Source organism: Mesorhizobium sp. M2A.F.Ca.ET.043.02.1.1 (assembly GCF_003952405.1).
GTDB lineage: Bacteria > Pseudomonadota > Alphaproteobacteria > Rhizobiales > Rhizobiaceae > Mesorhizobium.
The window spans coordinates 5,982,212-6,088,113 of record NZ_CP034445.1 but is presented as its reverse complement, the minus strand read 5'-3'; the positions used below and the strand labels follow the sequence as shown (position 1 = coordinate 6,088,113).

Here is a 105,902-nt window from a genome sequence, read left to right as displayed (position 1 = left end):
CAAAGCCGCGCAGCAGAAGCTCATAGGCGGCTAGGCTGGTGACCGGCTTGCGCGACGCCTGCTCCAGTCCGGCATTGGCGACACGCGTGACCAGCCGGCTGACGATTTGCTCGACGATCTCGCGCTCGATTGCGAAGAGGCCGTCGCCCTGTGATTGGAAACGGTCGCCCCAGAGTTGGCTGGCGGTGGCTATGCCGACGAGGCTGACGGCAACCACGACATGCTCGCCCTGGCGGCGCAGCGACCCTTCGACCAGGTAGTCGGCGCCGATGCGGGCGCGGATCTGCGGCCACTCGGCGCGGCCGAAGGAAGCAAAGGAGAAGCTGGAGTTCCGCGCCAGCACCGTGACCGTGCCGAAGCGCGCGATGCCGTTTATCAAGTCCTCAGCGAATCCGTCGACCATCGCCTCATCGGCCGGATCGCCACTCTCGTTGCGGAAGCGCACCACGGCAACGATCGGCTGGGTGGTGATCTCGGGCGCTGCCTCAGCCTCCGCGGCCAGCATATAGCCGCGCTTAGAGACGGTGCGAACCATGTCGTCGCCCAGCACCTTGCGGATTTCGCGCACAGACTGGGTGAGCGAATCCTCGGTGACATGAACGTCGGGCCAGACGACATCCATCAATTCCGACTTCGGCACGACGCGACCCATGTTGCGGGCGAGATGCGAAAGCAGCGCATATGCTTTCGGGCGCAGGAACAGCGGCTCGTTCACGCCGCGCAGCGTGCCCATGGCGAGATCGAGCGTGAAACCGCCAAACCGGAACACCTGATCGGCCGTCGCCGTCGTCATCGGGCCACCTTCCCGCCTATCCGCATTGCCGCTTCGATCCCACCTCGCAGCGGCATGCCCGGTGCTCATTATTGCCCAGTGCGCAATTTCGATCAAACTGCCTGTCGGCGCCGCCGCTACAGTAGCGCGCCAAATGCGAGGAGCCGACGCGCCGGAATTCGAACGCTACGGCTCGAATCGATGGACATACTGGCAATGGCGGGTTGGAGATCCGGGTGCCGATCAACAATTGAGACCCTTCTCCCGATGCTGCGGGAGAAGGGAGAACTACAGCTCCAAATCCCAGGTCTGGCCGACGAGATCCTTGCCGAAGGAATGATGGCGCTCCTCGTCGACCAGCTGGAAACCCGCGGCCTGGTAGATGCGGCGAGCCGAGCCCAGTATGTCGTTGGTCCAAAGCGTCAGCGTCTTGTAGCCCTTGGCGCGGGCGAAGGCGATGCACTCGTCGACCAGGCGCCGGCCGATGCCCAGGCCGCGCGCCGACGGCTCGACATAGAGCAGCCTCAGCTTCGCCACCTCGGACGACTTGCGCACGACGAAGACCGAGCCGACCACCTCGCCTTCGCGCTCGGCGATCCAGGCGCGCTCCCACTTTGGATCGAATTTCTTGACGAACTCAGCGAGGATCTCGGCGACCAGCGCCTCATAGGTTCCGTCCCAGCCATACTCCTCGGTGTAGAGCATGCCCTGACGGCGCGTGACCCAGCCGATGTCGCCGACCTGCAGCGGCCGCAGGATGTAAGGCACCTTGGGTTCGGGCCCTTCCCCGAGCAGGTCCTGGACGGTGCGCATGGCGTTGACCAGCCGCTCCTGGTCGACCGGCGGCAAGCGGTCGAGCAGCGCGCGCACCTGGTCATGCGAATCCTGGTTGAGCGGCGCGAAGGCCTGCCTCCCCGCCGGCGTCAGCGCGATCGATGATCGGCGCGCGTCCGCCTCGCTGGCTTCGCGCTCGACCAGGCCACGCTCCTCGAATTTCTTCAAGAGGCGGCTGACATAGCCCGGGTCGAGGCCGAGGTCGCGCACCAGATCGCTGGCGACCAGCCCGTCGCGATGAGCAAGCTCATAGAGCACCCGCGCCTCGGTCAGCGAGAACGGGCTCTTCAGGAGGCCCTCGTCGAGCAGGCCGATCTGGCGGGTGTAGAAGCGATTGAAGGCGCGCACCGTATCGATGCGCTCCTTGCCGGGGTGGTCGTGGATGGTCATGGGAAGTCCTCCTGCTCTCGACAGGATCAACCATTTAGTTGACTGAGTCAATAAATTGGCTGCAGCGGGATGCCTCACAACTTTGTCATTCCACGGTGGAGCAAGGTGCGAAGCGACGCGTGCAAACCATAAATGACGAGAGCGCGGAGGGCGGCCTCGCCGCGAGGCGCTGAAACGCCTCACCCCGTCGGCAGCACCGGCCAGAACTCGCCGATCCGCCCGCCGGCAAAAACCGCGATCGCCCCGAAATGCTGCAGTACCGCCTCGCTCTGCGTCGGCCGCAGGAAGGCGTAGTCGCCGGGCTTCACATCGGCGCCTGCCGGCAGGCCCATGAACTGCTGATTGGACGATAACCCGATCAGGCCGTTCGGCTTCATGCCTTCAGGGAACACCGGTTCGGCCATCCACTTGCCGCCATAGAGATAGCAGCCCTTCTTCGGGAAGAGGCCGAGCGCCTGCAGCGCCCTGGAAACCGACGGCGGACCGGGCAGCATCGGGTCGAGGGCCTTGAGGATCGGCGTCGCGACAAAGGCCGCCGGCTGGAGGCCGTCAAGGCCAGGGGTGTCGAAGTCGCTCGGCAGCACGAAGGCCGAGCCGATCGACACTTCGTTGGCGACGCCGCCGCCATGCAGCAGCGCGGTCTTCGAGCCGCCGATATTCAGGATGCGGCGCCGGTCCGGATCGAGCGCGGCGGCGAACTCCGCCGCCCTGGCCGAAGCCTGCTTCAGCGCCCTGGCCGCACCGCCGAAGAGGCCCGGTATCTCCGGCGCATGCGCTTCATAGGCCATGATGCCTTCGCAATGCAGGCGCTCCGGCACCGTCAGCGCCTTGATCTCGGCGGGACTTGAAAAACCGCCGCGATGCAGGCCGACATCGACCTCGAAGGCGAAGCGCAGTTCGGTGTCGAGCGCGGCGGCCAAGGCGCCGTAGTCGGCCAGCCGCTCCGGTGTGTCAATCAGCCAGCAGACGCGTGACCACCAGCCGGCGCCGCCTCTTGTCAGCGCGGCCCTGGCAGCGCCGACCGGCATCGGCTTGCCGTAGAGCAGGTCGCCCTCGGGAAAGCCGTCGAGAACGGCCTGCGTCACCGGCGGATGGAAGGTCATGAAGCGATTGGTTTCGAGGGCTCGCGCGATATGCGACAGCAGCGGCATGCAAGGCAGCGACTTGTCGACCAGCCGAACGGCAAGGCCGGGCGCCAGCCGCTCCTTCATCAGCGCGATGTTGCCGTCCAGCCGGTCGCGGTCGAGCACCAGGCAGGGCCGGAAGATCTCGGCTGCCTTCAACGCCTCGGACAGGGCAGCGAAATAGGCGCTCATCATTCGATGGCGAACAGGCCGGCCATATAGGGCGACACGAAACGGTTGTCGGGATCGATGTCGCGGCGCACGGCAAGCGCGTCGTCCCAACGCGGATAAAGCTTCTTGAAATCCGCAGCCTTCAGGCTGTGCATCTTGCCCCAATGCGGCCTGCCGCCATATTTGCGGAAGATGGGCTCGGCGGCGCGCATGAAGGGCAGCGGGTCATTCGCCGCGTCATGGTGGATGGCGATCGAGCAGGTCAGTCGCTTGTGGAAGGGCGAAAGCCAGAATTCGTCCGGCGCCACCGAACGCACCTCCATCGGGAAATAGACTTCCGGAAAGTGCTTCTCCGTCAGCGCGATGATCTCGGCCAACGCCTTGGGGCCTTCCTCGAATGGCAGGTGGTATTCCATCTCGTTGAATTTGGTTCGACGGTCGCTGACATAGACGTTGAGCCAGTCTTGCACATAATCCTCGGAGGGCACCTTCTTCACCGCGCCCTTGATCAGCGCGCGGCGCAGCGATGGCAGCCGGCGCAGCACGGTGCGCAGCTTGCGCAATGTCGCCAGACCCCCCTCGTCGTCCTCGGTCGGCCGCTGCGTCGGCTCGGCATCGCTCAGGTCGCTGGCAATGAACTGCGCATAGCCGGAAAACGGGATGTAGTAGAATTCGGCCGAACGATGCGCGGCCATCATCTTTTCGAAATCGCGCAGCATGTCGCCAATCGGCAGCACCCATTTGCGGCGTCGCAGGCGGTAGGCCGCTATGTTGTTCATCGTCACTTCGGTGAGGATGCCGAAGGCGCCAAGCGCGACACCGGTGGCGTGGATCATGTCCGGGTCGTCGGCCCGGCTGTATTCGCGCAGCTTGCCCCGCCCATCGACGAGCTGCACCGCCTCGACCTGCGTGTGATAGGCGCCCAGTGTCGGGCCGGAGCCATGCGTTGCCGTGCCCAGCGCGCCGCCGATCGCCTGCTTGTCGATGTCGCCCATGTTGGGCAGGCCCTGGCCGATGCCTTGCAGGATGTGCATCAGGGCGCCGAGCCGCGTGCCCGCCCCCACCCGCGCCCTGTCGGCCGCCGGTTCGTGCGAGACCAGCCCTTCGATCTTCTCAAGCGAGACGATGGTGCCGTCGGATTGCACCAGCGGCGTGAAGGAGTGGCCGGCGCCGGCGACGCGCAGCGGACCGGGCGCCGAGCGCACCAGCTCGGCCAGCTCGCCGGCGTCGGCCGGCGTCGCGATCGATTTCGGGGAAGCCGTGACGAAACCAGACCAGTTGCTCCAGGCGTTTGCCATTTTAACTCTCCCCGCTCAGGCCCGACAGTGCCGCCGGGCGACCAGCACGAAGACGCCGAGCAGCAGCACGCTGGCCAAAGCAGTCGCCGCGGCGAATTCGGGCACCGGGCGGAAATTGCCGGCATCAATCAAAAGCGAGGCGGCGATCGGGCCGATGGCGAGACCGAAGAGCTGCGCGGCCGGAACCAGAAGCACTGCCGTTCGCGTCTCGTCGGCGGTGATTGCCATGCGGATCTGATAGGGCACGATAAAGAGCAGGATGAAGCCCATCACCAGCGCAACCGCCCAGAAGACCGAAAGACCCGGGCCGGACGCAAGCAGGACAGAGCTGATCGCCGCGACGATCCCGATGATCGTGATGGCAAAACGATAGTCGATGCGCGCTTCGAAGACCGTCGCGGTCATGGCGCCGATCACCTGCGCGGCGAGGCTTGCCGACACCATCAGGCCGACGGTGCGGCCGTCGATGCCGAACTGCGCGCCGATGGGCTCCAGAAAAGCCCAGACGGCGCCGAAGAACATGAAATAGCAGAAGATCGAGAGCAGCGCGGTGATCGCCGGCACTTTCGCCACATTGCCGAACTGCTCTTCCTTGGGCAGATCGGCATAATCGTCCGGCACGATCCAGGCGACGACCAGTGACAAGAGGCAGACGATGCCGAGCACGATGAAGCCGCCGGCCGAGCCGGCGGCAGGCACGGCATAGAGCGCCAGGATCAGCGCCAGCGCGCATTGCGCCAAAGTCTGCAGCGTGACGAAATAGCCGCCGATGCGCTCTGCCCGGCGCGAGCGGGCGATCAATTCGGTGGCGACAGCGACCAGCCCGCCCTCCGCAACGCCAGCCAGTATGCGCGCGTCGATCAGCCCATTGGGGCTGCCGGCATAAGCGGTCCAGAAATTGGCGAGCGCGAGCAGGACGAGCAGCGCCGCGCTCTTCCAGCGCATGTTCCTGGCAGGCAGCAACATGGCCACGATCGCCGACCCGATGCCTATCGCGATCATCTCGGCGGTGGCGACCAGCGCCAGCTCGTCGCCGGTGACGTGGCCTTCGGTATAGAGGGCGCCGAGCAGAACCGGCTGCAGCCCAAGGATGAGCAGGCCGACCGAGCCGATCCACAGCGCCGAGGCAAGCTGCGATCCCGTCGGATTGCCGACAAGCCAATCGCCCTCTTCCGCTTGCGCGGCTTGCGATGCAGTCACGAGATGCCTCCCTTGCAGCCCGGTCGAAAAACTGACAAGTTGTCAGCATTTAATGAAACTGATACTTGATCATGTTTCTTGTCAACCGCGAATTCGCACTTTTCCGGGAAAGATGCGGGCCATGACGGATGCAAAGCGAACGGCGACGGAACCCAGGCGCAGGCCAAAGCAGGAGCGCAGCCGCGAGCGCATCGACGCGATCCTCGCCACAACCATGCGGCTGATCGGCGAAAAGGGCATCGACGCGGTGACGATGAAGGAGGTGGGCGCGCTGGCCGGCGGACCGATCGCGACCGTCTATCACTACTTTCCGTCGAAGTCGGCGATCCTGGCGATGCTCTACGAGCGCTTTTCCGAGGAAAACCGGGCACGCTTCGGCGCGATCATCGCCGAGATAAGCGAGCCGGGCGACGTGACGGCGGCGGCCGATCGCATGCTCGATGACTATTATGCCCGTGTCGCGGCGGACCCGGCGATCCAGGACCTGCAGAACGCCATCCAGGCCGACAAGGCGCTGCAGCATCTCGACATTGCCGAGACGAGACACCAGGCGAAGATATTCTGCGACCATGTCGCGCCCATGCTTCAAGCGGATCAGCGCGAGGCGTTCGGGCGGGTCGTGTTCCTGATCTTCCAGCTTGCCGGCGGCGTCGTGCGGCTGGCGCTGACGCAGGACGAGGCAGAAGGCCGGCGCACGATCGACGACTATCGCTCGATCATCCACACGCAGTTGCGGCTGTTTTTGTAGCCGTCGTCATACTCGGGGGCGCCGTCCCCTCGCCGCACTTGCCTGCCTCAGGCCTCCTCCAGCTTCGGCCCCAGAATCTCCACCAGCCAATCGACAAACACCCTCACCCGAGGCGAAAGCTGGCGGCTGGGCGGATAGAGCACCGAGATCGGCGTCGGCGTCGGGGGATTGTCGGGAAGCACCTCGACCAGCCGGCCGGCCTCGATGTCGTCGGCGTAGCGGAGTTTTGGCGCCTGGAACAGCCCGAAGCCTAGCCGGACCAGCGCGGCACTTGTGTCTGAATTGGCGACTGTGACTCGCGACGGCAGGACCACTTCACGAACCTTGCCGTCGGCCATGAATTCCAGCGGCATCACTTGCCTCGTGCGCGACGACACGAAACCGATCATCATATGGCCGGCAAGATCGTCCAACGTGCGCGGCACACCGTGGCGTTCGAGATAGGCGGGACTCGCGACGGTAATCTCGCGCGCGATGCCGAGACGCCGCACGATCATGTCGCTGTCGGGAAGTACGCCCGCCCGGATCACGCAGTCGACGCCTTCACGCACCAGATCGACGAGGCGGTCCCCCTCGCCGATATGCACCGACAGGCCCGGATATCTGGCAAGCAGTGCCGGCAGTTCCGGCAAGAGGAACGTGCGCGCCATGTGGCCATTGACGTCGACGCTGAGGCGCCCGCGCACGTCATGGGCGCCGAAGCCGCCTTCGGCGTCTTCGATGTCGGCGAGGATGCCAATACAGCGCTGGTAATAGGCCTCGCCATCGGGCGTCGGGGTGACATGGCGCGTGGTGCGGCGGAACAATTGCACACCAAGCCGCTTCTCCAACTGCTTGATTGCGGCGGTTGCGCTGGAGCGCGGGAGGCCGAGATCGGCGGCTGCCGCGGTGAAACTGCGCCGCTCCACGACGCGGGTGAAGAGTCGCATGCTGTCAAAACGATCCATGGCAGATTGTTCGCACAGGCTGAATAGTGTTGGCAATCCACGCCCGATTATATCGCCTGCATGGGCGGGTATATGCATCTCCATCCGAAGAGAAGGAGATTTCGCCATGACCACCCGTCCCATTGCCCTCATCACCGGCGCCAGCCGCGGTCTCGGCCGCAACACAGCGCTGAACCTCGCCCGCAAAGGCGTCGACGTCGTCCTCACCTATCGCTCGCGCGCCGATGAGGCGAAGGCGGCCGTCGCCGAGATCGAAGCGGCCGGCGGCCGGGCCGCGGCCCTGGAGCTCGACACCGGCGCCGTCGCCAGCTTCCCGGCTTTCGTCGAGACATTAAAGAAGACGCTGCGCGAGACCTGGCAGCGCGATCGCTTCAATTATCTCGTCAACAATGCCGGTACCGGGCTGCGCAAGCCGATCGCCGACACGACGCAAGAGGAATTCGACATGCTGATGAACATCCATCTCAAGGGCGTGTTCTTCCTCACCCAGGCGCTGCTGCCGCTGATCAACGACAGCGGCCGCATCATCAACGTGTCGAGCGGGCTGGCGCGCTTCTCGGTGCCGGGCTCGTCCGCCTATGCGATGATGAAAGGCGGCGTCGAGGTGTTCACCCGCTACCTCGCCAAGGAGCTTGCCGGACGCCGCATCACCGCCAACACCGTGGCGCCCGGCGCGATCGCGACCGACTTCAACGGCGGCCATGTGCGCGACGACGCCGAGATCAACCGCGTCGTGGCCGGGATGACCGCGCTGGGCCGCGCCGGCGTCGCCGAGGATGTCGGGCCGATGATCGCCTCGCTGCTCTCCGACGACAATCGCTGGGTCAACGCCCAGCGGATCGAAGTATCGGGCGGCATGAATATCTGAGGTTCGCCTAAGTTACCTGGCGGATCAGTCCTTCGAAGCCGTCGGCGAGATTTGAATTGCCGGCGGCGAGGAAGGCGGACAGGTTGCGGACGCGGCCGGGCGTCTTGTTGGCGTCAAGCAGAAGGGCCTTGCCTTCATGCATGACGAAATCGAATTTGCCGTAGTCGAAGCCGAGATCGCGCCGTAGCGCGCGAAGCTCGTCGGGAACCGGAACCGGCTCTCGTCGGATCGTATCTTCGCCTTTGACCAGGTTCTGCGGCGAGACATGCCGGGTACAACGCTCGCGTTCTCCGCAAAACAGCCAGAAGCGGGCGCCAAAGCCGTCAGGCTCGGGCTCGGGAACAAACTTTTCCACCACGAGATCCTTGCGGTCGAACACCGCCGGGGGAACTTCCGCAAGCGAGCCGTGGATGCGGTAGCGATCGAGCAGCCTGGCATCAGGAAACGGCTCCGGCCTGCCGGCGCGCCGCGATCGCCGATTGAGCGTCTGCTCCCGCGTTCCCAGATTGTTGAGGCTGCTTTTGACGATGACTGGGCCTCGCCAGCCGTGATCCCTGTCGATCACCGCGCCGCTGACGCGACGCTTCGAGATATCGGCGGCGCCGATGTTGAGGCAGAAGGGATAAGTGCGCGCGTATTCGACATATTCGGGTGGCGTCACGGTCGCGTCGACATGGAGTATCGCGATATCCGCCTGCGGCCTGGCCGAAGTGCCCGCAACAATGCGCACGGAATGTCCTCGGCGCTTCAACTCCTCCAGGAGATCGAAGAGCATGTAGGGACTGTCGCGACGCAGCAACGGCCCGCGACGGCGTTCAAACGCGTCAAACTCATGCGTGATAACCGCAATACGTGCCATCCGCCCCCCGGCTTGGTTTCTTAAGCGTCCTCGATTATGCGTTCTAATACAATCGTACGGGCGGGTTTGTGATGACAGAGCATTGGAATACAATTCGCAGGCATTGGCAGTTGCTGGGGTCGCCGCTCAGGCCGCCGCCGGAAGTCGTCGAGGCCTATAACCGCGAACTCGACCTCGCTCGATCGCACGTCGTGATGTTCGGCGTGACGCCGGAGCTCGCCGGGCTTGGCGCCAGGATGACGGCGGTCGACGAGTCGGCCGACATGATCGCCGGCATCTGGCCGGGCGATACCGAAAGGCGCAAGGCGGTACGCGGCGACTGGTTCGATCCGCCGATGTCTGACGCAAGCGTCGATGCGCTGATCGGCGACGGATGCCTCACTGTCATCGGCGGGGCGGATGCGAGGCAAGCGCTGTTTTCAGCCATCGCGCGCGTTCTGAAAGCAGACGGGCGCGCCGGCATCAGGCTGTACGCTTCCCCCGAGACACGCGACGATCCGCGGGATGTCCGCGCCCTGGCGTTGGCCGGCGGCGTCTCGACCTTTCACGACCTCAAATGGCGGGTGGCCATGACCGCGAACGCCGGCGCGCCGGACTACGTCATACCGGTGACGGGAATTCTCGAGCAATTCGAAGCGATGTTTCCCGACCGCGACGAACTTTCGACAAGCACGGGGTGGGAGTTGCCGGTGATCGGCACCGTCGACGTCTACCGGAACTCATCCGTCATCTACAATTTTGCGCCGGTAAGCGCGCTTGTCGAGGAAGCCAAAGTATTTTTCGACGACGTCGACGTCGCGTCGACCGGCACATACGGGCTCGCCGAACGCTGCCCGCTGCTGGTGCTGCGAGCGCCGAAGCGCCGGGACTGACGGGTGGGATTGCTCGTCGGTGTCCCGCGACAGCAGGCGCTTTTCATGGTGACGTTTCGCCTGAGAAAAATTTCGCGCCGCTTGCCCCTTTCGCGCGCCTTGACTCTGGCAAGGCGCCGGCCTATCTCAGCGCCACGTTAGCACTCGCCTTTGGTGAGTGCTAACTCATATCCGGCGGCCTCGCCGGATGGAGGAACAGTTCTCACCGTTCTCACTCGAGGAAGACAACATGGCAAAGTCCAAGTTCCGCCCGCTTCATGACCGCGTGGTCGTTCGCCGGGTCGAATCTGAATCCAAGACCGCCGGCGGGATCATCATCCCGGACACGGCTAAGGAGAAGCCGCAGGAAGGCGAGATCATCGCCGTCGGCTCCGGCGCCCGCGACGAGAGCGGCAAGCTGGTGCCCCTGGACGTCAAGGCCGGCGACCGCATCCTGTTCGGCAAGTGGTCGGGCACTGAAGTCAAGCTCAATGGCGAAGACCTTCTGATCATGAAGGAATCCGACATCATGGGCATCATCGGCTGAATTTCGGCCTCTCCATCAACTGAGTTTTCGGGCTCTTCCCGAGCCCCTGTCAGGAGCTAACCATGGCTGCAAAAGACGTAAAATTCTCCCGCGACGCCCGTGAGCGCATGCTGCGCGGCGTCAACATCCTCGCCGACGCGGTGAAGGTGACCCTCGGCCCGAAGGGCCGGAACGTCGTGATCGACAAGTCGTTCGGCGCCCCGCGCATCACCAAGGACGGCGTCACCGTCGCCAAGGAGATCGAGCTTGAGGACAAGTTCGAGAACATGGGCGCCCAGATGGTCCGCGAAGTCGCTTCGAAGACCAACGACATCGCCGGCGACGGCACGACCACCGCTACCGTTCTCGCCCAGGCGATCGTGCAGGAAGGCAACAAGGCCGTTGCCGCCGGCATGAACCCGATGGACCTCAAGCGCGGCATCGACCTCGCCGTCGGTGAAGTCGTCGCCGCTCTCGGCAAGGCCGCCAAGAAGATCAAGACCTCCGAGGAAGTCGCCCAGGTCGGCACGATCTCGGCCAATGGCGACGAGTCGGTCGGCAAGATGATCGCGGAAGCGATGCAGAAGGTCGGCAACGAAGGCGTCATCACCGTCGAGGAAGCCAAGACCGCCGAGACCGAGCTGGAAGTCGTCGAAGGCATGCAGTTCGACCGCGGCTATCTCTCGCCCTACTTCGTCACCAACGCCGACAAGATGGTCGCCGATCTGGAAGACGCCTACATCCTGCTGCACGAGAAGAAGCTCTCCAACCTGCAGGCAATGCTGCCGGTCCTGGAAGCTGTCGTTCAGACCTCGAAGCCCCTGCTCATCATCTCGGAAGACGTCGAGGGCGAGGCTCTGGCCACACTGGTGGTCAACAAGCTGCGCGGCGGGCTGAAGATCGCCGCCGTCAAGGCTCCGGGCTTCGGTGACCGCCGCAAGGCCATGCTGGAAGACATCGCCATCCTGACCGGTGGCCAGGTCATCTCGGAAGACCTCGGCATCAAGCTCGAGAATGTCGGCCTCAACATGCTCGGCCGCGCCAAGAAGGTGTCGATCTCCAAGGAGAACACCACCATCGTCGACGGCGCCGGCAAGAAGGCAGAGATCCAGGGCCGCGTCGCCCAGATCAAGCAGCAGATCGAGGAGACCACCTCGGACTACGACAAGGAGAAGCTGCAGGAACGTCTGGCGAAGCTCGCCGGCGGCGTTGCCGTGATCCGCGTCGGCGGTGCGACCGAAGTGGAAGTGAAGGAAAAGAAGGACCGCGTTGACGACGCGCTCAACGCGACCCGCGCGGCCGTGGAAGAAGGCATCGTCGCCGGCGGCGGCGTGGCCCTGCTGCGCGCCTCGGCCAACGTCAAGGCCACCGGCGTTAACTCCGACCAGGCCGCCGGCATCAACATCGTGCGCCGCGCGCTGCAGGCTCCGGCCCGTCAGATCGCGTCGAACGCCGGTGCGGAAGCTTCGATCGTTGCTGGCAAGATCCTCGAGAACAAGGGCGCGACCTTCGGCTTCAACGCCCAGACCGGCGACTATGGCGACATGATCGCCATGGGCATCGTCGACCCGGTCAAGGTCGTGCGCACGGCTCTCCAGGACGCGGCCTCGGTCGCCGGCCTGCTCGTCACCACCGAAGCCATGATCGCCGAAGCACCGAAGAAGGAAGCTGCCGGCGGTATGCCGGGCGGCATGCCCGGCGGCGGCATGGGTGGCATGGGCGGCATGGACTTCTAAGAAGTCCATAAAGCACGCCCATCAACCAACATTGCTCAAGCCCGCAAGCGGGCTTGAGTGGCGGCATGGACTTCTAAGAAGTCCATAAAGCACGCCCATCAACCAACATTGCTCAAGCCCGCAAGCGGGCTTGAGTGGCGGCATGGACTTCTAAGAAGTCCATAAAGCACGCCCATCAGCCAACATTGCTCAAGCCCGCAAGCGGGCTTGAGTGGCGGCATGGACTTCTAATCCAGGCTGCTTGGCTAATTCATACGGAAAGGGCGGCAGAGATGCCGCCCTTTTTCGTTGCTCAAACGTCAACGCTGCGCCTCAGGCTGCTTCAGCGACAAGGCCATCGAGCAAAGCGCGGCCCTGCGGCCAGTCGCCCAATCCGCTTTGCGCGTTGATATGGCCGGCCGACCCGATGATGGCGATGCCGCTGCCCCACCGCGCCGCCCTCGCCTCGGCATAGTCGCGCGATCCGTAGGGATCGTCGGTGCTAGCGACCACCAGCGAAGCAAAGCGCAATCTGTCCTGGGGTATCCTGGCGAAGGCCATGCCGTAGACCGGGAACAGAGCCGCCATCGGGTCCGGAACCGCGACCAGCATGGCCGCGCGGACCGGACGCCGCGAAATTGTCTGCCAATGCGCGACCAGCAGGCACGACAGGCTGTGCGCCACCAGAACGGGCGGCTCGGGCGCTTCGATCACGGCTGCCTCCAGAGCCGCCAGCCAGTCGGTGAAATCGGGCAGGTCCCAGCTCGATGGCCGGAAACGCCGCATCGCCGGATCGGTGTCTTGCCAGCGCGATTGCCAATGCGTGGGCCCCGAGCCGCCGCTACCCGGCAGGATGATGAAATGCGTCATGTCGCCTTGCTCCTAAAGATCAACAGGAGCATGGTGGCGTCTTGCCGCAGGAGCAGGAATAGGAAATCATCGGAAAAATGACTTCGAATCCGATGGATTCAAAGTGAAGATGAATAACCCGATGAGCCAGTTATGTTCGACCCCACCGACATTGCCATTGTCGAAGCCTTGCAGGAGAACGGCCGCATCGGCATGTCCGAGCTTGGCCGCCGCGTCGGCCTCTCGCAGCCGGCGACTTCGGAGCGGGTGAAACGCCTGGAGGAGCGCGGCGTCATTGCAGGCTACACCGCCGTGATTGACCCGGCCGCGCTCGGCCTGGGCATGATGGCCATCATCCGGGTGCGCACCACGCATGAGCATATCCGCCCCTGCCTCAAGCAGTTCGCCGAGATGCCACAGATCACCGAAGTGCACCGGCTTACCGGCGAGGACTGCTTCATCCTCAAAGTGGTCGTCCCCTCGCCGGCGCAACTTGAAAGCATCGTCGACGCCGTGGCGCGCCACGGCTCCGTCACGACGGCGCTGGTGCTGCGCAGCGAGACACCGAAGCCGATCGGCCGCGATCTGATCCGGCAATCGGCCCGCTAGCGCGTTTCACCGTTCAAAGGAAAGGCGAAACGCTCTGCCGGCGGGCCTTCATCGGCCGCGCGCGACCGAGTTGACCGCTCAAATGGTCAATGCGGCTCCGCAGTGGCCTGACCAGCAAGTACCGCCTGCTCGACCAGCGCGGCGACCTCGTCGGCAACGGCCTGGACCGGCGTGCGGTCGCGGGTGGCGCGGGCGATCACCATAAGGCCTTCCAGCGAAGATTCGACCAGCAGCGCCAGCGCTGCGCACGCCGCTCCGGCAAAATCGTCGAGGCGACGGGGCATGTGAAAGGATAGGCCTGGCGCGGAAAGCCGCGCTCAGGCCGAGCTCGAAACTGCCCGCCAGGATCTCGGTTCCGGGCAAAGTGTCACGAGACCACCCTGTTGAGTTTCACGAAGGTCTTCGGGCTGTGCTGGATGGTCTGGAAGATCACGCAGTAGCGATCGGTGAGCTCCATGAGTTGGGTCAGCCGGCTTTGCTCGACATCCGACTCGATGTCGAAGCGCAGGCGGATTTCCTTGAAGCCGACCGACACCCCCTCGGTGACGCCGAGCGTGCCGCGAAGATCGACATCGCCCTCGGCGGAGATTTCCGCCGACTTGATCGGAATCTCGAGCACGGCCGCGGCCGCCCGCATCGAGACGCCGGCGCAGGCGATCAGCGCCTCCAGCAGCATGTCGCCGGAGCAAAGCTCCTGGCCGCTGCCGCCGGCCTTCGGATGAATGCCGGCCAGCGCAAGCCCGCGCCCGGTTTCGACCTTGCAGGTCACCTTTGAGTCGTCGGCGCTGCCCTTCGCCTTCAAGGTAAGAAGCGCGGCCCGCGCATCCTTGCGATAAAGATCCTTGATCGGCTCCTGCGTGGCGCGAAACGTCGCGATATCCATTGCTGTTCTCCTGTCGTGAATTGCGGTTGCTTGAAGTCGTCGACCATCGTCCGGACCTATTCCGGGACCGCGATCCCGGAGCCGCCGAGCTCGGCGGGAAAGTCCTTCAGCTTCGGCAGCCCGTCCTTCATCGGCAGGACCGTCTCGGCGTAATTGACATGGACCCCCGGCGCGAATTCCACCGTCGGTATGGTGGCCGCATAGACGTCGACCAGTCCGAGCGGCGGATGGTCCGTCATCAAATGGCCGCCGCATTTCGTGCAGAACTGGCGGTCGCTCATCTCGGACTTCTTGAAACCTGAGAGAAACTCCGCCCCCTTGGTGACCTTGACGTTCTGAGGCTTCCACAGCGTGAAGGCGTTCACGGGAGACGCCGACCAGGAACGGCAGGAACTGCAATGGCAATAGCCCATTGCCTCCGCGTTTCCGTGGACTTCAATTTCCACGGCGCCGCAAAAACACCCGCCCTTATGTACCGTCATGACTTTAGTCCTTTTCTTTCGTTGCGTTCGATTGCGCAGAGCGTGCAACAGAAGACAGCTCCTGACGCCGGTTGGGGTTTAAAGCTTCCCACCTGGGACGGAATGATGGGGCGTCCGCGTTAGTTGACAGCGCGTCCGGAACTCGAATGGAAGTCGCGCAACTGGCTTAGCGGGACATGGGTGAAATGGCCGGAGACGCTCTGTCTGACCTTTTGAAAACGGTGCGCCTCACCGGTGCGACGTTTTTCGACATCGAGGCCCAGGATCCGTGGGCGGTCTGCTCGCCGGCACCCGCCTCGATATTGCCGAGGATACTGCCGGGCGCGGACCACCTGATTTCCTATCACGTGCTCACGGCGGGCCGCTGCTTTGCCCGCATTATCGGGCAGGAGGCGATCCCGGTGGAGGCCGGCGAGGTCGTGGTCTTCACCCACAGCGACCCGCATATCATGTCGAGCACGCCCGATTTGAGGGCCGACCCGCCGACGGCGGACGTGCTGCAGATCGCGGCCGCAAGCCAAACGCCTTTCCCGATCAACTACGTCAAGGACGGATCGCTGTCGGCGAGGCTGGTCTGCGGCTATCTCGCCTGCCATGCCCTGCCCTTCAATCCACTGCTGGAGGCGCTGCCGCCCGTCATCAAGGCCGGCGACGTCAAAGGCGATGCCGGCTGGCTCGGCCAGTTCATCAGATTGGCGGTCTCGGAAGTGGCCGAGAAGCGGGCCGGCAGCGAAACGGTGCTTACCAAGCTCAGCGAACTGATGTTCGTTGACGTGTTGCGCCGCTATGTGGAATCGCTGCCGCCGCAGCAGACCGGCTGGCTGGCGGGCCTGCGCGATCCGCAGCTGTCGAAGGCGCTGGCGCTGATCCACGACCGGCCGGCCCACAATTGGACGGTGGAGGCGCTGGCCAAGGAGTCCGCTTTGTCGCGCACGGTGCTTGCGGAGCGCTTCACCAAAGTCGTCGGCATGCCACCGATGCATTATCTCGCCAAATGGCGCATGCAGATCGCCTCGGAGCTGCTCAGCACCGGCAACAGCAACGTCGCCAGCATCGCGGCGGAGATAGGCTACGAATCCGAAGCGGCTTTCAGCCGGGCCTTCAAGAAGATGATCGGCGTACCGCCCTCGGCCTGGCGCCTGGGCGTTAGAGTTGCGGCGGGCTCCGGAAGCGACGAGGCTTCCGAAACGGCGAATGGATCAGGGAGCTAGCGATCCGCCACAGCCAGCTTGGCGCCAAGCATGACGAAGGCAGCGGCGAAGCTGCGGCGCATCCAGGTCAACACCTTCGGCCGCGACACGATGTGGCTGCGCACCGAGGCCGCGAAGACGCCATAGACGGCGAAGACGACGAAGGTCATCAGCATGAAGACGCCGGAGAGCTCCAGCATTCTGGGCAGCGCATGCGGCTCGGTGGTGCTGACGAATTGCGGCAGGAAGGCGAAGAAGAAGATCGACAGTTTCGGGTTCAGCACGTTGACCAGGATGCCAGCGGTGATCGTCCTGGCGGTCGAGCGCGGCGCGGCGTCCTCGTCGATGCTCAACCCGCCCTTCTCCTTCAACGTGTTCCAAGCCATGTAGAGCAGGTAGGCGACGCCGAGATATTTCAGCGTCTCGAAGGCGACGGCGCTGGTGTGCAGCACAGCGGCGAGGCCAGTGATGGCGGCCGCCATATGCGGGATGATGCCCAACGTGCAGGCGAATGCGGCGACGACAGCGGCGCGTGCGCCGCGCGAGAGGCCGGCGCTCAGCGTGTAGAGGACGCCGGTGCCGGGCGAGGCCACGATGATCAGCGACGTTAACAGGAATTCGATGCTCATGGATTTCCTCCGCGGCCCTGCCCGGCCGGAAGGTACCGGGAGGTGTGGACTTCGGCAAGCGGGTGGAGACTAGCTCACCGACAACCCATGCGCCGTCCTTGCCATCAGGCAGTCGTCGCCGCCGGGCATGCAGGCGCGGCAGACATCCGGGCGGAGATCATAGATGCCGCAGGCCGTGTGCTTACCCACCTCCCCGGTGAGCGCAGAGCACCGCGCACCCTCGCAGCGCATTCCGGACTGGTCGGCGGCTACCAGTTCGAGCGGGATGCGGTCCAGTTGCTCATCCTCCTCGGTCGAGAAGCGCGGCCAGTCGGCCGAATAGGAGCAGCAGGCTCCGCAGCTCTGGCAGTCGAAGGCGACGCCTTGCGAAAACGATACGGTGATGGCGGGGTCGGGCGGCAAGGCGATCCTCATGCGTGCCTTGTCTTGGCGCAGGATTGCGGCGTTCGTCCATCCTTCCACGCAATTTTTCCCGACAGCATGATTTTTTCGTTTTGCCGGGAACCCTTTCGCCGGCTGCCGGTTTTATCCCTGCTGTCAGCAATTCGAGAGCGATCGAGAAAGGTTGACGGCAAAGACGCCTCCCGCGTGTAAAAAGCGCGAGAGGCGTTTTTCATCAGGCCTACATGATCACGCTCAACAGCGGCAGGATCTCATAGCGGAAGCCGCGGCCCGAACGCGCCACCGGGTCGGCGTCGGTCACGGCCCTCGCCTCCGCCTCGCTGCCGGCACGCAGGATCAGCAGCCCCCATGGGCCGGCCGGATCGGCGACCGGGCCTGCCATGATCATGATGCCTTCGCGGAGCTTCTCGCGCAGATAGTCGGCATGCCGGCCCATCAGCGCCCTTTCTTCCTCCGTCATGGTGAGGGCGAAATCCGGCCGCGGCGGGATCAACCGGCAATGGAAGATCGTTGACGCCGTGGCTTCATGCGGTGCTTCACTGTTGGCCATCGCCGCCTCCCTGAAAGTCTATTGCCGCCGGCCGCCCACGGGTGGATCCGCCGCGCAACTTCCACGAAACGTTACACCTTCTTCCTGAATAGCTCTATTCGTCCGGGCCAGGCTCCGGCCATGGCTCCTTGGCGGCTTCGGCATACCAGTGACGCATCGCAGGCATCGCCAAGACCGCATCGACATAGGCGCGGGTGACGGGCGCCAGATCGCCGCCATAAGTGTCGAAGCGCGTGACCACCGGCGCATACATGGCGTCGGCCGCAGTGAAATGGCCGAACAGGAAGGGGCCGCCCTGACCATATTGCTCGCGGCACTGGCGCCAGATCGCCTCGATCCGCGCCCGCTGTGCCTCGCCCTCGGCATCGAGCGGCGTGTGCGATTTCGGCCGGCGCAGATTCATCGGCCAGCCGTAGCGGACCTCGCGGAAGCCGGAATGCATCTCGGTCGCAACCGAGCGCGCCAGCGCGCGAGCGCCGAGGTCCTCCGGCCAGAGCTTCTTCTCAGGGTAGAGGTCAGCAAGATATTCAAGGATGGCAAGCGTTTCCCAGACGATCCTGCCATTGTGATTCAACACCGGCACAAGGCCGGTCGGCGACGCCTTGGCAAGGTTGGCCGCGGTCTGCGGCGTGCGCAGCCGCACGAAGCCCTCCTCGAAAGGTATTTCCAGGTGCTGCATGGCCACCCAAGGCCTGAGCGACCAGGAGGAAAAGCATTTGTTGCCGATATAGAGGGTGAACTCTGCCAAGACCTGTCTCCTGATGATGTCAATTCGCTTCGGCCGTCGTGATCGCCGGCGGCCTCACGCCGGCGCGGGCCTGGATCGCGGCGACTGCCGTGTGTATGTCGGGATTGACCTCGAGCGCCCTGCGGCCCGCATCGATCGTGAGGTCGACCTGGTCGACAGGCAGCCTGAGCCTGGTCGGAATCTCGTTCAGCTTCGCCTGCGTCGCCGGATCGAGATCGGCAAAGGAAAGGTGCTGGACCACAAGGCGGACGTCACGGCAGTTCCACCGGGCCGACGAACCGCGATAGGCCGAAACGGTCGAGGGCGGCAGCTCGCAGCGATAACGCACCAGCTCACCCTTCCATTGCGAGACCGCAAGCTTCAGCGCATCGAACTCGTCACGCACCGAGGCGGCAAGCGTGGTGCTGGTCACGGCGTCGAGGAGCTCGGCGGCCTTTGGCCCGTGCAGCGACTTCGCCCAGTTCACATCGCTGTCGCTCCCGGCGTCGGCGACGATGAAGATCAGCGTCGTCAGGCGGACCGCGGCCGACGGCGACAGCGGCCCGTAAGGCGTGCCGGCGGCGGAGCGCTCAAGCGCGAAGCCGGTGACGCCGATATTGTCCGTCAGCCCACCGTCGAGCAGCTTCACATAGTCGAGCGGATCGTCGTTCTGATAGGAATCGAGCGCGCTGGCATAGGCCTTGAGCCGCAGCGAGGCGTTGCGGTCCGCAAGCGCCTCGCTCAGCCATTGCGGCATGCGGTAACCGCAATGCGGGCTGGTCGCCGAGACCACGATCGGCGCGAAGACGATCGGCACGGCGGCCGATGCCGCGACAGCGTCGGCAATCCGCAGTTGGTCGAGGTCACTGCAGAGCGCCGCGAAAGTGTCGTAGGTGAAGAGGAACGGCGTGCGGTTGTAGATGTCGGAGGCGTTGATCCAGACGATCGGACCTTTCGGCCGGTGCAGGGCCTTGAAGGTCGCGCCGTCGAACAGATGGTGGTTCAACCATCTGGCGAAACCGCTGCGGTCGTTGACACCGCCATAATAGGCGCGGATGAAGTTGACCGGGGAGAACGATGTCCTGAGATCGGCTTCGGCGTTCTGGGTCAGGAAGCGCTCACGAAAATCCCGGTAGCCGTCCCTGCCCTTGTAGCCGAAATAAGCGGCGGCGACCGCGCCGCCCGAAGCGCCTGAAATCATCCTGATGTCGTCGATCAGCGTGCGCCGTTTCGGGCGTTGATCGACGACGACGTCGTCCAGCGCCCGCAACACGCCGTAGGAGAAAGCGGCGGCCCGCGTGCCGCCGCCGGAAAACGCCAGTCCGACCACGGTCGAGCCATCATCGGCGGGGTCTGGGATGTAAGTGGGTGATGGGCGACCGGCTTGCCTGGTGAGCGTGTTGATCGGTCCAACGTCGTCAGTGACGCAGCCAGCCAGGGCCATCAGGACAGCGACAAAAGCTACACGAAGACGCAAACCCGGTTCCCCCAGGGCTGCCCTCTCCGGCAGCCGCGGCGAGCCTAACCGGATTGCGTCGCCCGATGCAACCGCACCCCGCAAGCACCAGGATGACAGGCACCATGGAGGCCGCCGCGGGCGGCCTTTTCATGTCTGGAATTGCTTGGCGAAAGCGTTGGTGAAGACGATCTCGCCACGGTCGCCGGCCGCCTCGCCCAGCACCACATCCATGTTGTCGGCCGTGATGCGCGCGAGCGCGAAGCCGCCCATATAGGCCGCCTTCGGCTTGACGAGATCGAGGCCGTCGCGCTGGTAGATCATCGGCACTTCGTGCTCATGGCCGTGGAAGATCGCGATGACATTGTAGCCGCTGATCGCCGCCAGCAGAGCCTGGCGGTCGGCCTCGCCCCACCAGTGCGGGCGGCCTGAACCATCGTCGTCATAGGTGCGTTTCATCGGATCCCAGCGCTCGGTCGAGAAAGTGTCCCAACCATAATGCTGGAAGATGACCACGGGACGGCCGTCGCCGGCATAGGTGGCGAGGTCCTGCTTCAGCCAGGGCAGGCTGCTCGGCGCGCCATGGCCGGTGTCGCCGGCGAAGCGGTGCGTCTGGATGAGATGCAGGCCGCCCCAGTCCCAGGAATAGCAGTCGGTATCGACATCATATTCGGTTGCCGGCACCGGTGGCTTGAAGAACACGCCCGGGCGATGGTTGACCTCGACATAATCTCGCAATTCGCGGCGATACCAATCTACATGCGGCGGCGAGCCGTTCTGGTCGAGATCGTGATTGCCGAGCCCGACATAGACCGGGATGTGGACGCGATCCGGCCCGATGCCTTCCTGGTAGCGCTGGGAGAACTGCAGAAGCTGCGTGCCTTCGCTGGGCTCGGTGACCTGGCCACCGCCATCATCGGTGATGTCGCCGCCGGTGACGAGGCCGAGCGGCGTGCCGATGCGGGTGCCGGCCGAATGCAGGCCGGTGGAGACGCCGTTGATCTCGGCCGGCCACTTCTTGTCGGCAATGGCGTTCAAGGCCGCGACATTGCGCAGAAGTGCTGCATCGGTCTTGCCTTCCTGCAGGCAATTGGGGCTGAGGCCGCTCGCCATGCGGCAGGCATGGATATCGGCGACGAAGAGGAAGGTGGCGTCGATCGGCTGGATGCGCTTTCCGGTCTGGCCGAAGGCGACGCGAGGCAGAGCGCAGGCCGCAACGAGGCCACCCATCCGGGCGAAGAGCAGACGGCGCGAGATGGTTGCTGGCGAGGGACGTTTCATCGTTACCCGATTAAACATTCTCGACCCGCCTCGTCCAGTTCAATGCCCAGCCGGCGCCTGGAGACTAAAGCGCGTCGCGATCTTTCAGATTCGCTCCATGCGCTTTAGGTTCTTATTTTACGCATGTCTTTATCCCGAAACCGGTTCCCACTTTCGGGAGACATGCTTTATTCATGCCAAGGCATGAAAGCTCCTGGGTCGACAGGGCGACGGCGGTCTGTCATTGCTCTGGTACATGCACCCAGGGGAGGAAGGCGTGAAGGCCCTTACAACCGGCATGGTGCTCGCCATGCTCGGCTTCGCCGGCGGCGCGCAGGCCGCAGACTGCGTCGACGCCAAATCCGCAAAAGCCGGCTTCGTGCTCGAAAAACCCGGCATAAGCAGCGAGTTCCGGCCGGCGCCCGGCGGCATGGTCGCGGTCGCCAACAAATATCAATCGGATTCGCCGCAGACGCAGTATCTCTATGCCGGGCTGATCGAGGTGTTCCGCGACAGCGACACCGGGCGGCTGTCGATGATCCCGCTCGGCGACTTGAAGAAGCTGTTCCCGCTGAAGGCGGGCGCCAAGAGCAAGACCGAATTCGTGCGGCTGTCTTCGAAAAAGACGCCGCAGAGCACCGAGACGCTGGCGCTCACCGTCAAAGGCAAGGACACCTACAGGCTCGGCGACTGCAAGTATAATGTGCTCGTGGTCGGCGAAACGATCACCGGCAGCACGGGCAACGTCATCGATACCTTCACCGCGCTCTATTCACCGGACCTGCAGGCGGTGCTGGCGCGGCGGTATGATGAGGGGACGAGCGCGCAGAGCGAGGTGGGGTTCGAGAGGATCAAGCCGCTGAAGGAATAGTGGCAGTCGTTCTTGAATTTTCGAGCGAAGGCGATCCCCCTTTTGTCCTGCCGGCGTCTATCGCAACAGGATCCTGCGGCAGTCACTCGGCTGACAGGACGCCGGCTATTGGCTTGGCGACAAAGGCCGGGTCTTCCCAATGCGGGTTGTGGCCGCAGTCCCGCGCCCAGACCAGACGCGATCCGGCAATTGCCTGGACCAGCGCCCGCTGGTGCGCTTCGCCGAAAAGCGGATCGCGCCCGCCGGCGATGATCAGCGTCGGGACCCGCACGGCCCGCGCCGCGGTGGTCAGATCGGTGCGGCGGATCTCTTCGAGAATGGGCGCCAGCGCGCCGCCGGAATCGCGGAGGCGTCCTGCGCGAGACCGGCGAGAAATGCCTGCGGCACGCCCGGCTGGCAGGCATGCCACCAGTCATAGAACGGATCGGACGGCGAGATCGGGTCGCGCAGGGCCGCCACGCCGTCGATCAGTTGGTGATGCGATCCGAAATCGGGCTTCAGCGTGCTGGCCAGGATGACCAGCCCTCCGATCACGTTCAGATATTGTGCGGCCAGCGCGATCGACACCATGCCGCCAAGCGAGTGTCCGACGACAACCGGTCGGTCCAGCCGCAAGCGCCGGATCAGCCCGGCAATGTCGTCAGCGAAATCGGCGACGCTGCACCCCTCGCCCGCATTTGAGGCACCGTGGCCACGCAGATCCGGCATGATCAGCCGGCGCCCGGAAAGATGCGGGGCCAGCAGCGAAAAACTGCGGCTGGTGTCGGTGAAGCCATGCACCAGGACAAGCGGCGGCTCCGAACCGGCGACCTCGACATAGGCTAGGTCGAGGCCGCCGACATCGACAATCCGCTTGCGGGAGGCCCAGGTGGATTGCTCGATGTCCTGAACCGTCAGCTCCGGGGCTGCCTGGCTCACAGTCCGAGCTTTTCCTTGACCGCGGCAAGGCCGGGCTTGCCGTCGAAGGTGGTGACACCGGCCAGCCAGGCGTCGAGGCGATCCTTGTGCAAGGTGATCGACTTCAGCGCACCGTCTTCCGGCTTCATGCCATCGTTGATCAGATAACCCATGCCGACATTTTCCATGTCGATGTCGAAGGCAAGGTTCTTGAGAAACTGCGCGACGTTCGAGCATTCCTGCAGGTAGCCCTTGCGCACCTGGGTGGTCACGGTGGCGGCGCCGAAATTCGGACCGAAGAACTTGTCGCCGCCGGTCAGATACTTGAAGTCGTACATCGTGTTCATCGGACGCGGCGCCCAGCCCTGGAAGACGATGAACTGCTTCTCCTTGATCTCGTAGCCGACCTCCGAGAGCATGCCGGCTTCGCTCGACTCGACCACCTGCCAGCCGTCAAGGCCGAATTGCGGATCGGCGATGGCGTCCATCATCAGCTGGTTGGAGCCCGGCTCGATGCCATACATCTTCTTGCCGAACTTGTCGGCGAATTTGTGCAGGTCGGAGAGGTCCTTGACGCCGGCGTCCCAGACATAGGTCGGCACGGCGAAAGTGTATTTGGCGCCGACCAGATTGACCCGCACATTCTCGATCGAGCCGTCCCCCTTCTTGTAGGGCTCGTAATAGGTGACCATGGCCGGGTCCCAGTAGCCGAGGAAGAGGTCGAGGTCCTTGTTCTTCATGCCCTCATAGATGACGTTGATGCCGAGCACCTCGCTCTGAGGCTCGTAGCCGAGCGCCTGCAGCAGGACCTTGGCCACGCCCGTGGTGAAGGCGAGATCATTCCAGCCGGGCTCGGCCATGCGGACCGCTTTACAGCTCTCGGCCTCGGCGGCCTGGGCCGCCTGGGAAGCCAGCATCAACGCCGCAACACAAACGCCATTCGCAAGCACGCGCAACATTCCGGTTCTCCTCGTCGTTTGACCTTCCGGTCTATTTATTGTCCAATTGGTCAATCATTGATCTGAGCGGGCGAAGATGTCAACATGGATTCGCCATGCATGGATTGGTCCGGTGAAACTGACGCGTCTCAGCGACATACGCCGCAAGGAGTTGCGGCAGGCGGCGTTCGCCGTTCTGGAGCGCGAAGGCATCGCCGGCGCGACGCTGGAAAAGGTCGCGGCCCAGGCCGGCGCCTCGAAGGGCATCGTGCTGCACTATTTCCGCAACAAGCAGGAGCTGTTCGAGCACGCCATGCGCGAGGCCAACGCCGTGCTCTGTCACGCCGTCGTCGCCAGACTGCAGCGGGCGCGGTCTCCGATGGAACGGCTGGACGCCGTGATCGAGGGCAATTTCGAGGAGCACCTGTTCCTGCCGCCACTCTGCCATGCCTGGCTGTCGCTCTGCGCCGAGGTGCCGCGCGACGAGAAGCTGGCTCGCATCCAGAAGGTGATCCACGCGCGGATGCGCTCGAACCTGTTGTCCGGTCTGCGCGGTCTCGCTTCGCCGCAACTGGCCGAGGAGATCGTGCTCGGCGTCACCGCCTTGATCGACGGGCTGTGGCTCAGGCTCGGCCTGCAGCCGGGCAGCATCACGCGCGAACAGGCGGTGCGCCAGGTCAAAAACTTCGTCGCGGGGCGACTGGCGCTACGCCAGCCAGCGCCCGTTGGCCTGGCCTCGGCTGGATAAAGTTCAGACCAGCGACAGGCCGCCGGGTGGATGTCGGCTATATGCGGGGGCGAGGTTGACGGCTCAATGGGTGGTCTCAGTCCTTGAACCCAAGCCTTCCCACCTCGTCGAGGATCTGCTCGCGAATCCAGCGATGCGGCGGCTCATCATCGCGACGGGCGTGCCAGTACATCCTGACCGCCGGCGATTGTATCGGGATCGGCGCCCGATAGATGCCGATCGGCAGGGTTTTTGCCGCCGCCACCGCGAACTGCGTCGGGACGGCGGCCAGATAAGGTCCACCGGCCACGGCCAGCGCCACCGCCTGGAAGTGCGGCAAAGCGAGCGTGACGCGGCGCGCGAGGCCGATCCTGCCCAGCGCATCGTCGGTGAAGCCCGACATCGAGCCATCAATGGAGCGCAGCGCGTGCGGCAGCGCGCAAAAAAAGTCGAGCGGCACCTCCTCGCCCTCCGCGATGCCCGCCTGGCAGAGCGCGGCATTGTCCCTCGCGGCGATGATGGCGAAGGGGGAGCCGAACAGCGCCACGCTCGAAACCCATTCCGCCACCTCCAGCGGGCGCTCCAGTGCAAGGTCGATCCGATCCTCCTGCAGCAGCTTCGAGACGTCGCCAATGGCGCTGTCGAGGAAGCGGAACGATACGCCTGGGGCCACCCCTGCGATGCGAGCGGCAAAGGGCGGCATCAGGAGCATGGAGAAGAAATCGGCACCCATAAGCGTGAAGGTCCGTTCCAGCTTCGCCGGATCGAAATCGGTTGCCGGCTGAAAGGCGCGCTCGATCTCGCGCAATGCCGCGCGCACCGGCTCAGCCAGGCTCTCGGCGCGCGGCGTCGGCACCATGTCGTTGCCGCGGCGCACGAAGAGCTGGTCGTTGAGCGCATGGCGCAGGCGGTTGAGCGCCGCGCTGACGGCTGGCTGGCTAAGGCCGATCTGCTCGCCGGCGCGCGTCACGCTCTTCTCGCGCAGAAGCGCGTCGAGCACCCTCACCAGATTAAGGTCGAGCGCATTCAAATTCATCGCATCGATCCGCCCCATACGATCATTCGATTTCCGTCGCCGACCCGTCCAGGTTAAGTCGCCGTCGAAGCCGTTTCGCCGGCGCCCAACGAGAAAGAGCAATCATGACAATGATCAACACCAGCATCGCAGGCAAGGAACTCCTTTGGTTCAACAACACGCTTGTCGCCATCCAGGTCTCTTCGGCCGACGGCGAGGATGGGATCTGCGTTATCGAACACCGCCAGCCCTATGGCGATTCCGCGCCGCTGCACGTGCACCGCAACGAGGACGAGGTGTTTCATATCCTTGAAGGGCGGATACGCTTCGTCATCGACGGCCGCGGGCGGATCGCCGGCGCCGGCGAGACCGTGCTCGCGCCGAAAGGCCTGCCGCACACCTACAGGGTCGAGTCTCCGGAAGGGGCGCATACGCTCACAGTGACGCGCGGTCCGGATTTCGAGACGATGGTGCGCAAGGCAAGCCGCCCCGCTGAACGGCCCGACCTGCCGCCGGCGGCGACGCCGACGCCGCAGACGATCGAGATGCTGACCAGGCTGTGCGCCGAGAACGGCATCGACATTGTCGGGCCGCCGCTGGGGTGACCCTTGCCTTCAACCGATTTGCATCTTGCTCGCCCGCAATCTCCGCTTGATGCCGTTTGTGCAACGCGATACGCCCTTGCCCAAATCGACAGGCCGGAGAGTTCCCGTGAGCGCAGAAAAGACCAGAACCGAAACCGATACGTTCGGCCCTATCGAAGTGGCGGCCGACCGCTATTGGGGCGCGCAGGCGCAGCGCTCTCTGGGCAATTTCAAGATCGGCTGGGAGAAGCAGCCGGCATCGATCGTGCGCGCGCTCGGCATCGTCAAGCGCGCCGCGGCAGAGGTGAACATGGAGATGAAGCGGCTCGATCCGGCTATCGGCAAGGCGATCGTGGACGCCGCGCAGGAAGTGATCGACGGCAAGCTCGACGAGCATTTCCCGCTGGTGGTGTGGCAGACCGGCTCCGGCACGCAGTCCAACATGAACGCCAACGAAGTGATCTCCAACCGGGCGATCGAGATGCTCGGCGGCGTGATGGGCTCGAAGAAGCCGGTGCACCCCAACGACCACGTCAATATGAGCCAGTCGTCCAACGACACCTATCCCACGGCCATGCACATCGCCTGCGCCGAGCGGGTCGCCCACCATCTGATCCCTGCCCTGCATCATCTGCACAAGGCGCTCGACGCCAAGGCGCGCGCCTTCAACCACATCATCAAGATCGGCCGCACGCACACGCAGGACGCCACGCCGCTGACCCTTGGCCAGGAATTTTCCGGCTATGCCGCGCAGGTCGCTTCGTCGATCAAGCGGATCGAGCAGACGTTGCCCGGCCTGCAGGAACTGGCGCAAGGCGGCACCGCCGTCGGCACCGGCCTCAACGCGCCGGTCGGCTTCGCGGAAAAGGTGGCGGACCGCATCGCCGCCATCACCGGCATCGCCTTCGTGACCGCGCCGAACAAGTTCGAGGCGCTCGCGGCGCATGATTCCATGGTGTTCTCGCATGGCGCGATCAACGCGGCGGCCGCGGCTCTCTTCAAGATCGCCAACGACATCCGCCTGCTCGGCTCCGGCCCGCGTTCGGGCCTCGGCGAGCTGTCGCTGCCGGAGAACGAGCCGGGCTCGTCGATCATGCCAGGCAAGGTCAACCCGACCCAGTGCGAGGCGTTGACGCAGGTCTGCGTGCAGGTGTTCGGCAACAATGCGGCGCTCACCTTCGCCGGCAGCCAAGGCCATTTCGAGCTCAATGTCTACAACCCACTGATGGCCTACAACTTCCTGCAGTCGGTGCAGCTGCTCGCCGACGCCTCCGTCTCCTTTACCGACAATTGCGTTGTCGGCATCGAGGCTCGCGAGGACAATATCAAGGCCGCGCTGGAGCGCTCGCTGATGCTGGTGACGGCGCTTGCCCCCACCATCGGCTACGACAACGCCGCCAAGATCGCCAAGACCGCGCACAAGAACGGCACGACCTTGCGTGAGGAGGCCCTGGCGACGGGACTGGTCAGCGAGGCTGACTATGATCGGCTGGTGCGCCCCGAGGACATGACGCATCCGGGGTAGTTTTCGCGACGCGGAGCGAGGCTGTTACAGGCTGCTGCGGCCTCGCGATGTCATTCCAGGGCGAAGTATCCCCGACCGCTTGCGGCTGCTTTGAGGTCACGGCATGGAATCCTATGGTCTGCGCGCGTCGCTTCGCTCCTTGCTCCGCTCGTGGATGACGACGTGACGAGCGTCCCGGCAATCTCCGAAGCCAGCGCTCGCAAACTTCGGACCGAGGGTTCCGTTTTGCGGCAGCAGAATTTACCGGGTTAGCCTAATCTCGCGACATGATTTTCGCACGCGGGCGCCAATTCCAAAAACATATATCCTGTGAACAATGTGTCGCCGCATAGGTGGCTTTTTGTGAACAGTCTACATCGTTTATCTGACGGGTCATTCAACCCGTTTGGAGAACCGCCATGTCCATCAACTCTTCAGTCGCCGGCAACGGCACCGCATCCAACAGCTCCACCACGATCCTGCTCGGTCGCATACTGCTTTCCGTCATCTTCCTGCTTTCCGGCTTCGGCAAGCTCACCGCCATTTCCGGCACCGCCGGCTATTTCGGCGCTCTCGGCCTGCCGGTGCCGACCGTAACCGCCGTCCTGGTTGGCCTGATCGAGTTGCTTGGCGGCCTTGCCATTCTCGTCGGCTTCCAGACCCGCATCGTCGCCTGGGTGCTCGCCATCTTCACGATCGCGACCGGGCTGGTCGCTCACACCGGCTGGGCCGACCAGATGCAGATGATCCAGTTCCTAAAGAACCTCGCCATCACCGGCGGCTTCCTCCTGCTCGCCTCGTCCGGCGCCGGCGCCTATTCGATCGACGCCAAGCGCGGCTGATCCTTCTTTCCTCCCAAGCCAAACTCGAAAGCGGCGCGGAATTTTCCGCGCCGCTTTTTCGTTGCAGGCGTAGACTGCGCCGCAGCCGGCATCAGCCGGACCGGCCGGCACGGGAGGTGGGAATGTTTCGCAATGCGTTGCTTCTGGTCTCGCGGCTGCTTCTTGCCGCGCTATTCGTGCCGTCGGGCTTTCAGGCCCTCACCCACATCTCCGGCACGATCAATTATTTCGCCGGGCTCGGCCTGCCGTTGCCGACTTTAGCGGCCTGGGGCACCGGCTTGTTCGAACTGATTGCAGGGCTCTTGATCCTCGTCGGTTTCCAGACCCGGATCGTAGCGCTTCTGCTTGCCGCCTTCTGCATCGTCGCGGGCTTCACCGGCCATTACGGCCAGGGCGGCGACGATGCCACTCTCGCCTTCCTGCACCAGCAGATGCTGATGAAGGACATCGCCATTGCCGGCGGCTTCCTGGCGCTCGCCATGGCCGGCGCCGGCGCATGGTCTGCTGACGGGCGCGGCTTCGGAATCAGCGCCGAGGTGACCTGAGTCAGCCCTATTCCACCGAAACATCCTATTTTACCGAGACGCTCGGACCGCCCTCGACCGCCAACACAAGGCGCCGGTTGGTGATGCGGGCCAGTTGCGCCAGCCGTCCGGCGGGGCGCTCGCCATAAAGGTCGGAAAGCGAGGCTGGCAGCACCAGCGCCAGCGCGCCGTTGCCACGGCTTTCCCATTTCAGCCGCGGCATGACGCCCGGCATCGCCGCCGTCAGCAGATAGACCACGCGCATCATCGCCGCCAGAACGCGGGCGCGTTCCAGAAGGCGCGGCGGCGCCAGCGCCTTGATCTCGGGCGCGATGCCGTCGTTGAAGATGCCGTCATGGCGGTAGGCGTTGGCCAGGGCCAGATAGGCGCGGCCGGGATGGTCGACGCCGATGAAGGAGGCATGCGCGATGATGTTGAGCGACTGCCTGCCGCGATATTCTGGATGCGCGCGCCATCCGATATCGGCGAGCAGGCAGGCGGCATGGCGGTAGCGCGTTTCGTCTTCCGTCTCGTCGATGCCGAAGGCCTTGAATGCCTTGCCGGTCCATTCGACAAGGTCATGCGCGTGGTGCACCGAGCGCGAGCGCAACAGCGCCAGTTCCTCGGCCGCCGAGATCAGCGGGTCAGCCTTCTGCTCCTCGGGGTCGAGCAGCGAATAGAGAAAACCCTCGCGCACGCCTTGCGCCGAGACGATGATCTTCGAGGGCTGCATCGCCGCCATGATCTCCTGCAGCACGACGGCGCCGTAGGGCAGCAGCGAGCGGCGGTTCTTGGAGACGCCTTCGATGCCCCTCACCTTCTCGACCTCGCCCTTGGCCACCTGCCTGAGGAAGGTCTGCGCGCTGTCGGCCGAAATCTCGTAGTGATGCATGATGCCGAGCGGGTAGTTGGTCATCTCCATATGCAGCCTGGCAAGGTTTCGCCAGGTGCCGCCGACGGCATAAAAGACCCTGCCTTGCCCGCCCTTGAGCAGCTTTGCCCGCGCCAGTTCCTGACGCGCGATCTTCTGCGCCTGCACCAGCGAGTTCTTGGCCATATCCTGCAGGCGCAGGCCGCCGAGCGGTAGCGTGATGCCGTCGCCGATCGCCTCTCGGTTGATGTCGATCAGCTCGAGGCTGCCGCCGCCGAGGTCACCGGCGATGCCGTTGGCCGGATGGAAACCGGAAATGACGCCAAGCGCCGAATAATAGGCTTCCTGGCGGCCGGTGAGCACGCGGATCTCGGTCTTCAGCACATCCTCGGCGCGGTGGATGAAATCGGGACCGTTGATGGCCTCGCGCGCGGCGGCGGTGGCCAGCACATACATGTGCTCGGCGCCCGCCTGATCCGACAGCGCGCGGAAGCGGCGGAACTCCTCCATCGAGCGCGTCACGGCCTCGGGATCGAGCTTGCCCGTCGAAACGATGCCGCGGCCGAGGCCGGCCAGCATCTTTTCGTTGAACAGCAGCGAGGGCGAGCGCGCCAGCCCTTCATAGACGACAAGGCGGATCGAGTTCGACCCTATGTCGATGATCGACAGTGGCCGCCGGTCCTGAAGCCGGCCCTGGGAAACTGCAATCACGCGGCGCTGTTCTTCTTGCGGCGTTTGAACTGGGCGATGCGCTTGGGCGCATGCGATTTCAGCGCGTCACCCCGTCCGGAGAGGCTCGGATTGGTCATGAAATATTCCTGCGCGTTGAACGGCTCCTCGCCCTCCTCCAGCGCAACGCGCCGGGAGGTGCCGTCAGCCAATACTTCGAAACTTTGCTGGTTGTCCATGATGTTGCCCAGCATGATCTGGCCAAGCACCTGTTCATGCACAGTTGGATTGGTGATCGGCACCAGGGTCTCGACGCGGCGGTCGAGATTGCGCGGCATCATGTCGGCGGACGAGATGTAGACGATCGCCTCGTCCGACGGCAGGCCGTAGCCATTGCCGAAGCAGAAGATGCGGCTGTGCTCGAGGAAGCGGCCGACGATCGATTTCACCCTGATGTTTTCCGAAAGGCCCGGCACCTGCGGCCTCAGGCAGCAGATGCCGCGCACGACGAGGTCGATCTCGACTCCGGCCCGGCTGGCATCGTAGAGCGCGTCGATGACGATCGGGTCGACCAGCGCGTTCATCTTCATCCATATGCGCGCCGGACGTCCTTCGCGTGCATGGACGACCTCCTCGGCGATGTGCTTCAGGATGCGGTTGCGCAGCGTGAAGGGCGACACAGCAAGGCGCATCTCCTCGGCCGGTTCGGCATAGCCGGTGATGAAGTTGAAAATCTGCGCGACATCGCGCGCGATCGTCGGGTCGGTCGTGAAGAAGGACAGGTCGGTGTAGATGCGGGCGGTGACCGGGTGGTAGTTGCCGGTGCCGAGATGGACATAGTTGCGTAGCCGGCCGTCCTCGCGGCGTACGATGAGCGACATCTTGGCGTGGGTCTTCAGCTCCAGGAAGCCGAACACGACCTGGACGCCGGCGCGTTCGAGGTCGCGCGCCCAGCGGATATTGGCCTCCTCGTCGAAGCGCGCCTTGAGCTCGACCAGCGCGGTCACCGACTTGCCGGCCTCGGCGGCGTCGATCAGCGCGCGCACGATCGGGCTGTCGTTCGACGTGCGGTAGAGCGTCTGCTTGATCGCCACCACCTCCGGGTCGGCGGCGGCCTGGCGCAGGAACTGCACCACCACGTCGAAGGATTCGTAAGGGTGGTGGACGATGATGTCCTTCTCGCGGATGGCGGCCAGGCAGTCGCCGCCATGCTCGCGGATGCGTTCGGGAAAGCGCGGATTGTAGGGGGTGAACTTCAGGTCGTCGCGCGGAATGGCGACGATCTCGGAAATCTGGTTGAGCGCCAGCGGACCGGTGAGCACGCTGATGCGGCTCGCCGAGACGCCGAGCTCGCCGGCGACGAAATCGCGCAATTCCGCCGGCATCAGCGTGTCGAACTCGATACGGATCACCGAACCGCGGCGCCGCCGCTTCAGCGCCGTCTCGAACAGGCGCACGAGGTCTTCCGATTCTTCCTCGACCTCGATATCGCTGTCGCGGATGATGCGGAACGTGCCCGAGCCCTTGACCTCATAGCCGGGGAACAGCTTGCCGATATAGAGGCCGACCGCCTCCTCCAGCGGGATGAAGCGCACATGGCGCTTGCGGTCCGGCAGGCGAATGAAACGCCTGAGCGCAACCGGCAGGCGCAAGAGCGCGCTCATCTCCTCACCGTTCTTGCGATGGCGCAATTGCAAGGCGATGGAAAAGCCGAGATTGGGGATGAAGGGAAACGGGTGCGCCGGGTCGATCGACAGCGGCGTCAGCACCGGGAAGACCTGTTCCTGGAAATGCTCCTCCAGCCAGGTCTTCTCATCCTTGGTCAGCGCGTCGCGGGTGATGCTTTCGATGCCTTCCTTGTTGAGCAGGGCCATCAGCGCCGAGAGGCTCTTCTGCTGGTCCTCCTGCAGGCGCTCGACCTCGCGCAGCAGCTGCTCGAGCTGCTGCTCGGGCGTGCGGCCATCCGGGCTCTTCAACGCGATCCCTTCGCGCACCTGACCGGCAAGGCCGGCAACGCGGACCATGAAGAACTCGTCGAGATTGGCGGCCGAGATCGACAGGAAGCGGACGCGTTCGAGCAGCGGATGATGATCGTTGAGCGACTCTTCCAGCACGCGGCGATTGAACTGAAGCCAGGAGAATTCGCGGTTGACGAAACGGTCGGGATTGCCGCCGTCGGGGCTCGCCGCCTCGACGGTGATGAACTCGCTCTGCACCGGCTTCAGTTCGTTCATGTTTCCCGCTCTTGCCCGCAACCGCCCGAGGGAGCGCCGCATCTTGCCGTCCGGCGACGCCCTAACATCTCTTTGTGACGCATGATCGTCACGGAATCGCTCCGTGCCAGCCTCACGCGCTTAACCGGCTCAACTTATCCTCTGCCAGCCTTTTGCGACAGTTTGATTTCATCGATCTTGCAAACTGGCATGTTATGCTCCAGATGCAGGCGGGTCACACCCACTGGCCGAACCCGATTGGAGACGACGATGGCAGGCGGTAGCATTCCCCATTTCCAGAACGACGCGGGCCATCCGGTCATCGAGATCGGCGTCAAGGAATTCATGTGCACCGGCGCCAACCCGCCTTTCGATCACCCGCACGTGTTCCTCGACATGGGTGACGACAATGAAAAGGTCTGCCCCTACTGCTCGACGCTTTATCGCTATTCGCCGTCGCTGAAGGCGACAGAAACGCAGCCAGCCGGCTGCCTCTATGTCGACCAGGCCGCCTGAGCCGACCATGATTGAAGCACGGTCCCGGCAAGTCGTCATAGCCGGGGCCGGCATCGCCGGATTGACGGCAGCACTTGCCTTCGCTGAGCGCGGCTTGCCGGTCAAATTGTTCGAGCAGGCCAAGCAGCTCCAAGCGGCCGGGTCCGGCCTCCAGCTGGCTCCCAACGCAACCCGCATCCTGCGCCGGCTTGGCGTGCTCGACCGTCTGTTGCCCAACGCGGTCCGGCCCGAAGCGGTGGTGCTGAAGGATGCGAAAAGCCTGCGTGAGCTGGCCCGCGTGCCGCTTGGACAGGCGGCCGAGAAGCGCTGGGGCGCGCCCTATCTGGTGGCGCACCGCGCCGACCTGCAGGCGGCCATGGCGGAGGAAATGGCAGGGCGGTCGGATATCGAGCTCGTTACCGGTGCGCGGGTGACAGGCATCGCCGCCGACCAGCGAAGCGTGACCGCGACGGTAGAGGCCGACGGCAAAACCACGTCGATTGCAGCCGGCCTGCTGGTTGGAGCCGATGGCGTCTGGTCGACGGTTCGCGCGCAGCTTGCGGCCCGGGACTCCGCCTTCGCGAGAAGCCGCTTCTCGGGCCGACTGGCCTGGCGCACCACCGTGGCGGTCGACAGCCCCGCCGGGCAGGCATTTGCCGAGATCGGGGTGGCGGGCTGCGTCACAACCTTCCTGCATCCCGGCTTCCATTTGGTCGCCTATCCCGTGAGCAAGGGCCGCACCGTCAACCTCGCCGCTTTCACCAGAGGCGAACGCATCGCGGAAGGCTGGTCGGGCCATGCCGACCCGGCCATCCTGTCCAATGCCATGCGTGGCACCGCAACGATGCTCGCAAAGCTCATCGCGCTGGCGGGGTCGTGGACGGCGTTTCCAATGCACACTGTCCGGCAACAGCGCTGGGCCGTCCCGCAAGGCATCGCGCTGATCGGCGACGCCGCGCATGCGATGACGCCGTTCGCGGCCCAGGGCGCGGCCATGGGAATCGAGGACGCCTCAGTGCTCGCCAATCTCGTTGCCGATTTTCCCGGCGATCCGGCCCACAGCCTCGCCGTCTGGGAAAATCTCAGGCGGCCGCGCGTCGAAAGGGTGCTCAAACGCGGCGCGTTCAATCGGCTGACCTGGCACGCCTGGGGACCGGTGGCAGTCGCCCGCAATCTGGTGCTGGCGACGCGGCCGCCGGAGAAGCTCGCCACGGACCTGGACTGGCTTTATGGCTGGGAGGAACGGAAGGTGGTGCAGGGGTAGAGCGCCCGAGGACTCGATTCACGGTACTGCGTCAGTTATACAATCCCATCGACCACCAAAGCGATACCGGCAGCGGGTTCCACCATCCCGTGCGAATGCCGGCGACGCGTAATCCCGCCGCCGTCCAGGTGTTGCAGCCGACCAGCGCGTTGAAATGGCCATTGGCTTCGTAGAAACGGTCGTAGGCCGAGTAGCCGGCATCCCCGACGGCCACAGGCTCGCCCTTGCCCTGTCGGAAACTCGCGGTGATGTAGTCCAGCAACGCCGCGAAATGCGCCTCGTCGATGTCGAAGCCGGCGACATCCGGATGCAGCTCCTTGATCGTGCCGGCAATATCGACATGCATCACCGAGGCGTCGAGCGTCAGCGCCTTCAACACCGGCGCGGCCTTCAATTGCGACCACGTTGGCGTCTCCAGATAGAAGGCGCGGCCGCCCCAGCCGAAGACGATGTAGCGTGCATCCGGGGCATCCATCGGCAGACCGGCATCGGCGAGGAAAGCAAACCGCCGACGAACGCCGTCATCCAGAGGGATAGCGATGTCGGTGTGGATCGGGTTCTTCAGCACCAATATGCGCCGTGTCCCCTCGCCTTCGGCCTGCGCCGCGGACCAGAGCGGGCGCGGCACCAGCGCGCCGAGCGCGACGGCAAGAAGCACTGCTCCGACGAGCATTGCCAGATATTGCAGGATTGTTCTCATCGGGCGCGGTACGTCCGGACGAGAAAAATGAAATGCGAAGCTTTCATCGCTATTTCCGAGATTAGCCGAAGCCGTTCGTGACTTCGTCATCCTCGGGCTTGACCCGAGGATCCATGCCGTGACCTGCGATGTAGAGCGCGACGGAGCAGAATTCTGCAAACATCGCAACGCCTTAGCGTCACGGCATGGATCCTAGGGTCTGCGCGCGTCGCTTCGCTCCTTGCTCCGCCCTAGGATGACGAAGGCACGGGCACGAGCCACCTCCCAGGAAACTGTTCCCGCTCAGTGCAGGATCTGCGACAGGAACAGTTTCGTCCGCTCATGGCGCGGATGGTCGAAGAACTCGGCCGGCGTGTTCTGCTCGACGATCTGGCCCTGATCCATGAAGATCACGCGGTTGGCGACCTTGCGGGCGAAGCCCATCTCGTGGGTGACGCACAGCATCGTCATGCCCTCTTCCGCCAGGCCCACCATCGTCTCCAGCACTTCCTTGATCATCTCGGGATCGAGCGCCGAGGTCGGCTCGTCGAACAGCATGATGCGCGGGTTCATGCACAGCGAGCGCGCGATCGCCACACGCTGCTGCTGGCCGCCGGAGAGCTGTCCGGGATATTTGTTGGCCTGTTCGGGGATCTTGACGCGCTTGAGGAAATGCATGGCGATTTCCTCAGCCTGCTTCTTCGGCATCTTGCGCACCCAGATGGGCGCCAGCGTGCAGTTCTCCAGGATGGTCAGATGCGGGAACAGGTTGAAGTGCTGGAACACCATGCCGACCTCGCGGCGCACCTCGTCGATCTTCTTCAGATCGTTGGTGAGTTCCTTGCCGTCGACGATGATCTTGCCCTTCTGATGCTCTTCCAGCCGGTTGATGCAGCGGATCATGGTCGACTTGCCGGAGCCGGACGGACCGCAAATGACGATGCGCTCGCCGCGCATGACCTTGAGGTTGATGTCCTTCAGGACGTGAAACTCGCCATACCATTTGTGCATGCCGACAATGTCGATGGCGACATCCGTGGTCGAGATGTGCATCTTCTTGGCATCGACCTTCAGGTCTTCCGCGCTGACGGCGTTTTCGGTGGACATGGCCAATTCCCCTTATCGTTGTGTTTGATGCATGTCCTAAAATCGCTCCACAGTTTTGGGACATGCCTCAGCGTTTGTAGCCGGTGTCGAGCCGGCGTTCGGTGTACATTGAATAGCGCGACATGCCGAAGCACAACAGCCAGAAAACAAAGGCGGCAAAGATCAGGCCGGACTTCGGGGTCTGCGGCGTCGCCCAGTTGGGGTCGGCGAAGTTCTGCTTCACCACGCCGAGCAGGTCGAACATCGAGATGATCAGGACCAGGCTGGTGTCCTTGAGCATACCGATGAAGGTATTGACGATGCCTGGGATGACCAGCTTCAGCGCCTGCGGCAGCACGATCAGGCCCATCTTCTGCCAGTAGCCGAGGCCGAGCGAGTCGGCGCCTTCATACTGGCCCTTGGGGATCGCCTGCAGGCCGCCGCGGATCACTTCCGCCATATAGGCGGCGGCAAACAGCGACACGCCGATCAGGGCCCGCAGGTATTTGTCGAAGCTGACGCCTTCCGGCAGGAACAGCGGCAGCATGACGCTGGCGAAGAACAGCACCGTGATCAGCGGAATGCCGCGTACCGTCTCGATGAAGACGACGCATAGCCATTTGATGATCGGCATCTTCGAACGCCGACCGAGCGCCAGCACGATACCCATCGGCAACGACACGGCAATGCCGACGAAGGACAGGCTGAGTGTGACCAGCAGCCCGCCCCAACGCGGGGTCTCGACATGCGGCAGGCCGAACACGCCGCCGACAAGCAGGACGAAGGCGACAACCGGCAGCGCCACGAAGAGCAGAAGCGCGTTCAGTCCCTTGCGCGGCACGCGCGGGATCAGCATCGGCACCAGCAGCGCCACGAACAGGATGGCGACCAGAATCGGTCGCCAGCGCTCCTCGATCGGATAGGTGCCGAACATGAACTGGCCGAACTTGGCGTTGACGAAGGCCCAGCAGGCGCCGGTCCAGCCGTCGGGCTGGATGCCGCCTTGCGAAGCGGTTGTGCACACCGTGCGGTCAGGGCCGGTCCAGACGGCGTTGATGAAGGCCCAGTTGATGATTTGCGGCAAGACCCACACCACGATGGCGATGCCCAGCACCGTGAGGATGGTGTCGCCGACCGAACCGATCAGGTTTTTGCGCACCCAGGCATAGGCGCCGCGTTCGGTAGGCGGCGCCGGCTGCGCCAACGCCATCTCGGTGCGCACCCAGGACATGTCGTGTTCCTGCATGGCCTTACCTCTCCACCAGCGCCATTCTGGCGTTGACGATGTTCATGACGAAGGACGTCACGAGACTCAGCACCAGATAGGCGACCATCATGATGAACACGCCCTCCACCGCCTGCCCGGTCTGGTTCAGCACGGTGCCGGCGGTGGCTGTCAGATCGGGGTAGCCGATGGCAATGGCCAGGGATGAGTTCTTGGTCAGGTTGAGATACTGGCTGGTGAGCGGCGGGATGACGATGCGCATTGCCTGCGGGATCACTACCAACCGCAGGATCGGACCGGAGCGCAGGCCGAGTGCCGCTGCCGCCTCGGTCTGGCCCCTGCTGACGCCCCTGATGCCGGCGCGCACGATTTCGGCGATGAAGGCCGCCGTGTAGAAGGATAGCGCCAACAGCAGCGACAGGAACTCCGGCTTGATCCAGAAGCCGCCGGTCAGGTTGAAGGTCGACTGCTTCGGGAAATCGAAGGTGAGCGGCATGCCGCTGAGCAGGAAAGCAAGCACCGGCAGGCCGATGATGAGAGCGACCGACGTCCAGAACACCGGGAATTGCTGGCCGGTTGCCCGCTGCCGCTGCCGCGCCCTGTGGGCGACGAACCATGCCATCGCGATGGCGAGCAGCAATGCGACGCCGATCAGCCAGGAGCCATCCCCCCAGACGGCCCGCGGTAGATAGAAACCACGCTGGTTGAGAAAGGAGCCGAGGGGCAGATGGATGCTCTCGCGCGGCGGCGGCAGCACGGCGAGCACGCCGGAATACCAGAAGAAGATGACCAGCAGCGGCGGGATGTTGCGGAAGATCTCGACATAAACCGTGCAGATCTTGCGGATCAGCCAGTTCTGCGACAGGCGTCCTATGCCGATGAGGAAGCCGACGATGGTGGCAAGCACGATGCCGGCGACGGCAATGATGATCGTGTTGAGCAGACCGACGACCAGCGCACGGAAATAGGTCGAGTCAGACGTGTAGGCGATCGGCGTGTCGGAGATGTCGAAGCCGGCCCTGCTCTTCAGGAAGCCGAAGCCTGATGCAATGTGCAGGCGCTGGAGGTTTTCGATGACGTTGTGGACGATCCACCAGATCGAGATGAACAGCAGGATCACGACCAGCGTCTGAAAGAACAGGCTGCGTATTCTCGGGTCATTGATGAAGGAGCCGCGGGTCGGCTCCTCGCGAAGGATTTCCTGCGAAGCCATGGACCGTCCCCTGGAAAGAGAAACCGGGAGGCAGACGACCTGCCTCCCGGATCACGTTTCGATCAGCGGATCGGCGGGCCGTATTGCAGGCCGCCCTTGGTCCACAGCGCGTTGATCCCTCGCGCGATCTTGAGCGGGCTGCCCGAGCCGACATTTCGCTCGAACATTTCGCCGTAGTTGCCGACAGCCTTGACGATGTTGACGACAAAGTCGTTGGAGAGGCCGAGATCGGCGCCATACTTGCCATCTGGCTCTGTGCCGAGCAGGCGCTGGATGTTCGGGTCGGTCGACGTCTTCATCTCCTCGACATTCGCCTGCGTGACGCCGGCTTCCTCGGCGTTCAAAAGCGCGAAATAGGTCCAGCGCGCGATATGCGCCCACTGGTCGTCGCCCTGGCGCACGGCCGGGCCAAGCGGCTCCTTGGAGATGATCTCGGGCAGCACGACATGGTCGGCCGGCGATGACAGCGTCAGGCGGATGCCATAGAGGCCGGACTGGTCGGTGGTGTAAGCGTCGCAGCGGCCGGCGTCATAGGCGGCGTTGACCTCTTCGAGCTTCTCGAACACGACGGGATTGTATTCCATCTTGTTCTTCTTGAAGTAGTCGGCGAGGTTGAGCTCGGTCGTGGTGCCGCTCTGCACGCAGACGGCGGCGCCCGAAAGCTGCAGCGCGGAATTCACGCCCGGCAGCTTCTTGGCGTTGATCATGAAGCCCTGGCCGTCATAGTAGGTGACGCCGACGAAATCGAGACCGAGCGCGCTGTCGCGGTTGCTGGTCCAGGTGGTGTTGCGCGACAGGAGGTCGATCTCGCCCGACTGCAGCGCGGTGAAACGCTCCTTGGCGCTGAGCGGCGTGAACTTGACCTTGGAGGCGTCACCGAAAACGGCGGCCGCAACGGCGCGGCAGAAGTCCGCGTCGATGCCTTTCCAGTCACCCTTGTCGTCCGGCGCCGAAAAGCCGGCGAGGCCGGTCGAGACGCCGCACTGAAGAAAGCCCTTCTGCTTCACGGTATCGAGCGTGCCTGCCGAAGCGGCGGACGCCATGAACCCGAGCGCGGCGGCGCCAAGAATGCCGATTGCAATGTGTTTCATGACCCACATACCCTTTTCTGTTACAGGCGCCCCTGCTGTCAGGCGACGCTTGATCTTTTTTCGTTTGTGAATGCAGCTCCCACTTCAGGCCCACTCCCGGACCCGCATCAGTTGCCGATGCGCTGCCTCCCATTCACGAAACGCATCGAAGGCGATTATTCCTGTGAGGTCAAGGGAAATGACCGAAACCCCAAAGGTTTGAAAAGCAATTGCCGCAAATGCCTGAATTGCGGACAAGAGCCCATGAAATCGGCAGTCCATGCGAACAAATCAGTCAAGTTGCAACGGTGCGAATCCATGAGCCGGCGGCCGAATCCGCTTCGGCAATAGCGGTGCTTTGTTGGGCGCGGGCGGGCTTGGATTGGCCTAGCCGAAGACGGGCTTTTGGCGGGCCTGGCGCGGTTGCGCGGGCTTGGCCGCCGCTTTATGGCTGTCCCCTGACATCATTCGACCCCTTACATGAAATGGCTGGCGACGAACCATGGGTAAAGACGGCATCGAAATGCGCACCAACACGCTGCTTGCCCATTCCGGCAACAACCCGCGCGACTATTTCGGCTTCGTCAACCCGCCGGTCGTGCACGCCTCCACGGTGCTTTACGCCGATGCCGCTTCGATGGCCGGACGCAGCCAGAAATACACATACGGCACGCGCGGCACGCCAACGATGGATGCGCTGACGCTCGCCGTCGACGCGCTTGAAGGCTCGGCCGGCACCATCGCGGTGCCTTCGGGACTGGCGGCGGTGACGGTACCGCTGCTCGCCTTCCTCGCCGCCGGCGACCATCTCTTGATCGTCGACAGCGTCTATCACCCGACGCGCCACTTCGCCGATACGATGCTGAAGCGACTCGGCGTCGAGGTCGAATATTACGAGCCGCGCATCGGGGCCGGCATTTCTTCGCTGATCAGGCCCAACACCAAGGTGGTGTTCACCGAATCGCCGGGATCGAACACCTATGAGGTGCAGGACATCCCGGCCATCGCCAAGGCTGCGCATGAAGCGGGCGCCATCGTGATGATGGACAACACCTGGGCGACGCCGCTCTATTTCAAGCCACTCGACCATGGCGTCGACATCTCGATCCAGGCGGCGACGAAATATCCGGCCGGACATTCCGACGTGCTGCTCGGCCTGGTTTCGGCCAACGAGACATATTGGAAGCAGCTCTATGATGGCTTCTGCACCCTCGGATGCTGTTCGGGACCCGACGACATCTACCAGGTGCTGCGCGGCCTGCGCACGATGGGGGTGCGGCTCGAACATCACCGCAAGTCCGCGCTCGATATCGCGCGCTGGCTGGAGGAGCAGGCCGCGGTCGCGCAGGTGCTGCATCCGGCACTCGAAAGCCATCCCGACCATGCGCTCTGGAAGCGCGATTTCTGCGGCTCGAGCGGCGTCTTCTCGATCGTGCTCGACGGCGGCGGCCAGAAGGCCCAGCACGCCTTCCTCGACGCGCTCAAGATCTTCGGTCTCGGCTATTCCTGGGGCGGCTATGAGAGCCTCGCCGTTCCGGTCTTCCTCGGCGACCGCACGCTTGCCAAGGGCTCGTATGCCGGTTCGCTGATCCGCTTGCAGATCGGGCTTGAGGATGTCGAAGACCTCAAGGCCGACATCGCGCGTGGGCTGGCGGCGGCGGCTGCCGTCGAGTGACGAGCTGATCAGTAGGCGCCGGCCGCCACATTTGCAGCCGCAGACATGCCTGGGCCGAAGCGATAGCATAGCCCGCGCAATCAACTCGGGAACCTTTTGCCGGCAGGCGCATCCAATTGCGGATGCAAAACTGCCGGGGGATCGAGCGAGATGAGAAGGCCCGCTATTGAAGCCGCCGGGATCGGCGCGGCAGCGGCCGGCGACATGGCGCTGGTGCGCCGGGCGCTGGCGCGCGATCCGGATGCGTGCCGTGCCATCATCAAGACGCACAATCAGCGGCTCTACCGCATCGCGCGCGGCGTGGTGCGCAACGATGCTGAGGCCGAGGACATCGTGCAGGAGGCCTATATGCGCGCCTTCGCCATTCTCGGCGCCTTTCGCGGCGAGGCCTCTTTGTCGACCTGGCTGTCGCGCATCGTCATCAACGAGGCGCTCGGCCGGCTGCGCAAGCGCAAGCGCATGGTGGCGATGCCCGAAATCCCGGAGGCGCGGGTCATCCCGTTTCCCCTCAATCCAAGCGACGATCCGGAGCGGACAATGGCGCAGCGACAAATCCTCGGGCTTGTCGAACGGGCGACCGACAGCCTTCCCGATGTCTATCGCAGCGTTTTCGTCGCCCGTGTCATCGAGGGCCTCAGCATCGTGGAAACGGCCGACCTTCTGGGCGTGCGGCCTGAGACAGTTAAGACACGGCTGCACCGGGCGCGCGCCCTGGTGCGCAAGGCGCTGGACGACGAGATCGGTCCGGTGCTGCTCGACGCCTTCCCCTTCGCCGGCCGGCGCTGCGAGCGGCTGACGCAGGCGGTGATGAAGCGCTTGGGTTTCGAAGGCTGACTTTCCCGGGGAACGTTTCTCGCTTCCCGGCATCCAATGGCCGTCAACCCTCAGATGAAGCCCGAAGCCGATGCGCCGGGCGAAGGAGATGCCATGTTCATGCGACCGACCGCCGCCCTCGCCGCCCTTTTCCTGATGAGCAACGCGCCGCTGGCGCTGGCCGCCGACAAGCCCACCGACCCGCAGATCGCCCACATCGCCTATACAGCCGGCTCGATCGACATCGAGGCGGCCAAGCTGGCGATCAAGACGTCCAAGAACAAGGAGATCGTCGCCTTCGCCAAGGACATGGAGCGCGACCATGAGGCGGTGAACAGCCAAGCGCTCGACCTGGTGAAGAAGCTGAAGGTCACGCCCGAGGATAATGACACCAGCAAGGCGCTGGCCAAGGCTGCCAAGGAGGAGCGCGCCAAGCTGGCGAAGCTCAAGGGCTCCGAGTTCGACAAAGCCTATATCGAGAACGAAGTGGCCTATCACAAGCAGGTCAACGGTGCGCTCGAAACGCTGCTCATCCCCTCGGCCAGCAATGCCGAGTTGAAGAGCCTGCTGGAGACCGGGCTCAAGATCTTCCAGGGACATGAGCAGCATGCCGAACATGTCGCCGGCATGCTGAAATGAGGCCGCTGCTTCTTGCGTCGATGCTGGTGACGGTGCTCATGGCACCGCCAGCCTTCGCGGCGACCATCGAGGTGACGATCGACAAGCTGGTGTTCTCGCCGGCGAGCGTTAAGGCCAAAGTTGGCGACACGATTGAGTGGACAAACAAGGATATTCTCGCCCACACCGCCACGGTCAAAGGCGGCTGGGATGTGATGATCCCGGCAAAGTCGAAGGGCAAGGTCACGCTGAAGGCGGCGGGAGAGGTCGACTATTTCTGCCGCTTCCATCCCAACATGAAGGGCCATATCGGGGTGGCCCCCTAAACCCGCCGCCCCCTGGCCCGGCGCTGGGAGAGCGAGGCGCGCACGGCGCCTCGCTTGCTTGGCGGCAATCTTCCGAATGCCGGCGCGCAACCCACCCTGCCCGGCCGCGGCCCGCCGCTATACTGCGCCAACGCACCCTTAGCCGAAGCGGGGACTTCCGGCGAGTTGCCCAGCGGATACTGCTAACCATCAACGCCTTGACGCGATTGACAAAGCCTGGGCCGCTGGCGGCATGTCCTCCGCAGCGTGCCGCGCAATAATATTCCCTCCGGCCGCGAATATACGGATTGGTTTGGCTTCCAAATCCGTGACTTCAGCGGCATTGCGTGCAGCGCAATTCCACCCATTCGATCCAGGGCCTGCCATGGCGTTTCGCCTCTTTGTTCCAATCCTCGCCGGAGCGACGCTTCGCGAGCGGCTGCTCGCCTGCATCGGCGCGACCATCGGCATCGCGCTCACCGGCATGATCAGCGGGCTTGCCATGGGCAGCGGCCCGCTTGTGGCGATGCTGGTGGCGCCGATGGGCGCTTCCGCCGTGCTGCTCTTTGCCGTTCCCTCGAGCCCGCTGGCGCAGCCCTGGTCCATCATCGGAGGCAACACGATTTCGGCGCTGGTCGGGGTGACGGTGGCGCATTTTGTGCATGACACGGTGATCGCCTCCGGCCTTGCGGTGGCGCTGGCGATCGCCGCCATGTCGTTCACGCGATCATTGCATCCGCCGGGCGGCGCGGCGGCGCTTACCGGCGTGCTCGGCGGGCCGGCGGTTGCGGCGGCCGGCTTCCTGTTTCCGTTTGTGCCGGTGGCGCTGAACTCAACCGTCCTGGTCGCGCTCGGCTTCCTCTTCCACAAGCTGTCGCGCCGCAACTATCCCCATGTTCATGTGCCGGCCAACAGCAGTCACGGCACAGCCGACCGGCCGCCGGCCGAGCGCGTCGGGTTTCGGCCCGAGGATGTCGATGCGGCGCTCTCGGCGCTCGACGAAACCTTCGACATCGACCGCGATGACCTGGAGCGGCTGCTGCGCCAGGTCGAGCTGCAGGCAATGGTGCGCTCGCAGCGCACGCTGCTTTGCCGGGACATCATGTCCCGCGATGTGATCTCGGTGCCGGAGACGGCTTCAGCCGACGAGGCGCGCAACCTTTTGATCGACCACAACATCCGCACCTTGCCGGTCGTCGACGCGGAAGGACGGCTCACCGGCGCAATCGGCCTGCGCGAGCTGACGAGAGCGACCGACACGGTGGGAGGGGTGATGTCGAAAGCAAGCACCGCTTTGCCCGACATGCCGGCGATGAGCCTGCTGCCGACACTGACCGACGGGCGCAGTCATGCGGTGGTGATCGTCGATGGCGGCCGGCATATACTTGGGCTGATCACGCAGACCGTCTGCTGGCTGCGGCTGCGCGCGTGCAGCAGGCAGGCAAGGCGCCGTTGAAAGCGGTGGCCTAGGAGCAATTCGAGGACCATGGTCACGGTCTTCCGCCTGAAAGTGCATGGAACCTGAAGCGGTTCAGCGCTTCAGTGAAAAGCCGAGCCGCTTCAGACAGGGCGTCAGCCAGGCAAGTGGACCGCCCGGTCGAGACGCCGCGTGGCGCCAGTGGCCTTGTCCGGCCGGGCGACATGCGCCCATGAGCCGTGATAGACCGCCTGCCGCCGCTCGATCCAGGCGTTCACGCCCTCGCGCAGGTCTGCTGTCGGGGCCACGCGGGCGAATTGCTCGGCCTCCACCAGCAAGCCTTCCGCTATGCTCGAGTTGATGCCACGCGCCACCGCTGTGAGGATGCTGGCGACCGCCGTCTGCGAATGACTGACGATGCGGCGGGCAAGGTCAAGGGCCGCCCGCATCAGCTCTTCGTGCGGCACGACCTGGTTGACCAGGCCAAGCTCGGCGGCACGAGCGGCGGAGAATGTCTCACCGGTTAACAGCAGCTCCAGCGCGCGCTTGCGGCCGGCAAGCCGCGGCAGCCGCTGCGTGCCCCCGAAAGTCGGCGGCATGGCAAGCTTGATCTCCGGCTTGGCGAACAAGGCACGGTCGCTGGCGACGGCCAGCGGCACCGCTTCGGTGATCTCGCAGCCGCCGCCAAAGGCTAGGCCGTTGACGGCGGCGATCACCGGCTTGCGGAACGCCTCCAGCCGCGCCGTCAGACGCTGGCCGCGCATGACGAAATCGCGCAGCGCCGCATCGGTGCCCTCGGCCACGCTCAACGAGAATTCGTGGATATCGCCGCCGGCGGAAAAGGCGCGCTCCCCTGCCCCTGTGAGGATGACGGCGCGCACGTCATTATCCGTCTCGATCAAGTCGAGACGCGACAGCAGCCGGTCGATCAGCGCGTAATTCAGCGCATTCAGCTTGTCGGGGCGGTTGAGGGTGAGGATCGCGACGCGGTCGCGCGTCTCGCTCAGCACAAGGTCGGTCATGGCTTTTTCCTTTTCCGGTGGTTCGGCGGGATAAGGAGCAGGCTTTCGGTTGCTTGTATATTCACTAGTCGGTATACTTACACGATGAGCGAAAAGACCAATCCTACGCGAAAACGCCTGGTCGATGCGGCGACCAAGCTCTTCTATGCCGAAGGCATCGGCCGCGTCAGCGTCGACGCCGTGGCCGAGAAGGCAGGACTTACCAAGCGCACGCTCTACTATCATTTCAAGAGCAAGGACGATCTGATCGCGGCCTATCTCGATGGACGCGACCAGCCTAATCTCGAGCAGATGGCGGGCTGGTTCGATGCGGCGGAGGGCGGCGCGGACAAAAAGGTCGAGGCGATCTTCACCAACTTAGCGCGGGTTGCCCGCCATCCCAAATGGAAGGGCTGCGGCTTCCTGCGCACGGCGGCCGAGCTGGCGGCGATGCCGGGGCATCCGGCGGTGAAGGCGGGAGCACGCCACAAGACCAATTTCGAGAAATGGCTGGCCGGCGCGCTTTCAAGCCACGATGTCGCCCAGGCGAAGATGCTGGCGCGCGAGATCGTGCTTTTGATGGACGGCGCCTTTTCCAGCATGCTGATCCATCACAATCCCGACTACGTCAACGCCGCCGGCCATGCCGCCGCGACGCTGATACGGGCGCGGATGGCAGGCAAACACGCAGCTTAGATCGTGGACGCTCGCGGCGCGTCGATTGAGGCGTTCGAGGGGCGGCCTCTTCAGGACAAGGCCAGCCAGGCGGTGCCGGCGAGAAGCGTCACCAGCGTCAGCGGCAGGCCGACCTTGAAAAAAGCGGAAAAGGAAAGCTGCTTGCCGGCAGCCTTGGCCTGCTCGGCGACGATCAGGTTGGCGACCGAGCCGAGCAGCGTGAAATTGCCGGCAAGCGTCGAGCTCATCGCCACGACCAGCCAGGCGCGCTCCGGGTTCTCCAGCCCGGGAATGAACGGCCGCAGCGCCAGCACCGCCGGCACATTGCTCATGATGTTGGAGAGCACCGCGGTGAAGCCCGAAAGGCGCCAGACATCGTCGAGGCCGATGTTCTTCGCCCAGGCGATCATGTCGGGCGTGAGCAGCGTGCGCTCGGCGCCTGCCACCACCACGAACAGGCCGGCGAACATGAAGAGCAGCGGCCCGTCGATCTCGCGATAGATGCGCCGAGGCTTGATTGCCCGGGTGACCAACAGGAAAGCGCCGGCAATCAGCGCCGCCTTGGCGACGGGAACGCCGGCGAAGAAGGCGAGCGCCAGCAGCACGCAGACGATGGTGGCCTTCAGCACCTGTCCGGGCAGCATGCGGCCCCGATACACTTCCGGGCTGAGCTCGGCGGGGCGGGAGAATTCCGCGCGGTAGACGATGCGTATGATGACGATGACGCAGAGCAGGCCGAATAGCGCCACCGGCGCGAGCGCCACCGTGAAGGCCGGATAGGAAATGCCGGACAGCGCGCCGATCACCATGTTCTGCGGATTGCCGGTGATGGTGGCGACGCTGCCGCAGTTCGAGGCGGTGCAGGTGGCGATGAGGTAAGGCACCGGGTTGCGGTTGATGACGCGGGTGACATGAACGACGATCGGCGCCATCACCAGGCAGATCGCGTCATTGACCAGGAAGGCCGAGAGCACGCCGGTCAACAGCGTCACCATGACCAGGAGCATGAAGGGCGCATGGGCGTGTTCGATGGCAAAGCCGCCAAGCGCCCGAAACGCGCCCGAAACCTTCAGATGCGCGACCACGATCATCATGCCGAGCAGCAGCGTGATGGTATCGAAATTGATGGCCTTGTAGGCATCCTCGATGCTGATCGCGCCGATGGCGATCATAAAGGCACCGCCAAGCAGCGCGATTCCGGCGCGGTCGAGGCGCAGCCCGGGAATGCGGCCGACGGCGACGCCGGCATAGGTGAGCACGAGGATGAAGAGCGCGCCCGCGCCGGTCCATGTCATTGCAAGAAGGTTCCCGTTGCCTGCCCTGTCCGCCAGAATCGGCCGGAGGACGGGTCGGCCTCACATTTAACAAGGGCGGCGGAAAGGGAAAGCGTGCAAGCGCAGCAAAGCGTGATGACGCTTTCATGGCTTTCACATTCATAAACCCTAATGTAAAGAACGGTGAATTAACATATCTGACCGAAAATCCAGGCGTTGGGGGACGAAACGGATGAACACGGTCGTTGAAGCGGAACATCGCGTCCTATCGCGGGAGGAATTGATGCGTCCGCAGGAATGTCCCCGCTGTCAGGGAGCCAAAAAAGTCTTCGTTTGCGCGCGCTGGCTGAGCTCGAACGGCCATTGCTGTCCGGAGGGCACCCACCGGATTAACTGCCCAGGACACAGCGTCGCCTGTCTCGAATGCAGCGGGCGCGGCAGCTAGAGCGTTTCACCGTTTCACGGAAACGGCGAACCGCTCTATCTCCTTGTTATTACGCAATTCCGGACGGAAAACCGCTCACACTTTTCCTGGAATTGCTCTAGCGGTACCCGACAGCCTCCGATCGACCACAGCGTCGCCGTGGCTCAATCCTGTACTCTGCATTGGCCGAAGGCCGCCGTCATTAAAGTTTGACATAGGCAGGTTCCGCCGGGGCTGTTGCGATCAACGCCCGCTGGACTTGGCTATTGCTTTGCGCTTCAGCGCCGCCTACCACTTGGCGAATTTCACGATTTCCTCAGGCCCCCGCAAAGCAATGATCGTCCGACTGCGACGCGCCCTGCGATGGCAAGCGCTTCCGCTTCTTGCCGGCTTTGCCGTTGTCGCGCTGATCATAACCGCGCGCGCCATTCTCGCCGAAGCGCAGATCGCCGACCGCGACGCCAGCCGTGAAGCAATTGAAGCCCAGCAAACGCTCTCGAGCCTGCTTTCGCTCGCCCAGGACGCCGAGACCGGCCAGCGCGGCTATCTGCTGACCGGCGAGAAAAACTATCTGCTGCCATACCAGCATGCGGTCGAGGCGCTGCCGGCGCTGCTCAAGCGCGTCGATGAGATGTTTCCGGTCGGCAGCGATCGGGCGCAGCAGGTGGCCGGCATCAAGGACGCGCTTGCCCGCAAGCAAGCGGAACTCGCTGAGACGATCAGGCTCTACGACACGGGCAACACGGCGAAAGCGCTGGACATCGTGCGCGGCGGCAGGGGCAAGCTGGACATGGACCAGATCCGCGCCAACATCGATGCGATCCGGCGCATCGACGGTGCGAACCTCGCTGCCCGTGCGGAGCGGATGGAACAGATCGAAGGCTGGCTGCGCATCGGCTCGTTCGCGGCGCTGCTGGGCATCTTTCTGCTCGGCATCTATACGATCCGCCAGTCCAGCCGCCGCTTCCGAGAGGTGGCTGACGCGCAGGACGCATTGAGCGCCAAGAACGCGGCGCTGCTCAACGAGATCTACACGCGTGAGAAGGCGGAGTCGCAGCTTCGCCAGGTGCAGAAGATGGAGGCGGTGGGCCAGCTCACGGGCGGCATCGCGCATGATTTCAACAATATGCTGGCTGTCATCACCAGCGCCATGAACCTCGCGCAGCGCAAGCTCGCTCGCGGCGAGCATGACGTGCAGAGCTTCGTTGAGGCGGCGGCCGATGCCGCGGCACGCGCCGCCAACCTCACCGCCAGGCTGCTTGCCTTTTCCAGGCAGCAGCCGCTGGCGCCGCAGATCATCGATGCCAATCGCCTCGTCACCGGCATGTCGAACCTTTTACGGCGCACGCTCGGCCATGCGATCGAGATCGAAACGGTGCTGGCGGGCGGACTTTGGAAAACGCATGCCGACCCGAGCCAGGTCGAGAACGCCATCATCAACCTGGCGGTCAACGCACGCGACGCCATGGATGAAGAAGGCAAGCTCACCATCGAGACCGCCAACTGCCATCTCGACGAGGCCTATGCGGCGGCGCATCCCGAAGTGAAGGCCGGTCAGTATGTCATGATCGCGGTAACGGACACCGGCGCGGGTATGGCGGCGGACATCATGGCCAAGGCTTTCGAGCCATTCTTCACCACGAAGCCCGCGACCAAGGGAACCGGGCTCGGTCTCAGCCAGGTGTTCGGCTTCGTCAAGCAATCCGGCGGACACGTCAAGATCTATTCGGAGCCCGGCGAGGGCACGACAATCAGGATCTATCTTTCGCGCTTCACCGGTCCGGAGGAAGCGGCTCCGCCGGTAAAGACCGGCGGCAGGAGCGATGTTCCGGCAACCGAAACCGTGCTGCTCGTCGAGGACGATGCCCGCGTGCGTGCTTCGACGGCCGCCGCCTTGCTGGAGCTCGGCTATACCGTCATCGAAGCCGCGGGTGGTGACGAAGCCTTGGAGAAACTCGGTCAGAACGCCGCCATCGCGCTGATGCTGACGGATATTGTAATGCCGGGTATGAATGGCCGGCAACTCGCCGAACAGGCTCGCAAGCAGTCCCCCTCCCTGAAAGTGGTGTTCATGACCGGCTTCACGCGCAACGCCGTCGTGCACAATGGCGTGCTTGACCACGATGTGCACTTCATCGCCAAGCCGTTCACGCTGGAACAACTGGCGGCGAAGCTCCGGGACGCGCTCGCTTGATTTGTCTGACCGTTCTTAGATCCGTCCGAGCACGACCAGAATAATGACGATGACAAGAACCAACCCGAGACCGCCGCCGCCATAATAGCCCGTGCCGTAGAACGGCCCGCCGCCCAGGCCGCTGAAACCGCCAAGCAAGGCCAGAATGAGAATAATGATAAGAATTGTGCCGAGACCCATGTTCTTTTCCTCTCTCTGAGCGCAAGCCGGCGCTTTTCATCACGAAATCAACTCGCAAGGGGCGCGCATGTTCCACCCGGCTCCGGGCAATGCTATTCGGCCTTGGCCGAGTGGGATGACACGATCGGCGGCCCGGGATTGGCTTCAAGTCTGATCGGCACCAAAAACATGAGCGCAATCGCAATCGCGATCGACACAATGATGGCCGCGGTGCTGAAGATGTCCTTCATGTTCGCATCCTGAATATTCAAAGGTGCTGAACAACGCTGCGCGATACTTCCCGTTCCACTTCGCCCTAGCGGAACCTTTTTCAGACGCGCAACGTTTGGGGGCGGCCCAGTTTGGGCAATCCTGGCGATAACGGAGGCTCGCTTATGGGCGCATCGGTACTCATCGGCATCCTGATCACCTTCCTGGTGGTGATCCTGGTGCTCTATCTCGTGCAGCGCTTGCCACTCGATGCCCGCACGCGACAGATCGCGCAGATCATCGTCATCATCATCGGAATCATATCGTTGCTCAAATATCTTGCGGTCTTTTAGCCGCGGTCCATATTCGGCACGGAAAACCCCGAAGCCCGGTGTCCATGAGAACCCTGTCGATCGCACGCCTCGCCGGCAACTTGTTGAGCGCCGCCACGCTGCTGTGCGCCGCGAGCGCCGCCCAAGCCCGGCCGGATACTCGCGCCATGACCTGCGCGCAGACGCAGGCGCTGATCAAAAGCGACCATGCGGTGGTTTTGACCACCGGTCCGGATACTTATGACCGCTTCGTGCGGCAATTCGGCAATGAGTGCGACTGGCCGGAAGTGCCAATATCAACAACCGTTCCCGCCAAGGACGGCGAGTGCCGCGTCTATCGGTGCGAGGAGCCGGTCGACCTTCCCGACCGATAGCCGCCTCTTGCGGTCCCGCGCGGAACCATAGCAACCCCATACGGGTTGTACGGGCCAGCGGCAGAACTGGCCGGCCGCGACTTTGTTCTGCGTGTAACAGCGGGAGGAACGGCAAATGCCTGAAATCGCGCGCACCGGCAGTTGCTTGTGCGGCGGCGTGCAGTTCCGCGTGGCCGGCGAGCCACGCCGGGTCGGCCTCTGCCACTGCAAGGATTGCCGCAAGACAAGCGGATCGGCTTTCCATGCCTATGCCGTATGGCCGCTTCAAGCGTTCGAAGCCAGCGGGATCACCAGCACCTATGGCGCTCGAAGTTTTTGCCCCACCTGCGGAAGCCGCGTTCCATTCGTTGGCGAAGAGGAAGTCGAGGTCACGATCGGCAGCCTTGACGTCGCGCCGACCGAGGGGCTGGTGCCGGACTATGAGCTCTGGATCAGGCGGCGCGAATCCTGGCTGCAGGCCCTCCCCGCGGCGCATCAGTTCGAGCATGACCGGGTCGCCGCTGATTCGGCCGCCGGCAATGAAATGGACCCGGAGCCGCGGCAGGAGCCGGCCTAGGTTGGATCACTGTCGGACTTAAGCCTGAACGGCAATGACCTCCGGTCCAGGGAACTCTTCGGCGCCACCTGGAAAGGACCGGCTGCCGATTGAGATCCCAAGCTTTTCTCCAAGCTCCGTCTGTTTCAACCACCGGTAGGTTTGCCGGTCAGTCAGCCGCCGGTAGCATTCACGGTGAGTCGTCACCTGCACGTTTCAGGCGGCGACATTCATAGCGTTTTATCCGCTTTGCAGAACGCAAGAATTTTTAGCCATCCCTCTTTCGCAATACAACCTTTTGGTTTGCTCTCCTGCCGACCGCTTGTGTTCAGCGCGTGAAATACCAAGCTGCAGTTGCAATATCGAAGTCAAAATTCTTTAAGCTTAAGAAATTTTTAGACCATTGCTTTCTGGTAGTATCAAAATATGACGCTCGGACTTGCCACAGGCAGTAGGCCTTATGATTTCGAACCTTGTACAAAAGGCCACCTTTGTTTCTTTCATTTTTTGCTACATAGTGCTGCCGAATCTTGAAACCGGACGGGGCGGTTTTCATGACGTCGGCGCCTGAACACGGCCGAAACATGCTTATGCGGTATCCACCGATTGACGGGTTCTGGACCTGGGACGTCAAGCGTGACCGCGTCTATGGCGACGCCAACCTTTCAGATTATTTCGGGCTGACCCTCGACGAATTCTCGCATGGCGCGTCGCTGGAACGGTGCATGCAAAGCATCGATGTGGAAGACCGGCCCAGGGTCCGATTGGCGATCCGCAAGGCGATAGAACGCAAATCTGGCTTCAGGGAAGTCTACAGGGTCCGGTCGGAAAAGATGGGGCTGCGCAAGATCCTGGCTGTGGGCCAATGCTGCGTAGACGGTGTGGGCGAGGCAGCGCTCTACCCTGGCTGGTTCGTCGATCTGACGAAGGATGCCACCTGCGAGGAACAGTCGCTGCGCGAGATGCACAATCACGTCGAACAGGCCAGGGACATCGCGCGATCGATCGGACACGACCTGTTGTCCTATCTTCTGGACAACGTCGAGGAAGAGGTCGAGCAACGGCTTGACGGAAGGCTGAGGAGGCGACGATCGTCCTGAGGCAGCTTTCGCCGATCATTTGCGGGTCAGCTTCGCTTGCCGCGTCTGCCGACCTCAGCCGTGACCATGCGCGCGAAATGCGATTGCGGCGATCGGTGCTCGATGAGTTTGGCGCGCTCAAGCGCCGCATCGCCGTAAAATTCGATCAGCACCCCCGCTGCCCGGACGGCATCGGCTTTCAAGCGTCCGAAATCGACTTGCTCGTTCTCGAACGAGGGCTCGCTCCTGGCAATCACGTCAAGCATGGCTTGCAACTTGTCAGGAGTGCTGCCCTCGTCTTCGTTCATGGTCGCTATCCGATTGGGCGCGTAAAATATCGACATTTCCGCACAATGTCCAACAGGTTCGCTGGCCGGGCGTCAGTGCAACCACGTGCAGCCGCACCGCGCACGGTGTCACAACTTTCATACAAGCATAGTGATCCAGACTTACCGCGCAGACATTTGGGGGGCACCCATGGACCAGCCTAGCAAAATGGAAAACCTGCAGTTTGCGCAGGGGATATTACGAGAACTTCGCCAGAAGGCCGAAGCCGACGGCGAAAAACTCCTGACCTATCTCATCGACATGGCTTATCTCGAGGCCAGCGACCGCATCCGCGCCCACTGGATCGGCACTCACGAACATGAAAGCCGCCGCGCCAAGGGCTGAGCCGCCCAAGGCAATTTGATGCTCGCCGCGGTTTTCCGTGCGGAATTTGCCCGGATCGATAGCTGGAGCGGTTCAGCTTTTGCGCCAGAGGCTGAGTAGCGCAGGCCCAGCGAAGCATCCTGAACGCAAAAAAGCCCGCCATGCCTCTTCGGCATGGCGGGCTGGATTTCGGGTGATCAGTGCTAAACGCAATAGCCGATCTATGATGCGGCAGCCTTCTGGCGGACCGGGAGCTTCCATCCCGGCCGCGCGAAATGGCAGGTGTAGCCGTTGGGATAGCGTTCCAGGTAGTCCTGATGCTCGGGCTCGGCTTCCCAGAAGGGGCCTACCGGAGCAAGCTCGGTGACGACCTTGCCGGGCCACAGGCCGGACGCTTCGACGTCGGCGATCGTGTCCTCGGCGATCCGCTTCTGCTCGTCGCTCGTGTAGTAGATCGCCGAGCGATAGCTCATGCCGATATCGTTGCCCTGGCGGTTCTTCGTCGTCGGATCGTGGATCTGGAAGAAGAATTCGAGCAGCGCGCGGAAACTGGTCCTGGCCGGATCGAAGATGATTTCGATCGCCTCGGCGTGAGTGCCGTGATTGCGATAGGTCGCGTTGGCGACATCGCCGCCGCTGTAGCCGACCCGGGTTGAAACCACGCCGGGCAAGCGCCGGATCAGATCCTGCATGCCCCAGAAGCAGCCGCCGGCAAGGACTGCGCGCTCGGTGGAAGAAGCCATGTCAAACCTCCTTTGGATTGCTCCATAGATAGGCGTTGTGGCCGGGTTCTTCCAGCGGCTCGGGGAACATGCCGGCCACGATTTCGAACCTGCGCGATCAGGGATCCGAAGTCGGCCTGAACCGTCGGATTGCCAGCTCGAAGACGATGTCCGAAATCCACATGGCCGAGACGCCAATCAGGAAGGCAGCGGCGAGCGTGGTGGTGTCGTCGGCGGCGTCGGGCATCGGCAGGCCGCTTGCCTGGACCCAGGCGACGGCAGGCAAGGTCAGATAGGCGGCGGCCAAGGCGCCGCAGATGGGCGAGGCAATCATCTCGCGCAGCTTGTAGCGATGGCGCGACAGCGCCCGCAACACGCCGCCGGCGAGCCCCGCCGCCACGACCTGGCCCTTGATGCCCAGAAGATCGAAAATGTCATGCATCACGGCCTCCAGCCACAGAGCTTCTCGCCCTTGCGGTTGTGCGCAAGCAGCGCCCTCGCCTCCTGATCCGACAGCGTTTCGACGGCCCTGGCGGAGAGGCGCATCGGCGCGGCGGCGGCGCAGAAACCGCCCCTAGCCGTCGTGCAGCCGGCAAGCGCGGCGACGGTGGCTGCGAGGATCAATCCCTTGCCCATGACTTCAGCTCCTTCCTGACCGCTTCAGGCGGCAAGGCGCCGACGTCGTTGTCGACCTGGTCGGCGATATTGCGGGCCGCGGCCTCGGCTTCTGCCTGCTTGCCGCGTTCGGCCCTTGCGCCCGCAAGGCGCTGGTGAAAGCCCCAGCCGAACGCGCCGACAACGACGGCGCCGATGGCCAGGATCGTCGGATTGGTGAGAAGCCATGCCAGCAGAGCGCTCATAGCAGCACTCCGATGAGAAGACCGGCAATGAAACAGGCGGCGCCTACGATTGCAAGCGGCCTGGCGGCTTCAATCCCGATGCGCACGCCCGGCGCGACCTGCTCGACGCGCCCGGTGCGGCGCGGCGGGTCCGCGCCCTCGAACGCGCCGATGGCGCTGACGATCTCGGCGCCGTCATCGGCGGTGATGATGGTGGCGTAGCGTGGCATGGAGCCTCGGGGCGGAATAGTGGGGCCGCGCTCAATCGCGCCAGCGCTCGAAGGAAATGGATGACCGAAAAACATAACCCGCCTCGCGGCGGGTCGTTGGCGCAAATCAGCACCATGGACAAAATAGTAGCATAGCTGCCCACACCGGGCAAGAGGTTGCAGGCATATTTTCCTATCCTCCTGAAACCAGCCTTTGTCCCAGATCTGCTGGCAAAAAACCCCATGCGCCACAGCCAAGGATTGAACCGCAGGCAAAAGCCGCGCGAGTTTTTGTCGGAACCAACCGTGGTCCGAAGGGTTCCACCCTCAGTCGCAGACGCGACAGACCCTGCAACAGACGAACCGTCTCGAAACAGAGGAGAAGAATCATGCGTACGAAGATTCTCGCGGCTTCGGCCCTGACAATCGGCCTCGCCACGGCGGCGATGGCCCAGACCGCGAACTCGCCCGATAACTCGGCCGGCAGCGGCCAAAGCATCACAGTCGAGCCGAGGACGCCGGCCACCCCGCCGCCTGACCAGATGGCGCCCGACGCTGGCACGACCGGCAGCATCACCGGCGGCGATATGAATTCCAACGCCGACAAGAACTGCCCGAACAGCCCGCAGGGCGCGCAGAGCGATGCCAACAACACCGCTACCAGCACGGTGCAGCCGAACGTCAACGATAACAATTGCGGCAAGTAGGCCTGCCACTCGCGCTCGCAAAGGCCGTGGAGCAGCTCCACGTCCTTTGTGTTGGAGCCAGCTTCACCGGCTCGGCAAGGGCGGTCGGAACCATGCGGCCTTCCGACCGTTGCAAGGGGCACAAAGGAGAAACCCATGGCAGACAATGAAAGCAGCAGCGGTGGCGCAGCAAACGGCGCCGGCACCTCGAGCACTAGCCCAGCCAGCGAAGCGCGTCCCCGTAACGCCGCTTCGCGCAGCAGCGGCGCGTCGCGCAGTGGCGCCGCATCGCGCGGCAACGCCAGGGCATCCGAAGCGGCGATGAAGAAGCAGATCGCGGAGTTGAAGCGCGAGGTAAACCGCCTGAACCGCGCCCTTTCCGAGCAGGCCGAGGAAGCGTCCGAGACCGCGCAGGGCTGGTACCAGAGCGCAGCCGACAGCGCGTCGAACCTATATAGCGGCGCGGCGGATCGCGCATCGAACCTCTACAGCGGTGCTTCCGGCCGGGCGTCGCGCGCGGCAAGCCAATTGCGCAGCCAGGCGCAGAGCGTTTCGGAAACCGTGCAGCAGAATCCGGGCACCTTCTCGACGGCCATGCTGATCGGCGGCCTTGTCGGGCTGCTGGCTGGCATGGCGATCAGCCGGAACCCGGACCCCGAGCCGGACTGGCTGCATCGCTGGCGCAGATAGGCCTTTCCGGTCCGGCTCGCGCTGCCGGGCCGATCAACGGTAGTAAGCGAAGGCTGCCTTGCGGCGGCCGCGCGGAGAGAAGGCCGGGCCGGCGCGCCCGGCCTTCTCTTTTGGATGCCGGGCTTTTTCATTTCAAGGTTGTGTCGTCCCCATCCTTTTGCTGTGGCCGGTTGTCCCGGGCTGGTCATTAGCGGGAGCTTATGGGATCATCCCCCGGGGAATCGCGGAGAGCGGCATGGACAGACCTGCCATGGCATCCGTCTTTCGGATGCGGCATGTGCCTGCAAGCATTTCGGGCGTTCGCAGCCTTGGCAGAGGCCAGGCCGATCCGTTCTTTCATTCGAGACCACTCGGCGAGGCGATCCGCTTCATCGCCCAGGCCGATGGCCAGTACGACCTCAGCGCCGTCGCCATCTTCTACGGCGACCGCCAGACGCCGCCGCTCGGCAACCGCGAGATCAGGCAGCTCTGGAGCGAGTATGGCGAGCGGCTGATGGAGGCGTAGAGCCGCGCAAGCCTTCCCGCCGGATCGGAAACGCCGCTCATGCGTTCTTGTGGCGAGGTCAATGGGAGGAACGCCATGAACGTCGCCAATCTCCAACTCGAGGGCCTGCTGATGGCCGTCGCAGCGATCAACCACGTGCTGGTCAAGAAAGGTGTGCTCACCGTCGAGGAAATCGACATCGCGCTGCGCAAGGCCGAGGCCGGTGAGACCGGCGAGGAGCGCTCGGAGGCGATCTCGGCCTCGAACCGCGACGCCATCAATTTCCCGATCCGCCTGCTCGAGCTCGCCAACCAGTGCCAGCCCGAGGCGGACATGCCGTCCTTCTCGAAGCTGGCGCGCATGGTCGGGCAGATGAAGGAGCCGTATAACGACCAGATGTGAGGGGAAAGGTCATGCCCTCCCCGGCCAGCCCTGGCGCAGGGACAGCACACTCCCCGGGCCGTGCGCCGCGGCGTAGAGCAGGCCGGCGGCGAAGGGGAAATGCGACATGAAGGCGCCGAACTCGGCCTGGTTTCCGGCCCACTGCGACGGGCCGTGGAAGGCAAAGCCGAGGAAGACGACATAGACCGCGCCGATCAGCGCCAGCGGCGTCAGATAAGCGCCGGTAAGGAAAGCGATCACCAGCAGCGTCTCGAGGATCGCCGCGCACCAGGCCAGGAACAGCGGGAACGGGAAGCCGGCGGCGGCGATGTAGCCGGCGGTGGCGCCCATGTCCATGAGCTTGAAGGCGACGCCCATCGCGAACATGGCGGCGAAGATCAGGCGAGCGATGAGAATGGCGGCGGTCTGCCAGGTCGATTGGGTTTCCACGAGTGTCCCTCCGGGTTGTCTGTTGATGCCCCAAGGACGGACGAAGGGCGCTGGTTCCGACAGGGGGTAGGAAAATTGTTGGAGCGCCCTCTTCCTCGCCCCCGCCAGAGTGTTTGTGCTGGAGACAAGGTGAACGGGTGTTCGGGGACATCGTGGACGCTTTTGTTCATCACGAACTGCTGGGTTGTTTTTGTTGTTCGGCCTGTGGACCCTGTGGGCAACGCTCAGCGTTGTCCACAAGTCCACAGGTCTCGCTTGCGCCCTGACGTAGGTTCAGGGTGGCAATTCGATGCGAGCAGTAGTGCACGCTGAAGACACCATCCTCGACGGTCGGGCGAAGCGCCACCAGCTCGCCGCGGAATGCCTTGCCGAGTCGCCAGGGTCGGTTCCTGAAGCTGATGAAGCCATCACTGTCGACCTTGCGAACCTGGTCGCCCGGTGCGTACTCGATCGCGGGCAGGACGTCGGGAAAGCTGCGCGGGCTCGGCCGGTAGCGCTCGGCCGGCGTGGCCATGTCGAGTGCTTCGTGTGGTCGTTCGTAGTTATAGCGCGGGCGCCACCGATCGAAGGCTCGCTGGCACTCGGCGAGATCGCCGAAGCTTCGCCCGTTGATCACCTCGGCCTTGAGTGTGCGATGGAAGCGTTCTTCCTTGCCTTGGGTCTGCGGATGGCGCGGCCGACCGTGCAGCACGCGGATGCCGAGCCGCAACAGCCAGACGCTGAAGCCGGTGTAAGGCTCACCGCCGGAATCGCTCCACGGCGAGCCGCCGTCCATCAGCATCGCCAGCGGCAAGCCATAGCGGCGAAAGGTAATCTCCAGCTCCCGGCGTACCGTCCGGCCCTGCTCGTCGCCGCAGGCGGACAGCACCAGGTTGAAGCGCGAGTGATCGTCGAGCGTGGTGAGCGGATGGCAGCGCCCGCCATGGATGGCGAAGTGACCCTTGAAGTCCATCTGCCACAGCTCGTTGGGAGCCTCCCGCTCGAAGCGCTGCCATGGTCCCGGATGTTGCGCTGCTGTCGCCTCCGTCAGCCGATCATGACGACGCAGGATCGCGGTGATCGTGCTCGCCGCCGGGATGTCGAGTTCGCCATGTCTCTTCATCGCCTGTCTGATCTTGCGACCGCCCCAGACGTCGTTGCTCTCGTCGCGTACCTGCAACACCCTTGCCTCAATTGCCGAAGCGGTGCGTTGCGGGCTCAAGTGCGGGCGACGCGATCGTTCGACCAATCCAGCCGGCCCTTCCGACCGGTATCGCTCGAGCCACTTATAGCCGGTCGTCGGACTGATCCCGAACCGTCGACAAAGTTCACGCACATTCGCCCACTCTCGCGAGGCAAACTCCACGAACTCTCGCTTCCGATCCATCATGGACACCTCGTAAAACGGCATTCCATCCCTCCCGATCCAAGGATCGGGAAGTGTCCACGATGTCTCCGAACGCCTGTCCACCATCTCCCCAGTCTGTACACAGAGGCGGGGGAGAGGTGGCCGCGAAGCGGTCGGAGAGGGGGCAGCGCCGGCGACAGAGGAAGAAGCACGGTGTGGCGCGCCCGAAGTTCTAAATCGCGACACGATCTCTCGGGTTCGCTCCATGCGCTTTAGCGAGACATGCTTTAGCTCTACGAAGGCCCCTCTCCGTCGCGGCTTCGCCGCGCCACCTCTCCCCCCCCGCTTCGCGCGGGGCGAGGAAGAAGGCTCAGCCGGCCTTCACCTGCGCCGGATGGCTGATCGAGTCCCGCACGGTGCCGTATTCGGCGCCCCAGCGGTCGGTCATGTCGCAACGGATGTCCCACAGCTCGGGGAAGAAGCGGTGGCGGGCGCCGCCTTCCAGCATCTCCACCGGGCGGCCCTTCAGCGACTTCGAGCCCAGCCCGATCGAGCGGTGGATCAGATAGAGGTGGTTGGCGCGGAATTTCTGGAACAGCTCGTCGAACTCGATCAGCGCCTCGGCCACGACATAGGCGTCGCCATGGTCGTAATGCTCGTCATAGATATCCGCCACGGTCAGCCCGCGGCCATCGAGATAGGCATGCCTGAAGGCCCGCCAAAGGTCCGGCGGCAGGCGCAGCAGGAACTTGAAGCCGGGCGATTCCTGGCCGCTGCCGTTGCCGAGCTGCAGGCGGATCTGCTGATACTCCTTGGGCGACATGGTCTCCAGGAGATCGAGCTGCGCCGTCATCATGCGCATCAGCCGGTGCACGCGGCCCATCAGCGTGACGATGCGGTGCGTGTTCTGCTTCTCCAGATAATCCAGAACATCGACCAGCGTGTAGGCGATGAGCTTCATCCACAGCTCCTCGACCTGGTGCACGATCTGGAACTGCAATTCGTCGGCGTTGACCATCTCGGCCAGCGGCTTCTGGCAGGCGAGCAGCTGGTCGCATTTCAGATAGACGCCGTAGTCGCGCATCTCGGGCGCCTCGATGCGGGCGTGATAGTCCGTCTTGTCCATGGCTCATCCTCCTCGGCATGACCGCGCCACAAGGATAGCGCTTCCGGCTTGAACATTGTTCCTTTCTGTTATCCAAATGGCATGAAATGAAGGACGATCTTTGACCTTACCTGCCCCAGTGGAGAACGAACCGTGCTGGACGCCTTGGACCGCAGAATAGTCGCCGCGCTCGAGCGCGATGCGCGGATCTCCTTCGGCGAGCTCGCCGAGGAGGTCGGCTTGAGCAAGACGCCGTGCTGGAAGCGCGTGAAGGCGCTGGAAGAGGCAGGCGTCATCCGTGGATATTCGGCCCGCATCGACCCGGCCAGGATCGGCTTCGGCATCGAGGCCTTCATCCAGGTGTCGATCGACTTCGAGGTGTCCGACGCCTTCGAGGCGGCGGTGAAGACGCACCCGCTGATCCGCCGCTGCTACGCCACCACGGGCGAAGCCGACTATCTCCTGCAGATCGTTACCGTCGATATGATGGCGCTCGACCGCATGCTGCGCGAGGAGCTCAGCCGCCTGCCCGGCGTGCGCCGCACGGTGACCTCGATGGCGATGCGCGAGATCAAGGGCGACATCTCCTTTGCCGAGGCGGCGGCGCGTGCGCTGAGGGGATAAGGCGAGCACACCGAATGGCCTGAGCGCGCCGGCCGTGGAGGCGCGCGAAGCCCTGACTTTTTCTGGGGTGATCGAGAACGGGCATCGAACCTGATATAGTCGCGACGGGGGTACGGCGGTGGCGGGTTCATCTCAATGAAGATCAGGGCGCAGGCTGCCCGGCGATGGCCGGCGCGAGGCTTACGGATTCTCGAATTCGCCTCGACGGCCGATTTCGCGCGCCTTCCCCTTCCGAGAAATACGCTGGCCACGGCGCTTTTGGCATCGGCCATGCTGCTGCCGGCGGCCACTTCGAGCCATGCCGCGTCGGTCCTCCCAGAGCCGCGAGACGAGCTCCACCAGCCGGATGCGAAAGCCATGCTGCAGGACGCCAAGCGCGCGCTTCTGGCGGCCAATGGCGGCAACGGTGGGAATGGCGGCAACGGTGGCAATGGCGGGAACGGCGGCAACGGAGGGAACGGCGGCAATGGAGGGAATGGCGGTAACGGTGGCAACGGCGGAAACGGTGGCAATGGAGGGAACGGCGGCAACGGAGGGAATGGCGGCAACGGAGGGAATGGCGGCGGAAACGGTGGCGGCAATGGCGGCGGCACCGGAAACGGCGGCGGCAATGGCGGGGGCGCCGGAAACGGTGGCGGCAACGGCGGTAGCGCCGGAAACGGCGGGAGCAATGGCGGCGGCACCGGAAACAGTGGCGGCAATGGTGGTAACGCTGGAAACGGCGGCAGCAATGGCGGCCATGGCGGCGGCCATCACGACTCCAATGTCGGCCATTCGGATGGCGGGCCCCGCTCCTGCGGATCATCCCCGCGAGTGTCTTGCTGACGCCGCCGCTTGACCTCGAAGCGCCGCGCGCCGGAGCGGCAGAAAGCAACGTCCTTCCAGTTTCCTGTTCCGGCTCGCCGCTCCGGCGGCGCGATGAACCGCCCTATGGGCCGGTGCGGTAGGCGAAATCGTCGATAGCGGCCTGCCAGTAGTGCTGCGTGCGGATCTCGAGCCGCGTGATGCGCCGGTAGTCGGCCGCGAAGTAGACCAGACCGTTGGCGGACAGCGTCAGCCGATCCTCATAGGCGGGCTCATCGCCCCGCCAGGCCTTGAGGATGAGCGTCTCACCCTCCGCGTCGTCCCAGCCGGCGCCGAAATAGGCGCCGGTGAAATCGAACGGTTTGTCGCTGAACACCTGCGCGGGATGGCCTGAGCTGTTGTAGGCGATGAATTCGCCCGACATGGTGGTGTTGACGTAGCCCGGACCGTCGGTGAAGCGCTGGTGCATGGCAACGAGGTTGTACCAGTTGAGCCCGCCATAGCCCGACAGGACCTCGAACACGCCGGGCGACGTCATCAGGTCGTCGAAGCCGACGACATGCTCCGGGGGCAGCGGCGCCTCGGCCGGTCCGCCCTTGCCGGAGAACGTCGAGAGCACCACCGGCGCCGTGCCGACCACCACATGCCGCCGCTCGGTCGCCCCGGCGGCCGAAAAATCGACCAGCCATTCGCCGGGCGCCACGGCTGCGCTGAAACGCCCGTCCGGACCGACCTTGGCGGCGATGCCGACGCCATCCGGCCCTGTCAGCGAAACGCGCGCCCCGGCGGCGACCGCGCCGCTGATCGTCAGATCCGCCGCAAGCCCGACGGGGTGGGTCGTGGTCTTTGCAATCATGTCGCCCGGCGATCCGGGCGAAACGACATAGTCGCTTTCCTGCGAGGCGTTGCCGGTGGTGACCGAATAGGCTGGCGGCGGCACGACGCGGAACGCATAGTGCCCGGGATCGACGACTTCGAAATCGCGGTGCATGGCCGACATGCGGAAGTTGGCGAAGCCGCCGGCATTGGTCAGTCGCATGATGGTGCCGGCGTTCGGCCTGTCGAGCTCGACAGCCACGCGCGACATCGGCCGGTCGCCCAGATCGTAGACGCCGTTCCTGTTGAGGTCGCGGAACACCAGCAGCGATGTGTTCATCTGGCCGCCTGCGAAGGAATCCCATGTCCACCTGGGATAATAGTCACTCGCATCGCCGGCACGGGCCGTGCCGCAGACCATGGCCAAGCCGGCGGCGGCGACGACCGCGCCCGGGAACAACGAACCACGCTTCACGAAATTTCCCCTCCGGCGGTCGCCGCCGATCCGATCCCCTGGAGACGCGCGATCACCCTGTCCACGGCATCGGCATCGAAATAAGCGAGATAGAGCAACGCCATGGTGGCGCTGAACGTGTAGACCGGCAGCGTCACATAGATGATGGCGTGGAAGGCCAGGCCCGGCAGGACCAGATAGCGCCTCGTGGCGCGTAACGGCAGGCCGAAGGCAAGGCAATATTCGAGCACGACCACGGCGACGGACATGATGGTAGCAGGCCAGGCAAGGCCGGACCGATAGTCCGAACCGGCGTAAAACCAGAGGAATATCTGCTCGAGCCGCGCGCCGCTCAGAAAAGCGTGGTTCGACTTGTCGAAGGCGGCGAAGAAATAGAGCACCGAGAGCTGCACCACGATCAGCCGCAGCCCCCACAGGTTGCCGCGCTCCGCCGGCGGCGGAACGCCCGCGCACTCGGCCCGAGTCACGGCCAAATAGCGGTCCAACGAATAGGAGCGGTCGCAGGGGGTGAGCGCGATCAGGAGCGCCGCGATCGCTAGCAGATAGGCATGGTGGTGGGTCCAGGGCTCGCGGCCGAGCTCGAAGCCGAAATAATAATACATCGCCAGCCCGACGGAGCCGGTCCAGACAGCGGCGAGGCGGCTATGATAGCCGACGAAGAGCAGCGTCGTGGCGAGGAAGAAGTTGGCTGCCAGAAACAGGCCGGCAGGCGACTGGTCCCTATAGAACAGCAGCTCGGTCGCCCAGCGCGACCAGAACAGCATTGCCAAGCCGATGCGGATCAGCGCGGACGAACGCGACGAGCCTTCCGTGCCGGCCGCCCAGCCGGCGAAGCGCGCCGCCATGGCTGGCGCCGGACGCCAGTCGGCGAGGGCGTCAGCCGGCGCAGGCATTTTCGGCATCGGTATGGATCGTCTGCCAGCCGCCGCGCATGCCCAGCCGGGCGCGGACACGGATGTCGGCGCCCTGCCCTGCGACCGTGCAGAGCCGCTTGATGACGGAAGCCAGGTCCTCTCGGTTCTGGATCCACTTCAGCCCTCCATTGCGGGGCGCGCCGAGCATCTCGAAACGGTCGAGCGGGACAAGCGCGCCGTCGGGCGCGCGGATTTCGAAGGAAGCGTCGATGACGCCCAGCCCGATCGCGCTGAACATGGTCCAGGAACGCAGCCACGGCGATTGTACCCCGAAGACCTGCTCCGCGGCCGGACCGGCGATCATGAAACCCGCGATCGCCATGAAAGCGCAAAGCCGCAAGCGTGCCGCCGAGCGCCGACCGGCAGGCCGCGCACCTATCCTGATTGAGATGATATCCGCCACCCGCGCACCTCCGTCGCGATCATAGACCGGTTCAACGCCCGGTCTTCGATCGTCCCAGAAAAAGTCAGGGCTATGAGTAGGTCGGAAAGGCCAACAAGCAGGCGACATGGGCCGCCTTTATTGGGTCAGACCACCTTGGCCCGTCGCAGCAGCCTGCGGTCCGCGCAACGGGCCAAGTGGCCTGCCTTTTGCCCGCCAGCCAAAGGCTGGCTCCTCCCATCCTCCGCTTCAGGGCAGCGGAGAGCTCGAACAATGACCGGGCTGTGCGAGGCTTGGCGATAACTTTTGTTACTCCCAACTAAAATAAGCGACCCGGCGCTGGCTAGCGACCGACGTGGTGGATCGCTGGCAGCGTCTGGGAGACGCTGAGCGTAGCAGAATAGACAGGCCTGCCGACTTCATCATGGACGGACACGGTCACCGTTTCATCCAAGTCGCTTGAAGCCATTTCGTCGACGGCGATGTCGTGCAGAGCCTTGAGCGCTTCTCGTCGCATCTCGCTCAAACTGCCGAGATCGACCCAGGCATCACCCAGGCACTGCCCGTTTCGGATGACCTCGAACCTGTAATTCGACATGTGCCATTGTGAGACGAAGGGATAGCAGCCGCATTAAAATTTGAGAGCCGGCTTGCTAACAAGGTTCGGCGATCGTCGATGGCGACCGATAACCCTTCACTAAAGACCGCCCGCCGATCTGGCCAGCGGGCCCTGAACGTCACTTAAAAAAGATGCAGCAACGCTAAAATAAGCCTGTGCACTGTCAGAATTTGCGGTCGCGGAGCCCGCCCAGACAGCTCACTTTGATGGTGCGGCGAACTTCGATTCGCCGGGCCGGCGCCGGGAAATCCACCCCAACAGGCAACGGGCGCCGGTCACTTACGTTGGGGCGGGGGGCTGCCATAGCGCCCGCTGGCGAGCGGAGGCTTGGAGCTGGCCACCCGCGCCGCCTCTTCCTTCTCGGCGTCGGCCTTGCGCTTCGGGCATTCTTCGAAATCATGGTCGCGGCCGCCGCAATAGGAGCAGCATTTGGCGGGGGTGTCGGGGTGGAGCATCGAGACCATTCCCAAGAATGCACGAAAAGGTTTCCGGTTGCAGCAATTGCGTGAAGCCGCAACACCGCCGCCTTACCCCATGCCCGAGAAGATCAAAATTCGAGGAGCTCGCCGCTCGCGCGGCGGGCTCCCGACCGATCACCGCTCACGCATGCGCGTGAGGATGACGGAAGTCCCAGACGGCCCAGGCCGATGCCACGACCACCAGCACGCCGAGGACGACATGCGTGGTCATGACATTCGTGTCAGCCGCAAAGCCCAGGAGCCAGGGCGACACGATCAGCCAGAGCCCGAGGACCGCGCTGACCCATTCTTCCCACTCGGCGAACACCGAAAGCGACGCCAGCGCCAGCCCGCCGAGCAGAACGCCGACGATCCAGGCGTTCCACGCGGGCACCATCGCCGCGGTGAATCCGATGACCCAGGGTGAGATGAAGAGGCAGATCGCGAGGACCAGAGTAATCCAGTCCAGGCTCTTTCTTGTTTCCATCATTGCCATGACAACCTCCATGGAGCTTGACCAAAGCAACTGTATCCGCGTGGACATTGCACGCTCACGATTGATATAATTACGCTTTTGCAGCGCTGCAAGGAGGGCCTGAGCGGCCGCGGCCCGCCCAGACCGATCTCATCCGCCAGACGGCAAGGTGCAAATCACGCTGGCGCCGGCCACCGCGATCGATCCGACGCTCAAACGGCGATGTCGCCGTCGGTATCGGCGCCGAGCTGCGGAACGATGATTGCCTCGAGCGGCGCGTCGAGCGCCCATTTCAAACTGCCGTCCGAGCGTTCGAGGCTGGAAGAACCGCTCAGCGACTGCGGAGCCACCCGCTGCAGCACCACCGTGCCGAACCCTTTTCGTTCGGCGACCCCCTTCTCCTTGCCATTCCTCTCAGCGACCCCAATTCCTGCCGCGCTGGACGTCTCCTGCCACAGAAGATGAAACCGCCGCCGCGCGTCCGGACCCATCTCGACCTTCCAGGTGATTTCCACATGGCCCCCGTCGACGGCAAGGGCGCCATATTTGGACGAGTTGGTGCCGAGCTCATGGAAGGCCATGCCGAGATTCTGCACCGCATTCGACTGCAGCGTCAGCAGCGGCCCGGACAGCGAGATGCGTTCCTCATGGCCGAAGGGCTTCAGATGCTCCTGAACGAGGTCGAACAGGCTGGCGCCGGCCCATTCCGAGGTCACCAGAAGGTCGTGCGAGCGCGACAGCGCCATGATGCGCGCGCGGATCATCTGCTCGAACTCAGCCGGATCGGTCGAGCGCTTGCTGGTTTCCCTGACCATCGACAGGATCACCGCGAACTGGTTCTTCACGCGGTGATTGACCTCGCGCATCAGCAGCCGGATGCGGCGCTCGCTTTCCTTGGCGGACGTGATGTCGCGGGCGATCTGCGAGGCGCCGACGATCTCGCCTGCGTTGTTCCTGATGGGAGAGACGGTGATCGACACGGCGATCAACGAGCCGTCCTTGCGCTTGCGCGTCGTCTCAAGGCTGCCTACGCCCTCGCCCCGGCGGATACGGCCGATGATCTCGGTTTCCTCGCTGTGCATGTGATCGGGGATCAAGATCAGAATCGACTTGCCGATCACCTCCTCCGCGCTGTAGCCGAACATGCGCTCGGCCGCGTAGTTCCAATCGGTGATGACGCTGTTGAGGTCCTTGCCGATGATGGCGTCATAGGAAGAGTCGACGATCGCCGCGAGGCGAGCATCGGCATTGGCGTTCGGACGAAAGATCCCCCCTGTACCGGTCATGCGCATCAAATAGGGCCGCCCGCAATCAAGGCAACATATCCGCTGGATCGCATCCGCTTACGGCTTGCTGTCGCCGGGGCTATCGCCGGCCGGCCTGTCCGCAGATATCACGCCGAAATCCTGCGATTTCACGCCCGCATTCGCCGTGAGGAACCCATCCGACGCCAGCCCTCGACGCAAAAGTTCGCGGACCGCGGCCGAACGGCTCGGCATGCGCTTTTCGAAACGCCAGTTCTCCAGCGCCGCCAGTTCCTCTTCGGTCAGCATGATCTGCAACCTTTGCGGCCGTTCCAGCTCAGCCATGCCTGCCTCCATCACAGACAAAAACGCTGCGAATGAGTAAATGCCTCATTGTGAGTAGAAGTAGGGTTTGTGGCATAGGACGTCAAGAATGACCAAGCTGTGAAAGACGGCACAGGCTAACGATACCAACGATGGGCCGAAACCACATTTGTTGTTCTATGCTAACTTATTGATTTTCTTATAGCTTTTTGAATTTTTTGCTTGCATTCCGTGACCGTCTGGCGCATGGTGGAAATCGAGGGATAACCTCCAGGGAAGGAGGCAGTCCATGTTCCGACGATTTTCAATCCGCTTGCGCGACGACGCCCACCACAAGGTGCAACAGGCCTTGTGGACCAAGGGTATCGTCAACATCATCCGAATTTCCGAAGAAATCAGGCTGGATCATCTGGCCGAGAACATCGCCCGCGAGGACATCGAAAGCCTGGTGATGGAGGTATCACAGCTCTACGGGGCGCCGATCGAGTTCGACGACGAGGCCCTGACGGCGCTCGACCTGCCGGAGGTCCTTAAGCCCGACAATCGCAACGACCTCGAAAAGGTGCTGGATGGGCGCATGTCCGGCGGTGAGATCAGCATCGACGTGCTGCATATGAAACGGTGCTAGGCGCGTCGCGTCTGGACGACCCCAATCGACCGCGCCCCTCGGAACGGATGCCACGGCCTTGGCGATTGGCCGAGACGCCTATCGCGATCGTCATCCACGGGCGGAGCAAGGAGCGAAGCGACGCGCGCAGACCCAAGGATCCATGCCGTGACTTGGAAGCGCCGCGGCGGTCCACAAATTCTGCACCGTTGCACACTTCGGTCCAGGTAACGGAATGGATTCCAGGGTCTGCGCGCGTCGCTTCGCTCCTTGCTCCGCCCTAGAATGACGAGGTTCAGAAGCGTCCAGCTCATCGCCAACGTTTGCGCTGACTACCCAGCGGACCTTGATAGCCTTGCCCTTGAAGCCTGCAATGTTCAACATCACTGTGTTGAGGAACTAGCCCTTCTTCGGGCGCTTTGGAGCGGCTTTCCTTGGCAGCGCCACTGGCGCTTCGGCTTCCTGCGCCAGCCTGGCCGCGCGCAAGCGCTCGGTCTTGGCCGCCCTCTCCTTGGCTTCCAGGTCCTGAATCTGCCGAGCGACACGAGAGGTCGTGTCGGTCTTGGCTTCCGTGCGGGATGGGACCGGCTTGAACAGGCCGGTATCCGGTAGCGACTTCATTGTCATCTCCTTAATCAAAAAAGGCCGGGCAAAGCCCGACCTTCTCCAACGCGCCTCCGCGGCCTATGCCAGTACATCCGTGGTCAACGACCGCGAGGCGCTGTGATCAGGCGGCTTGCAGATTCTCGGCCGCGCTTTTGCCGCTGCGGGCATCCTTCACGACGTCGAAGCTGACCTTCTGGCCTTCGACGAGGGAACGCAGCCCTGCGCGCTCGACGGCCGAGATGTGAACGAACACGTCCGGCTGACCGCCGCCCTGCTCGATAAAGCCGAAACCCTTGGTGGAATTGAAAAACTTCACCGTTCCAGTAGTCATTGCGATCTCCTTACAAATCGACGCAAAATTGTACGCGCTCGGCAACCGCCAAGCGACGAATTCTTCGAAATTGAGAGGGAAGATCGCAGGGGCGCATTTTGCGCGAAAACAACGTTCTTTCAGCAAGATCGATTTACCCTATATAGCTATTAATTTCCTCAGCGGCAAGGGGCCCGGGCATAATACTTCAAGCCGCGGTCCGTCCAAACCAAAGCAGTTCCCGCCGGAACGGTCGATCCGACAGAGCGTTGGTTTCCTGATTCGACGAGCGCGGTTCCTGAATGGGGCAGCAATGGCCAAAAGGGACAACAATCCAACCTCTCACGACGTGGTGAAGCGACTGGTGCGGGAGACGGGCATCAGCGAAGCACAGGCACGCGATCTCGTCCGCCTTATCGGCCTGCACTGGAGTTCCCTTGTCCGCGAGGCCAAGTTGATCGCTTCCTCACCCCGGGATTAAGCCGGGTTCAGCCCCTGGAATCCAGATGGTCGAGGATGGCAAGGCCGGTTTCGTACTTCTCGGGCGCGACGCCCGCCTGGTGGGCCTGCCAGAGATTGTCTCGCAGATCGGCTATCTTCACCGGCAATGCCAGCCCGTTCGAGGCGGCGCGGTAGAGAAAACCTTCCTCGCTCTCGTCCATGCGCCGCGTCAGCGCATCGACCGCAGCCACCACCGGCAGGCCGAAACCAGCGCCCTGCAGCCTCTCAAAGGTCCAGCCGTCGCCTTTCTCGACAATGTCGTGCAGGTAGGCGACGGTCTTTTCGTCCAACGTCTCGACGGCATCGGCAACGCGCCTCAGATGTTCGATATAGGGCCGACCGGTCTTGTCCTTCTGCCCTCGATGAGCCTGCTCGGCGATCTTTGCTGCCTCGTGAAGCATGATCCTTCCAATCTCGTCACAACAGAGCCCGCCCCGGCGAGGGACGGCCGAGGCGGGCTTGCTCGGGTCTGGACCCGGTCGGTGGCGCGCCTCTCGCGGGGGGAGCGGGGCTGCGCGCCATCCTGCCTTCCAGAACAGCGGCGCCTGGCGAATGTTCCCGCCCGGAGAAAAAGACTTGTCTGCAGGAACTTCGCGACCGCGCTGCCGTTAGCCCTGCATGTCCAACAGGAGGTACGGCAAATGGATTGGAACCGCGTCGAAGGCAATTGGAAGCAGGTGAAGGGCAAGGTCAAGGAACAGTGGGGCAAGCTCACCGACGACGATCTCGATCGCATCGCCGGAAAGCGCGACCAGCTCGAAGGCAAGATCCAGGAACGCTACGGCATCGAGAAGGATCGCGTGCGCCGCGACATCGATGACTGGTACGGCCGCCAAGGCTGGTGACAGCCGACTGCCCGAAGCAAAGGGCGCTGCCGCGCGGCAGCGCCCTTTTTGCTGAGCCGTTCAGGATTGGGCGAGGCGGCCGCTCTATCTCGCCGGCGCCGCTGAAACCGCCCTGCCCCCTTGGGCGCCGATTGCGTTGTCCACCTTGGCCGAGGCGCCAGGCGCATCCCGCCATGCGGCGGCCGGGGCTGAAATTCGACTTTGCGGTTGTCCGGACTGGAACCTTCATTCGCGGTCCGCATTTGTTGTCGCCATGGATATTTTCGACGCAAATTCTCTGGTCATCGCACGGGCAAAGGCCCTGCGCTCCTAAAACAGCCGCATGCGGGAATTGGCTTGGGCGCATGTGGAGCAATCCAGGGCCCTCGCCCAGCAGTTGGCAGCGATTCGGAACCAATCAAACCGGGCATTGCCGATGACGGGCAACTTGACTGAGATCGAACGAGCCCTAGATTGTCCAGATCGCTGGTAACCCCCAATGGACACCATTAGCGGCTGAGAGACGACGAACGCGCTCCCGTCTGAAAACGGGAGAGCGCTATGCGCCAAGCCAGAACTGCGTTGCCCCGGGCACGCGAACCCTTCCAGGATCAACTCGTCCAGGGCAGCAAGGACGCGATCAAGCGCTCCCGGGAATTGCTGCGCCGCACCGAGCGTCTGGTGCGCTCGAAACTGCCGATTGTCTCGGAACCGCCTTCCGACGAACCCCCTAATCTTTAGGGCAATTCCAGGAAAATGTGGGCGGTTTTCCCCAACCCGCCGCGCTTTTCCGGCCGACGCCCATCAATCGCCGCGTCGTTTCCGGTGCGGAGACTCCTGATTCTCGCCGCGCAGCATCTGCCTGTCGTCAGGATCGATCAGATCGCGCTCGCCAGCTTTCAACCCGCTTCCTTTCTCGCGGGTGGCCCGCTCCTGGCTTGGCCGCTTCAGCTCTTCCCTGGCGTTGAAATCCTTTCCGGCGTTCTTGGTGTTGACGCGCTCCTCGATGATGCGTTGCTGCTGGTCGTGCGTTGTCTTGCCTGCCATGACTGTCTCTCCTGTGCTGAAGCCAATCTCTCAAAATGGAGAAGCCCGCCCGGAGGGGAGCGGGCGGGCTTCTATCGGGAGGATTGGAACCCCGATGGCGGCGGGCTGGGGGGATGCCGCCGCGGACCAAACCGGCGAGCGGCGCTTATGTTCCTTCAGGAAGCGATGCTCTCTGAGTTCAATTGAGCTCATCGCGCCACAACCCGCTCACGGGCGACCGCCGCTGCGATGACAAATCACGATTGCGCAGCGGAACAAGTCCAGTCGCTTCCGGTTTCGCAGTGATCAGGACTGCGTGAAATGGCCCAGGATCGACGTCACAACGAAGCTCTCGCCAGGTTGCTGAGGCGGCAGTTTTCCAGCGAGGTTTTGCGACGGCACCTGCGCGCGTGGCCACTTTTTCGGGTTGACCGTCAGCTTCCCGAGCGCCTTCGAGCCCTGCTTGAAAGGCTCGGGCGAAGGAACGGTCGAAATCACAAAGGAGATGACAACCGCTGAGAGGCCAAGTTCGGGCAATCAGGAGAGACGCCGTTAAGACTTCGGTCCGGACCGCGCGGGACCGTGGGCCCACACCGGGAACGGAAGCCACTTGCTCCCGTTGGTCGAAGGCGAAAGCTGCACAGGCAGCGCCTCATCAAGGATTGAGAGAGAAGACATGAACAACATCATCTGGCTCGTAGGAGCAATCGTCATCGTCCTTGCCATCCTTGGATTCCTCGGCATCCGGTGACGCTGGCGGGCGTCACTTAATCGAGAAGCCGCTCCCGGTGGGCAATGTGCAGCGCCTGCGTGACTCGGAATAAATCGAGCAGTTCCAATGCCTGCTCGGCTGGCGCGCCCAGCTCGATGAGGCGATCGATAATCTCTCGCTGGCGGGAGATATGACGCTCCCGTGCGGATATGACGATTGAGCATCTGAAGCTCGGTTTCGGGGCTAACCATCTGGTCCCAACGCGAGGGTGAGGATCGTATCGCAACACAGTATTGTGCGCCCGCGATCGTGCGCCGGCTTTGATCTTCATCAATTTCCGGAGGGGCCTGGTCGTCATGGCGCGCCTCGACTCCCCTCTGCCCACGGGGATATGATTTCAAAGCTCGGAGGGCGAGCCTGATGGACCGCTTTATCGCCAGGGAGAACATCAAGCACTTCGTGGACCGCCTTCAAACGGAGACGGACGACGGCACCAGAGCGACGGTCCAAAGGCTGCTAATTGCTGAAGAGGACAAATTCGCGAAATTGTCCGAACGGCTGGATATGGTGGACCAGAACATCCTCAGGATCGCCGATCTTGCAACGCTGCAGCGCCCAAAGGTCAACGACATGCGCCCTGATGGCGACGGCGCGGCATTGGCCAACCGTCACCTCGAAAACCTCGAGCAATTACACGAACTCTTTGTCGAGAGCCGGCAGCTCGTGGTCACCATGATGGATAGGTCCAGCCTGTAATCGGCACCCGGTCGAATACGCGCCCTCTACACAAGATCTTGCGTCGCGGCCCATAACGGGTCTCCTCCCGGCGCAATGCGTTGAGCCGCGTTGGCCCGGCGCCACGAACAACAAAAACGGCGGCCGAAAGAGCCGCCGTTCCTTGTCTGTCGACCGGCCTCAGTTTGCGCCGCCGAGTTCCTTGGTCATCTTGCAGAAATTGTCATGCTGCTTGGCGATAGTTTCGTCGCCGCAATCCTTCTTGATCGACGTGCGGTCTTCCTCGGTCATGGCCAGCCATGCCTTCTTGAACTCATCGCCGGATCTCATCGTCTTCATCCCCGCATCGGTGAAGAAAGGCGCCATCTTTTGCGGGTCATCCAAGGCCGATGTGCCTTTGGCGCTGCTGGCCATCGCCGCGCTGGTCGCGAGCGAAAGCGCGAGTGCGCTCATCCAAAGAATTTTGGTATTCATTTTTCTTCTCCCTGCGTTCATTGGAAACAACTGCTTTTCAACAGCGCTTGTGCTGGCAAAAAGTTCCAGGCGGAATCAAAGAATGCAGCCGCGCGAATTGCCGCCCCGAGGACGGTCGGCCTGCCCGCTTCGGTCGGCTCGTTTGTTCGGGCGGCGGTCAACAACAAATGAGAGTTTCCCGGGCGCTTTCACTGGAAAATTCTGTTGGGAACAAGTTCGAAAAAACTGTGTTGGGGTTGGTTATCCACCCACTCAGGAGATGCAGACATGCCGACAACGAAAGCGGCCTCGAACAAGGGCCTCAACGAACTTTTCCACGATACGCTGAAGGACATCTATTTCGCCGAGAAGAAGATCCTGGCAACGCTGCCCAAGATGGCCAAGGCAGCGCAGGACGAGGCGCTAAAGGCCGCTTTCGAAAAGCACCGCGACCAGACCCAAGAACATGTCGCGCGTCTCGAGGAAGTGTTCGAGGTGATCGACAAGAAGCCGGTGGGCAAGACCTGCCAGGCGATCATGGGCATCACCGAGGAAGGCGCCGAGATCATGGAAGAGTACAAGGGCTCGCCCTCGCTCGACGCAGGCCTACTGGCCGCGGCCCAGGCCGTCGAGCATTATGAGATTTCGCGCTACGGCACGCTCAGGACCTGGGCGCAGGAACTCGGCCTGGCCGAGGCCGTCACCTTGCTCGACCAGACGCTGAACGAAGAGAAGGAGACGGACGTCGCGCTCACCAAGCTCGCCGAGTCCGCGGTCAACGTCGCGGCAGAGGCAGCCTGAGTTTAGAGCAAGCTGCGCAGCCCTACGGGAAGGCAAGCGTGCAGGCCTGCCTTCCCGAGCTCACCATGGAACTTCAACGCCGGCCGGGAGTTGCCATAGGCGGAAACTCTGGCGATGACAAAAGCGTCGCTCCACCTGCTGAAAGGCATAGGTTATCTGATCTCGACGGTCAGCGTGATATTGCTCGCCATCGTGAGCTGGTCGAGCGCATCGCAAAGCCCGCTGCTGGTTGCCTGCCTGCTCGGCGGCGCCGCCACATCGATCGCCGGCATGTTCTGCCGCTGGCTATCCTACCAGATCGAAAAGCGCTTGAACGACCGGTAAGGGACACGCCTTTTTCCAGGGCGGGGCCGCATTTGCTGGACACTCAGTTTTATCGCGGGCGGTTCGGCCTGTTGGCGCCGGTTTGCGACATCAGCGCGGTGATCAGGCAGGCGATGACAATCCATACGGCGACTTCGATGCCCGAGGCGCCGCGCGCCGGCGGCGGGGCGGTGGCGGCCGCCGGCGGATCGGCGGCCACCGCTGGCGCGAGGTCCGGCCGGGTGCCGCGGCGCAGCGAATAGGCGCGGGTGATTTCGGCGCCGAAGAGGAAGATCTGCGCCGAATAGTAGACCCAGACCAGCACCACCATCAGGGCTCCGGCCGCGCCATAGGAGGTGGCGATGGCGCTGGTGCCGATGTACCAGCCGATGAGCGACTTGCCGATGGTGAAGAGCAGCGCGGTGACCAGCGCGCCGACGCCGACATCGCGCCAGGTGAGCTCCCTGTCGGGCAGGACCTTGTAGATCGCGGCGAAGAGGAACGCGATCAGCGCGAAGGAGACGATCGTGTTGATGGCGCTGACGATCAGTTCTCCGAAAGGCAGGCTCCGGTTGATGATCTCGCCCAGCGCCGCGATCGCCGTGCTGGCCGCGAGCGAGACCAGGAGCAGGAAGCCGAGCGCAGCCACGAGGCCGAGGCTCGCCGCCCTCGCCCTTACAAGGCGCGACAGCGACGCCCCGTTGGGCCTCACCTTCCAGATTTCGTTGAGCGACTGCTGCATCTCGCCGAAGACGCCCGACGCCGTGACCAAAAGCGTCACCACTCCGATCAGCGTGGCAAGCGCGCTCGACCAGCCATGCGAAGCGGTCTCCAGCGTGGCCTTCAGCAGGTCGGCGCTCTGTGGCCCCATCACGCCCGATATCTCGGCCGTCAGCGCCAGCTGGGCGGCATCGTTGCCGATGACGAAACCGGCGATCGCGACGACGATCAACAGGATCGGCGCTAGCGACGTGGTGGCGTAGAAAGCCATCGCCGCGCCATGGCTCAGCGCATTGTCATTGATGTAGCCGCTGACGCTTTCCTTCAGTATGATCCAGCCTTCGTCGACCCAGCGCGGCATCGCCCCCTCACCTGTCTCGGACACGGACCGGGCGCGGTTCGGTGCCGGCTTTGTCGGACTGCATATTTCCTGCCATTGCTGACAAGACCTCCCTTGAGCGGGCCGGGTGGGACAAGAGCTCGACTGCCTTTTCGTTGGCCAGAGCGAGAAGCCGGAGAAACCAGCCCTGTTCTCTTTGCCACCAGGTCCGGCTGACGCGGCCCGCCAATCACAACCCGGCGCCGGCGTGATGGTTCCGGGAACACCCGAAGGCCGGAGGCCGAGGAGTACGGACCCCGGCGCCGATGCCATAAAGCCGCTTCGCGCGATCTTCGCTTTGGAGAAGCGCGGTTGTATGATCTGCGGCAGGCTTATAGGCTGTCGGGTTAACGGGTATTTCGGCAATGGATTTGGAAGACCTCTACCGGATTCTGCGGACAGGTCACGTGCAGGCCCAAGGCATTGTCGACACTGTTCCCGATCCCATGCTGGTGCTGGACTCCGCCCTGACAGTCCAGAGCGCCAACCGCGCCTTCTTCAGAACATTCGGGGTCGAGCGTTACGACACGATCGGACAGCACCTGTACGACCTCGGCAACGGTCAATGGGATATCCCCGAGCTGCGTCATCTCCTTGGAGAGGTGATCCCGAAAAGCTCGGCGGTGATCGATTACAAGGTGACGCATGAGTTCCCGCGTATCGGGAGAAAAGTCATGCTTCTTACAGCGCGCACCGTGTTCAATCCGGACAATGTCAGCCACCTCATGTTGCTGTCGATCGTCGACATTACGGACAGAAGCCGGAAAGAAGCAGAGTTCGAAGCGGTCTTTGGAGAATTGCGCCACCGGCTCAAGAACCTGCTCGGGCTCGTGCGGGCGCTGGCCAACCAAACGAAGACGGAAGGCATTTCGGCAGAGGAATATCGTAGCGCGTTCCTCGGCCGGCTGCAGGCCGTTGTGGATGCAAATGACCTGGCATTCAGCGATCATGGTGAAGATGGTCTCGAAGCCCTGGTGGCGCGCGCGACGAAACCCTTCCAGACCGCTCCGGAGACGATCATCATCGAGCCCGGCCCGTCAGTGACGTTGGCTTCGAAGCAGATAACGTCGCTAAGCCTTCTGCTGCACGAACTGGCAACCAACGCCGTCAAGTATGGCGCTTTGTCAGCTCCGGCCGGGACGGTTCGAATTCGATGGGAGATCGAGCAGGGCGATCATCCATTGCTGCGCCTGTCCTGGCGCGAGAGCGGGGGCCCGCCTGTACGCAAGCCCACCTCGACAGGGTACGGAACCCAGCTCATTCAATTCGCCATCGCCTACAATCTCGGTGGCAAGGTGGAACAGAATTATCGAACCGAAGGTTTCGAAGCAGAGATAGTCGTCCCACTCGAAAGGGCCGCTCGCCCAGATTGATGGCCGGTGCAAAAGACCATCCTGATCGTCGAAGATGAATTCATCATCGCGATGGATCTTAAAGTCATGCTCGAGCGCCTGGGATGGCGGGTCCTGGGACCGGTCGCCAGAGTCGCGCACGCGCTCCGCCTGCTGGAAGACGAACTGCCGACGGTGGCCTTGCTCGACGTGAGTTTAGGCGACCATCTCGTCACGCCGGTAGCCGAGGCCTTGCGCGGCCGCGGTGTGCCATTCGCGGTGGCGAGCGCTTATGACAAGCCGGAACTCTTCGGCGGGGCCGTCCTGGTGGGGGTACCCAATGTAGGCAAACCGACATCGGAGTGGAGCCTCCTGGAGGTTCTGCCGAAGCTCTCGCCGCCCTGATCCCGCGCCCCTCCACTTCTCGCGTCGAAGCCTAGGCAAAGCAACGGCGTTCGACTAGCCTCGAAGCGGGATCAGAGCCGCGTGGGGGCATGCGATGAAGGTCAATGTCGTCTACGCGCATCCGGCGCAGGACAGCTACGTGGCCTCGCTTCACAGGCGAGTCTTGGGGGTCCTCAAGGCCAGGGGCGACGAGGTCGTCGACTTGGATCTTTATGCCATGAAATTCGATCCCGTCATGCAGGTCGAGGAGTTGAAGGGGCACGCCGGTCCATCGCCAGCACCTGCGAACTGCGGGTCTATATCGACGCGTTGCAATGGGCCGAGGCTTGCGTGTTCTGCTTCCCGACCTGGTGGTCGGGCATGCCTGCTGTGCTCAAGGGATATTTCGACCGCGTGTGGCGGCCGGGCGTCGCGTTCGACCTGCCGACGGATGGCGGCACGATCAAGCCGGCACTTTTGAATATTCGCCGTATGGGCGTCGTCACCACCTTCGGCTCACCCTGGTGTTACACCAGGCTCTACATGCAGGACCCGGGCAGGAAGGTGCTTTTGCGCGGCTTGAAATCCATGTGCGGACGCACGGAGAAGCACCTCTTTCTGGCGAAATACTCGGTGGAAGGCATCTCCAACGAGGAACGGGAAAAGTTCGCCCGCAAGGTGGAGCAGCGGTTCGAGCGATTTTGAACGGCCCCGCAGACTGCGGACCACCTTCGTTCTGAGTCTATGAACACTCCGCTGCTTTGTTGGCGAAGTATGGATGGTGCGCGTCGATCATTGCGGCCGTGTCTTCGAAGCAACCGATGGGATCGGCCATGTTGCGGTCCATTGCGCGAAAACGATCTCGACGGTTAACAAAAGTGGATGCGCGGCCGGTGCCACATGAGCACCATGTCGGCGTTCGCCCCTGGCGGGGCCGAGCTCAAGCCACCTTCTCCCCCTGGCTCATGCCAGCGGGCTTTTTTGCGTCGCGCTTCTCCGGGCTTTTTGCTCATACCAAACCGTTTCGAGCTCGGCCTAACGAAACCTCTCCTGGCTTTGCGCTTTACTTGTAGAGCGATGGAGAGTGCGCATGCAGAAGGACGGGCACGACGAAAAAGTCGATAGCCGACTGCTGGCCGGGAAGCTGGCCAAGGAAGTGGGTATAACCGAGGCGCAAGCGAGGGAGCTAATCCATATGATCGGCTTTGACTGGACGTCCCTCGTTCGCGAAGCCCGCTTTTTGAAAGACAGGCATTGACCGGGAGCCGACCGCTTATGCGAGCCGCCTGATGCGGCCGCTTGCCAGGCGAAACACTCCGTCGGTGCCTCCCTGTCGCTCGAAGTCGGTCTGGATTTCGTCCCACGTGCCAAGATAGGCCCCGCACTCGGCGCAATGGATCGGCGTTGAGGATTGGGCGTTCCTGGGGATGTTCAACCGGATCGTTCCGCAGTGCGGGCATTCCAGACGGTGATCGAGATACTCACCCTTCGCGGCATAATGGCCGCCTCCTCCGTCGCTCATCGAAGCTCCACTTCCCTTGATAGGTTGGGCGAAAGCGTGATGGGCTCTTCCGGCGCGCGCTTGCCTTTGCTCTGTGCGGCGACTGCTCGAACTTACACCTTCGGCGGGGTGACGCCCTAACATATGATTGGCCGAGCGATCACGGTTGGTCGCCGGCAATGCTTGCCGGACCTGTCCTGCCAGGCCGGTTCCGACCGGGAATGTCTGTCAATCCCGCAGCTTCCTCGCTGACGCCCGAGCGTCTTGCGGTCGTTGCCCGTGCTCGCTGATCAGCTCTGTGAACCTGCTCAGGAGTGGATCCGATGCTGCTTCGCGCAGTAGCGCACCTCATGCTCCTCGCCCGCCGACACGCGGTCGCGGTATCGAAAGTCGCGTTTGGTCCTGTCGTCCGTCATGGCCGTTCTCCTGGTCAGATTGAACAGCGACATAGCCGGAATATTCCAAGGCGCTTTTTCAGCAGAAACCAATGCACCCCTCACGGCCCGCCGGTCGGGCGCAATCGGCGATTTGCAACAGCAGGCATTGCATCTATATTTAGCTGACTAAGTGATTCATGGCGCGGTGAGCCGATGGCCAAGAAGAAAAACAAACCGACCTCTTCCGGCGTTGTGGAGGCCTCGCGCGCCGAGATCCACGAAGCAACCTATTTTGCCCGCAAATGCGGCCTCACCCGCGACGAGGCCCTGCAGATGATCCGCGAGGCGCACGCCTCGCCGGTCCTCAAGCCGGCCGAGAGCGAGAAGCGCAAGCACTGATCCTTATCGAGTGAGGCGCGCGCCTCGTCACTGCCCAGTCTGCGGCGGCACCTCGCCCGGCTTGATCACCGGCATTTCGCTGCCGGTCGGCGGCGGGGTCGTCGCGTTCTTGTCGCCGGTCGGCGGCGGCTCCAGCACGCCGCCGCAATTGCCGAGCTGTTTCGACAGCTCATCCGTATCGGCCTCTTGCGTCTGTTTCTGCTGCTGGTCGTTGGCGTCCGGCTTGGCCTGGCAGTTCTGCGTCTGCTGATCCTTCGGTTGAGCGGCGGTCTGGGCCGCCGCCGGCAGCGCCGGCATCAGCGCGAAGGCCGCGATGAGAAGCGCTTTCTTCATGGGATCCTCCTGGTGGTCAGTAGCCCCCGATGATCGGCAGGATCTCGCCGGTGATGTAGCTGGAGCATTGCGGCGAGGCCAGGAACACATAGGCCGGCGCGATCTCCTCCGGCTGAGCGGGCCGCTTCATCGGCGTCTTGGCGCCGAACTGCGAAACATCCTCCGCCTGCTTTTCCGACGGGTTGAGCGGCGTCCAGACCGGACCGGGCGCCACCGCGTTGACGCGAATGCCCTTGGCGATCAGGTTGCCGGAGAGCGCGCGCGTGAAGGCGTGGATACCGCCCTTGGTCATCGAGTAATCGACCAATTCCTTCGAGCCTTCGATACCGGTGACGGAACCGGTGTTGATGATCGCCGAGCCCGGTTTCATCTGCGGCACGGCTTCCTGCGCCATGTGGAAATAACCGTAGAGATTGGTCTTCAGCGTGGTGTCGAAATGCTTTTCGGTGAGATCGGCGAAGTCGGCCGAATGAACCTGGAAGGCGGCGTTGTTGACGAGCACGTCGAGCTTGCCGAAGGCCTTGACCGTCTCGGCCACCGCCTTGCGGCAGAAGGCGCGTTTGGCGACGTCGCCGCGCAGGGTGATGCAACGCCTGCCCTCGGCCTCGACCGCCTGCTTCGTCGCCTTGGCATCGCGGTCCTCGCTGAGATAGACGATGGCGACATCGGCGCCTTCGCGCGCGAACAGCACGGCCACCGCGCGGCCGATGCCGGAGTCGCCGCCGGTGATGAGCGCGACCTTGTCCTTGAGCTTGCCGGATCCTTGCCAGAACGGCGCCTCATAGAGCGGCGCCGGCTCGATCGCCCATTCCTCGCCGGGCTTGGGATGATGCTGCTTCGGGAAAGGCGGCACGGGGTAGCGGCGCGCGCCGGCCTGCATGGCGCCCGAGGCTTTCGGCTTCGGCTTGCTGCGATCGGTGGCATCGACCTGACGCTGGATGCTGCGCTGCCTGCGCGCGGCCTTGGCGGTGTCAGGTTTCTCCCCGGTGACTGATTTCTCCCTGGCGACTGATTTCTCCCCGGTGATTGGTTTTTGGGCTGCGTCTGATTTCGTTCGGCTGCTGGTCGGCATGATGGTCTCCTTTCAGGGGACAACGCATGTCGTCGCAAAAGGTTGGCCGCGGTTCGTCTCCCCCGCCGGGATGCCGCGGATACATCAAAGTTAAATGCGGCTGGCCGGTCCGGGGTGATAACCCTTCGTCAATGGGGGACTCTCGAGGAGGAGTCCCATGGACGTTCGAACCTTCATCGGCAGCCTGTCGGCCGCTTTGCGGCGCCGGCGCGGCGCCATGCCGCCACCACCCGCGAGGGTGATCCGCGCTTCGCTCGCCGATGTGCCGCTGAGGCCGCGCCCGCGGCCGCCGCACCGGCCGGCGCCGCCGATCCGGCCCGCCAGCAACATGTAACCTCGAGCTTGTCGCGCCGACTTGCCGGCCGGATGCAACCGACCGGCGACATCCTCGTTTAGGCCCATCCCCAATCTTGTGGTGCACCATGAAATCCTTGCCTATAAACAGCCCTCTTCTCACCCTCGCCGCCGCCATGATCACCGCGGCGCCCTTTGCCGGCCTTGCCTTGCGCACGCGCGAATGGCTCGGATGGTGAGGACCCGATGAGCCGTTTCCTCCCCCTCACCATCCGCTTCGTCAGCGGCGGCACGATGGTGGTCACCACGGTGGCCGAGGCCAAGAAGGCGCTCGCCGGGACCTGGAAGAACAAGGAAGCGCCGGACTATCTCAAGGCGGCGCGGCTGGTAGACGATGCGATCGCGGGCACCTGCCGGCCGGCCGTCGCCTTTGCCGCCTTCAAGAAGGCCGCCGCGCAGCAGGGGCTGCTGAAGGAGGCCGCGCCGAGCGCCGCGCTCACCATGCTGGACGAGTTGTGGTCGCGCTCCAAGGTTCCGCCAAGCTAAAGCATGTCTCTCGAAAGTGGGAACCGGTTTCGGGATAAAGACATGCGTAAAATCAAAAACCTAAAGCGCATGGAGCGAATCTGAAAGATCGCGACGCGCTTTAGGAGGCCGCTCCATCCCGGCCGCCCTATCTCGGCTCGCGCGACATGCTGAGATAGGTCGGATCGAATTCGGCGATCGTGACCAGCCGCTCCCAGTCGAGGATCGTGATCATATGGTTGGTCCAGCTGATGACGTTCATGCGTCGCAGGGTTCCGATCACCCTGTTCATATGGACGACGGACAAGCCCAGCACGTCGGCGAGTTGAGCCTGCGACAGCGGCAGGTGGAAGCTCATGTCACGCGTCTTCTTCACCACCTGAAGCCTGACGAACAGCTCGCATATGAGATGCGCGAGATGGGACAGCTTGGAGCGGCGCCCCATGGCCACGATCCATTCGCGATGGATGGCGCCATCGACAAGCGTGTCCAGCCAGAGCAATCGGGTGAGATGCGGCGCCTGCTCGGTGATCGTCTTGAGCTTGCTGTGCTCGGCCGCCGCCACATGACAGGGCGACAGCGCGACGATGCCGTGATCCATCGTCTTCAGCAGGAAGGCATGCAGGTCCACGAAATCGCCCGCGACCTGCAGCGAGGTGAACTGGCGGCCGCCGTCCTCCAGAACCTTGTAGCGGGCGGCGAGCCCGTCGATGATCAGGGTGCTGTAGGTCGGCCTGCTTCCTTCGACAACGATATCCTCTCCCACGCCGAAATATTTCTCGATCGACAAGGTCGATGTGAGCAACGCTTTCTCTTCGTCCGAGAGAGCGTCATGCTGGCCGAGATTGAGATAGAGTGATTCCAGCATCCGGCTGCCTCCGTTCGCCACCCCTAACGCCGCAGGCCGACGCTGGTTGCGAGCGGTGCCGCGCCGAAAGCCGGCGCATAGCCAATTCTCCCTCTGGATCAGATGTTTGGAACCATGATCGCGCCCGCGAATTGACCGTCGGATTGGGACCGACGTACCGATGCAACGCTTCTATTTCGACCTTTACAACACCGAGCACAGCCAGGAAGATACCGAGGGACAGCTCTTCGCCAGCCGCGAGCGCGCCGGCATGGAGGCGCTGCGCATCCTGCATGACGTCGCCCGCGACGAGATGCCGGGCGGCAGGCATTTGACCATCACGGTTAAGGTGCTCGACGAAAAGCGTGACCAGATCTTCGAAGCGTCGCTGACGCTGGATTCGGCCTGGACGTGAGATCGGCCGGCGCCGGTTGAGATACCGGAGGCAAGCATGTTCGACGATTTCGACAGCCGTGAGATCGACGCAGGTGAGGCCAGGATCTTCGCCCGCCGCGCCGGCGCCGGCCCCGGCCTGCTTCTGCTGCACGGCTTTCCGCAGACGCATGCGATGTGGCGCGAGGTCGCCCCAATCCTGGCGCGGGATTTCACGGTCGTCTGCGCCGATTTGCGCGGCTATGGGCAAAGCTCCTGCCCGCCATCGGCCGCCGATCATGCGCCCTATGCCAAGCGCGCCATGGCCGCCGACATGGTCGCGCTGATGGAGAAATTGGGTTTCCGGCGCTTCATGGTTGCCGGTCACGATCGCGGCGGGCGTGTCGCCTACCGGCTGGCGCTCGACCATCCGGAACGCGTCGAGAGGCTCGCTGTGCTCGACATCATTCCCACCGCCGATGCCTGGGACCGCGCCGACGCAAAACTGGCCCTCGGCTACTGGCCGTGGTCGTTGCTGGCGCAACCTGAGCCGCTACCGGAGACGATGCTCGCGGCCGCCGCCGATGCCATCGTCGACAATGCGCTTTCCGGCTGGGGATCGTCGTCCGACGCGTTCCCGCCCGGGGTGCGGCAACTCTATGTCGACGCGCTGCGCGACCCGGCGCACATCCATGCCATTTGCGAAGAATATCGCGCGGCGGCATCCCTCGACCGCGAGCACGACCATGCCGACCGGAAGACCGGCCGGCGGATCGCCTGCCCGCTGCTGGCCCTATGGAGCGAGCATGGCGCGCTGGCCGAATGGTACGTCGAGCAAGGCGGCCCTGAAGCGCTGTGGCGAAACTGGGCCGACGACGTCAGCGGCGGCGCCTTGCCCGGCGGTCATTTCTTTCCGGAGGAGTCGCCGATCGAAACGGCAGCCACGCTCGATGCATTCTTCTCCGGAAGATAGCCCTGTGGGCGTTGGCGCGGGCCAGCCAGGCGCCTGACGGGTCGGCTCACGCAAGCATCAGGTAAAGCAACGGCACTGCAGCCAAGCCGATCGCCATTGCGATAAGCGCGGCATGGCCCAGACGCTCCGCGCGCCTGGCGATGTCGGCTATCTCAGCCTCATCATTGATGGTGTCGAGGAATGAAAGATCGAAAGGCGCGGCAGGTTGATTGTCGTTGGCAGGCAGGGTTTCGGCATCCTGCCGGGCGGGCTTTGTAGAGATATAGGTCAAAACGTCGTCTCGCTCCGGGGCCGGCTACGCGGCCTTCTTGTTCGTGGATATTGGTGCCCGCCGACTTGCGCGGGGGGCGATCGGCGGGAACCAGTACGGCCGGCGATGAAGGGGTTTTCTCGTCGGCCGCTCACCAATTCGCAGAAAGCCCATTGGTTGCACAAGCCAGTCCAATGCGCTTGCCGGGTCGGACTTCAGTCGGGCGGAGTCACGAAATATTTCGGGCGGAACATCGGTTGCCGGCGCTTGTTCCCCCTACTCAAGGATGCCGAACGCGTCCTTGATTTCACCCCCTGAAGAAACATCCGAACCAACGGAGAATTGGATATGCCCAATCAAGGCGGAACCCACGAACAGCACGTCAAGGCCGGCCAGCAGAGCCACAAGAACCGCGACGATCAGCGTCGCGGCGGCGGACAGCAGCAGGCCGAGGACCGCAATATGGGTCAGCGGAGCGCGGGCCAGCACAGGGGCGGCAGCGGTAACTTTGCCGAAGACCGTCAGCGCGCCTCGGAAGCAGGTCGCAAGGGCGGCCAGCGCTGAATTCAAGATGGCGTCCGCGGACGCGGGCGCCATCTAATTTGCCCGGCGCGATCGATCCCGGGATGGAACATCTTCCCCGTCCTCCAGTTGACCTTAGGAGCGGCCGCCGTAGCAGGCTGCCGTCGCCGCAGGATGTTCAACGGAGGCACCAATGTCCTTGCATTCCCTTCACCCCGAACGCGTCGATGAGACCCGCATGCAGGCCTATTCGACCTTCGGTCCCCTGCTGATCCATGCCCTGGCGCAAAAACTGGCGCGCTGCCAGGGGGTGCGTGAATTGGACAAGATCGAACAGTCGCTGGTGCGACTGGTCGAGGAGACAGACGTCGCCGCTCCCGATGCCGAGGCCATGAAGGAGTTCGCGGTCGAGCTCGTTGTGTCGACACTGCGCAACGCACGTGAGCATCCCGACGCCAAGCAGGACCTGGAACCAATCGACGAGCGCCGCACGGAAGGCCGCTCGGAGGATCCGGACACACTGGAAGAGCAGTTGCAGTCTGGCCTCGAGGACAGCTTTCCGGCCAGCGATCCGCCGGCCGTGGTTTCCACCGCGATCACCGGCGGCTCCAAGGACATCGTCGGGACCGACGAAGTGCTGCGCCGCAAGAAGGAAGCACGCCGCAAGCAGTCAGAGGCGGCGGACTGACACGGCGCCGAAGCGAAGGAGACGCGCAATGACGCAGGCAAACGACAACATACCGCACCGGCCGGGCTGCGCGAACGCGCCAATCGGCGGCACGCTGCCGACCAAGGGCGGCGACGATCCCGACGTGCGGTTCCTGGCCGAGAACACCGACCTTTCGCCGAAGCAGGCGCGCGAGTTGATCCGCGAGCACGGACACGACCGCGCCAAACTGCTCGAGATCGCACGAACCATGAAGGCGGAAGGCTGAACGCCTTCCGGAAAGCGAGGCAAGGATGAGCAATTCACCGAAGAAGGGACCAGCCGGAACGTCCGATCAATGGCCGCGCTGGGAAGGCCCGAAGGCCAACAGGCCGCGCGGCTACCTGCCGCCGGAGGACGATCCCGACGAGAACCGCGATGCCGCCGGCGAGAACAACAGGGACCCGGAGCGGTCCGACCTTGGCGACGTCGCCAAGAAGAAGGGCGATTGATCCCTTCCGAATTCACTCAGCGCAACAAGGAGCAAGACAATGCCACGTGGCGACAAATCAAAATACACCGACAAGCAGGAACGCAAGGCCGACCATATCGCCGAAGGCTACGAGAAGCGCGGCGTCTCGGAGAAGGAAGCCGAGCGGCGCGCCTGGGCGACCGTCAACAAGGACGATGGCGGCGGCAAGAAGGAAGGCGGATCGGGACGCGGCAAGCAAACCGGCCATCCGGCCGCGCATAAGGGCGGCAGGATGGGCGGCAAGGCCTCCGGCGAGCGCTCCGCGGCGGACAGGTCGGCTTCGGCCAAGAAGGCTGCCGCGACGCGCAAGCGCAATGCGGAGCACCACGCGCATCATTGAGGACGTTTGGATCGACGGCGCCGGCGATTGGCGAAAACGCCGGCGCCGTCCCTTTCTCCCCGTCACTATACGGGGAGAAATGCCCGGCAGGGCAATGAGGGGCAGAACCGACTCCGCGAGTTTGTCGTCGTTGCGCTGGCGCCGGCTCTCAGAATGCCGAACGCCGCGCCGCCCCTCATCCGCCCTTCGGGCACCTTCTCCCCGTTGAACGGGGAGAAGGGAAGAAGCGCTACAGCGGCATCTCCGAGGTCTGCTTGATCGTCTGGCTGGGCACGTCCGTCTTGACGTTCTGCACACCCTTGATGCGGCTCAGATGTTCCGACTGGAAGCGGCGGTAGTCGTCGATGCCGGCCGCGACGATCCGTACCAGGGCGTCGCAATCGCCCATCATCAGATAGCACTCGATCACCTCGGGGAATTTCGCCACTTCGGCGGCGAAATGCTCGATCGTGTCCTCGTCCTGCTGCTTCAGCCAGATGCGGGTGAAGAAGGTCTGGCCGCGGCCGATCTTGGCCGGGTTGAGCACCGCGACATAGCGGTCGATGACGCCCGCCTCTTCGAGCAGTTTCACGCGCCGCAGGCAAGGCGACGGCGAGAGACCGACTTGCTTGGCAAGGTCGTTGTTGGCTATGCGCCCGTCGCGCTGCAGGGCGCGCAGGATGCGCCTGTCGATCTCATCGAGCTTCATGGCTCCAGATTCCAATTCTTCATGCAAACGTGATATCTAATGCCGAATTTTGGCAGAAATGGCGCATTTTCGCAACCCGATTGCCGCGCGTTTCGGCTATGGTCCGGGACCGACACAACCCCACAACCGAACGGGAGAACGGATGGCCGCAAGGCCAGCCGAAAGCAAAGCCATGAGCGTTTCCGAGATCGCCGTCGCCGAGGGCAAGGCCGCCAACAGGCGCGGCGCCGAGTTCCGGCGCGGGCTCGCTGCCGCGACGCCGGTGCTGCTCGGCGTCATTCCCTATGCGCTGGTGCTCGGCGCGCAGGCCGCGCAGAGGGGCCTCAGCGTGCTCGAGGTGCCGCTGATGACCGGGCTCAACTTCGCCGGCGGATCGGAATTCGCCGCGATCCAGCTCTGGACCTCGCCGCCGCATGTCCTCCTGATCGCCGCCATCACGCTTTTGGTCAACAGCCGGCATTTCCTGATGGGCGCAGCGCTTGCGCCTTTCATCAGGCACCTGCCGAAGCGCCAGGTTTTTCCGGCGCTGTTTTTGATGTGCGACGAGAGCTGGGCGGTGGGCCTTGCGGATGCACAACGCCGTGCCGCGGCCGGCACGCGGCCGGCCTTCAGCCTGCCCTTCTATCTCGGCGCCGGCTTGTCCGTCTACCTCGCCTGGGTGGCCTTCACGACTTGCGGCGCGGCACTTGGGCCCGTGCTCGGCGACGTCGAAAAATACGGCTTCGCGATGGCCTTCCCGGCCGTCTTCCTGGTGCTGCTGCGGGGCATGTGGAAAGGCTTTGCCGCGGCGCGGCCCTGGCTGGTCAGCCTCGTGGTGGCGGCGCTCACCTATCTCGTCCTGCCCGGCGCCTGGTATGTGGCGGCCGGCGCGCTGTCCGGCCTGGTGGCCGCGTGGTTCCTGGCAGGTGAAACATGATCGACCCGATGACAGTGCTTGCCATCCTGGCGATGGCCGGCGTGACGTATCTCACCCGCGTCGGCGGCTATGTTGTGCTGAAGAACCGCGCGCTCAGCCCGCGCGCCACGGCGGTGATGGAAGCCGCGCCCGGCTGCGTGCTGATCGCGGTGATCGCGCCGGATTTCGTCTCGAGGGACCCCGCCGACCTCGCGGCTTTAGCCATCACCCTGCTTGCCGCGACGAGGCTGTCGATGCTGGCCACAGTGGTGATCGGGGTGGCGTCGGCGGGCGCGTTGCGGTGGCTGATCGGATAACCGGCCTCAGAGGCTGTAGAGCCCGAGTTCGTCCGGCTGGTCGCCCTCCCGGCTTGCATGCTGCTTCATCGCTGCATCCAGCCTGTCGTTGTCGCGGCCTTGCGGCCGGACGATCGCGTTGACCAGCGTATCCAGCGAAACGCCAAGCTGGTCCAGGCCAAGCTGCCTTTCGATCTTGGCGACCGCCGACGGAGATTGCCCTTTCAACGCTTCGACGGCGTTCTTGATCGCCGAACCGTAGGAAGACACGGACTCGTAGTCGGTCTGGTCGACGGCGAATTCCTTGCCCGCCTGCTGCATCAGCCGGACTTTCGTCGCCGTGATGTTGAGGCTGTCGAGGCTGAACTTGGATGCCGAGGTCGCGGGCTGCATGACCGGCGAAGCCGCCGGGCCGGAGACGCTGTCGATGCTCGCGGCGGGTCTGGCCGCTGGCGGCAGGCGCTGCGGCTGCAGGATCACAAGCGCGGTGCTGAGCGTCGAGGACATTGCCGGGTCTCGCACGCGCCCGTCCGTCATGGACCGGACGCCGGACAGTCAAGCCAAGACGTCATGTCCCGAGCGAAGCGTTTCACAGGAAATAACCCGGTTGTCCTAAGAGTTCGATAGAACGATGGTTCACCTTTTAACGATGAACCGCGCTATCTCCCTGGTTTGGCTCAACCAATTTTAGCAACTGCTTATTTTCAACCCAACCTGGCATGCGGCAGTTCCGGTGACATCGAGCCGCCGGCGGCTCTTGCCACGATCGCCGCCAGCGGTTCGGGCCGGTGCAGGAAATAACCCTGGCCATAAGCGACGCCCATGCCCATGAGGATCTCCAGCGCGTTCTTTTCCTCGACCTTTTCGGCCACCACGGCGGCGCCCATCGAGCGGGCGATGCCGGTGATCGCCAAGACGATCTCGCGGTCGAAGCGGCTGTCGGCGATGTGCTCGATGAAGGAACCATCGATCTTGATGGCATCGATGGGGAAGCGCCTGAGATATTCGAACGAGCTCATGCCGGCGCCGAAATCGTCAAGGCTGACGCGACAGTGGCGGAACCTCGCCTTGCGCACGAACTCGGCCGCCGCGTCGAAATTGGTGACGGCGGCGGTCTCGGTGATCTCGAAGCCGATGGCCGACGGAGGCGCCCCGCTCTCGGCGATGGCCTCGTCGACGAAATCCCATAGCTGCGGATCGGAAAGCGTCTGTGCCGACAGGTTGAAGTCGAGCGCGATGGCGCCCGCGCGCATCGCCTCGCCGTGGCGCGTCAGCGCGGTGCGGATGATCCAGCGGTCGAGCCGCGCGGCAAGGCCGAAACGTTCGGCGACCGGCATGAAGTCGCCGGGCGGGATCATCGTGCCGGTGCGGGCCTCGAGCCTGGCCAGCACCTCGACATGGCGGCTGTCCTCCCATGGCCGGCCGAGCCGATGGATCTGCTGGCCGAACAGCTTCAGCCGGCCATCCTCCATCGCGTCGACAAGGTCGGCCGCCAGCCGGGCGGCGTTGAGCCCGCCGGCGCCGGACGTCGTGTCGGGCGAGAACACGGCAAAGCGGTCGCGCCCGCCGGCCTTGGCGGCGTAGCAGGCGTCGTCGGCGCAGGCGAGCGCATCGGCCACGCTCATGTTGCGGTCGCGCACGAAGGCGATCCCGATGCTGGCAGCAAGCCTGCGCGAGGTGACCGCCGAGCCGAGATCGGCATCGCGCACCGCGGCGAGCACGCCGCGGGCGATGTGCTCGGCGCAAGCGTCATTGCAGTTCGGCACCATCAGCGCGAATTCATCGCCGCCGAGACGCGCCGCATGGGCCGACGCGGGCAGGCTGGCGAGGATGCCCGCCGCGACGCTCTTCAGCGCCAGGTCGCCAGCGGCATGACCGGCATAGTCGTTGAGCGCCTTGAAGTAGTCGAGGTCGACGTAAAACACCGCCAGCGGCAGGCGCTCGACCATGGCGATGTTCTCGGCGAGCAGCCGGTCGAAGGCGGAACGGTTGAGCAGACCGGTCAGGGCATCGTGGCGCGCGGCGAAGGCAAGTCCCTCGGCGCGCATCTTCTCCTCGGTGATGTCGCGCACGGTGCCCAAGATCTGCCCGGCCGAGCCGACATCGGCGACGAAGCGCACCAGCGTTTCGAGATGACGGACCTCGCCGTCACGCCGGATGATGCGGTATTGCGAGGCCACGACATCGTTGGAGCCCGGCACGATCTGACGGGCGCGCTCAGTGGCTTCCTTATCGTCCGGATGAAGATAGGTGTGCCAGAGCTCGGCCGACACCTCGTCCTTGTCGGCAGCGAGGCCGAATATCTCACGGGTGCGCGCGTCCCAGAAGGTTTTCCTTGTGCCGATATCGTGATGCCAGATGCCGGTACCGCTGGCTGCAAGCGCGAGGCGGAAGCGGACGTTGACCTGCTCGAGCGCCGCCTCGGCTTCCTTCTGGCGGGTGATGTCGGTCTGCACGCCCATCAGCCGAAGCGGCTTGCCGTCGGCGTCGCGCTCGACAATGCCGCCACGGTCGAGAACCCAGACCCAGTGGCCGTTCTTGTGGCGCAGGCGCAGCTCGGTCTCAATGGAATCGACGAGACCCGCAATGTGCCGGTCGCCGCTTTCCTGCGCGCGCTGGCGGTCGTCGGGATGGGTAAGCTTCAGCCAGAGATCGGGCGTGTTGGCGAGCTCGCCCGGCTCATAGCCCAGCATCTTCGACCAAGTCGGTGAATAGTAGCAATCGCCGGCCGACAGATTCCAGTCCCAAAGGCCCAGATGAGCGCGGTCAAGCGCCTGCGCCCAGAACTTGCCGTTGCGTTTATTGTCGTCCGCCATACTTTGGTTCGTGCCACCCGGTCTCTGCAGTCTTGCATGAAAGCAGAGAAGAAAGAGTTACCGGGGGTGGAACTGCTTGATCTCCCCCTTGTAGGGGTTGAGGAGCGGTCCGCGCAGCGTATTGGCTTTCCGAGCCACGAAAGCCGGCAGACTGCTCTCAGGCAGTCTGCAGGAACACCTCTTCGGGCGCCATCCCGACCAGCTCGGCAAAGCGGCCATGGTCGGTCGCGCCCTCCGAGTTGATGACGAGCACGCGCGAACGCCTGTCGAGGCCAAGCGCGGCGCGCATGCGCCTGTCGCCCGCGGCGCGGACCAGCCCGGCGAGGCCTGCCCCGCCGCTCTCGCCGGAGATAATGGCCGGGTCGTTGCCGAGCGGCCGCGCCAGCCGCTTCATCACCGCGACCGCATCGTCTTCGTCCACCGTCATGAAGGCATCGCCGACGCGCGCCAGCACGCGCCAGGCGACCAGGGACGGCTCGGCGCATTCGAGCATCGTCATCACGGTCGGCTCCTGATTTGCGATCGTTGCCGGACGTCCGGCCTCAGCCGAAGCGTAGACGCAAGCCGAGCGCTCCGGCTCCACCACCACGGCCTTCGGCCGCCTGGAGCCGAGCAGGACCGCCATATGGCCGGCGATCGCGGCCGCGAAGCCGCCGACGCCGGCCTGCAGGAAGACATGCGTTGGCGGCTCGGGCAGACGCCGCAGCGTCTCGCGCACGATCACCGTATAGCCCTGCATGACCAGGCCGGGGACGCGCTCATAGCCGAGCCAGGAAGTGTTGGAGACGATCTTCCAGCCGCGCTCGGCGCCGACGCGCGCGACCTCGCGCACCGCATGGTCATAGCCGCCCTCGACCTCAACGATCTCGGCGCCGAAGCGGGCGATGGCCGCGACCCGCTCGCGGCTTACGCCGGCATGGACGAAGATCACCGACCGCGCGCCGACGAGGCTGGCGCCCTGCGCGACCGAGCGGCCATGGTTGCCGTCGGTGGCGCAGACGAAGATCATGCCGGAGGCGATCTGGCGCACCCGGGCGTCGTTTATCTCGCCGATGTCGACGTCTCGCCCGAGCCACTTGCCGGCCTCCTCCAGCACCAGCCGCATGACGGCATAGGCCCCGCCCAGCGCCTTGAAGGAGCCAAGGCCAAGACGCTGGCCCTCATCCTTGACATGAAGCGCGGCGATGCCGAGCTCGCCGGCCAATGCCGGCAAGGCATGCAGCGGTGTTTCGGCATCGCTTTGGCGCGCCTTGAGGTAACGCTCGGCCCGCTCTCCTCCCGCCCTGCCGAGCGACTCGGCATCGGCGGCAACCAACGGCTGGTTGTGTTCTGGGCGTTGGTTGAGAAGCAGCATGCTAGTCTTCCTGCGAGGCACTGAACTCTGTCCGCGGGCCTGATTCGGGCGCGATTCTGGACGCTTTCATTGGCTAAGTGATTGAAGTTTGTTTCGATTGGATGTCGCCGGATGTTCGTTTCGGAGGGCTCGACACCGCCAACTTGACTATTTTTGGGGGTATTTCGCTTCGGTTGCAGGGTGCGGGCGTGGAGGTGCCGGTGTGGAGCCGAAAGCCGACAATTCACCACGGCAAGCGCTTGCCATCGCGAAAGAAGCCGCCGGTCGGGCCGTCGTCGGGCAAGGTCGCGGCCCAGACGATGCCGGCAGCGCCTTGCGCCACCGGGCGTCCGCCCGGTCCGCCCATGTCGGTCGCGACCCAGCCTGGACAGATCGCATTGACGAGCACGCCCGAGCCGCGCAATTCGGCCGCCACGATGCGGGTCAGCGCGTTGAGCGTCGCCTTGCTGGTAGAATAGGCCGGCGCGCCGGCGCCCATCGAAGCAAGCGAGCCTCCTTCCGACGAAACATTGACCAGCCGGCCATGGCCGGAGGCGCTGAGCAGCGGCGCAAAGGCGGCTGCGACACGCCAGGCGCCGAAGACATTGGTCTCGAAAGCCTCGCGGATCACTGTCCAGTCGGGCTGGAGCGCCTGCGCCGACGGGTCGTAATGGATCGCGGCGTTGTTCACCAAAACGTCGAGCTGGCCGAAGCGGCGCTCGACCTCTGCCGCGGCGCTCACGGCCGCTTCAGGCGCGGCGACATCCAACTCGATGGCCTCGACCTTGCCGCCGAGCTTCCTGGCCGCCGCCTCGCCCTTGGCGAGATCACGCACGCCGATGAGCACTGTGAAGCCGAGTTCCGCGAGCTGGCGGGCCGTTTCCAGGCCGATGCCACGGTTGCCGCCGGTGACCAGGGCCACCTTGCCGGAATTCTTGGTGTTGGTCATTGCTGCTGTTCCTTCAATTTCCTCTTACCGACAGCCAAGATGGCATCGATCACGCCGACCGATTAAAGCGCCGAATTGGCGCTCATTGCGCAATGCAGTTCATGAACGGGCGCGGTCTTTGTTTCTGCGCAATTCCGGACGGAAAACCGCTACGGACTTTTCCTGGAATTGCTCTAGGGCCGAATGGTCCCAACTCGGCTGGAGGACTTTACTGGCCGGACCGACAGCAGATTGGCGGGCGTTTGGGATGACCTGGCGGTACGCTCAATCGAAACCGATCCAGATGTAGCCATCCTCCTCGCGGCACGGAAAGAGGTGCAGCGGAGCCCGGTTCTTTGAAATATCGCCGAGAATCTCCATGCCGGCCGAAGTTCCGTCCTCATTGAGCGCCTCGCACCACCTTACGATTTCGCCTGTATCCAGATCGAATCCGCTGTGATGCCAGCGACACACCAGAGTGCCGTCCTCGCCGAAAATGCTCGCCCGTCCTGCGTGGCCGTTGGCCCGCAAGCCAGTCTCGAAGAATGGCAACTTCAAATGCGGGCAGGCATTGTTAAAGGCATAGACGCGCCCGCCCCTGCGCAAAATCACGGCATAGAGCGCCTGGAACTCGATGACTTTGTGGTCGCCATCCTTCAGTTCGCTCGTGGCAACCGTCCGATGCCAGGTCTTGCCGCCCAGCTGCATAGTCTCCCGCGCGCCTTTTTCGTTCAGCCGGCGCTCGGCTTCAACCTTCAGCTTCTTTATCTCGTACAGCGTAATTCGGTCGGAGGTACCGCGCAAACGCACTCGAATGAAATCGGATATTTCAACCTCACCCTTGACCTGTTCATAGAGCGTCTCGGTAATCAGGAGGCGGGTTCCGGCCTCCTTGTTGGCCGCTTCCACCCGGCTCGCCACATTGACCGCATCGCCGATAGCCGTCAGGCGCTCGTTGCCGGGCGATCCGACCGAGCCAATCACCGCTTCGCCCAGATGCAAGCCCACGCGAATATCGAACTCGATGCCATACATCGAGGCAAAAAAGGGCTTCAGCCGATCGACCGTGGCAAGGGTCTGCAGGGCCGCATTGACGGCGCGCACCGGTGCATCGTCCTGGCCCTGCACGCCGAATATCGCCATAAGCCCGTCGCCGACGAACTTGTCGATGTAGCCGTCGTTGAGCTCGATGACTTCAGCGACCTGAGTGAAATACCGATTGAGCAGGTACATGACGTCGTAGGGCGTCAAAGTTTCGGAGAAATGGGTGAACCCGGCGACGTCGCTGAAGAAAATGACGACCGACTTCAGCTCGCCCGCACTGGTGGACCTGTGCGGGAGCAACTGACTGGTCATTCGCAGGTCGGTCTCGTCGAGTACGAGCCTGCGGAAGGTGATGTCGGAGTCAGGTCTGAGCTGGCATGCCAGGCGTACGTTGTTGCCAAGCCCCAACCGCTCCACGAGGGCGCGCTCCGGCGCGGTGCGCTCCGGGCAGCGGTCCGCGCCGTCGAGGATCCAAATCCGGCAGGTCGAGCACTTGGCCTTGCCGCCGCAAGCGCAGGCGATCGGGACATCTGCCCGGCGAGCGGCTTCAAGGACAGATTCCCCGAGCGCCGATTTGATCGATATGTCGTCGGGCAGTGACAGCAACGTAGGCATCGGAACTGATCTTCCAGTACTAAGTGGCGCCAGACGCTGGTGTTAATAACAGGTCTGTCAGCCGGACACCGTTTTGGCCTCGTTCCGGCGACATTAGCCCAGCAGCGGCTCGGACGCCATCGTCGAGTCCGATAGTCCGCCTGGGTCGGTCGGAAGGCGCGTTTCGCGTCGGGTTTTCACCAGCAGGCAGCCCCCGTTCCACGGGCGGGGAAATGCCGGACACAATCCGGAAACAAGATTCAACAATCCGGAAAAACTAGCGAAAAAACCCGCTGTCATAAACGGCACCGGAGCAGCCGAGCGATTGCGGCGCGCGACAACAGACATCGATCTTAACCAAGGATTGCCGATTATGAAAAAGACCCTTCTTTCCGCACTCGGCCTTGCCGTCGCGCTCGCTTTCGCGGTGCCATCGCTGGGCACCACCGAAGCCAACGCCGCCGCGACGACCACGACCACTGCTCCGGCCGCGACCACCGAAGCTGCGAAGCCGGCAGCGACCGCCGCCAAGCCGGCCAGCAATGGCCCGCACAAGAAGCATCACCGCAAGCATCACCGTCACCACGCCCGTAAGCATCATCACGTGAAGAAGCACGCGAAGCATCATGCCAAGAAGCATCCCGTGAAGAAGCACCATGTGCGCAAGCACCATGCGAAGAAGCATGCTGCGAAGAAGGCCGCGTAAGGCCAGAGGCGTTTCGAACTTCATGACCGGATGATCCCGGACCGCTTCCAAAGGGTTCAGGATCGTCGCTTCCCGAAAACGCCGCCCTCCCTTCCGGGCGGCGTTTTTTGGTTGCCTTAGTGAGGCATGATCTTCTCCGAAAACCGGCAACCACTTTTCGGGATCATGCCTTACTTCTTCTGCGGATGGATGGTGTCGCCGCGCTTCAGCATGGCCACCAGATCGGCGATCTTCTTCTTGCGCCCCGCCTCGGTCTTCATGTTGTTGGTGCGGAAGGCGAGCGCGAAGCGGTTTTGCGCCGAGAGCTTTTCCAGCATCGCTTTCGCCTTCGGCTCGGCATCGATCGCGGCCTGCATCATCTCCTTCGAGCCGGCATAGGCACGGTCCCAGCGGCCGTCGGCCTTGGCAGCCTCGACCTCGCGCAGGCCGTGCTCGGTCATGCGGCCCGCCTCGACCAGGCGCGCGACATTGTCGATGTTGATCTTGCTCCAGATGCTCTTTTTACCGCGCGGCGTGTAGCGCTGCAGGAAGCTCTTGTCGTCGAGCGACTTGCGCACCGCGTCGATCCAGCCGAAGCAGAGCACGACGTCGACCGCCTCCTTCGGCGTGATCGAGGCGAGGCCCGAGCCGACCTTGTGGATCTTGATCCAGACCTCGCTTTCAGAGGCGTGGTTGTCGGCCAGCCAGGCATGGAAGCTTTGCGCATCGGGGAATTCCCGGACCTTGTCCGGATCGACCTTGATCGGGGCCATTGTCACCTCGTTTTTCGCCGCCAGCAGTGTCGACGATTCCTCGGCGATTGTAGCGAGAGCTGGTGCCAGTTTCCGTCAACAGGCGTTAGGCTGGTCTGGCGGATTCCTCTTTTCGAATTGATGCGCTAACCCAAGACAATTTCTCCTAATTCTCCAACGACTTGAACAACCCCACACTTCTGTTGACTTCCACAGATGTGTGGAATACGCTATCTTTTATGAACGCAAGCGAATTCCGGCGCTGGCTCGCCAAGCAGGGATGCACCTTTTGAAACCCACCGCGGTGGGAGCGGTCACCTGACTGTTCGTTTTAAAGACAAGGTCTCGCAGCTGCCGATGCATGGCGGCGGCAAGGAGCTTGGAACGCGTCTGGTCGAGAAGATCAAGAAGGATCTGGGCCTGAAATAGAGGAGACCGTGTATGTGGTATGAAGTCGCTCTCACGCCCGACGACAACGATACCTGGCTGGTTACGGCGCCTCAATTCGACGAGGTGGTCTCGTATGGCGGCACAAAAGAGGAAGCCTGCCGCAATGGACGCAATGCCATCGAGGAAGCCATCGCCGCCCGAATTGCGCATGGGGATGATATCCCCTTCCCGCTCAAGGAAACCAAGGGCAAGGGATGGTTTGTGGAAGTCCCGGCGCTCGTCTTCCTGAAATCGGCTCTCTACATGGCCTTGAGGGAAAAGGGCTGGAGTCGGGCCGATCTGATGCGCGAGCTGAAATGCCAACGGGAGCATGTCGATCGGCTGTTCCGGCTCGACCACAATTCACGGCTCGACTCGCTCGAGGAGGCGTTCAAGGCGCTCGGCCATCCGCTGCGCTTTGACATGGAGTTCCACAAGGCCGCCTGACTTTGCCGGCGAGCCTGGGCGGCCGATCCATCATCGGGCCTTCCGATACCACTATCGGCTTCTTCCGTTTCCGCTTCGCGGGTTGGCCTGCCACATGACCGTCCATGCAAAGGAAAGGCATGGACATGGAAAAGATCCTGATCGTCGGCGGCAGTTCGGGCATGGGGCTGGCGCTCGCCAGGCGCTGCCTCCAGGAAGGCGCGCACGTCATCATCGCCGGGCGTGGCGAAGCGAAGCTGGATGCTGCGCGGGATGGGCTCGGCCGGCCGGGAGCGCTCGAAACGGCGGTGGTCGACGTCAGCCGCGAGGATGAGGTCGCGGCGCTGTTCGAGCGCATCGGCCGGCTCGATCATATCGTCAGCACCGCGGCCGCGATCGAAGGCGCCTACCGGCTGTTGCCCGACATCGAGCTTTCGGCCGCGCAGCGAGTGGTGGAGAGCAAGTTTTACGGGCCGCTGCTGCTCGCAAAGCGTGGGGCGCCGAAGCTGCCGCCGACAGGCTCGCTCACCTTCGTCACCGGTATCGCGGCCTACCGGCCGGCAGCGCGCGGCTCGGTGGTCGCCGCCGTCAATGCGGCGCTGGAGGGGCTGGTGCGAGCCTTGGCGGTCGAGCTGGCGCCGATCCGCGTCAACGCCGTCTCGCCGGGCTGGGTCGACACGCCGATTTGGGAGTTCGTCGCCGGCGACCGGAAGGGCGAGACTCTGGCCGCGATGGCTGAGCGGTTACCCGCCGGACGCGTCGGAAAGCCGGAAGACATCGCCGATGCAATCCGCTTCCTGATCGGCAACGGCTTCACGACGGGAGAGACGCTGCATGTCGAGGGCGGCCACCGGCTGGTGTGACCGGCGCGAAGCCCTCTCCTGCAGCGGCTATTTGTTTTTGCGCAATTCCGGACGGAAAACCGTTGCACACTTTTCCTGGAATTGCTCGAACAGCGCCTTCAGCGACGGCGGCAGGACGCGGCGGCGACGCCAGACCATCACGATGTCGGCGGAACGGACCGGGCCGGGCCAGGCAAGCTCGGCCACCTCGCCGCGATCGATCGCGGCGGCGACCGCCAGCCGCGGCACGAGGCCAAAGCCGGCGCCGGCCGCCACCAGTCCGGCGATGGCGTCGATGCTGCCGGCTTCGGCGGCCAGCCTTGGCTTGCCAAGCCCCGCTTCGCCGAACGCCTTGTCGACCATGGCGCGGTAGACGCAGCCGGTCTCGGTGGCAACGAAATGCTTCTCGGCCAGCGTCGCCAGGTCGACATCCACATGGTTGTCGCCAGGCGGCGCGATCAGCGCCAGCGGCTCGACCGCCACCACGCGCCTGGCAAGGCGCTGGTCGGATGCGCTGGTATCGAGCTCAGGCGGCCGCTCGAAGCAGAAGGCGACATCGATCTCGCCATCGCTGAGCCTGCGCAGCAAGTCGCCGCTGCCGGCGATCCGGAGCTTGATGTCGATGCCGGCATGGGCGGCACGGAAACGGGCGAGCCATGGAGCCAGCCTTGCCGAGGCGATCGTCTCCAGCGCGCCGATCGACAGGCTGCCTGCCATGTCGGCTTTGGTGGCATCGACGGCGGCGCGGGCGGCGTCGGCAAGCGCCAGCAGGTCCTCGGCATAGGGTTTCAGGGCCTCGCCCGCCGGCGTCAGGGTGAGCCCCTGCCGCGAGCGGGTGAACAGGCCGGCTCCAAGCTCGGTTTCCAGCGCCTGGATCTGATCGCTGACGCTCGACTGGGCGAGATTGACCTCCTGCGCGGCGCGCGTGACGTTGCCCGTCCGCGCGACCGCCAGAAAGGTTTTCAGCAGCCTTGGATGCATCCGGCGCTACTGCAGTTGCGGCTTCTTAAGGAAGGAATTGCGGTCGGCGGATTTGACGCGCAGCCAGGTCTCGCGGCCGTCGCGCACGACGCGCAGCGGGATTTCCGAGCCGGCCGGATTCTGCCAGAGTTTCCTGTAGAAATCGGCCAGGCCGTCCACCTCACCGTCGCGCACGTCGGAGATGATGTCGCCCTGGCGCAGGCCCGCCTTGGCTGCCGGGCCGCCTTCGGCGACGCTCATCACCACCACCATGCCGTTCGACTCTGCCGAGAAGGCGCCGAGCCACGGACGCGGCGCTTTCGCCGCCTGGCCGCGCTTGATGAGATCATCGAGGATCGGCGTCAGAAGATCGATGGGCACCACCATGTTGATGTCGGCCACCTCGCCGGCGCGGCTCATCTGCAGCCGCAGCGAGCCGATGCCGAGCAGCTTGCCGTCGCGGTCGAACAGCGCCGCCCCGCCCCAGGACGGATGCGCGGGCGCGATGAAGATCGCCTCGTCGATCAGATATTCCCAATAGCCGGCGAATTCCTGCTTGGTGACGATGTGGGCGTCGACCTGCTGGCCGATGCCGTCGGCAAGCGTCACCGCGTCACCGATATTGGCCTTCCTGGCATCGCCGAACTGGACAGCCGGAAGGTTGAGCGGCGACAGCGCCTGCACGAGGCCGAAGCCGGTCTCCTGGTCGTAGGCCAGCGCATGCGCGGCGACCACGCGGCCATCCTGGTCGGTCAGCCACACTTCCTCGGCCTCGGTGATGAGGTAGCCTATCGTAAGCACAAGGCCATTGTCGCGGATCACCACGCCGCTGCCCTCGCGGCGCGTGCCCAGCGCATTGGCGGTGAAAGCGTCGTCCGGAACCGTGGCGCGCACGGCAACGACGGAGCGCGAAATTTTCTCGACGGTCATCGATCCATCCTGCGTTGCGGGTTTTGTTCTATAAGTATGGCCGAAGGAGCGCGGCGCAAGGGTGGATTTTCCCGTTGCGGGGCTGGCACAAGCGCTAGTTCAACGAAGGTTGAACTTTTTTCTTTGACGCGCGCGCAACCGCACCTAAGTCTATCGGCATCGTGGCAGATTTCCCGCCCTTCACGAAACGCTCCGCCCTGCGCGAAACACAAGGCCTCCCGACATGGACCAATATATCCCGCCGAAAGTCTGGACCTGGAACAAGCCCAATGGCGGCCAGTTCGCTTCGATCAACCGGCCGATCGCCGGTCCCACGCATGAGAAGGAGCTGCCGGTCGGCAAGCACCCGTTGCAGCTCTACTCGCTGGCCACGCCCAACGGCCAGAAGGTGACGATCATGCTCGAGGAGCTTCTGGCGCTTGGCCACACCGGCGCGGAATACGATGCCTGGCTGATCAAGATCGGCGACGGCGACCAGTTCGGCAGCGGCTTCGTCCAGGTCAATCCAAACTCGAAGATCCCGGCGCTCATGGACCACAGCGAGCCGAAGCCGGTGCGTGTGTTCGAGTCCGGCTCGATCCTCACCTATCTCGCGGAAAAGTTCGGCGAATTCCTGCCCACCGAGCGCGCGGCGCGCGCGGAAACCTTCTCCTGGCTGTTCTGGCAGATGGGTTCGGCGCCCTATCTCGGCGGCGGCTTCGGCCATTTCTACGCCTATGCGCCGCAAAAGATCGAATACGCCATCGACCGCTTCGCCATGGAGACCAAGCGGCAGATGGACGTGCTCGACCGCCGGCTGGCGGAGAGCGAATATCTCGCAGGCCCGGACTACACGATCGCCGACATGGCGGTGTGGCCATGGTATGGCGGGCTCGCCAAGGGCCGCAGCTACAATGATGCCGCGCAGTTCCTGTCGGTGCATGAATACAAGAACGTGCAGCGCTGGGCCGACGCGATCGACGCGCGGCCGGCCGTGACGCGCGGCCGCATGGTCAACCGCATGTCCGGCGATCCGTCCTTCCAGCTGCGCGAGCGCCACGACGCCAGCGACTTCGAGACGAAGACGCAGGACAAGTTGGAAGCGGCGGAGTAACCGCCGACATTCGTCATCCTCGGGCTTGACCCGAGGATCCATGCCGTGACGCGCGCCGAAGGGCGCAACGGAGCAGAATTCTTAGCCGTTTCAACGCCTTAGCGTAACGGCATGGATCCTAGGGTCTGCGCGCGTCGCTTCGCTCCTTGCTTCGCCCTAGGATGACGAAGGCGAAGGTCGCCGGGAGATCAACTGTAGCTACCTCCCATACGTATACGTCACCGTCGCCTCGCCCAGCGCCGAACTCTTGGCGGCGACGGAGACCATATCCGGCAAGGGATTGTCCGGTATGCGCAGCGTCTTGTCGCCAAGCGCGTAGAGCGTGAAGACATAGTGGTGCTGGCCGCTGCCGGGCGGCGGGCATGGGCCGAAATAGCCTGCGCGGCCGACGCCGCCCTTGCCCAGCACCGAGCCCTTGGGCATGCGCTTGCCGCCCTCGGCGCCGGCGCCCTCACCCAGGCCCTTGGCGCTGGCCGGGATGTTCCAGGCCAGCCAGTGCCAGAAACCCTTGCCGCCATTGGCGTCGGTATCGAACATGGTCAGCGCATAGCTCTTGGTGCCGGCCGGCGGATCCTTCCAGGCGAGCGCGATCGAGACGCTCTTGCCGCCGCAGCCGGCCTTGTCGCCGAGATATTTCGCATTCCATTTGCCGTCGGAGACCGACGGGCTGGAGATCTCGAAGGCCTGGGCCTGGGTGGCGAAGGCGACGAGGGCAAGCATGGTGAAGCCGAGGCGCAAACTCATCCTATCCTCCCTGAACAATCCAGCGTAGCGCAAAAGCAGCCCGAAAAAGGGCAGCCGACGTGGTGGCCTGCTCGGACAACGAAAAAAGCCCCGCCGGTGGAGGCCGTCGGGGCTCTTTCGTACGGACCATGGAGGTGGGACCCCAGGGTCGGGTCGATCCAGGGGGTGTTGGATCGGCCGCGACCCTAGCCGAGGAATGGGCTGCGCGGACAATCACGCCTGCGCACTACCAATCACGCTTGCGCGAGGCGGCGGTGATAGAAGGCCTAACCCCGCAGCAGCTTCGCCAGCCGCGGCACGCCTTCGTTCACCGCGCGGTCGTCGGCAAGGGTGAACGACATGCGCAGCGTGTTGCGGCCGGTGCCGTCGGCATAGAAGGCGTTGCCGGGCACGAAAGCGACGCGCGCCTCCTTGACCGAACGCGCCAGAAGCTCGGTGGCGTCGGCGCCTTCCGGCAGCGTCAGCCAGACGAACATGCCGCCTTCCGGGCGGCTCCAGGCAATGCCGTCGGGCATGTTGGCCTCGAGCGCGCCGAGCAGCGCGTCGCGCCGCTTGCGGTAGGCGTCGATCAGCTTTTCCACCTGGGCGTCGAAGATGGTGTCGGCGACGCGATGCATGACCATCTGGTTGATCGAGGGGCTGTGCAGGTCGGAGGCCTGCTTCATCAGCACCAGCTTCTCCACGACATGGCGCGGCGCGCAAACCCAGCCGACGCGCATGCCGGGTGACAGGATCTTCGAGAAGGACCCGCAATAAAGCGTGCGGGCATGATCGATGCCGCCGGAGCGGGCGCAGTCGAGCGCCAGGATCGGCGGCACGCCCACGCCGTCATAGCGCAACGCGCGATAGGCGGCGTCCTCGATGACGGCGATGTCGAGCTCGCCGGCGAGGTCGAGCACCGCCTCGCGCTGCTTGACGTCCAGCGTGTTGCCGGTCGGGTTGGCGAAATCCGGCACCAGATAGGCGAATTTCACCTTACCGCCATTCACCGCCGCGGCGGCGCGGTAGGCCTCGGGCGTCATGTTGCCGCCGGCGGTGTTCAGCCGGTCATAGCGCGGCTCGTAGGCGTTGAAGGCCTGCAGCGCGCCGAGATAGGTCGGCCAGGTGACCAGGGCCGTGTCGCCCGGCGACAGGAACAGCTTGCCGAGATAGTCGAGCGCCTGCTGCGAGCCGGAGGTGATGAAGATGTTGCCCTCGTCGCATTGAACGCCGAGCTTGCCCATATAGGCGGCCAGCCATTTGCGCAGCGGCAGATAGCCCTCGCTCACCTGGTATTGCAGCGCGGTCCCCGCCTCCTTGCCGCCCAGCACCGCCTGGTAGGCGTCGCCGATGGCCTGCGCGGGAAACAGCGACGGATCCGGTATGCCGCCGGCGAAGGAGATGATGTCGGGCTGGTCGAGCAGCTTCAGCAGCTCGCGGATTTCCGAGGCTTTCATGCGCGACGAGCGCGAGGCCAGAAGGTTCATCAGGGTCAAGGCGCACCTCCCGAAGTGCTTATTTAGGTCAGCTTGGTTGACCTATTATCAGGCCACATCGACCGCGTGAATACACAAAACGGTCATGGCGCATAGGCGAGGCGACATTTGGCCCACGGATTTCCGCAAATGCTAATGGAAAATTCGGTCATCGGCTCCCGGCAGATGGCGGATGGCAGATTGCCGTTATATTAGAAAAGGTGCATATACTCCAAGCCGGAGCCTCGCTGCGGTTGAGCCGCCGTCGGCCGTGTTGCCCAGGCGGTCCACAGACCAGTCAAATGTAAGGAGAAACAGGCACGTCCGTGCTGCCCTCATCATTGGGTGGCCGAGGCAGTGATATCTGGAGGAGGATCCCATGAAGGTTACCATACTGGCGAGTTACGAACCCCATGCCGCCAAGGGGCTCATGCAAGGATCGAACCGGGAAGTTGCAATCGCGGCGCTGTTTGAAAGCGTGGGCGGGAAGATGAACAGCCTGATGTTCACGCGCCGCTTATGACGTCATCGTCAATGGCGAGGTGCCGGACCAGATTGCCGGGATGGGGATGACGCTTGCCGTGCGCGCGAGTGGCTCGGTGAGCGATCTCGTCGTTCTCGAAGAGCTCGACATGAAGGCGGTGATTGCGGCAGCCAACAAGGCCGCCGGCGCCTACAAGCCGGCGGGCTGATGTCGCATCGAAGGGAGGACGCCATGACCGCCTATAACGTAGTCCGTTTTCGCACCAAGCCGGGCAAGGAGAAGGCCTTCGTCGAAGCACACGAAAAGGTCTCGCTGAACGCCAAGGGCTTTCGCAAGGGCGCCCTGATCAAGACCGGCGAGCGCACCTTCTGCATGGTCGGCGAATGGAACGACATGGACAGCCTCGCCGCGGCGCGCCCGATGATGATCGGCATTCTCGACACGTTCCGCGATATGCTCGAAGACCTGGGCAGCGATCTCGGCGTGACGGATCCGGTGTCCGCTCGGTCGTTGCGGAGATATAGGCTGAAGGCGCCCCCGTCTGGCGCCGGACGGACCGCCTTACGCGGCCAGCCGGCGCCGTCGACAACAAGCGCCGCGAGAAGCCGGCGCACTGCGTGGCGCCTTGGCGCTCGTCTCAGAACGGCAACCGAATCTCGTCGTCCTGCGCGGCCTGCGGCCAGCCGATATCCTTGCGGATCTCGGGCGGCAGCTCGTTCAGCTCGCGCGTCGTGCGGCGGCGCTTGCTGGCCTGCGCGAAGGCGGCGCGAATCCGGTTGAGACTTTTGAACATGGAAAGCTCCCATAAATAGGCGGCGCAAAACCGGCGCCTCCTCTTCACCCGGCGCCGCTTTTGCAATGCGTCTGTAACCGGTGGATTGCGCGCGAACGGTGAAATGCCTCACGAAGCCGGAGCAGCCTGAAACATATGTGTGCAAATTAATTCGGGGGATCGAGCATGCGGCCCCAGGGCGCACGCCCGGTTGTGCTACGCGGTCACCTTGCCATTCCGCGCCACTTCCTTGCCCGCGCGATAGACGGTGCGATCCTTCGGCACCGCCACCACCGCTTCCGGGACATGCTCGGCCCTCAGCGCGACAAAATCGGCTTTGGCGACGACGGCGATGCCGTAGCCCTCCAGCCCCAGCGCCTTGGCGCCGGCATGGCTCACAACGTCGTAAGCTGTTTCCAACTCCCGATCCTCGTAGAAGCTGGAGCGATAGCCGATCATATTGGCGCGGTTCAGCATGTCGCCATCACCATAGGGCCACCAGGAATCGCGGATGTTGTCGGAACCGGCGAACACGGTGACGCCGGCCTTGCGAAGCGCGGCCACCGGCGGAAAGGCATGGTCGCCGGGCGCGTTGGTCATGATGGAGACGCCGGCGGCGGCGATCCTCTCGCCAGCCCTGGCCAACGCATCGGCGGAGATGTCGCCCAGCGCATAGGCGTGGCTGACGGCGACTTTGCCTTGCATGCCCGACGCCGTGGCACGGGCGACGATCTCCTCGATCTCGAAGAGGCCAAGCGTGCCGCGGTCATGCAGGTGGATGTCGATGCCGGCGCCGCGTTTTTCGGCAAGGCCGAACATCACATCGAGGTGCCCTTTCACGTCGCGGTCGAAGCTCGCCGGATCAAGCCCGCCGATCAGGTCGCAGCCGAGCTTGAGCGCCTCGTCGAGCAGTTCCGCCGTGCCAGGCGAGGACAGGATGCCGCTCTGCGGGAAGGCGACAAGCTGGATGTCGATCAGGTCGCGATATTTCTCCCGCACGGCGAGGATCGTCTCGACATGCTTCAGCCCGACCGCGGCATCGACCATGACATGGCTGCGCATGGCGAGGCTGCCATGGCCGACGCAAAGCTCGAGCTGGTTCTTCGCGCGCTCCGCCATGGGTGTTGCCTGCTCGAGGTTGCGCATCTGGAAAGCGACGCGCTCGCGCACGTCGAAGCCGTTGGTGCAGGGAATGTGCGGGCGCCAGGCGTCGCCGTAGAAGGAGGTGTCGAGATGGATGTGGCCCTCGACGAAGGCTGGCAGCACGAGCT

The 105,902-nt window shown here is 63.8% G+C and carries 133 protein-coding genes and 2 pseudogenes (2 of these 135 running past the window's edge); 61 read left to right on the top strand and 74 right to left on the bottom strand.

Going from position 1 to position 105,902, the window contains the following annotated elements; genetic code table 11:
• The 5 genes from EJ068_RS29360 to EJ068_RS29340 all read right to left on the bottom strand — a co-directional run.
• On the bottom strand, positions 1-793 hold the 5' portion of the coding sequence (locus EJ068_RS29360; protein WP_127251610.1) for a winged helix-turn-helix domain-containing protein. It extends 743 nt beyond the left edge of the window; 793 of the gene's 1,536 nt are visible here — the first part of the coding sequence; it begins with the start codon at positions 791-793; the stop codon falls past the left edge of the window.
• A 267-nt stretch (positions 794-1,060) separates the two neighbouring features.
• On the bottom strand, positions 1,061-1,996 hold the full coding sequence (locus EJ068_RS29355) for a bifunctional helix-turn-helix transcriptional regulator/GNAT family N-acetyltransferase (protein WP_127251611.1): 936 nt from the start codon (positions 1,994-1,996) through the stop codon (positions 1,061-1,063).
• A 179-nt stretch (positions 1,997-2,175) separates the two neighbouring features.
• Positions 2,176-3,312, bottom strand: a complete 1,137-nt coding sequence (locus EJ068_RS29350) for an alanine racemase (protein ID WP_189342143.1) — start codon at positions 3,310-3,312, stop codon at positions 2,176-2,178.
• The gene (locus EJ068_RS29345; protein WP_127251613.1) at positions 3,312-4,589 is read right to left on the bottom strand and encodes a D-arabinono-1,4-lactone oxidase; all 1,278 of its coding nucleotides are present in this window, start codon (positions 4,587-4,589) and stop codon (positions 3,312-3,314) included. The genes EJ068_RS29350 and EJ068_RS29345 overlap by 1 nt, the downstream gene beginning before the upstream one ends.
• Before the next feature lie 15 nt (positions 4,590-4,604).
• On the bottom strand, positions 4,605-5,789 hold the full coding sequence (locus EJ068_RS29340; protein WP_127251614.1) for an MFS transporter: 1,185 nt from the start codon (positions 5,787-5,789) through the stop codon (positions 4,605-4,607).
• A gap of 121 nt (positions 5,790-5,910) precedes the next feature.
• On the opposite strand from EJ068_RS29340, the gene EJ068_RS29335 reads away from it, so the two are divergent.
• On the top strand, positions 5,911-6,537 hold the full coding sequence (locus EJ068_RS29335; RefSeq protein ID WP_127251615.1) for a TetR/AcrR family transcriptional regulator: 627 nt from the start codon (positions 5,911-5,913) through the stop codon (positions 6,535-6,537).
• Positions 6,538-6,584: 47 nt separating this feature from the next.
• Here the strand turns inward: EJ068_RS29335 and EJ068_RS29330 are convergent, their stop codons facing one another.
• A complete protein-coding gene (locus EJ068_RS29330; protein WP_127251616.1) occupies positions 6,585-7,484 on the bottom strand; it encodes a LysR family transcriptional regulator in 900 nt (299 codons plus the stop codon).
• 106 nt (positions 7,485-7,590) lie between these two features.
• Here EJ068_RS29330 and EJ068_RS29325 point away from each other — a divergent pair, with 106 nt between their 5' ends.
• A complete protein-coding gene (locus tag EJ068_RS29325) occupies positions 7,591-8,352 on the top strand; it encodes an SDR family oxidoreductase (RefSeq protein WP_127251617.1) in 762 nt (253 codons plus the stop codon).
• 7 nt (positions 8,353-8,359) lie between these two features.
• On the opposite strand, the gene EJ068_RS29320 is transcribed toward EJ068_RS29325, so the two are convergent.
• Entirely contained in the window at positions 8,360-9,127 is a 768-nt protein-coding gene (locus EJ068_RS29320; RefSeq protein ID WP_245463275.1) for a hypothetical protein, read from the bottom strand.
• A gap of 155 nt (positions 9,128-9,282) precedes the next feature.
• On the opposite strand from EJ068_RS29320, the gene EJ068_RS29315 reads away from it, so the two are divergent.
• From EJ068_RS29315 to groL, 3 genes are all read left to right on the top strand, one after another.
• Complete coding sequence (locus tag EJ068_RS29315; protein WP_127251619.1) at positions 9,283-10,083, top strand: class I SAM-dependent methyltransferase; 801 nt, start codon at positions 9,283-9,285, stop codon at positions 10,081-10,083.
• Between the two features lie 229 nt (positions 10,084-10,312).
• On the top strand, positions 10,313-10,609 hold the full coding sequence (gene groES, locus EJ068_RS29310) for a co-chaperone GroES (RefSeq protein WP_010915433.1): 297 nt from the start codon (positions 10,313-10,315) through the stop codon (positions 10,607-10,609).
• A gap of 62 nt (positions 10,610-10,671) precedes the next feature.
• Positions 10,672-12,324, top strand: coding sequence for a chaperonin GroEL (groL, locus tag EJ068_RS29305; protein ID WP_126061351.1), 1,653 nt, complete (start codon positions 10,672-10,674; stop codon positions 12,322-12,324).
• Between the two features lie 312 nt (positions 12,325-12,636).
• Here the strand turns inward: groL and EJ068_RS29300 are convergent, their stop codons facing one another.
• On the bottom strand, positions 12,637-13,173 hold the full coding sequence (locus EJ068_RS29300) for an alpha/beta hydrolase (protein ID WP_127251620.1): 537 nt from the start codon (positions 13,171-13,173) through the stop codon (positions 12,637-12,639).
• 132 nt (positions 13,174-13,305) lie between these two features.
• Here EJ068_RS29300 and EJ068_RS29295 point away from each other — a divergent pair, with 132 nt between their 5' ends.
• The gene (locus EJ068_RS29295; RefSeq protein ID WP_126083198.1) at positions 13,306-13,761 is read left to right on the top strand and encodes an Lrp/AsnC family transcriptional regulator; all 456 of its coding nucleotides are present in this window, start codon (positions 13,306-13,308) and stop codon (positions 13,759-13,761) included.
• Positions 13,762-13,847: 86 nt separating this feature from the next.
• Here EJ068_RS29295 and EJ068_RS29290 read toward each other — a convergent pair whose 3' ends face one another.
• The 3 genes from EJ068_RS29290 to EJ068_RS29280 all read right to left on the bottom strand — a co-directional run bounded on the left by EJ068_RS29290 (position 13,848) and on the right by EJ068_RS29280 (position 15,126).
• The gene (locus EJ068_RS29290; protein ID WP_245463274.1) at positions 13,848-14,045 is read right to left on the bottom strand and encodes a hypothetical protein; all 198 of its coding nucleotides are present in this window, start codon (positions 14,043-14,045) and stop codon (positions 13,848-13,850) included.
• An 83-nt stretch (positions 14,046-14,128) separates the two neighbouring features.
• Complete coding sequence (locus EJ068_RS29285) at positions 14,129-14,644, bottom strand: OsmC family protein (protein ID WP_127386131.1); 516 nt, start codon at positions 14,642-14,644, stop codon at positions 14,129-14,131.
• A 56-nt stretch (positions 14,645-14,700) separates the two neighbouring features.
• Entirely contained in the window at positions 14,701-15,126 is a 426-nt protein-coding gene (locus EJ068_RS29280; RefSeq protein WP_127253954.1) for a GFA family protein, read from the bottom strand.
• A 185-nt stretch (positions 15,127-15,311) separates the two neighbouring features.
• Between EJ068_RS29280 and EJ068_RS29275 the strand changes: the two genes are divergently transcribed.
• The gene (locus EJ068_RS29275; RefSeq protein ID WP_189342669.1) at positions 15,312-16,337 is read left to right on the top strand and encodes an AraC family transcriptional regulator; all 1,026 of its coding nucleotides are present in this window, start codon (positions 15,312-15,314) and stop codon (positions 16,335-16,337) included.
• Here the strand turns inward: EJ068_RS29275 and EJ068_RS29270 are convergent.
• From EJ068_RS29270 to EJ068_RS29245, 6 genes are all read right to left on the bottom strand, one after another.
• Positions 16,334-16,945, bottom strand: a complete 612-nt coding sequence (locus tag EJ068_RS29270) for a LysE family translocator (RefSeq protein ID WP_127251328.1) — start codon at positions 16,943-16,945, stop codon at positions 16,334-16,336. The two genes, EJ068_RS29275 and EJ068_RS29270, sit on opposite strands and share 4 nt — an antisense overlap.
• A 69-nt stretch (positions 16,946-17,014) precedes the next feature.
• Entirely contained in the window at positions 17,015-17,359 is a 345-nt protein-coding gene (locus tag EJ068_RS29265; RefSeq protein ID WP_127251331.1) for a YkgJ family cysteine cluster protein, read from the bottom strand.
• A gap of 208 nt (positions 17,360-17,567) precedes the next feature.
• Complete coding sequence (locus EJ068_RS29260) at positions 17,568-17,897, bottom strand: YciI family protein (protein ID WP_127251327.1); 330 nt, start codon at positions 17,895-17,897, stop codon at positions 17,568-17,570.
• Between the two features lie 94 nt (positions 17,898-17,991).
• Complete coding sequence (locus EJ068_RS29255; protein WP_127251326.1) at positions 17,992-18,645, bottom strand: glutathione S-transferase family protein; 654 nt, start codon at positions 18,643-18,645, stop codon at positions 17,992-17,994.
• Between the two features lie 19 nt (positions 18,646-18,664).
• Positions 18,665-20,068 carry a patatin-like phospholipase family protein gene (locus tag EJ068_RS29250; protein ID WP_127251330.1) on the bottom strand — a complete coding sequence of 468 codons (1,404 nt, stop codon included), beginning with the start codon at positions 20,066-20,068 and terminating at the stop codon, positions 18,665-18,667.
• 162 nt (positions 20,069-20,230) lie between these two features.
• Positions 20,231-21,361 carry a metallophosphoesterase gene (locus tag EJ068_RS29245; protein ID WP_189342670.1) on the bottom strand — a complete coding sequence of 377 codons (1,131 nt, stop codon included), beginning with the start codon at positions 21,359-21,361 and terminating at the stop codon, positions 20,231-20,233.
• Positions 21,362-21,617: 256 nt separating this feature from the next.
• Between EJ068_RS29245 and EJ068_RS29240 the strand changes: the two genes are divergently transcribed.
• The gene (locus EJ068_RS29240) at positions 21,618-22,211 is read left to right on the top strand and encodes a hypothetical protein (protein WP_245463273.1); all 594 of its coding nucleotides are present in this window, start codon (positions 21,618-21,620) and stop codon (positions 22,209-22,211) included.
• Positions 22,212-22,293: 82 nt separating this feature from the next.
• Here EJ068_RS29240 and EJ068_RS33940 read toward each other — a convergent pair.
• Positions 22,294-22,991, bottom strand: a pseudogene (locus EJ068_RS33940) (alpha/beta hydrolase).
• Between the two features lie 134 nt (positions 22,992-23,125).
• The gene (gene choX, locus EJ068_RS29230) at positions 23,126-24,067 is read right to left on the bottom strand and encodes a choline ABC transporter substrate-binding protein (protein WP_127251324.1); all 942 of its coding nucleotides are present in this window, start codon (positions 24,065-24,067) and stop codon (positions 23,126-23,128) included.
• A gap of 76 nt (positions 24,068-24,143) precedes the next feature.
• Here choX and betI point away from each other — a divergent pair, with 76 nt between their 5' ends.
• Complete coding sequence (gene betI, locus EJ068_RS29225; RefSeq protein ID WP_127251323.1) at positions 24,144-24,794, top strand: transcriptional regulator BetI; 651 nt, start codon at positions 24,144-24,146, stop codon at positions 24,792-24,794.
• Positions 24,795-24,870: 76 nt separating this feature from the next.
• Here betI and EJ068_RS29220 read toward each other — a convergent pair whose 3' ends face one another.
• Positions 24,871-25,809, bottom strand: coding sequence for a LysR family transcriptional regulator (locus EJ068_RS29220; protein ID WP_128315311.1), 939 nt, complete (start codon positions 25,807-25,809; stop codon positions 24,871-24,873).
• Between the two features lie 104 nt (positions 25,810-25,913).
• On the opposite strand from EJ068_RS29220, the gene EJ068_RS29215 reads away from it, so the two are divergent.
• From EJ068_RS29215 to EJ068_RS29200, 4 genes are all read left to right on the top strand, one after another.
• Positions 25,914-26,393, top strand: coding sequence for a cupin domain-containing protein (locus tag EJ068_RS29215; RefSeq protein WP_127251322.1), 480 nt, complete (start codon positions 25,914-25,916; stop codon positions 26,391-26,393).
• A gap of 106 nt (positions 26,394-26,499) precedes the next feature.
• A complete protein-coding gene (fumC, locus tag EJ068_RS29210) occupies positions 26,500-27,897 on the top strand; it encodes a class II fumarate hydratase (protein WP_128315312.1) in 1,398 nt (465 codons plus the stop codon).
• Between the two features lie 398 nt (positions 27,898-28,295).
• The gene (locus EJ068_RS29205) at positions 28,296-28,718 is read left to right on the top strand and encodes a DoxX family protein (protein ID WP_127251320.1); all 423 of its coding nucleotides are present in this window, start codon (positions 28,296-28,298) and stop codon (positions 28,716-28,718) included.
• 122 nt (positions 28,719-28,840) lie between these two features.
• Positions 28,841-29,263, top strand: a complete 423-nt coding sequence (locus EJ068_RS29200; RefSeq protein WP_127251319.1) for a DoxX family protein — start codon at positions 28,841-28,843, stop codon at positions 29,261-29,263.
• A 25-nt stretch (positions 29,264-29,288) separates the two neighbouring features.
• Here EJ068_RS29200 and ppx read toward each other — a convergent pair whose 3' ends face one another.
• Both ppx and EJ068_RS29190 read right to left on the bottom strand, forming a co-directional pair.
• A complete protein-coding gene (ppx, locus tag EJ068_RS29195; RefSeq protein ID WP_127251318.1) occupies positions 29,289-30,824 on the bottom strand; it encodes an exopolyphosphatase in 1,536 nt (511 codons plus the stop codon).
• Positions 30,821-33,016, bottom strand: coding sequence for an RNA degradosome polyphosphate kinase (locus tag EJ068_RS29190; protein ID WP_127251317.1), 2,196 nt, complete (start codon positions 33,014-33,016; stop codon positions 30,821-30,823). Before EJ068_RS29190 ends, ppx begins: the two co-directional genes overlap by 4 nt.
• A 249-nt stretch (positions 33,017-33,265) precedes the next feature.
• On the opposite strand from EJ068_RS29190, the gene EJ068_RS29185 reads away from it, so the two are divergent.
• Positions 33,266-33,511, top strand: a complete 246-nt coding sequence (locus EJ068_RS29185; RefSeq protein ID WP_027169907.1) for a zinc-finger domain-containing protein — start codon at positions 33,266-33,268, stop codon at positions 33,509-33,511.
• Between the two features lie 7 nt (positions 33,512-33,518).
• A complete protein-coding gene (locus EJ068_RS29180) occupies positions 33,519-34,754 on the top strand; it encodes an FAD-dependent monooxygenase (protein WP_127251316.1) in 1,236 nt (411 codons plus the stop codon).
• A gap of 31 nt (positions 34,755-34,785) precedes the next feature.
• On the opposite strand, the gene EJ068_RS29175 is transcribed toward EJ068_RS29180, so the two are convergent.
• From EJ068_RS29175 to EJ068_RS29155, 5 genes are all read right to left on the bottom strand, one after another.
• The gene (locus EJ068_RS29175) at positions 34,786-35,454 is read right to left on the bottom strand and encodes a TIGR02117 family protein (protein ID WP_127251315.1); all 669 of its coding nucleotides are present in this window, start codon (positions 35,452-35,454) and stop codon (positions 34,786-34,788) included.
• 282 nt (positions 35,455-35,736) lie between these two features.
• Positions 35,737-36,540 carry an amino acid ABC transporter ATP-binding protein gene (locus tag EJ068_RS29170; protein ID WP_127251314.1) on the bottom strand — a complete coding sequence of 268 codons (804 nt, stop codon included), beginning with the start codon at positions 36,538-36,540 and terminating at the stop codon, positions 35,737-35,739.
• Between the two features lie 67 nt (positions 36,541-36,607).
• Positions 36,608-37,765, bottom strand: coding sequence for an amino acid ABC transporter permease (locus EJ068_RS29165; protein WP_127251313.1), 1,158 nt, complete (start codon positions 37,763-37,765; stop codon positions 36,608-36,610).
• 4 nt (positions 37,766-37,769) lie between these two features.
• The gene (locus tag EJ068_RS29160) at positions 37,770-38,957 is read right to left on the bottom strand and encodes an amino acid ABC transporter permease (RefSeq protein WP_126083219.1); all 1,188 of its coding nucleotides are present in this window, start codon (positions 38,955-38,957) and stop codon (positions 37,770-37,772) included.
• A gap of 62 nt (positions 38,958-39,019) precedes the next feature.
• Positions 39,020-40,048 (bottom strand): amino acid ABC transporter substrate-binding protein, encoded by a 1,029-nt coding sequence (locus EJ068_RS29155; protein ID WP_095820064.1) that lies wholly within the window; start codon positions 40,046-40,048, stop codon positions 39,020-39,022.
• A gap of 481 nt (positions 40,049-40,529) precedes the next feature.
• On the opposite strand from EJ068_RS29155, the gene EJ068_RS29150 reads away from it, so the two are divergent.
• The 5 genes and pseudogenes from EJ068_RS29150 to EJ068_RS29130 all read left to right on the top strand — a co-directional run bounded on the left by EJ068_RS29150 (position 40,530) and on the right by EJ068_RS29130 (position 44,908).
• Positions 40,530-41,702 (top strand): cystathionine beta-lyase, encoded by a 1,173-nt coding sequence (locus EJ068_RS29150; protein ID WP_127251312.1) that lies wholly within the window; start codon positions 40,530-40,532, stop codon positions 41,700-41,702.
• Positions 41,703-41,852: 150 nt separating this feature from the next.
• Complete coding sequence (locus EJ068_RS29145; RefSeq protein WP_127251311.1) at positions 41,853-42,536, top strand: RNA polymerase sigma factor; 684 nt, start codon at positions 41,853-41,855, stop codon at positions 42,534-42,536.
• Positions 42,537-42,629: 93 nt separating this feature from the next.
• The gene (locus EJ068_RS29140) at positions 42,630-43,154 is read left to right on the top strand and encodes a DUF4142 domain-containing protein (protein ID WP_126083222.1); all 525 of its coding nucleotides are present in this window, start codon (positions 42,630-42,632) and stop codon (positions 43,152-43,154) included.
• Positions 43,151-43,459, top strand: a complete 309-nt coding sequence (locus EJ068_RS29135) for a cupredoxin family copper-binding protein (RefSeq protein ID WP_126083223.1) — start codon at positions 43,151-43,153, stop codon at positions 43,457-43,459. Before EJ068_RS29140 ends, EJ068_RS29135 begins: the two co-directional genes overlap by 4 nt.
• Before the next feature lie 364 nt (positions 43,460-43,823).
• A pseudogene (locus EJ068_RS29130) lies at positions 43,824-44,908 on the top strand (HPP family protein).
• A gap of 102 nt (positions 44,909-45,010) precedes the next feature.
• Here the strand turns inward: EJ068_RS29130 and EJ068_RS29125 are convergent.
• Positions 45,011-45,877, bottom strand: a complete 867-nt coding sequence (locus tag EJ068_RS29125; RefSeq protein WP_129554946.1) for a crotonase/enoyl-CoA hydratase family protein — start codon at positions 45,875-45,877, stop codon at positions 45,011-45,013.
• 84 nt (positions 45,878-45,961) lie between these two features.
• Between EJ068_RS29125 and EJ068_RS29120 the strand changes: the two genes are divergently transcribed.
• A complete protein-coding gene (locus tag EJ068_RS29120; protein ID WP_126083226.1) occupies positions 45,962-46,552 on the top strand; it encodes a TetR/AcrR family transcriptional regulator in 591 nt (196 codons plus the stop codon).
• A gap of 50 nt (positions 46,553-46,602) precedes the next feature.
• Here EJ068_RS29120 and EJ068_RS29115 read toward each other — a convergent pair whose 3' ends face one another.
• Complete coding sequence (locus EJ068_RS29115) at positions 46,603-47,826, bottom strand: anion transporter (RefSeq protein ID WP_127253722.1); 1,224 nt, start codon at positions 47,824-47,826, stop codon at positions 46,603-46,605.
• 737 nt (positions 47,827-48,563) lie between these two features.
• Between EJ068_RS29115 and EJ068_RS29110 the strand changes: the two genes are divergently transcribed.
• Positions 48,564-50,423, top strand: coding sequence for a CHASE3 domain-containing protein (locus EJ068_RS29110; protein WP_245463272.1), 1,860 nt, complete (start codon positions 48,564-48,566; stop codon positions 50,421-50,423).
• Positions 50,424-50,438: 15 nt separating this feature from the next.
• Here EJ068_RS29110 and EJ068_RS29105 read toward each other — a convergent pair whose 3' ends face one another.
• Positions 50,439-50,603 carry a DUF3309 family protein gene (locus EJ068_RS29105; RefSeq protein WP_082048942.1) on the bottom strand — a complete coding sequence of 55 codons (165 nt, stop codon included), beginning with the start codon at positions 50,601-50,603 and terminating at the stop codon, positions 50,439-50,441.
• Positions 50,604-50,695: 92 nt separating this feature from the next.
• Complete coding sequence (locus EJ068_RS32880) at positions 50,696-50,833, bottom strand: hypothetical protein (protein ID WP_189342065.1); 138 nt, start codon at positions 50,831-50,833, stop codon at positions 50,696-50,698.
• Positions 50,834-50,977: 144 nt separating this feature from the next.
• Here EJ068_RS32880 and EJ068_RS29100 point away from each other — a divergent pair, with 144 nt between their 5' ends.
• From EJ068_RS29100 to EJ068_RS29085, 4 genes are all read left to right on the top strand, one after another.
• Positions 50,978-51,145: a Thivi_2564 family membrane protein gene (locus EJ068_RS29100; protein WP_126083227.1), complete on the top strand. Its 168-nt coding sequence runs from the start codon at positions 50,978-50,980 to the stop codon at positions 51,143-51,145.
• Between the two features lie 44 nt (positions 51,146-51,189).
• Complete coding sequence (locus EJ068_RS29095; protein WP_245463271.1) at positions 51,190-51,498, top strand: hypothetical protein; 309 nt, start codon at positions 51,190-51,192, stop codon at positions 51,496-51,498.
• A 115-nt stretch (positions 51,499-51,613) separates the two neighbouring features.
• Positions 51,614-52,054: a GFA family protein gene (locus EJ068_RS29090; protein WP_127253640.1), complete on the top strand. Its 441-nt coding sequence runs from the start codon at positions 51,614-51,616 to the stop codon at positions 52,052-52,054.
• A gap of 569 nt (positions 52,055-52,623) precedes the next feature.
• Positions 52,624-53,133, top strand: coding sequence for a PAS domain-containing protein (locus EJ068_RS29085; protein ID WP_127253641.1), 510 nt, complete (start codon positions 52,624-52,626; stop codon positions 53,131-53,133).
• Positions 53,134-53,159: 26 nt separating this feature from the next.
• Here EJ068_RS29085 and EJ068_RS29080 read toward each other — a convergent pair whose 3' ends face one another.
• Positions 53,160-53,420: a hypothetical protein gene (locus EJ068_RS29080; protein WP_127253642.1), complete on the bottom strand. Its 261-nt coding sequence runs from the start codon at positions 53,418-53,420 to the stop codon at positions 53,160-53,162.
• A 169-nt stretch (positions 53,421-53,589) separates the two neighbouring features.
• Between EJ068_RS29080 and EJ068_RS29075 the strand changes: the two genes are divergently transcribed.
• Positions 53,590-53,784, top strand: coding sequence for a hypothetical protein (locus tag EJ068_RS29075; protein WP_126061378.1), 195 nt, complete (start codon positions 53,590-53,592; stop codon positions 53,782-53,784).
• 200 nt (positions 53,785-53,984) lie between these two features.
• Here EJ068_RS29075 and msrA read toward each other — a convergent pair whose 3' ends face one another.
• The 5 genes from msrA to EJ068_RS29050 form a co-directional block, all read right to left on the bottom strand.
• Entirely contained in the window at positions 53,985-54,506 is a 522-nt protein-coding gene (gene msrA, locus EJ068_RS29070; protein ID WP_127253643.1) for a peptide-methionine (S)-S-oxide reductase MsrA, read from the bottom strand.
• Positions 54,507-54,603: 97 nt separating this feature from the next.
• A complete protein-coding gene (locus EJ068_RS29065; RefSeq protein WP_128298249.1) occupies positions 54,604-54,927 on the bottom strand; it encodes a hypothetical protein in 324 nt (107 codons plus the stop codon).
• On the bottom strand, positions 54,927-55,121 hold the full coding sequence (locus EJ068_RS29060) for a hypothetical protein (protein WP_126061380.1): 195 nt from the start codon (positions 55,119-55,121) through the stop codon (positions 54,927-54,929). The genes EJ068_RS29065 and EJ068_RS29060 overlap by 1 nt, the downstream gene beginning before the upstream one ends.
• Positions 55,106-55,345 (bottom strand): ABC transporter permease, encoded by a 240-nt coding sequence (locus EJ068_RS29055; RefSeq protein WP_127253812.1) that lies wholly within the window; start codon positions 55,343-55,345, stop codon positions 55,106-55,108. The genes EJ068_RS29060 and EJ068_RS29055 overlap by 16 nt, the downstream gene beginning before the upstream one ends.
• The gene (locus tag EJ068_RS29050) at positions 55,342-55,554 is read right to left on the bottom strand and encodes a hypothetical protein (RefSeq protein WP_127253813.1); all 213 of its coding nucleotides are present in this window, start codon (positions 55,552-55,554) and stop codon (positions 55,342-55,344) included. The genes EJ068_RS29055 and EJ068_RS29050 overlap by 4 nt, the downstream gene beginning before the upstream one ends.
• 368 nt (positions 55,555-55,922) lie before the next feature.
• Between EJ068_RS29050 and EJ068_RS29045 the strand changes: the two genes are divergently transcribed.
• The 4 genes from EJ068_RS29045 (at position 55,923) to EJ068_RS29030 (ending at position 57,795) form a co-directional block, all read left to right on the top strand.
• The gene (locus tag EJ068_RS29045; protein ID WP_127253814.1) at positions 55,923-56,240 is read left to right on the top strand and encodes a hypothetical protein; all 318 of its coding nucleotides are present in this window, start codon (positions 55,923-55,925) and stop codon (positions 56,238-56,240) included.
• 135 nt (positions 56,241-56,375) lie between these two features.
• Entirely contained in the window at positions 56,376-56,909 is a 534-nt protein-coding gene (locus EJ068_RS29040) for a hypothetical protein (protein ID WP_245463270.1), read from the top strand.
• A gap of 235 nt (positions 56,910-57,144) precedes the next feature.
• Positions 57,145-57,414 (top strand): hypothetical protein, encoded by a 270-nt coding sequence (locus EJ068_RS29035; protein WP_126083237.1) that lies wholly within the window; start codon positions 57,145-57,147, stop codon positions 57,412-57,414.
• A gap of 75 nt (positions 57,415-57,489) precedes the next feature.
• Entirely contained in the window at positions 57,490-57,795 is a 306-nt protein-coding gene (locus EJ068_RS29030; RefSeq protein WP_041001284.1) for a hypothetical protein, read from the top strand.
• Positions 57,796-57,804: 9 nt separating this feature from the next.
• On the opposite strand, the gene EJ068_RS29025 is transcribed toward EJ068_RS29030, so the two are convergent.
• From EJ068_RS29025 to EJ068_RS29015, 3 genes are all read right to left on the bottom strand, one after another.
• Positions 57,805-58,224: a DoxX family protein gene (locus tag EJ068_RS29025; protein WP_127253815.1), complete on the bottom strand. Its 420-nt coding sequence runs from the start codon at positions 58,222-58,224 to the stop codon at positions 57,805-57,807.
• Positions 58,225-58,393: 169 nt separating this feature from the next.
• The gene (locus tag EJ068_RS29020) at positions 58,394-59,614 is read right to left on the bottom strand and encodes an IS481 family transposase (RefSeq protein WP_245463269.1); all 1,221 of its coding nucleotides are present in this window, start codon (positions 59,612-59,614) and stop codon (positions 58,394-58,396) included.
• A 307-nt stretch (positions 59,615-59,921) separates the two neighbouring features.
• A complete protein-coding gene (locus EJ068_RS29015; protein ID WP_127253838.1) occupies positions 59,922-60,677 on the bottom strand; it encodes a tryptophan 2,3-dioxygenase family protein in 756 nt (251 codons plus the stop codon).
• Between the two features lie 132 nt (positions 60,678-60,809).
• Between EJ068_RS29015 and EJ068_RS29010 the strand changes: the two genes are divergently transcribed.
• On the top strand, positions 60,810-61,280 hold the full coding sequence (locus EJ068_RS29010) for an Lrp/AsnC family transcriptional regulator (protein ID WP_127253839.1): 471 nt from the start codon (positions 60,810-60,812) through the stop codon (positions 61,278-61,280).
• A 180-nt stretch (positions 61,281-61,460) separates the two neighbouring features.
• Here the strand turns inward: EJ068_RS29010 and EJ068_RS32875 are convergent, their stop codons facing one another.
• The 9 genes from EJ068_RS32875 to EJ068_RS28965 all read right to left on the bottom strand — a co-directional run bounded on the left by EJ068_RS32875 (position 61,461) and on the right by EJ068_RS28965 (position 67,812).
• Positions 61,461-62,033, bottom strand: a complete 573-nt coding sequence (locus EJ068_RS32875) for a hypothetical protein (RefSeq protein WP_189342292.1) — start codon at positions 62,031-62,033, stop codon at positions 61,461-61,463.
• Positions 62,034-62,208: 175 nt separating this feature from the next.
• Positions 62,209-63,375: a hypothetical protein gene (locus EJ068_RS29000; RefSeq protein WP_127386382.1), complete on the bottom strand. Its 1,167-nt coding sequence runs from the start codon at positions 63,373-63,375 to the stop codon at positions 62,209-62,211.
• On the bottom strand, positions 63,372-64,268 hold the full coding sequence (locus EJ068_RS28995) for an HTTM domain-containing protein (protein ID WP_189342033.1): 897 nt from the start codon (positions 64,266-64,268) through the stop codon (positions 63,372-63,374). The genes EJ068_RS29000 and EJ068_RS28995 overlap by 4 nt, the downstream gene beginning before the upstream one ends.
• Complete coding sequence (locus EJ068_RS28990) at positions 64,252-64,692, bottom strand: hypothetical protein (RefSeq protein ID WP_127253455.1); 441 nt, start codon at positions 64,690-64,692, stop codon at positions 64,252-64,254. Before EJ068_RS28990 ends, EJ068_RS28995 begins: the two co-directional genes overlap by 17 nt.
• Before the next feature lie 322 nt (positions 64,693-65,014).
• Positions 65,015-65,269 (bottom strand): hypothetical protein, encoded by a 255-nt coding sequence (locus EJ068_RS28985; protein WP_127253456.1) that lies wholly within the window; start codon positions 65,267-65,269, stop codon positions 65,015-65,017.
• Positions 65,270-65,565: 296 nt separating this feature from the next.
• The gene (locus tag EJ068_RS28980; RefSeq protein WP_127253457.1) at positions 65,566-65,745 is read right to left on the bottom strand and encodes a hypothetical protein; all 180 of its coding nucleotides are present in this window, start codon (positions 65,743-65,745) and stop codon (positions 65,566-65,568) included.
• Positions 65,746-65,890: 145 nt separating this feature from the next.
• Complete coding sequence (locus EJ068_RS28975) at positions 65,891-66,244, bottom strand: SPW repeat protein (RefSeq protein WP_127253458.1); 354 nt, start codon at positions 66,242-66,244, stop codon at positions 65,891-65,893.
• 191 nt (positions 66,245-66,435) lie between these two features.
• A complete protein-coding gene (locus tag EJ068_RS28970) occupies positions 66,436-67,509 on the bottom strand; it encodes a PAS domain S-box protein (RefSeq protein ID WP_127253461.1) in 1,074 nt (357 codons plus the stop codon).
• Positions 67,510-67,566: 57 nt separating this feature from the next.
• On the bottom strand, positions 67,567-67,812 hold the full coding sequence (locus EJ068_RS28965) for a hypothetical protein (RefSeq protein WP_126083248.1): 246 nt from the start codon (positions 67,810-67,812) through the stop codon (positions 67,567-67,569).
• Positions 67,813-68,080: 268 nt separating this feature from the next.
• Here EJ068_RS28965 and EJ068_RS28960 point away from each other — a divergent pair, with 268 nt between their 5' ends.
• Entirely contained in the window at positions 68,081-68,419 is a 339-nt protein-coding gene (locus tag EJ068_RS28960; protein WP_126083249.1) for a hypothetical protein, read from the top strand.
• 378 nt (positions 68,420-68,797) lie between these two features.
• Here the strand turns inward: EJ068_RS28960 and EJ068_RS28955 are convergent, their stop codons facing one another.
• Complete coding sequence (locus EJ068_RS28955; RefSeq protein WP_245463268.1) at positions 68,798-69,019, bottom strand: hypothetical protein; 222 nt, start codon at positions 69,017-69,019, stop codon at positions 68,798-68,800.
• Between the two features lie 106 nt (positions 69,020-69,125).
• Positions 69,126-69,335 (bottom strand): cold-shock protein, encoded by a 210-nt coding sequence (locus EJ068_RS28950; RefSeq protein WP_042640010.1) that lies wholly within the window; start codon positions 69,333-69,335, stop codon positions 69,126-69,128.
• On the opposite strand from EJ068_RS28950, the gene EJ068_RS28945 reads away from it, so the two are divergent.
• Positions 69,301-69,795 (top strand): hypothetical protein, encoded by a 495-nt coding sequence (locus EJ068_RS28945; protein ID WP_145964953.1) that lies wholly within the window; start codon positions 69,301-69,303, stop codon positions 69,793-69,795. The two genes, EJ068_RS28950 and EJ068_RS28945, sit on opposite strands and share 35 nt — an antisense overlap.
• A gap of 7 nt (positions 69,796-69,802) precedes the next feature.
• Here the strand turns inward: EJ068_RS28945 and EJ068_RS28940 are convergent, their stop codons facing one another.
• A complete protein-coding gene (locus EJ068_RS28940) occupies positions 69,803-70,216 on the bottom strand; it encodes an HD domain-containing protein (RefSeq protein WP_126083251.1) in 414 nt (137 codons plus the stop codon).
• A 240-nt stretch (positions 70,217-70,456) separates the two neighbouring features.
• On the opposite strand from EJ068_RS28940, the gene EJ068_RS28935 reads away from it, so the two are divergent.
• Together EJ068_RS28935 and EJ068_RS28930 are read left to right on the top strand one after the other, a co-directional pair.
• A complete protein-coding gene (locus tag EJ068_RS28935; RefSeq protein ID WP_042640013.1) occupies positions 70,457-70,660 on the top strand; it encodes a CsbD family protein in 204 nt (67 codons plus the stop codon).
• A gap of 540 nt (positions 70,661-71,200) precedes the next feature.
• Complete coding sequence (locus tag EJ068_RS28930; protein WP_126083252.1) at positions 71,201-71,380, top strand: hypothetical protein; 180 nt, start codon at positions 71,201-71,203, stop codon at positions 71,378-71,380.
• A gap of 63 nt (positions 71,381-71,443) precedes the next feature.
• Here the strand turns inward: EJ068_RS28930 and EJ068_RS28925 are convergent, their stop codons facing one another.
• On the bottom strand, positions 71,444-71,686 hold the full coding sequence (locus EJ068_RS28925) for a hypothetical protein (protein WP_126083253.1): 243 nt from the start codon (positions 71,684-71,686) through the stop codon (positions 71,444-71,446).
• Positions 71,687-71,971: 285 nt separating this feature from the next.
• Positions 71,972-72,202, bottom strand: coding sequence for a hypothetical protein (locus EJ068_RS28920; protein ID WP_127253094.1), 231 nt, complete (start codon positions 72,200-72,202; stop codon positions 71,972-71,974).
• 595 nt (positions 72,203-72,797) lie between these two features.
• Here EJ068_RS28920 and EJ068_RS28915 point away from each other — a divergent pair.
• Positions 72,798-73,133, top strand: coding sequence for a hypothetical protein (locus tag EJ068_RS28915; protein ID WP_127253096.1), 336 nt, complete (start codon positions 72,798-72,800; stop codon positions 73,131-73,133).
• 159 nt (positions 73,134-73,292) lie between these two features.
• On the opposite strand, the gene EJ068_RS28910 is transcribed toward EJ068_RS28915, so the two are convergent.
• Positions 73,293-73,607: a hypothetical protein gene (locus EJ068_RS28910; RefSeq protein WP_245463267.1), complete on the bottom strand. Its 315-nt coding sequence runs from the start codon at positions 73,605-73,607 to the stop codon at positions 73,293-73,295.
• Between the two features lie 246 nt (positions 73,608-73,853).
• Between EJ068_RS28910 and EJ068_RS28905 the strand changes: the two genes are divergently transcribed.
• Positions 73,854-74,366 (top strand): ferritin-like domain-containing protein, encoded by a 513-nt coding sequence (locus tag EJ068_RS28905; RefSeq protein ID WP_128315090.1) that lies wholly within the window; start codon positions 73,854-73,856, stop codon positions 74,364-74,366.
• Between the two features lie 114 nt (positions 74,367-74,480).
• Positions 74,481-74,690 (top strand): hypothetical protein, encoded by a 210-nt coding sequence (locus EJ068_RS28900; RefSeq protein WP_127253100.1) that lies wholly within the window; start codon positions 74,481-74,483, stop codon positions 74,688-74,690.
• 49 nt (positions 74,691-74,739) lie between these two features.
• Here the strand turns inward: EJ068_RS28900 and EJ068_RS28895 are convergent, their stop codons facing one another.
• Entirely contained in the window at positions 74,740-75,750 is a 1,011-nt protein-coding gene (locus EJ068_RS28895) for a YihY/virulence factor BrkB family protein (RefSeq protein WP_127253102.1), read from the bottom strand.
• A gap of 383 nt (positions 75,751-76,133) precedes the next feature.
• On the opposite strand from EJ068_RS28895, the gene EJ068_RS28890 reads away from it, so the two are divergent.
• From EJ068_RS28890 to EJ068_RS32870, 4 genes are all read left to right on the top strand, one after another.
• The gene (locus tag EJ068_RS28890) at positions 76,134-77,141 is read left to right on the top strand and encodes an HWE histidine kinase domain-containing protein (RefSeq protein ID WP_127253104.1); all 1,008 of its coding nucleotides are present in this window, start codon (positions 76,134-76,136) and stop codon (positions 77,139-77,141) included.
• A 6-nt stretch (positions 77,142-77,147) separates the two neighbouring features.
• Positions 77,148-77,504: a response regulator gene (locus tag EJ068_RS28885; RefSeq protein WP_127253106.1), complete on the top strand. Its 357-nt coding sequence runs from the start codon at positions 77,148-77,150 to the stop codon at positions 77,502-77,504.
• An 81-nt stretch (positions 77,505-77,585) separates the two neighbouring features.
• Complete coding sequence (locus tag EJ068_RS28875) at positions 77,586-78,188, top strand: NAD(P)H-dependent oxidoreductase (protein ID WP_281059006.1); 603 nt, start codon at positions 77,586-77,588, stop codon at positions 78,186-78,188.
• A gap of 385 nt (positions 78,189-78,573) precedes the next feature.
• A complete protein-coding gene (locus tag EJ068_RS32870) occupies positions 78,574-78,741 on the top strand; it encodes a hypothetical protein (RefSeq protein ID WP_189342077.1) in 168 nt (55 codons plus the stop codon).
• Between the two features lie 15 nt (positions 78,742-78,756).
• Here the strand turns inward: EJ068_RS32870 and EJ068_RS28870 are convergent, their stop codons facing one another.
• Positions 78,757-79,005 carry a hypothetical protein gene (locus tag EJ068_RS28870; RefSeq protein WP_126083260.1) on the bottom strand — a complete coding sequence of 83 codons (249 nt, stop codon included), beginning with the start codon at positions 79,003-79,005 and terminating at the stop codon, positions 78,757-78,759.
• A 569-nt stretch (positions 79,006-79,574) separates the two neighbouring features.
• On the opposite strand from EJ068_RS28870, the gene EJ068_RS28865 reads away from it, so the two are divergent.
• Positions 79,575-79,760 (top strand): hypothetical protein, encoded by a 186-nt coding sequence (locus EJ068_RS28865; protein ID WP_127253108.1) that lies wholly within the window; start codon positions 79,575-79,577, stop codon positions 79,758-79,760.
• A gap of 27 nt (positions 79,761-79,787) precedes the next feature.
• Here EJ068_RS28865 and EJ068_RS28860 read toward each other — a convergent pair whose 3' ends face one another.
• Both EJ068_RS28860 and EJ068_RS28855 read right to left on the bottom strand, forming a co-directional pair.
• Positions 79,788-80,093, bottom strand: a complete 306-nt coding sequence (locus tag EJ068_RS28860) for a hypothetical protein (protein ID WP_127253110.1) — start codon at positions 80,091-80,093, stop codon at positions 79,788-79,790.
• Between the two features lie 16 nt (positions 80,094-80,109).
• The gene (locus EJ068_RS28855; RefSeq protein ID WP_126083262.1) at positions 80,110-81,165 is read right to left on the bottom strand and encodes an SDR family oxidoreductase; all 1,056 of its coding nucleotides are present in this window, start codon (positions 81,163-81,165) and stop codon (positions 80,110-80,112) included.
• 157 nt (positions 81,166-81,322) lie between these two features.
• On the opposite strand from EJ068_RS28855, the gene EJ068_RS32865 reads away from it, so the two are divergent.
• The gene (locus EJ068_RS32865; protein ID WP_189342252.1) at positions 81,323-81,499 is read left to right on the top strand and encodes a hypothetical protein; all 177 of its coding nucleotides are present in this window, start codon (positions 81,323-81,325) and stop codon (positions 81,497-81,499) included.
• Positions 81,500-81,705: 206 nt separating this feature from the next.
• Positions 81,706-82,005, top strand: coding sequence for a DUF982 domain-containing protein (locus EJ068_RS28850; RefSeq protein ID WP_042642795.1), 300 nt, complete (start codon positions 81,706-81,708; stop codon positions 82,003-82,005).
• A 127-nt stretch (positions 82,006-82,132) separates the two neighbouring features.
• Here EJ068_RS28850 and EJ068_RS28845 read toward each other — a convergent pair whose 3' ends face one another.
• Positions 82,133-82,852 (bottom strand): Crp/Fnr family transcriptional regulator, encoded by a 720-nt coding sequence (locus EJ068_RS28845; protein ID WP_127253929.1) that lies wholly within the window; start codon positions 82,850-82,852, stop codon positions 82,133-82,135.
• Positions 82,853-83,012: 160 nt separating this feature from the next.
• On the opposite strand from EJ068_RS28845, the gene EJ068_RS28840 reads away from it, so the two are divergent.
• Together EJ068_RS28840 and EJ068_RS28835 are read left to right on the top strand one after the other, a co-directional pair.
• Entirely contained in the window at positions 83,013-83,246 is a 234-nt protein-coding gene (locus tag EJ068_RS28840) for a hypothetical protein (protein WP_126083264.1), read from the top strand.
• A 36-nt stretch (positions 83,247-83,282) separates the two neighbouring features.
• Positions 83,283-84,176 (top strand): alpha/beta hydrolase, encoded by an 894-nt coding sequence (locus EJ068_RS28835; protein WP_127386165.1) that lies wholly within the window; start codon positions 83,283-83,285, stop codon positions 84,174-84,176.
• 46 nt (positions 84,177-84,222) lie between these two features.
• On the opposite strand, the gene EJ068_RS28830 is transcribed toward EJ068_RS28835, so the two are convergent.
• Complete coding sequence (locus tag EJ068_RS28830) at positions 84,223-84,447, bottom strand: hypothetical protein (RefSeq protein ID WP_127253502.1); 225 nt, start codon at positions 84,445-84,447, stop codon at positions 84,223-84,225.
• Positions 84,448-84,888: 441 nt separating this feature from the next.
• On the opposite strand from EJ068_RS28830, the gene EJ068_RS28825 reads away from it, so the two are divergent.
• From EJ068_RS28825 to EJ068_RS28805, 5 genes are all read left to right on the top strand, one after another.
• Positions 84,889-84,990, top strand: a complete 102-nt coding sequence (locus EJ068_RS28825; protein ID WP_082056318.1) for a KGG domain-containing protein — start codon at positions 84,889-84,891, stop codon at positions 84,988-84,990.
• A 151-nt stretch (positions 84,991-85,141) separates the two neighbouring features.
• Positions 85,142-85,636: a hypothetical protein gene (locus EJ068_RS28820; RefSeq protein ID WP_127253503.1), complete on the top strand. Its 495-nt coding sequence runs from the start codon at positions 85,142-85,144 to the stop codon at positions 85,634-85,636.
• A 28-nt stretch (positions 85,637-85,664) separates the two neighbouring features.
• Positions 85,665-85,883 carry a hypothetical protein gene (locus tag EJ068_RS28815; protein ID WP_127253504.1) on the top strand — a complete coding sequence of 73 codons (219 nt, stop codon included), beginning with the start codon at positions 85,665-85,667 and terminating at the stop codon, positions 85,881-85,883.
• A gap of 25 nt (positions 85,884-85,908) precedes the next feature.
• Entirely contained in the window at positions 85,909-86,106 is a 198-nt protein-coding gene (locus EJ068_RS28810; RefSeq protein ID WP_127253505.1) for a hypothetical protein, read from the top strand.
• A 39-nt stretch (positions 86,107-86,145) separates the two neighbouring features.
• Positions 86,146-86,466 (top strand): plasmid stabilization protein, encoded by a 321-nt coding sequence (locus EJ068_RS28805; protein ID WP_127253506.1) that lies wholly within the window; start codon positions 86,146-86,148, stop codon positions 86,464-86,466.
• Between the two features lie 229 nt (positions 86,467-86,695).
• On the opposite strand, the gene EJ068_RS28800 is transcribed toward EJ068_RS28805, so the two are convergent.
• A complete protein-coding gene (locus EJ068_RS28800; RefSeq protein WP_127253507.1) occupies positions 86,696-87,154 on the bottom strand; it encodes an Lrp/AsnC family transcriptional regulator in 459 nt (152 codons plus the stop codon).
• 172 nt (positions 87,155-87,326) lie between these two features.
• Here EJ068_RS28800 and EJ068_RS28795 point away from each other — a divergent pair, with 172 nt between their 5' ends.
• A complete protein-coding gene (locus EJ068_RS28795) occupies positions 87,327-88,070 on the top strand; it encodes an AzlC family ABC transporter permease (protein ID WP_127253511.1) in 744 nt (247 codons plus the stop codon).
• Entirely contained in the window at positions 88,067-88,366 is a 300-nt protein-coding gene (locus EJ068_RS28790) for an AzlD family protein (protein WP_127253508.1), read from the top strand. Before EJ068_RS28795 ends, EJ068_RS28790 begins: the two co-directional genes overlap by 4 nt.
• A gap of 6 nt (positions 88,367-88,372) precedes the next feature.
• Here EJ068_RS28790 and EJ068_RS28785 read toward each other — a convergent pair whose 3' ends face one another.
• From EJ068_RS28785 to EJ068_RS28765, 5 genes are all read right to left on the bottom strand, one after another.
• On the bottom strand, positions 88,373-88,882 hold the full coding sequence (locus tag EJ068_RS28785) for a hypothetical protein (protein WP_127253509.1): 510 nt from the start codon (positions 88,880-88,882) through the stop codon (positions 88,373-88,375).
• Positions 88,883-89,049: 167 nt separating this feature from the next.
• Positions 89,050-91,161, bottom strand: a complete 2,112-nt coding sequence (locus EJ068_RS28780) for an EAL domain-containing protein (protein WP_129554945.1) — start codon at positions 91,159-91,161, stop codon at positions 89,050-89,052.
• A 157-nt stretch (positions 91,162-91,318) separates the two neighbouring features.
• Complete coding sequence (locus tag EJ068_RS28775) at positions 91,319-92,515, bottom strand: diaminopropionate ammonia-lyase (RefSeq protein ID WP_126083277.1); 1,197 nt, start codon at positions 92,513-92,515, stop codon at positions 91,319-91,321.
• Between the two features lie 223 nt (positions 92,516-92,738).
• A complete protein-coding gene (locus tag EJ068_RS28770; RefSeq protein ID WP_126083278.1) occupies positions 92,739-93,443 on the bottom strand; it encodes an SDR family NAD(P)-dependent oxidoreductase in 705 nt (234 codons plus the stop codon).
• Between the two features lie 264 nt (positions 93,444-93,707).
• Positions 93,708-95,081 (bottom strand): adenylate/guanylate cyclase domain-containing protein, encoded by a 1,374-nt coding sequence (locus tag EJ068_RS28765; protein ID WP_126083279.1) that lies wholly within the window; start codon positions 95,079-95,081, stop codon positions 93,708-93,710.
• 352 nt (positions 95,082-95,433) lie between these two features.
• Here EJ068_RS28765 and EJ068_RS28760 point away from each other — a divergent pair, with 352 nt between their 5' ends.
• Positions 95,434-95,766, top strand: a complete 333-nt coding sequence (locus EJ068_RS28760; RefSeq protein ID WP_126083280.1) for a hypothetical protein — start codon at positions 95,434-95,436, stop codon at positions 95,764-95,766.
• A 170-nt stretch (positions 95,767-95,936) separates the two neighbouring features.
• On the opposite strand, the gene EJ068_RS28755 is transcribed toward EJ068_RS28760, so the two are convergent.
• Positions 95,937-96,518 carry a YdeI/OmpD-associated family protein gene (locus tag EJ068_RS28755; RefSeq protein WP_126083281.1) on the bottom strand — a complete coding sequence of 194 codons (582 nt, stop codon included), beginning with the start codon at positions 96,516-96,518 and terminating at the stop codon, positions 95,937-95,939.
• Between the two features lie 420 nt (positions 96,519-96,938).
• Between EJ068_RS28755 and EJ068_RS28745 the strand changes: the two genes are divergently transcribed.
• On the top strand, positions 96,939-97,373 hold the full coding sequence (locus EJ068_RS28745; protein WP_126083282.1) for a type II toxin-antitoxin system HicB family antitoxin: 435 nt from the start codon (positions 96,939-96,941) through the stop codon (positions 97,371-97,373).
• Positions 97,374-97,477: 104 nt separating this feature from the next.
• Positions 97,478-98,215, top strand: a complete 738-nt coding sequence (locus tag EJ068_RS28740; RefSeq protein WP_126083283.1) for an SDR family oxidoreductase — start codon at positions 97,478-97,480, stop codon at positions 98,213-98,215.
• A gap of 27 nt (positions 98,216-98,242) precedes the next feature.
• On the opposite strand, the gene EJ068_RS28735 is transcribed toward EJ068_RS28740, so the two are convergent.
• Complete coding sequence (locus EJ068_RS28735) at positions 98,243-99,175, bottom strand: LysR family transcriptional regulator (protein ID WP_126083284.1); 933 nt, start codon at positions 99,173-99,175, stop codon at positions 98,243-98,245.
• Positions 99,176-99,181: 6 nt separating this feature from the next.
• Entirely contained in the window at positions 99,182-100,084 is a 903-nt protein-coding gene (locus EJ068_RS28730) for a S1C family serine protease (RefSeq protein ID WP_126061437.1), read from the bottom strand.
• 223 nt (positions 100,085-100,307) lie between these two features.
• On the opposite strand from EJ068_RS28730, the gene yghU reads away from it, so the two are divergent.
• Complete coding sequence (gene yghU / locus EJ068_RS28725; protein ID WP_127253824.1) at positions 100,308-101,177, top strand: glutathione-dependent disulfide-bond oxidoreductase; 870 nt, start codon at positions 100,308-100,310, stop codon at positions 101,175-101,177.
• Positions 101,178-101,375: 198 nt separating this feature from the next.
• On the opposite strand, the gene EJ068_RS28720 is transcribed toward yghU, so the two are convergent.
• On the bottom strand, positions 101,376-101,921 hold the full coding sequence (locus tag EJ068_RS28720) for a YbhB/YbcL family Raf kinase inhibitor-like protein (RefSeq protein ID WP_127253823.1): 546 nt from the start codon (positions 101,919-101,921) through the stop codon (positions 101,376-101,378).
• Positions 101,922-102,187: 266 nt separating this feature from the next.
• Positions 102,188-103,387: a PLP-dependent aminotransferase family protein gene (locus EJ068_RS28715; protein ID WP_189342056.1), complete on the bottom strand. Its 1,200-nt coding sequence runs from the start codon at positions 103,385-103,387 to the stop codon at positions 102,188-102,190.
• Between the two features lie 367 nt (positions 103,388-103,754).
• Between EJ068_RS28715 and EJ068_RS33540 the strand changes: the two genes are divergently transcribed.
• A complete protein-coding gene (locus EJ068_RS33540; RefSeq protein WP_245463266.1) occupies positions 103,755-103,898 on the top strand; it encodes a hypothetical protein in 144 nt (47 codons plus the stop codon).
• Positions 103,899-103,917: 19 nt separating this feature from the next.
• Positions 103,918-104,067, top strand: coding sequence for a hypothetical protein (locus tag EJ068_RS33535; RefSeq protein WP_245463265.1), 150 nt, complete (start codon positions 103,918-103,920; stop codon positions 104,065-104,067).
• A 429-nt stretch (positions 104,068-104,496) separates the two neighbouring features.
• Here the strand turns inward: EJ068_RS33535 and EJ068_RS33935 are convergent, their stop codons facing one another.
• Positions 104,497-104,652, bottom strand: a complete 156-nt coding sequence (locus EJ068_RS33935) for a DUF1127 domain-containing protein (RefSeq protein ID WP_126083291.1) — start codon at positions 104,650-104,652, stop codon at positions 104,497-104,499.
• 195 nt (positions 104,653-104,847) lie between these two features.
• Positions 104,848-105,902, bottom strand: partial view of an amidohydrolase family protein gene (locus tag EJ068_RS28695; protein ID WP_129555043.1) — the 3' portion only. The gene runs 154 nt beyond the window's last position; only the last 1,055 of its 1,209 coding nucleotides appear in the window; its start codon lies beyond the right edge, outside the window — the gene reads right to left on this strand; it ends in the stop codon at positions 104,848-104,850.

Bases quoted from the DNA above. Each gene is read 5' to 3' on its own strand.
- EJ068_RS29355 (WP_127251611.1), bottom strand. From the start codon at position 1,996: ATGACCATCCACGACCACCCCGGCAAGGAGCGCATCGATACGGTGCGC.
- EJ068_RS29350 (WP_189342143.1), bottom strand. From the start codon at position 3,312: ATGAGCGCCTATTTCGCTGCCCTGTCCGAGGCGTTGAAGGCAGCCGAG.
- EJ068_RS29345 (WP_127251613.1), bottom strand. From the start codon at position 4,589: ATGGCAAACGCCTGGAGCAACTGGTCTGGTTTCGTCACGGCTTCCCCG.
- EJ068_RS29335 (WP_127251615.1), top strand. From the start codon at position 5,911: ATGACGGATGCAAAGCGAACGGCGACGGAACCCAGGCGCAGGCCAAAG.
- EJ068_RS29330 (WP_127251616.1), bottom strand. From the start codon at position 7,484: ATGGATCGTTTTGACAGCATGCGACTCTTCACCCGCGTCGTGGAGCGG.
- EJ068_RS29325 (WP_127251617.1), top strand. From the start codon at position 7,591: ATGACCACCCGTCCCATTGCCCTCATCACCGGCGCCAGCCGCGGTCTC.
- EJ068_RS29320 (WP_245463275.1), bottom strand. From the start codon at position 9,127: ATGCTCTTCGATCTCCTGGAGGAGTTGAAGCGCCGAGGACATTCCGTG.
- EJ068_RS29315 (WP_127251619.1), top strand. From the start codon at position 9,283: ATGACAGAGCATTGGAATACAATTCGCAGGCATTGGCAGTTGCTGGGG.
- groES (WP_010915433.1), top strand. From the start codon at position 10,313: ATGGCAAAGTCCAAGTTCCGCCCGCTTCATGACCGCGTGGTCGTTCGC.
- groL (WP_126061351.1), top strand. From the start codon at position 10,672: ATGGCTGCAAAAGACGTAAAATTCTCCCGCGACGCCCGTGAGCGCATG.
- EJ068_RS29300 (WP_127251620.1), bottom strand. From the start codon at position 13,173: ATGACGCATTTCATCATCCTGCCGGGTAGCGGCGGCTCGGGGCCCACG.
- EJ068_RS29295 (WP_126083198.1), top strand. From the start codon at position 13,306: ATGTTCGACCCCACCGACATTGCCATTGTCGAAGCCTTGCAGGAGAAC.
- EJ068_RS29290 (WP_245463274.1), bottom strand. From the start codon at position 14,045: ATGCCCCGTCGCCTCGACGATTTTGCCGGAGCGGCGTGCGCAGCGCTG.
- EJ068_RS29285 (WP_127386131.1), bottom strand. From the start codon at position 14,644: ATGGATATCGCGACGTTTCGCGCCACGCAGGAGCCGATCAAGGATCTT.
- EJ068_RS29280 (WP_127253954.1), bottom strand. From the start codon at position 15,126: ATGACGGTACATAAGGGCGGGTGTTTTTGCGGCGCCGTGGAAATTGAA.
- EJ068_RS29275 (WP_189342669.1), top strand. From the start codon at position 15,312: ATGGCCGGAGACGCTCTGTCTGACCTTTTGAAAACGGTGCGCCTCACC.
- EJ068_RS29270 (WP_127251328.1), bottom strand. From the start codon at position 16,945: ATGAGCATCGAATTCCTGTTAACGTCGCTGATCATCGTGGCCTCGCCC.
- EJ068_RS29265 (WP_127251331.1), bottom strand. From the start codon at position 17,359: ATGAGGATCGCCTTGCCGCCCGACCCCGCCATCACCGTATCGTTTTCG.
- EJ068_RS29260 (WP_127251327.1), bottom strand. From the start codon at position 17,897: ATGGCCAACAGTGAAGCACCGCATGAAGCCACGGCGTCAACGATCTTC.
- EJ068_RS29250 (WP_127251330.1), bottom strand. From the start codon at position 20,068: ATGGCCCTGGCTGGCTGCGTCACTGACGACGTTGGACCGATCAACACG.
- EJ068_RS29245 (WP_189342670.1), bottom strand. From the start codon at position 21,361: ATGAAACGTCCCTCGCCAGCAACCATCTCGCGCCGTCTGCTCTTCGCC.
- choX (WP_127251324.1), bottom strand. From the start codon at position 24,067: ATGTTGCGCGTGCTTGCGAATGGCGTTTGTGTTGCGGCGTTGATGCTG.
- betI (WP_127251323.1), top strand. From the start codon at position 24,144: ATGTCAACATGGATTCGCCATGCATGGATTGGTCCGGTGAAACTGACG.
- EJ068_RS29220 (WP_128315311.1), bottom strand. From the start codon at position 25,809: ATGAATTTGAATGCGCTCGACCTTAATCTGGTGAGGGTGCTCGACGCG.
- EJ068_RS29215 (WP_127251322.1), top strand. From the start codon at position 25,914: ATGACAATGATCAACACCAGCATCGCAGGCAAGGAACTCCTTTGGTTC.
- EJ068_RS29205 (WP_127251320.1), top strand. From the start codon at position 28,296: ATGTCCATCAACTCTTCAGTCGCCGGCAACGGCACCGCATCCAACAGC.
- EJ068_RS29200 (WP_127251319.1), top strand. From the start codon at position 28,841: ATGTTTCGCAATGCGTTGCTTCTGGTCTCGCGGCTGCTTCTTGCCGCG.
- EJ068_RS29190 (WP_127251317.1), bottom strand. From the start codon at position 33,016: ATGAACGAACTGAAGCCGGTGCAGAGCGAGTTCATCACCGTCGAGGCG.
- EJ068_RS29185 (WP_027169907.1), top strand. From the start codon at position 33,266: ATGGCAGGCGGTAGCATTCCCCATTTCCAGAACGACGCGGGCCATCCG.
- EJ068_RS29180 (WP_127251316.1), top strand. From the start codon at position 33,519: ATGATTGAAGCACGGTCCCGGCAAGTCGTCATAGCCGGGGCCGGCATC.
- EJ068_RS29175 (WP_127251315.1), bottom strand. From the start codon at position 35,454: ATGAGAACAATCCTGCAATATCTGGCAATGCTCGTCGGAGCAGTGCTT.
- EJ068_RS29170 (WP_127251314.1), bottom strand. From the start codon at position 36,540: ATGTCCACCGAAAACGCCGTCAGCGCGGAAGACCTGAAGGTCGATGCC.
- EJ068_RS29165 (WP_127251313.1), bottom strand. From the start codon at position 37,765: ATGCAGGAACACGACATGTCCTGGGTGCGCACCGAGATGGCGTTGGCG.
- EJ068_RS29160 (WP_126083219.1), bottom strand. From the start codon at position 38,957: ATGGCTTCGCAGGAAATCCTTCGCGAGGAGCCGACCCGCGGCTCCTTC.
- EJ068_RS29155 (WP_095820064.1), bottom strand. From the start codon at position 40,048: ATGAAACACATTGCAATCGGCATTCTTGGCGCCGCCGCGCTCGGGTTC.
- EJ068_RS29150 (WP_127251312.1), top strand. From the start codon at position 40,530: ATGGGTAAAGACGGCATCGAAATGCGCACCAACACGCTGCTTGCCCAT.
- EJ068_RS29145 (WP_127251311.1), top strand. From the start codon at position 41,853: ATGAGAAGGCCCGCTATTGAAGCCGCCGGGATCGGCGCGGCAGCGGCC.
- EJ068_RS29140 (WP_126083222.1), top strand. From the start codon at position 42,630: ATGTTCATGCGACCGACCGCCGCCCTCGCCGCCCTTTTCCTGATGAGC.
- EJ068_RS29135 (WP_126083223.1), top strand. From the start codon at position 43,151: ATGAGGCCGCTGCTTCTTGCGTCGATGCTGGTGACGGTGCTCATGGCA.
- EJ068_RS29125 (WP_129554946.1), bottom strand. From the start codon at position 45,877: ATGACCGACCTTGTGCTGAGCGAGACGCGCGACCGCGTCGCGATCCTC.
- EJ068_RS29120 (WP_126083226.1), top strand. From the start codon at position 45,962: ATGAGCGAAAAGACCAATCCTACGCGAAAACGCCTGGTCGATGCGGCG.
- EJ068_RS29115 (WP_127253722.1), bottom strand. From the start codon at position 47,826: ATGACATGGACCGGCGCGGGCGCGCTCTTCATCCTCGTGCTCACCTAT.
- EJ068_RS29110 (WP_245463272.1), top strand. From the start codon at position 48,564: ATGATCGTCCGACTGCGACGCGCCCTGCGATGGCAAGCGCTTCCGCTT.
- EJ068_RS29105 (WP_082048942.1), bottom strand. From the start codon at position 50,603: ATGGGTCTCGGCACAATTCTTATCATTATTCTCATTCTGGCCTTGCTT.
- EJ068_RS32880 (WP_189342065.1), bottom strand. From the start codon at position 50,833: ATGAAGGACATCTTCAGCACCGCGGCCATCATTGTGTCGATCGCGATT.
- EJ068_RS29100 (WP_126083227.1), top strand. From the start codon at position 50,978: ATGGGCGCATCGGTACTCATCGGCATCCTGATCACCTTCCTGGTGGTG.
- EJ068_RS29095 (WP_245463271.1), top strand. From the start codon at position 51,190: ATGAGAACCCTGTCGATCGCACGCCTCGCCGGCAACTTGTTGAGCGCC.
- EJ068_RS29090 (WP_127253640.1), top strand. From the start codon at position 51,614: ATGCCTGAAATCGCGCGCACCGGCAGTTGCTTGTGCGGCGGCGTGCAG.
- EJ068_RS29085 (WP_127253641.1), top strand. From the start codon at position 52,624: ATGCGGTATCCACCGATTGACGGGTTCTGGACCTGGGACGTCAAGCGT.
- EJ068_RS29080 (WP_127253642.1), bottom strand. From the start codon at position 53,420: ATGAACGAAGACGAGGGCAGCACTCCTGACAAGTTGCAAGCCATGCTT.
- EJ068_RS29075 (WP_126061378.1), top strand. From the start codon at position 53,590: ATGGACCAGCCTAGCAAAATGGAAAACCTGCAGTTTGCGCAGGGGATA.
- msrA (WP_127253643.1), bottom strand. From the start codon at position 54,506: ATGGCTTCTTCCACCGAGCGCGCAGTCCTTGCCGGCGGCTGCTTCTGG.
- EJ068_RS29065 (WP_128298249.1), bottom strand. From the start codon at position 54,927: ATGCATGACATTTTCGATCTTCTGGGCATCAAGGGCCAGGTCGTGGCG.
- EJ068_RS29060 (WP_126061380.1), bottom strand. From the start codon at position 55,121: ATGGGCAAGGGATTGATCCTCGCAGCCACCGTCGCCGCGCTTGCCGGC.
- EJ068_RS29055 (WP_127253812.1), bottom strand. From the start codon at position 55,345: ATGAGCGCTCTGCTGGCATGGCTTCTCACCAATCCGACGATCCTGGCC.
- EJ068_RS29050 (WP_127253813.1), bottom strand. From the start codon at position 55,554: ATGCCACGCTACGCCACCATCATCACCGCCGATGACGGCGCCGAGATC.
- EJ068_RS29045 (WP_127253814.1), top strand. From the start codon at position 55,923: ATGCGTACGAAGATTCTCGCGGCTTCGGCCCTGACAATCGGCCTCGCC.
- EJ068_RS29040 (WP_245463270.1), top strand. From the start codon at position 56,376: ATGGCAGACAATGAAAGCAGCAGCGGTGGCGCAGCAAACGGCGCCGGC.
- EJ068_RS29035 (WP_126083237.1), top strand. From the start codon at position 57,145: ATGGACAGACCTGCCATGGCATCCGTCTTTCGGATGCGGCATGTGCCT.
- EJ068_RS29030 (WP_041001284.1), top strand. From the start codon at position 57,490: ATGAACGTCGCCAATCTCCAACTCGAGGGCCTGCTGATGGCCGTCGCA.
- EJ068_RS29020 (WP_245463269.1), bottom strand. From the start codon at position 59,614: ATGCCGTTTTACGAGGTGTCCATGATGGATCGGAAGCGAGAGTTCGTG.
- EJ068_RS29015 (WP_127253838.1), bottom strand. From the start codon at position 60,677: ATGGACAAGACGGACTATCACGCCCGCATCGAGGCGCCCGAGATGCGC.
- EJ068_RS32875 (WP_189342292.1), bottom strand. From the start codon at position 62,033: ATGGCCGCCGCCATGGCCGCCATTGCTGCCGCCGTTTCCAGCGTTACC.
- EJ068_RS28995 (WP_189342033.1), bottom strand. From the start codon at position 64,268: ATGCCTGCGCCGGCTGACGCCCTCGCCGACTGGCGTCCGGCGCCAGCC.
- EJ068_RS28985 (WP_127253456.1), bottom strand. From the start codon at position 65,269: ATGTCGAATTACAGGTTCGAGGTCATCCGAAACGGGCAGTGCCTGGGT.
- EJ068_RS28980 (WP_127253457.1), bottom strand. From the start codon at position 65,745: ATGCTCCACCCCGACACCCCCGCCAAATGCTGCTCCTATTGCGGCGGC.
- EJ068_RS28975 (WP_127253458.1), bottom strand. From the start codon at position 66,244: ATGGCAATGATGGAAACAAGAAAGAGCCTGGACTGGATTACTCTGGTC.
- EJ068_RS28970 (WP_127253461.1), bottom strand. From the start codon at position 67,509: ATGACCGGTACAGGGGGGATCTTTCGTCCGAACGCCAATGCCGATGCT.
- EJ068_RS28965 (WP_126083248.1), bottom strand. From the start codon at position 67,812: ATGGCTGAGCTGGAACGGCCGCAAAGGTTGCAGATCATGCTGACCGAA.
- EJ068_RS28960 (WP_126083249.1), top strand. From the start codon at position 68,081: ATGTTCCGACGATTTTCAATCCGCTTGCGCGACGACGCCCACCACAAG.
- EJ068_RS28955 (WP_245463268.1), bottom strand. From the start codon at position 69,019: ATGAAGTCGCTACCGGATACCGGCCTGTTCAAGCCGGTCCCATCCCGC.
- EJ068_RS28950 (WP_042640010.1), bottom strand. From the start codon at position 69,335: ATGACTACTGGAACGGTGAAGTTTTTCAATTCCACCAAGGGTTTCGGC.
- EJ068_RS28940 (WP_126083251.1), bottom strand. From the start codon at position 70,216: ATGCTTCACGAGGCAGCAAAGATCGCCGAGCAGGCTCATCGAGGGCAG.
- EJ068_RS28935 (WP_042640013.1), top strand. From the start codon at position 70,457: ATGGATTGGAACCGCGTCGAAGGCAATTGGAAGCAGGTGAAGGGCAAG.
- EJ068_RS28930 (WP_126083252.1), top strand. From the start codon at position 71,201: ATGCGCCAAGCCAGAACTGCGTTGCCCCGGGCACGCGAACCCTTCCAG.
- EJ068_RS28925 (WP_126083253.1), bottom strand. From the start codon at position 71,686: ATGGCAGGCAAGACAACGCACGACCAGCAGCAACGCATCATCGAGGAG.
- EJ068_RS28915 (WP_127253096.1), top strand. From the start codon at position 72,798: ATGGACCGCTTTATCGCCAGGGAGAACATCAAGCACTTCGTGGACCGC.
- EJ068_RS28910 (WP_245463267.1), bottom strand. From the start codon at position 73,607: ATGAACGCAGGGAGAAGAAAAATGAATACCAAAATTCTTTGGATGAGC.
- EJ068_RS28905 (WP_128315090.1), top strand. From the start codon at position 73,854: ATGCCGACAACGAAAGCGGCCTCGAACAAGGGCCTCAACGAACTTTTC.
- EJ068_RS28900 (WP_127253100.1), top strand. From the start codon at position 74,481: ATGACAAAAGCGTCGCTCCACCTGCTGAAAGGCATAGGTTATCTGATC.
- EJ068_RS28895 (WP_127253102.1), bottom strand. From the start codon at position 75,750: ATGCCGCGCTGGGTCGACGAAGGCTGGATCATACTGAAGGAAAGCGTC.
- EJ068_RS28890 (WP_127253104.1), top strand. From the start codon at position 76,134: ATGGATTTGGAAGACCTCTACCGGATTCTGCGGACAGGTCACGTGCAG.
- EJ068_RS32870 (WP_189342077.1), top strand. From the start codon at position 78,574: ATGCAGAAGGACGGGCACGACGAAAAAGTCGATAGCCGACTGCTGGCC.
- EJ068_RS28870 (WP_126083260.1), bottom strand. From the start codon at position 79,005: ATGAGCGACGGAGGAGGCGGCCATTATGCCGCGAAGGGTGAGTATCTC.
- EJ068_RS28865 (WP_127253108.1), top strand. From the start codon at position 79,575: ATGGCCAAGAAGAAAAACAAACCGACCTCTTCCGGCGTTGTGGAGGCC.
- EJ068_RS28860 (WP_127253110.1), bottom strand. From the start codon at position 80,093: ATGAAGAAAGCGCTTCTCATCGCGGCCTTCGCGCTGATGCCGGCGCTG.
- EJ068_RS28855 (WP_126083262.1), bottom strand. From the start codon at position 81,165: ATGCCGACCAGCAGCCGAACGAAATCAGACGCAGCCCAAAAACCAATC.
- EJ068_RS32865 (WP_189342252.1), top strand. From the start codon at position 81,323: ATGGACGTTCGAACCTTCATCGGCAGCCTGTCGGCCGCTTTGCGGCGC.
- EJ068_RS28850 (WP_042642795.1), top strand. From the start codon at position 81,706: ATGAGCCGTTTCCTCCCCCTCACCATCCGCTTCGTCAGCGGCGGCACG.
- EJ068_RS28845 (WP_127253929.1), bottom strand. From the start codon at position 82,852: ATGCTGGAATCACTCTATCTCAATCTCGGCCAGCATGACGCTCTCTCG.
- EJ068_RS28840 (WP_126083264.1), top strand. From the start codon at position 83,013: ATGCAACGCTTCTATTTCGACCTTTACAACACCGAGCACAGCCAGGAA.
- EJ068_RS28835 (WP_127386165.1), top strand. From the start codon at position 83,283: ATGTTCGACGATTTCGACAGCCGTGAGATCGACGCAGGTGAGGCCAGG.
- EJ068_RS28825 (WP_082056318.1), top strand. From the start codon at position 84,889: ATGGGTCAGCGGAGCGCGGGCCAGCACAGGGGCGGCAGCGGTAACTTT.
- EJ068_RS28820 (WP_127253503.1), top strand. From the start codon at position 85,142: ATGTCCTTGCATTCCCTTCACCCCGAACGCGTCGATGAGACCCGCATG.
- EJ068_RS28815 (WP_127253504.1), top strand. From the start codon at position 85,665: ATGACGCAGGCAAACGACAACATACCGCACCGGCCGGGCTGCGCGAAC.
- EJ068_RS28810 (WP_127253505.1), top strand. From the start codon at position 85,909: ATGAGCAATTCACCGAAGAAGGGACCAGCCGGAACGTCCGATCAATGG.
- EJ068_RS28805 (WP_127253506.1), top strand. From the start codon at position 86,146: ATGCCACGTGGCGACAAATCAAAATACACCGACAAGCAGGAACGCAAG.
- EJ068_RS28800 (WP_127253507.1), bottom strand. From the start codon at position 87,154: ATGAAGCTCGATGAGATCGACAGGCGCATCCTGCGCGCCCTGCAGCGC.
- EJ068_RS28795 (WP_127253511.1), top strand. From the start codon at position 87,327: ATGAGCGTTTCCGAGATCGCCGTCGCCGAGGGCAAGGCCGCCAACAGG.
- EJ068_RS28790 (WP_127253508.1), top strand. From the start codon at position 88,067: ATGATCGACCCGATGACAGTGCTTGCCATCCTGGCGATGGCCGGCGTG.
- EJ068_RS28785 (WP_127253509.1), bottom strand. From the start codon at position 88,882: ATGACGGACGGGCGCGTGCGAGACCCGGCAATGTCCTCGACGCTCAGC.
- EJ068_RS28780 (WP_129554945.1), bottom strand. From the start codon at position 91,161: ATGGCGGACGACAATAAACGCAACGGCAAGTTCTGGGCGCAGGCGCTT.
- EJ068_RS28775 (WP_126083277.1), bottom strand. From the start codon at position 92,515: ATGCTGCTTCTCAACCAACGCCCAGAACACAACCAGCCGTTGGTTGCC.
- EJ068_RS28770 (WP_126083278.1), bottom strand. From the start codon at position 93,443: ATGACCAACACCAAGAATTCCGGCAAGGTGGCCCTGGTCACCGGCGGC.
- EJ068_RS28765 (WP_126083279.1), bottom strand. From the start codon at position 95,081: ATGCCTACGTTGCTGTCACTGCCCGACGACATATCGATCAAATCGGCG.
- EJ068_RS28760 (WP_126083280.1), top strand. From the start codon at position 95,434: ATGAAAAAGACCCTTCTTTCCGCACTCGGCCTTGCCGTCGCGCTCGCT.
- EJ068_RS28755 (WP_126083281.1), bottom strand. From the start codon at position 96,518: ATGGCCCCGATCAAGGTCGATCCGGACAAGGTCCGGGAATTCCCCGAT.
- EJ068_RS28745 (WP_126083282.1), top strand. From the start codon at position 96,939: ATGTGGTATGAAGTCGCTCTCACGCCCGACGACAACGATACCTGGCTG.
- EJ068_RS28740 (WP_126083283.1), top strand. From the start codon at position 97,478: ATGCAAAGGAAAGGCATGGACATGGAAAAGATCCTGATCGTCGGCGGC.
- EJ068_RS28735 (WP_126083284.1), bottom strand. From the start codon at position 99,175: ATGCATCCAAGGCTGCTGAAAACCTTTCTGGCGGTCGCGCGGACGGGC.
- EJ068_RS28730 (WP_126061437.1), bottom strand. From the start codon at position 100,084: ATGACCGTCGAGAAAATTTCGCGCTCCGTCGTTGCCGTGCGCGCCACG.
- yghU (WP_127253824.1), top strand. From the start codon at position 100,308: ATGGACCAATATATCCCGCCGAAAGTCTGGACCTGGAACAAGCCCAAT.
- EJ068_RS28720 (WP_127253823.1), bottom strand. From the start codon at position 101,921: ATGAGTTTGCGCCTCGGCTTCACCATGCTTGCCCTCGTCGCCTTCGCC.
- EJ068_RS28715 (WP_189342056.1), bottom strand. From the start codon at position 103,387: ATGAACCTTCTGGCCTCGCGCTCGTCGCGCATGAAAGCCTCGGAAATC.
- EJ068_RS33540 (WP_245463266.1), top strand. From the start codon at position 103,755: ATGAAGGTTACCATACTGGCGAGTTACGAACCCCATGCCGCCAAGGGG.
- EJ068_RS33935 (WP_126083291.1), bottom strand. From the start codon at position 104,652: ATGTTCAAAAGTCTCAACCGGATTCGCGCCGCCTTCGCGCAGGCCAGC.